This window comes from Streptomyces sp. NPDC054849 (assembly GCF_053610945.1).
The window spans coordinates 1-100594 of sequence record NZ_JBSGZI010000017.1 but is presented as its reverse complement, the minus strand read 5'-3'; the positions used below and the strand labels follow the sequence as shown (position 1 = coordinate 100594).

The 100594-nt window shown below is 71.4% G+C and carries 92 protein-coding genes and 11 pseudogenes; 54 read left to right on the top strand and 49 right to left on the bottom strand.

From position 1 onward, the window contains the following. The 3 genes and pseudogenes from ACWGIF_RS10990 to ACWGIF_RS10980 form a co-directional block, all read left to right on the top strand. Positions 1 to 560 (top strand): annotated as a pseudogene (locus ACWGIF_RS10990) (hypothetical protein); the annotation flags it as partial. A gap of 424 nt (positions 561 to 984) precedes the next feature. After that, entirely contained in the window at positions 985 to 1530 is a 546-nt protein-coding gene (locus tag ACWGIF_RS10985; protein ID WP_453494289.1) for a hypothetical protein, read from the top strand. A gap of 118 nt (positions 1531 to 1648) precedes the next feature. Continuing rightward, entirely contained in the window at positions 1649 to 3994 is a 2346-nt protein-coding gene (locus tag ACWGIF_RS10980; RefSeq protein WP_453494286.1) for a bifunctional polysaccharide deacetylase/glycosyltransferase family 2 protein, read from the top strand. An 18-nt stretch (positions 3995 to 4012) separates the two neighbouring features. Here ACWGIF_RS10980 and ACWGIF_RS10975 read toward each other — a convergent pair whose 3' ends face one another. From ACWGIF_RS10975 to ACWGIF_RS10965, 3 genes are all read right to left on the bottom strand, one after another. Continuing rightward, positions 4013 to 4867: a DMT family transporter gene (locus tag ACWGIF_RS10975; RefSeq protein ID WP_453494283.1), complete on the bottom strand. Its 855-nt coding sequence runs from the start codon at positions 4865 to 4867 to the stop codon at positions 4013 to 4015. 138 nt (positions 4868 to 5005) lie between these two features. Beyond that, entirely contained in the window at positions 5006 to 5803 is a 798-nt protein-coding gene (locus ACWGIF_RS10970; protein ID WP_453494280.1) for an ATP-grasp domain-containing protein, read from the bottom strand. Continuing rightward, complete coding sequence (locus ACWGIF_RS10965; protein ID WP_453494277.1) at positions 5800 to 6783, bottom strand: ATP-grasp domain-containing protein; 984 nt, start codon at positions 6781 to 6783, stop codon at positions 5800 to 5802. The genes ACWGIF_RS10970 and ACWGIF_RS10965 overlap by 4 nt, the downstream gene beginning before the upstream one ends. A 151-nt stretch (positions 6784 to 6934) precedes the next feature. Here ACWGIF_RS10965 and ACWGIF_RS10960 point away from each other — a divergent pair, with 151 nt between their 5' ends. Next, a complete protein-coding gene (locus ACWGIF_RS10960; protein WP_453494274.1) occupies positions 6935 to 8353 on the top strand; it encodes a hypothetical protein in 1419 nt (472 codons plus the stop codon). 9 nt (positions 8354 to 8362) lie between these two features. Next, a complete protein-coding gene (locus tag ACWGIF_RS10955) occupies positions 8363 to 9094 on the top strand; it encodes a DUF7873 family protein (protein ID WP_326586405.1) in 732 nt (243 codons plus the stop codon). Positions 9095 to 9493: 399 nt separating this feature from the next. Here ACWGIF_RS10955 and ACWGIF_RS10950 read toward each other — a convergent pair whose 3' ends face one another. From ACWGIF_RS10950 to ACWGIF_RS10940, 3 genes are all read right to left on the bottom strand, one after another. Further along, positions 9494 to 10216, bottom strand: coding sequence for an anti-sigma factor family protein (locus ACWGIF_RS10950; protein ID WP_453494271.1), 723 nt, complete (start codon positions 10214 to 10216; stop codon positions 9494 to 9496). Further along, a complete protein-coding gene (locus ACWGIF_RS10945; protein WP_453494268.1) occupies positions 10213 to 10824 on the bottom strand; it encodes a sigma-70 family RNA polymerase sigma factor in 612 nt (203 codons plus the stop codon). The genes ACWGIF_RS10950 and ACWGIF_RS10945 overlap by 4 nt, the downstream gene beginning before the upstream one ends. A gap of 83 nt (positions 10825 to 10907) precedes the next feature. After that, complete coding sequence (locus ACWGIF_RS10940) at positions 10908 to 11906, bottom strand: DUF1996 domain-containing protein (RefSeq protein ID WP_453494265.1); 999 nt, start codon at positions 11904 to 11906, stop codon at positions 10908 to 10910. A 148-nt stretch (positions 11907 to 12054) separates the two neighbouring features. On the opposite strand from ACWGIF_RS10940, the gene ACWGIF_RS10935 reads away from it, so the two are divergent. From ACWGIF_RS10935 to ACWGIF_RS10925, 3 genes are all read left to right on the top strand, one after another. Then, positions 12055 to 12816 carry a DUF1838 family protein gene (locus ACWGIF_RS10935; protein ID WP_453494262.1) on the top strand — a complete coding sequence of 254 codons (762 nt, stop codon included), beginning with the start codon at positions 12055 to 12057 and terminating at the stop codon, positions 12814 to 12816. Between the two features lie 432 nt (positions 12817 to 13248). After that, positions 13249 to 15012, top strand: a complete 1764-nt coding sequence (locus tag ACWGIF_RS10930) for a S8 family peptidase (protein WP_453494310.1) — start codon at positions 13249 to 13251, stop codon at positions 15010 to 15012. A gap of 237 nt (positions 15013 to 15249) precedes the next feature. Continuing rightward, the gene (locus ACWGIF_RS10925) at positions 15250 to 18018 is read left to right on the top strand and encodes an AAA family ATPase (RefSeq protein WP_453494260.1); all 2769 of its coding nucleotides are present in this window, start codon (positions 15250 to 15252) and stop codon (positions 18016 to 18018) included. Between the two features lie 12 nt (positions 18019 to 18030). Here the strand turns inward: ACWGIF_RS10925 and ACWGIF_RS10920 are convergent, their stop codons facing one another. The 3 genes from ACWGIF_RS10920 to ACWGIF_RS10910 form a co-directional block, all read right to left on the bottom strand. After that, positions 18031 to 18948, bottom strand: a complete 918-nt coding sequence (locus ACWGIF_RS10920) for a glycoside hydrolase family 19 protein (RefSeq protein ID WP_453494257.1) — start codon at positions 18946 to 18948, stop codon at positions 18031 to 18033. Positions 18949 to 19098: 150 nt separating this feature from the next. Continuing rightward, positions 19099 to 19509 (bottom strand): rodlin, encoded by a 411-nt coding sequence (locus ACWGIF_RS10915; protein ID WP_453494254.1) that lies wholly within the window; start codon positions 19507 to 19509, stop codon positions 19099 to 19101. A gap of 179 nt (positions 19510 to 19688) precedes the next feature. Then, the gene (locus tag ACWGIF_RS10910) at positions 19689 to 19880 is read right to left on the bottom strand and encodes a DUF5302 domain-containing protein (RefSeq protein ID WP_453494251.1); all 192 of its coding nucleotides are present in this window, start codon (positions 19878 to 19880) and stop codon (positions 19689 to 19691) included. 207 nt (positions 19881 to 20087) lie between these two features. On the opposite strand from ACWGIF_RS10910, the gene ACWGIF_RS10905 reads away from it, so the two are divergent. Further along, entirely contained in the window at positions 20088 to 21449 is a 1362-nt protein-coding gene (locus ACWGIF_RS10905; RefSeq protein WP_453494248.1) for an FAD-dependent oxidoreductase, read from the top strand. Between the two features lie 160 nt (positions 21450 to 21609). Beyond that, the gene (locus ACWGIF_RS10900) at positions 21610 to 22272 is read left to right on the top strand and encodes an NADPH-dependent F420 reductase (protein WP_453494245.1); all 663 of its coding nucleotides are present in this window, start codon (positions 21610 to 21612) and stop codon (positions 22270 to 22272) included. Between the two features lie 21 nt (positions 22273 to 22293). Here ACWGIF_RS10900 and ACWGIF_RS10895 read toward each other — a convergent pair whose 3' ends face one another. Beyond that, the gene (locus ACWGIF_RS10895) at positions 22294 to 22812 is read right to left on the bottom strand and encodes a mycothiol transferase (protein ID WP_453494242.1); all 519 of its coding nucleotides are present in this window, start codon (positions 22810 to 22812) and stop codon (positions 22294 to 22296) included. 102 nt (positions 22813 to 22914) lie between these two features. Beyond that, positions 22915 to 24483 (bottom strand): MFS transporter, encoded by a 1569-nt coding sequence (locus ACWGIF_RS10890; protein ID WP_453494240.1) that lies wholly within the window; start codon positions 24481 to 24483, stop codon positions 22915 to 22917. A gap of 154 nt (positions 24484 to 24637) precedes the next feature. Here ACWGIF_RS10890 and ACWGIF_RS10885 point away from each other — a divergent pair, with 154 nt between their 5' ends. Genes ACWGIF_RS10885 through ACWGIF_RS10875 form a run of 3 tightly spaced genes read left to right on the top strand, consistent with a single transcriptional unit; the run spans position 24638 to position 26063 of the window. After that, on the top strand, positions 24638 to 25075 hold the full coding sequence (locus tag ACWGIF_RS10885; protein WP_453494238.1) for a MarR family winged helix-turn-helix transcriptional regulator: 438 nt from the start codon (positions 24638 to 24640) through the stop codon (positions 25073 to 25075). 11 nt (positions 25076 to 25086) lie between these two features. After that, positions 25087 to 25458, top strand: coding sequence for a DUF4180 domain-containing protein (locus ACWGIF_RS10880; protein WP_453494236.1), 372 nt, complete (start codon positions 25087 to 25089; stop codon positions 25456 to 25458). Then, positions 25455 to 26063, top strand: coding sequence for a HutD/Ves family protein (locus tag ACWGIF_RS10875; RefSeq protein ID WP_453494233.1), 609 nt, complete (start codon positions 25455 to 25457; stop codon positions 26061 to 26063). The genes ACWGIF_RS10880 and ACWGIF_RS10875 overlap by 4 nt, the downstream gene beginning before the upstream one ends. Here the strand turns inward: ACWGIF_RS10875 and ACWGIF_RS10870 are convergent. From ACWGIF_RS10870 to ACWGIF_RS10855, 4 genes are all read right to left on the bottom strand, one after another. Further along, on the bottom strand, positions 26047 to 26250 hold the full coding sequence (locus ACWGIF_RS10870; protein ID WP_453494231.1) for a hypothetical protein: 204 nt from the start codon (positions 26248 to 26250) through the stop codon (positions 26047 to 26049). The genes ACWGIF_RS10875 and ACWGIF_RS10870 overlap by 17 nt on opposite strands. A gap of 144 nt (positions 26251 to 26394) precedes the next feature. Beyond that, complete coding sequence (locus ACWGIF_RS10865) at positions 26395 to 27741, bottom strand: protein kinase domain-containing protein (protein ID WP_453494228.1); 1347 nt, start codon at positions 27739 to 27741, stop codon at positions 26395 to 26397. 79 nt (positions 27742 to 27820) lie between these two features. Further along, entirely contained in the window at positions 27821 to 27943 is a 123-nt protein-coding gene (locus ACWGIF_RS10860) for a hypothetical protein (protein WP_453494225.1), read from the bottom strand. 31 nt (positions 27944 to 27974) lie between these two features. After that, positions 27975 to 29783 (bottom strand): galactose oxidase-like domain-containing protein, encoded by a 1809-nt coding sequence (locus ACWGIF_RS10855; RefSeq protein WP_453494222.1) that lies wholly within the window; start codon positions 29781 to 29783, stop codon positions 27975 to 27977. Between the two features lie 255 nt (positions 29784 to 30038). Between ACWGIF_RS10855 and ACWGIF_RS10850 the strand changes: the two genes are divergently transcribed. After that, a complete protein-coding gene (locus tag ACWGIF_RS10850; protein WP_453494219.1) occupies positions 30039 to 30689 on the top strand; it encodes a DUF4360 domain-containing protein in 651 nt (216 codons plus the stop codon). Between the two features lie 195 nt (positions 30690 to 30884). Here the strand turns inward: ACWGIF_RS10850 and ACWGIF_RS10845 are convergent, their stop codons facing one another. After that, on the bottom strand, positions 30885 to 31928 hold the full coding sequence (locus tag ACWGIF_RS10845) for a LacI family DNA-binding transcriptional regulator (RefSeq protein WP_453494216.1): 1044 nt from the start codon (positions 31926 to 31928) through the stop codon (positions 30885 to 30887). 127 nt (positions 31929 to 32055) lie between these two features. Continuing rightward, a complete protein-coding gene (locus ACWGIF_RS10840; RefSeq protein WP_453494213.1) occupies positions 32056 to 32460 on the bottom strand; it encodes a hypothetical protein in 405 nt (134 codons plus the stop codon). 170 nt (positions 32461 to 32630) lie between these two features. Between ACWGIF_RS10840 and sigJ the strand changes: the two genes are divergently transcribed. Beyond that, positions 32631 to 33584 carry an RNA polymerase sigma factor SigJ gene (gene sigJ, locus ACWGIF_RS10835; RefSeq protein WP_453494210.1) on the top strand — a complete coding sequence of 318 codons (954 nt, stop codon included), beginning with the start codon at positions 32631 to 32633 and terminating at the stop codon, positions 33582 to 33584. Between the two features lie 195 nt (positions 33585 to 33779). On the opposite strand, the gene ACWGIF_RS10830 is transcribed toward sigJ, so the two are convergent. Together ACWGIF_RS10830 and ACWGIF_RS10825 are read right to left on the bottom strand one after the other, a co-directional pair. After that, positions 33780 to 35225, bottom strand: coding sequence for a glycoside hydrolase family 16 protein (locus tag ACWGIF_RS10830; RefSeq protein WP_453494207.1), 1446 nt, complete (start codon positions 35223 to 35225; stop codon positions 33780 to 33782). Positions 35226 to 35668: 443 nt separating this feature from the next. Continuing rightward, positions 35669 to 35887: a hypothetical protein gene (locus ACWGIF_RS10825; protein WP_453494205.1), complete on the bottom strand. Its 219-nt coding sequence runs from the start codon at positions 35885 to 35887 to the stop codon at positions 35669 to 35671. Positions 35888 to 36198: 311 nt separating this feature from the next. On the opposite strand from ACWGIF_RS10825, the gene ACWGIF_RS10820 reads away from it, so the two are divergent. Further along, complete coding sequence (locus tag ACWGIF_RS10820) at positions 36199 to 36426, top strand: acyl-CoA carboxylase subunit epsilon (RefSeq protein WP_453494202.1); 228 nt, start codon at positions 36199 to 36201, stop codon at positions 36424 to 36426. 50 nt (positions 36427 to 36476) lie between these two features. Here ACWGIF_RS10820 and ACWGIF_RS10815 read toward each other — a convergent pair whose 3' ends face one another. Continuing rightward, a complete protein-coding gene (locus ACWGIF_RS10815) occupies positions 36477 to 38111 on the bottom strand; it encodes an FAD-dependent oxidoreductase (protein WP_453494199.1) in 1635 nt (544 codons plus the stop codon). A 274-nt stretch (positions 38112 to 38385) separates the two neighbouring features. On the opposite strand from ACWGIF_RS10815, the gene ACWGIF_RS10810 reads away from it, so the two are divergent. The 10 genes from ACWGIF_RS10810 (at position 38386) to ACWGIF_RS10765 (ending at position 46213) form a co-directional block, all read left to right on the top strand. Then, a complete protein-coding gene (locus ACWGIF_RS10810) occupies positions 38386 to 39483 on the top strand; it encodes a SchA/CurD-like domain-containing protein (protein ID WP_453494196.1) in 1098 nt (365 codons plus the stop codon). A gap of 121 nt (positions 39484 to 39604) precedes the next feature. Further along, positions 39605 to 40048 (top strand): cupin domain-containing protein, encoded by a 444-nt coding sequence (locus ACWGIF_RS10805; protein WP_453494193.1) that lies wholly within the window; start codon positions 39605 to 39607, stop codon positions 40046 to 40048. Next, on the top strand, positions 40045 to 41316 hold the full coding sequence (locus ACWGIF_RS10800) for a beta-ketoacyl-[acyl-carrier-protein] synthase family protein (protein WP_453494190.1): 1272 nt from the start codon (positions 40045 to 40047) through the stop codon (positions 41314 to 41316). Before ACWGIF_RS10805 ends, ACWGIF_RS10800 begins: the two co-directional genes overlap by 4 nt. Then, positions 41313 to 42551 (top strand): beta-ketoacyl synthase N-terminal-like domain-containing protein, encoded by a 1239-nt coding sequence (locus tag ACWGIF_RS10795; RefSeq protein WP_453494187.1) that lies wholly within the window; start codon positions 41313 to 41315, stop codon positions 42549 to 42551. Before ACWGIF_RS10800 ends, ACWGIF_RS10795 begins: the two co-directional genes overlap by 4 nt. Before the next feature lie 54 nt (positions 42552 to 42605). After that, entirely contained in the window at positions 42606 to 42860 is a 255-nt protein-coding gene (locus ACWGIF_RS10790) for an acyl carrier protein (protein WP_453494184.1), read from the top strand. Position 42861: 1 nt separating this feature from the next. Beyond that, the gene (locus tag ACWGIF_RS10785) at positions 42862 to 43341 is read left to right on the top strand and encodes an SRPBCC family protein (RefSeq protein ID WP_453494181.1); all 480 of its coding nucleotides are present in this window, start codon (positions 42862 to 42864) and stop codon (positions 43339 to 43341) included. Positions 43342 to 43370: 29 nt separating this feature from the next. Beyond that, on the top strand, positions 43371 to 43703 hold the full coding sequence (locus ACWGIF_RS10780) for a TcmI family type II polyketide cyclase (protein WP_453494307.1): 333 nt from the start codon (positions 43371 to 43373) through the stop codon (positions 43701 to 43703). A gap of 186 nt (positions 43704 to 43889) precedes the next feature. Beyond that, the gene (locus tag ACWGIF_RS10775; protein ID WP_453494304.1) at positions 43890 to 44522 is read left to right on the top strand and encodes an NADPH-dependent FMN reductase; all 633 of its coding nucleotides are present in this window, start codon (positions 43890 to 43892) and stop codon (positions 44520 to 44522) included. A 64-nt stretch (positions 44523 to 44586) separates the two neighbouring features. Continuing rightward, complete coding sequence (locus tag ACWGIF_RS10770) at positions 44587 to 45516, top strand: MurR/RpiR family transcriptional regulator (protein ID WP_453494178.1); 930 nt, start codon at positions 44587 to 44589, stop codon at positions 45514 to 45516. Positions 45517 to 45826: 310 nt separating this feature from the next. Next, a complete protein-coding gene (locus tag ACWGIF_RS10765) occupies positions 45827 to 46213 on the top strand; it encodes a hypothetical protein (RefSeq protein WP_453494301.1) in 387 nt (128 codons plus the stop codon). Positions 46214 to 46344: 131 nt separating this feature from the next. Here the strand turns inward: ACWGIF_RS10765 and ACWGIF_RS10760 are convergent, their stop codons facing one another. After that, positions 46345 to 46719 carry a toxin Doc gene (locus ACWGIF_RS10760; RefSeq protein ID WP_453494175.1) on the bottom strand — a complete coding sequence of 125 codons (375 nt, stop codon included), beginning with the start codon at positions 46717 to 46719 and terminating at the stop codon, positions 46345 to 46347. 272 nt (positions 46720 to 46991) lie between these two features. On the opposite strand from ACWGIF_RS10760, the gene ACWGIF_RS10755 reads away from it, so the two are divergent. The 4 genes from ACWGIF_RS10755 to ACWGIF_RS10740 all read left to right on the top strand — a co-directional run bounded on the left by ACWGIF_RS10755 (position 46992) and on the right by ACWGIF_RS10740 (position 49443). Further along, on the top strand, positions 46992 to 47498 hold the full coding sequence (locus ACWGIF_RS10755) for a hypothetical protein (protein ID WP_453494172.1): 507 nt from the start codon (positions 46992 to 46994) through the stop codon (positions 47496 to 47498). A 44-nt stretch (positions 47499 to 47542) separates the two neighbouring features. Beyond that, positions 47543 to 47791, top strand: a complete 249-nt coding sequence (locus tag ACWGIF_RS10750; RefSeq protein ID WP_453494169.1) for a hypothetical protein — start codon at positions 47543 to 47545, stop codon at positions 47789 to 47791. A 116-nt stretch (positions 47792 to 47907) separates the two neighbouring features. Further along, positions 47908 to 48597, top strand: coding sequence for an SRPBCC family protein (locus ACWGIF_RS10745; protein ID WP_453494166.1), 690 nt, complete (start codon positions 47908 to 47910; stop codon positions 48595 to 48597). A gap of 330 nt (positions 48598 to 48927) precedes the next feature. Then, a complete protein-coding gene (locus ACWGIF_RS10740) occupies positions 48928 to 49443 on the top strand; it encodes a hypothetical protein (RefSeq protein WP_453494163.1) in 516 nt (171 codons plus the stop codon). A 616-nt stretch (positions 49444 to 50059) separates the two neighbouring features. On the opposite strand, the gene ACWGIF_RS10735 is transcribed toward ACWGIF_RS10740, so the two are convergent. From ACWGIF_RS10735 to ACWGIF_RS10715, 5 genes and pseudogenes are all read right to left on the bottom strand, one after another. Further along, complete coding sequence (locus tag ACWGIF_RS10735) at positions 50060 to 50356, bottom strand: SHOCT domain-containing protein (RefSeq protein WP_453494160.1); 297 nt, start codon at positions 50354 to 50356, stop codon at positions 50060 to 50062. 214 nt (positions 50357 to 50570) lie between these two features. After that, positions 50571 to 51237 (bottom strand): annotated as a pseudogene (locus ACWGIF_RS10730) (response regulator). Continuing rightward, a pseudogene (locus ACWGIF_RS10725) lies at positions 51234 to 52438 on the bottom strand (sensor histidine kinase). The pseudogenes ACWGIF_RS10730 and ACWGIF_RS10725 overlap by 4 nt, the downstream one beginning before the upstream one ends. A 172-nt stretch (positions 52439 to 52610) precedes the next feature. After that, the gene (locus ACWGIF_RS10720) at positions 52611 to 54128 is read right to left on the bottom strand and encodes a UDP-N-acetylmuramoyl-L-alanyl-D-glutamate--2,6-diaminopimelate ligase (RefSeq protein WP_453494157.1); all 1518 of its coding nucleotides are present in this window, start codon (positions 54126 to 54128) and stop codon (positions 52611 to 52613) included. A gap of 267 nt (positions 54129 to 54395) precedes the next feature. Beyond that, positions 54396 to 54533 (bottom strand): hypothetical protein, encoded by a 138-nt coding sequence (locus ACWGIF_RS10715; protein WP_453494154.1) that lies wholly within the window; start codon positions 54531 to 54533, stop codon positions 54396 to 54398. Positions 54534 to 54633: 100 nt separating this feature from the next. On the opposite strand from ACWGIF_RS10715, the gene ACWGIF_RS10710 reads away from it, so the two are divergent. Next, the gene (locus ACWGIF_RS10710; RefSeq protein WP_453494152.1) at positions 54634 to 55572 is read left to right on the top strand and encodes an aldo/keto reductase; all 939 of its coding nucleotides are present in this window, start codon (positions 54634 to 54636) and stop codon (positions 55570 to 55572) included. A 174-nt stretch (positions 55573 to 55746) separates the two neighbouring features. On the opposite strand, the gene ACWGIF_RS10705 is transcribed toward ACWGIF_RS10710, so the two are convergent. Both ACWGIF_RS10705 and ACWGIF_RS10700 read right to left on the bottom strand, forming a co-directional pair. Further along, positions 55747 to 56235: a hypothetical protein gene (locus tag ACWGIF_RS10705; protein WP_453494298.1), complete on the bottom strand. Its 489-nt coding sequence runs from the start codon at positions 56233 to 56235 to the stop codon at positions 55747 to 55749. A 402-nt stretch (positions 56236 to 56637) separates the two neighbouring features. Next, positions 56638 to 57045 (bottom strand): annotated as a pseudogene (locus ACWGIF_RS10700) (MarR family winged helix-turn-helix transcriptional regulator); the annotation flags it as partial. Between the two features lie 220 nt (positions 57046 to 57265). Between ACWGIF_RS10700 and ACWGIF_RS10695 the strand changes: the two are divergent. Together ACWGIF_RS10695 and ACWGIF_RS10690 are read left to right on the top strand one after the other, a co-directional pair. Next, complete coding sequence (locus tag ACWGIF_RS10695; RefSeq protein ID WP_453494149.1) at positions 57266 to 58396, top strand: NADH:flavin oxidoreductase; 1131 nt, start codon at positions 57266 to 57268, stop codon at positions 58394 to 58396. A 243-nt stretch (positions 58397 to 58639) separates the two neighbouring features. Then, on the top strand, positions 58640 to 59131 hold the full coding sequence (locus tag ACWGIF_RS10690) for a hypothetical protein (protein WP_453494146.1): 492 nt from the start codon (positions 58640 to 58642) through the stop codon (positions 59129 to 59131). A gap of 127 nt (positions 59132 to 59258) precedes the next feature. Here ACWGIF_RS10690 and ACWGIF_RS10685 read toward each other — a convergent pair whose 3' ends face one another. The 3 genes and pseudogenes from ACWGIF_RS10685 to ACWGIF_RS10675 all read right to left on the bottom strand — a co-directional run. Further along, on the bottom strand, positions 59259 to 59765 hold the full coding sequence (locus ACWGIF_RS10685) for a transposase (protein WP_453494295.1): 507 nt from the start codon (positions 59763 to 59765) through the stop codon (positions 59259 to 59261). Between the two features lie 561 nt (positions 59766 to 60326). Beyond that, positions 60327 to 60890, bottom strand: coding sequence for a hypothetical protein (locus tag ACWGIF_RS10680; protein WP_453494143.1), 564 nt, complete (start codon positions 60888 to 60890; stop codon positions 60327 to 60329). Positions 60891 to 60984: 94 nt separating this feature from the next. Then, positions 60985 to 61581, bottom strand: a pseudogene (locus tag ACWGIF_RS10675) (nuclear transport factor 2 family protein); the annotation flags it as partial. Here ACWGIF_RS10675 and ACWGIF_RS10670 point away from each other — a divergent pair. From ACWGIF_RS10670 to ACWGIF_RS10660, 3 genes are all read left to right on the top strand, one after another. Beyond that, positions 61549 to 61923, top strand: a complete 375-nt coding sequence (locus ACWGIF_RS10670) for an alpha/beta hydrolase (protein WP_453494140.1) — start codon at positions 61549 to 61551, stop codon at positions 61921 to 61923. The pseudogene ACWGIF_RS10675 and the gene ACWGIF_RS10670 overlap by 33 nt on opposite strands. Beyond that, positions 61920 to 62729, top strand: a complete 810-nt coding sequence (locus ACWGIF_RS10665; RefSeq protein WP_453494137.1) for an MBL fold metallo-hydrolase — start codon at positions 61920 to 61922, stop codon at positions 62727 to 62729. Before ACWGIF_RS10670 ends, ACWGIF_RS10665 begins: the two co-directional genes overlap by 4 nt. A gap of 373 nt (positions 62730 to 63102) precedes the next feature. Then, a complete protein-coding gene (locus ACWGIF_RS10660) occupies positions 63103 to 63276 on the top strand; it encodes a hypothetical protein (RefSeq protein ID WP_453494134.1) in 174 nt (57 codons plus the stop codon). 196 nt (positions 63277 to 63472) lie between these two features. Here ACWGIF_RS10660 and ACWGIF_RS10655 read toward each other — a convergent pair whose 3' ends face one another. After that, positions 63473 to 64762: an MFS transporter gene (locus ACWGIF_RS10655; RefSeq protein ID WP_453494131.1), complete on the bottom strand. Its 1290-nt coding sequence runs from the start codon at positions 64760 to 64762 to the stop codon at positions 63473 to 63475. A 156-nt stretch (positions 64763 to 64918) separates the two neighbouring features. On the opposite strand from ACWGIF_RS10655, the gene ACWGIF_RS10650 reads away from it, so the two are divergent. Continuing rightward, on the top strand, positions 64919 to 65977 hold the full coding sequence (locus tag ACWGIF_RS10650) for an AI-2E family transporter (RefSeq protein WP_453494128.1): 1059 nt from the start codon (positions 64919 to 64921) through the stop codon (positions 65975 to 65977). Next, positions 65970 to 67991: a prolyl oligopeptidase family serine peptidase gene (locus ACWGIF_RS10645; protein ID WP_453494125.1), complete on the top strand. Its 2022-nt coding sequence runs from the start codon at positions 65970 to 65972 to the stop codon at positions 67989 to 67991. Before ACWGIF_RS10650 ends, ACWGIF_RS10645 begins: the two co-directional genes overlap by 8 nt. Positions 67992 to 68070: 79 nt before the next feature. Here ACWGIF_RS10645 and ACWGIF_RS10640 read toward each other — a convergent pair whose 3' ends face one another. Then, positions 68071 to 68541 (bottom strand): TetR/AcrR family transcriptional regulator C-terminal domain-containing protein, encoded by a 471-nt coding sequence (locus ACWGIF_RS10640; RefSeq protein WP_453494123.1) that lies wholly within the window; start codon positions 68539 to 68541, stop codon positions 68071 to 68073. Between the two features lie 26 nt (positions 68542 to 68567). Here ACWGIF_RS10640 and ACWGIF_RS10635 point away from each other — a divergent pair, with 26 nt between their 5' ends. Genes ACWGIF_RS10635 through ACWGIF_RS10625 form a run of 3 tightly spaced genes read left to right on the top strand, consistent with a single transcriptional unit; the run spans position 68568 to position 70782 of the window. Beyond that, the gene (locus tag ACWGIF_RS10635) at positions 68568 to 68807 is read left to right on the top strand and encodes an ABC transporter permease subunit (RefSeq protein ID WP_453494121.1); all 240 of its coding nucleotides are present in this window, start codon (positions 68568 to 68570) and stop codon (positions 68805 to 68807) included. Then, entirely contained in the window at positions 68804 to 69703 is a 900-nt protein-coding gene (locus tag ACWGIF_RS10630) for an ABC transporter permease (RefSeq protein WP_453494118.1), read from the top strand. The genes ACWGIF_RS10635 and ACWGIF_RS10630 overlap by 4 nt, the downstream gene beginning before the upstream one ends. Continuing rightward, positions 69703 to 70782: an ATP-binding cassette domain-containing protein gene (locus ACWGIF_RS10625; protein ID WP_453494115.1), complete on the top strand. Its 1080-nt coding sequence runs from the start codon at positions 69703 to 69705 to the stop codon at positions 70780 to 70782. The genes ACWGIF_RS10630 and ACWGIF_RS10625 overlap by 1 nt, the downstream gene beginning before the upstream one ends. Positions 70783 to 70848: 66 nt before the next feature. Here the strand turns inward: ACWGIF_RS10625 and ACWGIF_RS10620 are convergent, their stop codons facing one another. Beyond that, positions 70849 to 73527: an ATP/GTP-binding protein gene (locus ACWGIF_RS10620; protein ID WP_453494112.1), complete on the bottom strand. Its 2679-nt coding sequence runs from the start codon at positions 73525 to 73527 to the stop codon at positions 70849 to 70851. 372 nt (positions 73528 to 73899) lie between these two features. On the opposite strand from ACWGIF_RS10620, the gene ACWGIF_RS10615 reads away from it, so the two are divergent. Beyond that, positions 73900 to 74097: a hypothetical protein gene (locus tag ACWGIF_RS10615; protein WP_453494109.1), complete on the top strand. Its 198-nt coding sequence runs from the start codon at positions 73900 to 73902 to the stop codon at positions 74095 to 74097. Here ACWGIF_RS10615 and ACWGIF_RS10610 read toward each other — a convergent pair. From ACWGIF_RS10610 to ACWGIF_RS10600, 3 genes are all read right to left on the bottom strand, one after another. Further along, positions 74073 to 75074, bottom strand: coding sequence for a zeta toxin family protein (locus tag ACWGIF_RS10610; protein ID WP_453494106.1), 1002 nt, complete (start codon positions 75072 to 75074; stop codon positions 74073 to 74075). The genes ACWGIF_RS10615 and ACWGIF_RS10610 overlap by 25 nt on opposite strands. Positions 75075 to 75366: 292 nt before the next feature. Continuing rightward, entirely contained in the window at positions 75367 to 75945 is a 579-nt protein-coding gene (locus tag ACWGIF_RS10605; protein ID WP_453494103.1) for a hypothetical protein, read from the bottom strand. A 14-nt stretch (positions 75946 to 75959) separates the two neighbouring features. Next, positions 75960 to 76643, bottom strand: coding sequence for an RNA polymerase sigma factor (locus ACWGIF_RS10600; protein WP_453494100.1), 684 nt, complete (start codon positions 76641 to 76643; stop codon positions 75960 to 75962). Positions 76644 to 77020: 377 nt separating this feature from the next. Here ACWGIF_RS10600 and ACWGIF_RS10595 point away from each other — a divergent pair, with 377 nt between their 5' ends. Then, positions 77021 to 77299 (top strand): hypothetical protein, encoded by a 279-nt coding sequence (locus tag ACWGIF_RS10595; protein WP_453494097.1) that lies wholly within the window; start codon positions 77021 to 77023, stop codon positions 77297 to 77299. Here ACWGIF_RS10595 and ACWGIF_RS10590 read toward each other — a convergent pair. The 4 genes and pseudogenes from ACWGIF_RS10590 to ACWGIF_RS10575 form a co-directional block, all read right to left on the bottom strand. Next, a complete protein-coding gene (locus ACWGIF_RS10590) occupies positions 77260 to 77583 on the bottom strand; it encodes a hypothetical protein (protein ID WP_453494094.1) in 324 nt (107 codons plus the stop codon). The two genes, ACWGIF_RS10595 and ACWGIF_RS10590, sit on opposite strands and share 40 nt — an antisense overlap. Positions 77584 to 78367: 784 nt before the next feature. Further along, positions 78368 to 78667: pseudogene (locus tag ACWGIF_RS10585) on the bottom strand (transposase); the annotation flags it as partial. Between the two features lie 87 nt (positions 78668 to 78754). Then, entirely contained in the window at positions 78755 to 78985 is a 231-nt protein-coding gene (locus ACWGIF_RS10580) for a hypothetical protein (protein WP_453494091.1), read from the bottom strand. Positions 78986 to 79034: 49 nt separating this feature from the next. Then, positions 79035 to 80384, bottom strand: a complete 1350-nt coding sequence (locus tag ACWGIF_RS10575) for a tetratricopeptide repeat protein (protein ID WP_453494088.1) — start codon at positions 80382 to 80384, stop codon at positions 79035 to 79037. An 88-nt stretch (positions 80385 to 80472) separates the two neighbouring features. Here ACWGIF_RS10575 and ACWGIF_RS10570 point away from each other — a divergent pair. Further along, positions 80473 to 80724: pseudogene (locus ACWGIF_RS10570) on the top strand (HNH endonuclease); the annotation flags it as partial. Between the two features lie 447 nt (positions 80725 to 81171). On the opposite strand, the gene ACWGIF_RS10565 reads toward ACWGIF_RS10570, so the two are convergent. Beyond that, a complete protein-coding gene (locus ACWGIF_RS10565) occupies positions 81172 to 83442 on the bottom strand; it encodes a pentapeptide repeat-containing protein (protein ID WP_453494085.1) in 2271 nt (756 codons plus the stop codon). Positions 83443 to 83567: 125 nt separating this feature from the next. On the opposite strand from ACWGIF_RS10565, the gene ACWGIF_RS10560 reads away from it, so the two are divergent. Together ACWGIF_RS10560 and uppS are read left to right on the top strand one after the other, a co-directional pair. Then, complete coding sequence (locus tag ACWGIF_RS10560) at positions 83568 to 84980, top strand: MMPL family transporter (RefSeq protein WP_453494082.1); 1413 nt, start codon at positions 83568 to 83570, stop codon at positions 84978 to 84980. 52 nt (positions 84981 to 85032) lie between these two features. Continuing rightward, a complete protein-coding gene (uppS, locus tag ACWGIF_RS10555; protein ID WP_453494079.1) occupies positions 85033 to 86829 on the top strand; it encodes a polyprenyl diphosphate synthase in 1797 nt (598 codons plus the stop codon). A 151-nt stretch (positions 86830 to 86980) separates the two neighbouring features. Here the strand turns inward: uppS and ACWGIF_RS10550 are convergent. The 3 genes and pseudogenes from ACWGIF_RS10550 to ACWGIF_RS10540 form a co-directional block, all read right to left on the bottom strand. Beyond that, a pseudogene (locus ACWGIF_RS10550) lies at positions 86981 to 87154 on the bottom strand (cation:proton antiporter domain-containing protein); the annotation flags it as partial. 119 nt (positions 87155 to 87273) lie between these two features. Beyond that, positions 87274 to 87414, bottom strand: a pseudogene (locus ACWGIF_RS10545) (recombinase family protein); the annotation flags it as partial. A 132-nt stretch (positions 87415 to 87546) separates the two neighbouring features. Then, positions 87547 to 88227 (bottom strand): response regulator, encoded by a 681-nt coding sequence (locus tag ACWGIF_RS10540; RefSeq protein ID WP_453494076.1) that lies wholly within the window; start codon positions 88225 to 88227, stop codon positions 87547 to 87549. 264 nt (positions 88228 to 88491) lie between these two features. On the opposite strand from ACWGIF_RS10540, the gene ACWGIF_RS10535 reads away from it, so the two are divergent. The 4 genes from ACWGIF_RS10535 to ACWGIF_RS10520 all read left to right on the top strand — a co-directional run bounded on the left by ACWGIF_RS10535 (position 88492) and on the right by ACWGIF_RS10520 (position 93702). Next, a complete protein-coding gene (locus tag ACWGIF_RS10535) occupies positions 88492 to 89463 on the top strand; it encodes an ATP-binding cassette domain-containing protein (RefSeq protein WP_453494073.1) in 972 nt (323 codons plus the stop codon). Next, positions 89460 to 90278, top strand: a complete 819-nt coding sequence (locus tag ACWGIF_RS10530) for an ABC transporter permease (RefSeq protein ID WP_453494070.1) — start codon at positions 89460 to 89462, stop codon at positions 90276 to 90278. Before ACWGIF_RS10535 ends, ACWGIF_RS10530 begins: the two co-directional genes overlap by 4 nt. A 152-nt stretch (positions 90279 to 90430) precedes the next feature. Continuing rightward, entirely contained in the window at positions 90431 to 92086 is a 1656-nt protein-coding gene (locus ACWGIF_RS10525) for a sensor histidine kinase (protein WP_453494067.1), read from the top strand. Positions 92087 to 92604: 518 nt separating this feature from the next. Beyond that, complete coding sequence (locus ACWGIF_RS10520; protein ID WP_453494292.1) at positions 92605 to 93702, top strand: MerR family transcriptional regulator; 1098 nt, start codon at positions 92605 to 92607, stop codon at positions 93700 to 93702. Positions 93703 to 94063: 361 nt separating this feature from the next. On the opposite strand, the gene ACWGIF_RS10515 is transcribed toward ACWGIF_RS10520, so the two are convergent. Continuing rightward, complete coding sequence (locus ACWGIF_RS10515) at positions 94064 to 95029, bottom strand: pentapeptide repeat-containing protein (protein WP_453494064.1); 966 nt, start codon at positions 95027 to 95029, stop codon at positions 94064 to 94066. Positions 95030 to 95499: 470 nt separating this feature from the next. Here ACWGIF_RS10515 and ACWGIF_RS10510 point away from each other — a divergent pair, with 470 nt between their 5' ends. Continuing rightward, entirely contained in the window at positions 95500 to 96015 is a 516-nt protein-coding gene (locus tag ACWGIF_RS10510) for a DUF4158 domain-containing protein (protein WP_453494061.1), read from the top strand. A gap of 205 nt (positions 96016 to 96220) precedes the next feature. Here the strand turns inward: ACWGIF_RS10510 and ACWGIF_RS10505 are convergent, their stop codons facing one another. Next, positions 96221 to 96838, bottom strand: a complete 618-nt coding sequence (locus ACWGIF_RS10505; RefSeq protein ID WP_453494058.1) for a TetR/AcrR family transcriptional regulator C-terminal domain-containing protein — start codon at positions 96836 to 96838, stop codon at positions 96221 to 96223. Between the two features lie 68 nt (positions 96839 to 96906). On the opposite strand from ACWGIF_RS10505, the gene ACWGIF_RS10500 reads away from it, so the two are divergent. Beyond that, positions 96907 to 98175 (top strand): beta-ketoacyl-[acyl-carrier-protein] synthase family protein, encoded by a 1269-nt coding sequence (locus tag ACWGIF_RS10500; RefSeq protein WP_453494055.1) that lies wholly within the window; start codon positions 96907 to 96909, stop codon positions 98173 to 98175. Positions 98176 to 98262: 87 nt separating this feature from the next. Here ACWGIF_RS10500 and ACWGIF_RS10495 read toward each other — a convergent pair whose 3' ends face one another. Next, the gene (locus ACWGIF_RS10495) at positions 98263 to 98808 is read right to left on the bottom strand and encodes a phosphotransferase (RefSeq protein ID WP_453494316.1); all 546 of its coding nucleotides are present in this window, start codon (positions 98806 to 98808) and stop codon (positions 98263 to 98265) included. A gap of 54 nt (positions 98809 to 98862) precedes the next feature. Here ACWGIF_RS10495 and ACWGIF_RS10490 point away from each other — a divergent pair. Continuing rightward, positions 98863 to 98988: pseudogene (locus tag ACWGIF_RS10490) on the top strand (Tn3 family transposase); the annotation flags it as partial. Positions 98989 to 99019: 31 nt separating this feature from the next. Further along, positions 99020 to 99496 carry a hypothetical protein gene (locus ACWGIF_RS10485; protein WP_453494313.1) on the top strand — a complete coding sequence of 159 codons (477 nt, stop codon included), beginning with the start codon at positions 99020 to 99022 and terminating at the stop codon, positions 99494 to 99496. A gap of 23 nt (positions 99497 to 99519) precedes the next feature. Here ACWGIF_RS10485 and ACWGIF_RS10480 read toward each other — a convergent pair. Next, positions 99520 to 100378, bottom strand: a pseudogene (locus tag ACWGIF_RS10480) (IS5 family transposase); the annotation flags it as partial. Between the last annotated feature and the right edge of the window lie 216 nt (positions 100379 to 100594).

Genomic DNA, 100594 nt, shown 5'->3' with positions numbered 1-100594 from the left:
GTACACGGGCGCCCCTCCGCCTTGCCGGGCACGGCACCGGACGCCGCGGGCTCGGCCGACAAGATCCGGAAGAGACGGCCTACGGCAGCGGCGGCAGCGTGTACTTCGGGATCGAGGGGTCCTTCGGGTCGAAGGGCGTCGGCTTCCAGTCCATCGTCGGGATGTGGGTGGGCGCCGGAGGCGGGTTGGGGCCCCGATGGGGGTTCTGCGGGACCTGCGACGGGCGGGCGGTGCTCCGCTGCGGCGCCGGCGCCGACCCGCGGCTGGGCGAGGGCTTCGGCTCCGCCGGTGGAGGCGAGACCGAGGCGGAGGGCCCGGAGGCCGCCGACTGCGAGGGCGTGGGGGAGGGCGGGGCCGTGGCCGCCTCGGCGCTCGCCGTCGGCGTCATGCCCGGCTTTTCCGCCGGCGGGGCGGCGCCGCCCGCACCGCCGGAACAGCCGCTCAGCAGCAGGCCGCCGACCAGCATCACGGTCACGGCACCCGGCACTCTGCCGCTGGAGCTCACGCCCACCACCCCACGCTTCCTGCGTTGTCCACCCGTTCGACGCGGGCGATCGTAGCCCAGCCCCGCGCGCTGACGAAGGTGGCGCCGGCCAGGCGCCAGGCCACCGCCGGGACGCCGTCGACGACAGGACGAGGCGCCCATCGAGCCGACCGCGCGCCGGGCGGGGTCCTGGTGGAGGCGAGACACTGCTCCGGTCGCCCAAGCAGGACCCCTCTTGCCCCAGAGGACGGGCCGTCGCCCCGGAGCGCGGCTCACCGGCGGCGGCCGCGAACGAGGCGCCGCCGTAGTCGAGATGCATCCGTACTGGCGCAAAAGGCATCCAACCGGGTGATTACGGTTGGCATCGTGTGGAAAGGGACCGTTCGGCGCCGGGAGTGACATCGACGGCGGCTCCAGCGCTGAAGGGCATGAGCCGCCCTTTCGACCACGACCCTGCCCCGACATCCGACTCGTCTCCCGATCCCCAGAGGCCACCCCGCATGCACCCACCACTCGGTATCCCGGAACAGGACACGATGGAGCTCTTCCTCGGTGACGTGGGTGCACCTTCTACGGCGCAGGGGCCGCCGGCCCCGGCCGCCGCCGCGTCCCCGGTATTCGTGGACACGTCGGGGCGCAGACAGCGCCGGGTGCGCCGCTGGGGCTACATGCTGGTGGTACCGGCCGTCGCCTACGTCGTCCTGCTCATCAGCACCGTGCTGGGCGGCCCCACCATCCAGTCGCCGTTCCTCCCCTCCGCCCAGGCCCCGCACCCTCCCGAGCCCCAGAGCACGGCCGGCACCCGCACCGGCGGACCGTCCACCCCTGGCGCGGCGAGGAGCGGCAGCCCGCGCCCGACCCCGGCAGCCTCGCGCGGTGGTGCGCCCTCCCCGGCCGCCGCGACCGTGACCGGCGGTGCGACGCCCGGCGGTCCGACGACCACGACCGAACCGGCGCACCCGGCTCCCTCGCCTCCCGGTGGGGGGCGAGGCCGGGCCACCGAGCCGCCGGGCCAGGGCGGCGGCAAGCCCACTGTCCGGCCCTGAGCCCGGCCGGCCCTGAGCCCGGCCGGCCGGGCGCGGACACGCCGCCGGATCCGTATCGCCCCGTACCGCCCCGCATCACACTGCACCGCCCCATGCAGCAGGCAGGAAGACTCACCCCTTGTCGAAAAACCGTCGCCGTCGTTCCCCCGGCAGGCACAGCTCCGTACGCAACGTCCCCCTGCGCACCCACTGGCTGCTGCTGAGCACCCTCGTGCTCACCCTGTCGGCGGCGCTGCTCCTTCAGGGCTACACCCAGCACCTGTTCGACTCCACCCCCGACGCGGCTCCCCGCGAGCGGGGCCCCGGGACGTCCGTACCGGCGGCGATCAGCTCCGGCGGGCCGGTGATCGAGGGGGCGGCCGCCCGCACCGCCGCCCCGAAGGCGCGCACGATCGCCCTGACCTTCGACGACGGACCCGACCCCGTCTGGACCCCGAAGATCCTCGACGTGCTGCGCCGCAACGACGTGCGCGCGACCTTCTTCACCGTCGGCACCCGGGTCGCCGAGAACCCCGACCTCGCCCGGCGGATCGTCGACGAGGGCCACCAGATCGGCCTGCACAGCTTCACCCACACGGATCTCGGCGCCGCGTCCGCCTGGCGGCGTTCGCTGGAACTGCGCGAGACCCAGCTCGTCGTCGCCGGCGCCACCGGCGTCACCACGCCGCTGCTCCGCCCGCCGTACTCCTCCACCAACAAGGCCCTCGGCGACGCCGACTGGAGCGCCGTCGTCCAGGCGGGGAAGGAGGGGTACCTGACCGTCCTGACGACTCTGGACAGCCAGGACTGGCGACGCCCGGGCGTCGAAACGATCGTCGCCGGCGCCACCCCGAAGGACACCGCCGGGCAGATCCTGCTGCTGCACGACGCGGGCGGGGACCGCACGCAGACGGTCGCGGCGCTCGAACAGCTCGTGCCCAGGCTGAAGGCGTCCGGATGGACGTTCGCCACCGTGGGCGATGCGGTCGGCCTCCCCGAGGCCGTGCAGCCGGCCGAGACCGCGGACCGATGGCAGGGCCTCGCCCTCATCACCGCGATCCGCACCAGCGACTGGATCCTCGAAGGCCTCTCGTGGCTGCTGTGGGCGGCGGGCGCGATCAGTCTGCTGCGTGCGATCGCCGTCTTCGTCGCGGCCAGGCGGCACGTGCGGATGCGGCGCAAGCCTTGGGGCGCCCCGGTCACCGAACCCGTGAGCGTCATCGTCCCCGCCTACAACGAGAGCGCCGGCATCGAGGCGGCGGTCCGCTCTCTGCTGGCCTCCGACCACCAGGTCGAGGTCATCGTCGTCGACGACGGATCCACGGACGGCACGGCCGAGATCGTCGAGGCGCTCGGGCTGCCCGGCGTGCGGGTCATCCGGCAGCAGAACGCCGGCAAGCCGGCCGCGCTCAACACGGGTATCGCCGCGGCCTCCTGCGATCTGCTCGTCATGGTCGACGGTGACACCGTCTTCGAGCCGGACGCTGTACGCATGATCGTCCAGCCTTTCGCCCACCGCCGCGTGGGTGCGGTCTCGGGCAATGCCAAGGTGGTCAACCGGGGCGGGCTGCTCGGACGCTGGCAGCACATCGAGTACGTCGTCGGCTTCAACCTCGACCGCCGCCTGTTCGACCTCGCCGAGTGCATGCCCACGGTCCCCGGTGCCGTCGGCGCGTTCCGCCGCGAGGCACTGTTGCGGGTCGGCGGGGTCAGCGACACCACGCTGGCCGAGGACACCGATCTCACCATGGCCCTGTGCCGGGACGGCTGGCGCGTCGTCTACGAAGAACGGGCCAAGGCCTGGACGGAAGCCCCCGCCTCGCTCGGCGCCCTGTGGAAGCAGCGCTATCGGTGGTGCTACGGCACCCTCCAGGCCATGTGGAAGCACCGGGGCGCCCTCACCCAGCGGGGGCAGGCCGGCAAGCTCGGCAGGCGTGGTCTGATCTATCTGCTGATGTTCCAGGTTCTGCTGCCCCTCCTCGCGCCCGTCGTGGACGTCTTCGCCGTCTACGGCCTGGTCTTCCTCGACCCGGTGCGCATCCTCGGCCTGTGGACGGCGTTCCTGCTCCTCCAGGTCCTGATGGGTCTGTACGCGTTCCGCCTGGACGGGGAGCGGCCTGGACCGCTGTGGAGCCTGCCCCTGCAGCAGTTCGTCTACCGCCAGCTCATGTATCTGGTCGTGATCCAGTCGGTTTTCACCGCCATCGCCGGCTCCCGCCTGCGCTGGCAGCGGATGGAGCGCTACGGCAGCCTCCAGGTGCCCGTCACCCCGGCCGCGCCGCTGCCGCGGCCCCCGTCCGAGCAGCTGTACGATCACGCGTTCGCGTCCGAGGCACAGCCGGCCCCCGAGCCGTGGGCGGGTCCCGCGGGCGATCCGCACGGCGGTTACGACGCGGACCCCGTCTGGGCGTCCCACCCCTCTCCGCCGTTCCCGCACAGCCCGCAGAACCACGTCTGGCCCTCGCAGGAGCACCGCGACCTGTAGGCGCCGGCTCCGAAGCCCTCACGGCGCGCCCTCCCCGGCCCGGGCGAGGGCCAGCACCCCCGCGCAGACCAGGGCGATGCCCAGCAGCTGGGGGAGCAGCCACCAGTCGGACCGCAGGTGTTCCTCGTACAGGACCACGCCCAGGGCGACGCTGACACTCGCGTCGCCGAGCGTCAGCGCGGGCTGCGAGGCGACCAGCGGGCCGCCCTGCATGGCGTGCTCCAGCAGCAGCAGGGCGCAGATGCCGCTCGCGCCGAAGGCGTACGTCTCCCAGGTGCTCAGGAACGCGCCGAGGCCGCCGTCGTCGAGGACGTGCACCGCGGATTTCATCAGGGCGGCCGTGAGCGCGTAGCAGACGGCGGTGGCCGCGCCGAGGCAGCCGGCCCGCGCGCGGCCGGGCGGGCGGCGCAGGCCGGCCGCGGCCAGGGCGGCGACGACGACCGCGCACGCCACCAGGGCCACCACCCACCGCTCGGGCGGCACATCGGTACGGTTGCCCGCGGGCGAGGCGGCCACCAGCGCGACCCCGAGCCCCGCCACCACCCCCGCCACGGCCAGCCACAAGGCCCCCGGCAGCCGCTGCCGCGCCACCAGCGAGGCGATCAGCAGCGCGAGCGGCAGCTCCAGAACGAACAGCGGCTGTACGAGGGCCAGCGCGCCCGTGGCCAGCGCCGCTGCCTGCCCGACCCCGGCGGCGATCACGGCCAGGATCCCGCCGAGCCACACCGGCCGCCGCAGCAGGTCGACCACCAGGCCGAAGCGGAAGCCGTCGCTCTGCGGGACGGTGAGCGCGGCCCGCCGCTGAAGCACGGTGGCGAGCGCGTTGCTCAGCGCCGCGAACAGCGCGAAGAGGACCGGCAGGACGACGCCCATGCCCCGATCCTCACCGCGCCCCCCGTCCGACCGCGCCACGACACCGGGCCGCGGCCGCCGCACCGTCCGCATTCGCCCGTCCGGACCTGCCGTGCGGGGTCCGGCGCGCTCCGCCCCGTCGCAGGGCCGGCGCCGGGGTCAGGCGCGCTCCGCCGCCCGGCGCAGGGCCAGCGCCGCGAGGGCCTCCGGGGCGCCGGACTGGCCGCGGATGCCCGGGAAGGCGTTCACGTCCACGATCAGCGGCGTCCCGCCCCCGGTGTCGATGATGTCCACGCCGTACACGTCCAGCGCGAACACCCTGCCCACCTCGCGCAGCAGGCCCGCCCATCCGGAGGGCAGTGCGTCCACGGACAGCGGCAGGGTGGCGCCACGCCCTCCGGGCGAGAGTTCGGAGCGGCGCCGGGCCGCGAAGATCTGCTCCCCGATGGCCCACAGCTTGTGGTCCCAGCCGCTGTTGGCCGCGTACTCCTGCACCACGACCGGCTCCCGAGGCCACGCCTGGGCCAACTCCCGCAGCCCGGCGGCATCGTCGGCGCGTGCGACGAGGTCGCCCCGGCGGCTGCTGCGGCTCTTGACCACCACGGGGGTGCGGAGCGGAGCTCCGGAGGCCCACTCCGAGAGGGTGCCGACGGTACGGGTCGCGGCGAACGGCAGCCCGGCCCGCAGGGCCAGCTCCGCCATCTCCGTCCGGTCCTGGCACAGCGCGGTGGCCGCGGCGGAGTTCACCACGGCCGCCCCCCGCCGTTCCAGGGACCGGGCGAGCTCCAGGGCGTGCGGCGTCCGCGACTTCAGCAGGTACACCTCGGCCGGCGGCAGGGTCATGTCCCCGGGCGTGAGCGGATCAAGCGCTTCGACGGAGTGCTCCGGGGCGAGCAGCGCGGTGGCGGCCGCGAGCAGCGGATGCCCGGGCTCCGGGGTGATCAGGCCGATCCTCATGTGCCGTCCCCCGCCCGGGCGGAGGCCTGTGCCGGTATGACGGGTACCGGCGGCACCGGTACCGCCGGCACGGGTGCCGGGGTGGCCTGCGCCGACGAGAGCTGCGCCGGGATCGAGAGCGGCAGCGCGCAGAGCCGGGGCTCGGTGGTCACCGGCGGCGGCACCGAGCCGCCCGCCCGCGCCAGTTCCAGGACGGCGCGGGCCACCAGCGCCGCCGCGTCCGGCACCTGACGGAAGCTCGGGAAGTCGTTCACGTCGACGACCACGGGACCGTCCGGGCCCAGCAGCACGTCGACCCCGTACAGGTCCAGCCCGTAGACCGCCCCCACCTGGGCGGCGATCGCCGCCACCTCGGACGACAGCGGCACGCGCCGCTCCCGCACCGCGGGGTCCGGGTGCAGCGGGGAGCAGCGCTCCGTCGCGAACAGCTCCCCGCCGACGCCGTACACCTTGATGTCCGTGCCCGAGTTGGGCACGTACGGCTGGGCGATGAGCATGCCCTCGCCCGCGAGAGCGGGGAGCATCGACTCAAGCCGCTCCGGCGAGGACACCAGGTGCACGGCCCGTCCCGAGCTGCCGTCGGCGGGCTTGACGACGAGCGGGTACTCGGCCGCCGGTATCTCCCGCAGCAGTTCGGGGCATGCCACCGCGTACGTGGGCGGCAGCGGCAGTCCCCGGCCGCGCCCGATGGCCGCGGCCAGCGCCTTGTCCCGTACGCCCCGGATCGACCGGGCGTCGTTGACCGTGGTCATGCCGGCCGCCGCGGCGGCTTCGAGCAGGGTCAGCCCCGGGCCGCCGGACACCGTCTTGAGTACCCAGGCGTCGTGCGCGCCGGCGTCCACGGCCTCGGTCATGCGCAGCAGCGAGCCGCCCGGCCGCACCACGTCCACCCGGTGCCCCCACGCGGTCAGCTGCCCGATCACCTCGTTCGGCATGCCGTCGTGGCGGTAGTGCTCCTCCACCAGGAAGCAGAGCCTCATCGACCTTCCCCAAATTCCCCGGACGTCCGCCGATCCCGTCCGGCGAGTTGTGACGCCACAGGATGTCATGGACCCCAATATGCTGATCGGTCCGGCTGTGGGCTTCCTTGCTACGCTGCCCGCTTTGGATCATCGGGGGAGGGATCGGGGCATGGGCGACGAGTGGACGGGGCTGCTGCACGGGCTCGTATGGAACAAAGCCGCGCCGGTGGACGTGTTGCTGCGACTGCTCGGCCACGAAGACGAGCGGGTGCGACAAGCGGTTGCGCAGCGCGCGGTTCTGCCTCAGGAGGTGATCGAGGCCGTTCTGGTCCACCCGGACCGCCGCGTCAGGGCGGCCTTCGCCGAGAACGCCGACGCCGACCCCGACCAGCGTGCCCGACTGGCCGACGACCCGGATCCGGCGGTCCACCTCACCCTGGCGATCGGCCCCATGCTCTACCGGCGGCCCGTGGCCCCGCTGCCCGACTGGGCGTATGAACGGCTGTTGAACCACCCCAGAGCCCTGGTGCGCCAGGAACTGGTCTCGTGGGGCGCCCCGCCCCCGCACATCCTGGCGGGCCTCGCGGACCACGAGGAACCGCTGTTCCGGCAGGCGGCCTGCCGTGTCTGGGACCGGCTCGCAGACAAGGCCCGGGAGCGGCTCCTCCACGACGAGGACGCGGACGTCCGGCAGGCCGCCGCCCTGCAGGTCTGCCATGAGGACGAGGAGCGGACCACCTGGCTGGTCGGTCGACTGGGGGACGGGTGGCGGGCGACCGAAGTCCTGGCGAGGGGCCGGCTCACCCGGGAGCTCGCCGAGCGCGTGGTCGCGGAGGGCGAACGGCTCGCGGCGATCGCCGGCAACCCCTCGCTCCCGCCCGACCTGGTGGCGCGGCTGGCCGTCGACCCCGACCCGCTGGTCCGCCTCCAGGTCTCCGCCCGTGCCGAACTGAGCGAGTCCGAGCGCGCCGCCATCGACTACACGGTCGGTTCCGAGGACCGGCTGTCCACCCTCGACTGGGTGTGGGAACGCCGCGAGGACGGCGCGTTCCTGCGGGGGTGCGCCACGTCCGCGCACACCTGGCTGCGGCGCAGCGCCGCCGTCTGCCCCGGCCTGCCGGCCGACGCCGTCGAACTGCTCGCTCGGGACGAGGATTTCGCCGTACGGCTGCTGCTCGCCGAGTTCCATCCGAAACCGCCGCCCGAGCTGCTCCTCGACCTCTACCTGAACGGCACCCACCGCGCCGTGGGCATGCTGGTCGTCCGGCCGGGCTTCCCGGCCGCGGGGCTCGCCGCGCGCCTCGGCGACTCCCCGGACCCGCGGGGCCGGCGCCTGGCCCTGCGCGACCCGGGTCTGGAGCCGGAGCTCCTGGACCGGCTCAGCCGGGACCCGCAGACGCGCGCGGACGCCGGCCGGGACCCGCGGCTCCCCGTGGCCCGGATCCGCGAACTGCTCGCCGATGACGACCGGGGCGCGGCGGCAGCCGCAGCGGCCAACCCGGCGCTCCCGCCCGAGGACATGCGCCGCCTGCTCGACCGGGCCGGGGTGCCGGAAATCCGGGTGAATGATCGGACAAGCGGCTGCTAGGTTGATCACGTGCCGAAGCTGAATCAGATCATCGCAGTGGAAAAGGGCGTCAAGTCCAAGTCCCTCCAGGAGCTCACGCAGGCTCACCACGACGTCCAGAAGCCCGCCCTGCTGGCCGGCATCTCGCGGACCTACCAGCCCAAGGACGAAGAGGGGGAGCAGCTGCCTCCCGAGTCCACCCGGGTGCAGGTCAAGGCCGAGGACGTGCTGCGGGCGACGGCGGGGACCCTGACGCGGCTGTTCGACGTCACGGCGACCAAGGACTGGGCGAACCGCTCCGCGGCCGCCGACGTCGTCGTGGACGGGACGGTCCTGCTGGCGCAGGTGCCCGTGCCCTACCTGCTCTTCCTCGAGAAGCAGCTCACGGACATGAACACCTTCGTGCGGAAGCTGCCGGTGCTGGACGCCTCCGAGTCCTGGAACCTGGACCCGTCCACGGACTCCTGGAAGACGGACCCCGTGCGCACGATCCGCACCAAGAAGGTCCCGCGCAACCACGTCAAGGCCGAGGCGACCGAGAAGCACCCGGCGCAGGTCGAGGTCTACTACGAGGACGTCCCGGTCGGGTACTGGACGACCGTCAAGTTCTCCGGCGCGCTGCCCGCCCGCCGGGTGAACGAGCTGCTCGACCGCGTGGAGAAGCTCCAGCAGGCCGTCAAGTTCGCCCGCGAGGAGGCCAACAGCGCCGAGGTCACCGACCAGCGGGTCGGCGACGCGGTGTTCGGCTACCTGTTCAGGTAGCCCCGAAATCTCCCTCTGTATGTCTGCAGGGGGTGCGCGAGAGCGCAAGCTGAAACTGATGTTGAAGCTGAACTGGGGTGTCAGTTGGGGGTTCGAATCCCTCCCCCGGCATGTGCGTGCCGGGGTGGCCCAAGCTGGTAGAGGCGGCCCCGTAAATCTCAGATTCTCGCTCCAGTCTCAGTATTCGCCGCCGAACACCGGATCGACCGAGCGTGGACGATCATCGATGGATGGGGGTTCAAGTCCCCCCTGTGCCTCTCCTCGTGGCGCGGTAGTTCAAAGGTAGAACACGTCGATCTCAGAATGATCCGCGACTCTTAAACGTGCCGGTGTGCGCAATTGGGTGGCACGCAGGAGCCCGGGAGCTGGATATGCTCCCGGGCTCCGTCACGTTCCGGATCAGACGGTTACCGACACGAACGTCCTGCCCGCCTCGTTCTCGACCAGGATCGCCTTCACGTCCGCCTGGTCCACGGCCGCCGATCCGTCCAGCGACGCGCCCTTGGCCTCGCCGTTCTGGTTGCCCACGACCCAGCCGCCGGCGGTGGTGTGGGTCCCGTCCTTGGAGACCACGACCAGCCGGCACCGCTCGCCCGGCGGCACTCCCGTGACCGCCGCGTTCACCCGCACCCACTTGGCGGCCGGCGTCATCCGTACGGTCATCCGCGCGCCCGTGCCCGGATCCGTCGCAGAGGCCACCTTGGTGCCCTTCGGCGGCGGCGACGGGTCCGCGGTAGCCGTCGGGGACGGTGGCGCGGGCAGTGCGACGGGCCCCGCATCGGCGGCGCCGAGCTGGGCACCGGCGAAGAACACGGCCGCCAGCGAGGCCGCCACGGCAAGTCCCGCGAGCCCCGCGCGCCTGCGCTGCTCACCGGACCGCTCACCGCGCATCTGCCGCAGGGTGCGCTGGAGCAGAAGATCCCCGCCCTGCGGCGGGCCGTCGAGGAACGCCTCGTCGGGCACCTCGCCCAGTGCCGCTTCCATCTCGCGCAACGCGCCCACCTCCTCCCGGCATTGCACGCACCAGCTCACGTGTTCCTCGATCCGGCGGACCTCCTCGGCGTCCAGGACGCCGAGCACGTACGGGCCGAGCAGTTGCTCCTCGTGCCGCTGCCGGTTCATGCCACCACCTCACGCAGTCCGGCGGGCTGCTGGGGCGGCCTGCCCGATCGTTTGCCTTCTCTATGGCTGCTGTCTTTGAAGCCGTCGCTCTTGAAAACATCGCGCAGCGCCTTGAGCGCGTAGTGCGAACGCGATTTGACCGTACCCGCCGGAATGCCGAGGGCGTCGGCCGCCTCCGCGACGCTGAGCTGTCGGTAGTACAACTCCTTCAGGACGTCGCGGTGTTCCGGCGACAGCTGGTCCAGGGCCCCCAGGACCGTCATGCTGTCCACCACGGAGTCGGCGTGGTCCGCCTCCACCGGGGGAGCGGCCGCGGAACCCGAGACCTCCGGGGGCCGGGCGGCCTTGGCCCGGTAGCGGTCGGTGATGATGTTGCGGGCCACGGTGAGCAGCCAGCCGCGCACCGACCCCTTTCCGTTGACCAGGACTTCGGAATGCCGCCAGGCCCGGATGAGCGTCTCCTGGACGATGTCCTCGGCGGCGGCCCGGTCCCCGGTCAGCCGGGTGGCGTACGCGAGCAGGGCGTGGCCGTGCTCCTCGTACACGGACTTGATCAGTGCCTCGTCGGTCGAGCCCCGCCGACTGCGGGGCCACAGTGGTCCGGCCATCTCACCCTCTCCGTCTTCCTCGTTGCGTGGTGCGGTCGGTACACGTGAACGGGGGTGCCTCCGGTTCACGTGACCTGCGTCACTCAGTTCAGGCAGGAGCGGCCCTCGTTGAGGCACGCGACGACCGCGGCCATCTGGCGCTCGGTCATCGCATTCACGAACATCGCGTGGTCCGTCTTGGGGCTGTGCCGCTGCTCGGGGAAGGAGTCGATCGCCACCGGCGCGCCAGCGGGGACCTCGTAGGCGAGGGAGACGCGCAGTTCGGGCACGGGGAAGGTGGCCGTCGGGCAGACGCCGTTCGCACCGGGGAACAGCAGGTGCGAGCGGTGCCCTGCGCTTGCGGTGTCGAGGCCGTTCCAGCAGCTGGGAAAGATCAGGGTGCGGGTCACGCGGTCGCCCTCGGGGCAGCGCGGGTAGCGGGTGGTGGACCGGTCCGGGACGCTGGAACACCCCCAGCGGGCGCGGACGTCGGCCTCGCCGTCCGCCGTGCGGGCGACGGCGTCACCCGTCATCGCGCGCAGGAAGCGGGGCATCGCCACCACCTTGCTCACCGGACTGCCGCGGAACTCCACGAGCACCGAGCTCTCGGGCAGGATCCGCCCCGCGTTCCCGTGCCCCGCCGCGGCCTCGTGCGGACGCGTGCCCGGCCGGTCCAGGCGTCGCAGGACGGGCCAGTAGTACGTCGACCGGTCGCCGCCCGTACAGCTCGTGGCGGCCGCGTCCAGGGAGTCCTCGGTGGACATCGCGTCCGTGGAGAGGTTCCCCACGTACGCGTGCGTGTGGTGGGCGCCAGAGCGCAGGCCGGGCGACACCACCAGGTTGTCCTCGTTGTAGTGGCCCTGCTCGTTGCGGCCGCACTCCACCACCACCGAGCCGGGCGAGGAGTCCGCCCCCGAGGCGGGGGCGGCAGCCGGGACCGCCGGAACGTCACGTATGTCCACATAGTCGGACGGTGCCGGGCGGCCGGCGGCCGGCCCCGGATGCGGACCGGTCGCGTGCGAGGCCCCGAGCACGGCGGCGCACACGCCTCCGCCCAGGACCAGGCAGATGACGAGAGTCGGCAGTCGGCGTTCTTTCCCCATGGCGGTCACCGTCGCCGGTGGCGTCGGCGCCGTCAACCGGGCATCCGAATGGCGGGCGCCACCCCTGCTCCCACCTGCCGTACCAGCGCCCCGGCTTGGCCGTGCGGCTGCTTGTCCGCCGGTCCGGCCACCGCGCACAGTGGGCCGTATGACCGCACCCGTGACATCCGGCGCGACACCCGCCGAACTCCTGCACGCATTCGCCCGCACCCGCGCCTCGCTCGACGGCGCCGAGGTCACCTTCTGGTGGACCGGCGACGTCCACTCCTGGGCCCCGGGCGAGCCCTACCGGCGCCTCTTCGGCTTCGAAGGGCTCAATGTGGCCCGCCTCGTGGCGGACGAGGAGAGCGGCGGCCACCAGCTCCTCTCCAGGGAAGCCGCGTTCTATCTGGACCCCGGCACCAGGGAGATCATGGAGACCTGGCAGGACAAGCCGGTGATCCACGTCTGGAACGACCCGGCCAACCAGAGATTGCGGCCGTTCCCGATCCCCGTGACGGATCTGGGCGACCAGATCTGCTTCAGCCTGGAGATCCCGCTGGCCTACCCCTCGCCCCTGCCCGTCGAGGAGTACCCGGCCCACTCGGCCGACGACACCTACCGGGCGCTGGAACTCTTCCAGTTCTTCGCGCCCGCGACCGCCCTGACCACCGACGCGGTGAGCGTCCCCTCGACGATGTCCTGGACGCGGATGTCCCCGTGGCTGCCCTGGATGGAACAGGGCGGGCGCCCCGGCGGCCTCACCTTCCACTGCCGCGGCCGCAAACTCGACGCCTTCACTCAGGTCCCCGAGCGGACCCGCGCCTACATCGCGGACCATCACCCCGAATTCGCCCACGCCCCGGAAAAGTGGAGCGAGCCGAACGAAACCAGCTGGACGTACTTCCGCAGGCTCTTCCCCCCGGCGTAGAGGGTGGCCGGCGGTAACGCCGGGGCGCTGTGCGGAAAGGAAACCGCCTGGCCACAGCCCCGCTGAGGGACCCCCGGGGGAGGGGCGGGGGCGGACAAGGGTTTTCCCCGTATCGAGTTCATCCCCGTGTTGCCTACTGTCTGCCCACCGGCGATCTTCCCCGGGCACGACGGCACACACGCCAACCCCACATGGCGTGAGGCCGCCACCGCCCGGGGAAGAGCCGGGACCGCCGTTGTCCAGCCCCACCGTCGAGGCCGGTCAACGTGGCGCGCGGCGGCGGCCGGGGCGAGTTCGACCACCTCGCTCCCGGCCCCGTGGCCGCCGGAACCTCCCACACTGCACCGACCGGCCGTTCCGGCCCGCCCGGAAACGGCCCTCGAAGGGGAACACGTGCACGCTTCCAGACGTCGGCTCATATCCGTGGTGGCCATGTCCGTCACCCTGCTCGCCGGCTCCGCCACCGCCTCGGTGGCCGTGGCCGTCGAGACCCCCGGCGCGGCCCCGGCCGCCACCGTCGCGGCCACCGCGCCGGTGGAGAACCTCATCGTCGGATACAAGTCCTCGGCCACCGAGGCCAGCTCGAACACCGCGGCCGCCGACGACGCCGCCGCCAAGGGCAAGAAGGCCGGCAAGAAGGCGAAGTTCGACCGCCGCCTCGGCACCGGAGCCGCCCTGGTCAACCTCGGCGGGACCGTCGCCCCCGCCGACGCGGCCGACGTGATGGCCCAGTTCCGCGCCGACCCGGACGTCGCCTACGTCGAGCCGGACACCCGCGCCTACGCCCAGGCCGTCACCCCGAACGACACCGAGTACGCCAAGCAGTGGGACCTCTTCGAGCCCCTCGCCGGCATGAACGTCCCCGCCGCCTGGGACAAGACCACCGGCTCCGGCGTCACCGTCGCCGTGATCGACACCGGCTACGTCGCGCACTCGGACCTCGCGGCGAACATCGTCCCGGGCTACGACTTCATCTCCAGCTCCGCCGACGCCCGCGACGGCAACGGGCGCGACGCCAACCCCGCCGACCAGGGCGACTGGAACGCCACCGACGGCGAGTGCGGCGTCGGTTCCAAGGCGAGCAACTCGTCCTGGCACGGCACCCACGTCGCGGGCACCATCGCCGCGGCCACGAACAACACCAAGGGTGTCGCAGGCATCGCGTACGGCGCGAAGATCCAGCCCGTCCGCGTGCTCGGCAAGTGCGGCGGCGCCACCTCGGACATCGTCGACGCCATCACCTGGGCCTCCGGCGGCTCCGTGGCCGGTATCCCGGCCAACGCCACCCCGGCCAAGGTCATCAACATGAGCCTCGGCGGCTCGGGCGCCTGCGGCACCAGCTACCAGAACGCGATCAACGCCGCCGTCGCCCGCGGTACGACCGTCGTCGTCGCCGCCGGCAACAGCAACGCGAACGCGTCCGGCTTCTCGCCGGCCAGCTGCAACAACGTGATCAACGTCGCCGCGAGCAACCGTGCGGGCGACCGCTCGTACTACTCCAACTACGGCACGGTCATCGACGTCGCCGCCCCGGGCGGTGAGACCCGCCGCGCCACCGACACGCCCGGCACCGTCACCACCCCCGAGAACGCCATCCTCTCGACCCTGAACGCGGGCACCACCACCCCCGGCGCCGAGAACTACAAGCCCTACCAGGGCACCAGCATGGCCGCGCCGCACGTCGCGGGCCTCGCCGCCCTGCTGAAGTCGGCGAACACCGCGCTGAGCCCGGCGCAGATCGAGTCGGCGATCAAGACGAACGCCCGCCCGCTGGCCGGCACCTGCACCGGCGGCTGCGGCACCGGTCTCGCCGACGCCGCCGCGACCGTGGCCGCCGTCACCTCGACCCCGCCCACCCAGGCGTTCGAGAACACCGCGGACGTCGCCATCGGTGACAACACCACCGTGGAGAGCCCGATCACCGTCGCCGGTGTCACCGGCAACGCCCCGGCCACCCTCAAGGTGGGCGTGAACATCGTGCACACCTACATCGGCGACCTGAAGGTCGACCTCATCGCGCCCGACGGCACCGTCTACACGGTGCACAACCGGGCCGGCGGCAGCACGGACAACATCAACCAGGTCTACACCGTGAACGCCTCCGCCGAGGGCGCCAACGGCACCTGGAAGCTGCGGGTCAACGACAACGCCGGCGGCGACACCGGCAAGATCGACTCCTGGAACCTCGGCTTCTGAGCCGCATCCGCCCGGCCTGCGATCCCACCCGCCCAAGGCGGCGTGACGGGTCGATAGTACGGACCAAATGAGCCCTCGGACCTGCTGGTACACCGCGTATCGGCAGGTCCGACGGGTTTTCCCGGTACCTGACTGATTTCTGCGTCACAATCGGCGCCCGCCCGCCACCCGACCTCGTATTGTCGCCTCTCACAGGAAGGGCACAGGAGCTGGGGACCGAGAGGCTGGTGGCTGTGCGTGGTGGCGGCGACGGGGCACGCTGACACAAGTGTCGGGCACGGTGAACTGATCAAGGCGGTCGACCGCGCGCTGACCACGCACGGCCGGGCGCTCCTGACCGGACCCGCCGGCGCGGGCAAGACCGAGGTCGTCCGCGCCGTCGCGGCGGCGGCCGAAGCCCGCCGCGAGACCGTGCTCCGCCTCGCCCCCGAAGCCGCCGACCAGTGGATACCCGAGGCCTCGGCCGCCGCCCTCCTCGCCTCCGTCCCCTGCGCCGGACTGGAACAGCTCTCGGGCCCCCAGCGCACCGCCATCGCCCTCCTGCGGCGGGAGACCGACGCCCCCCGGGCCGGCCGCGACCACGTCGCGCTGCGCCTCGCCGTCGTCGAGGTGCTCCGCACGCTCGCCGCCCGCCACCCCGTCCTGCTCGTCCTCGACAACGCCCAGTGGCTCGATGCCGAGAGCACCGACCTGCTCCGCTTCGCGCTGCGCCTCACCCCGCCCGGCGTCCGGGTGCTCGTCGCCGAATGCGTCCAGGGCGGAGCCCCGGTGGGCGAACTCCTCTGCGGCCCCGGCGTCCCCGCGGTACGGGTGCCTCCGCTCGGCGCCGACGAAGTCGCCGAACTCCTCGTGTGCCACGGCCTGCCGGCCCGGCTCGCCGGCCGCATCCACCAGGCAAGCGGCGGCAACCCGCGCCTCGCCCTCGCCCTGGGCCACTCCCTCGCCGAAGCGGCCGAGGCCCGCGACTGCAGCGCGCATCACGCCGACCCCCTGCCCGTCTCCGGGCAGGCCCGCGAGGTGGCCCGCAGGCTCCTCGCCGGGGCCCCCGCCCAGTCCCGCCGCACCCTGCTGCTCGCCGCCCTCGCCGCCCGCCCCACCACCTCCGTACTGCGCCGGGCCGGCCGCCCCGACGCCGAGGCCGAGCTGGCCGAGGCGGAACGGGCCGGGCTGGTCCGGGTGGGGGAGGACGGCGGCGTGGAGTTCACCGCCGGCGCCCTGCCCACCGCGCTCGCCGCCGACGCGGGCTGGCCCGAACGCGCCGCCGGGCACGCCGCGCTGGCCGACGCCGTCGACGACCCCGTCCAGGCCGTACGCCACCGCGCGCTGGCCGTGGACACCCCCGACCAGTGGCTCGCCGCGGAGATCACCGAGGCCGCCGCGGTCTGCCGCCGCCGGGGCCAGCGGGCGCTCGCCGCCGAACTGGGCCTGCTCGCCGCCGAACGGACGCCGTCCTGGCTGGCCGGTGAGGAACTGGCCCGCCTCGTCACGGCCGCCGAGGACGCCGGCTGGGCCGGCCGCGCCGACCTCGCGCGGCGCGCGACCCGGGCCGTCCTGGCGCGCGACGCCTCGCCCGCCGACCGGGTACGGGCCCGGCTCGCCGTGATCGACGCCGCCGGGCAGGCCCTCGGAGCCCTCGACGAGACTTTCGCGTACGCCATGGACGATGCAGCCGGGGACCCTTCGCTCCAGGCCGCCGTCCAGCTGCGGGTCGCCTGGAAGCACAACCTCAGCGACGGCGACCCGGTCCGCTCGCGTGACGCCGCCGCGGCGGCCGGCGCCCTCGCCGCCCTCGGCGGCGACCAGACCGCCGAGGCCATGGCCCTCACCGTGCGGGCCCGCATGGGGCGCATCCTCGGCGACGCGGGCGCCGAGGAGATCCTGGCCGAGGCACTGGCCCTGCCCGCCCCCGAGGTGCCGCTCGGCATGCGCAACGCACCGCAGTACCTCGCCGTCCGGCACGCCCTCTTCGACGACCGCCTCGCCGACGCCCGCCACCAGCTGATGGTCCTTTTGCCGGCCGTCCAGCGCACCGGTTCCGCCGAGGACGTCTTCGAGGTGCTGCGCAGCCTCACCGAGGTGGAACTGCGCAGCGGCCGGTGCGACGCCGCCTCCGCCCACGCCCGCCGGGCCCTGGAGCTGACGATCGAGGCGGGCCTCTCGCCCGGCCCCGCCTGGTACGTCGCCGCGATGGCCGAGGCGATGGGCGGCAGCTTCGCACGCGCCGCCGGCTACGCCCGGCGCGGCATCCAGGCCTCGCAGGAGGAGCAGGACCAGGTCTTCCTCTCCCGCAGCCTGCACGCGCTCGGCCTGGTCGAACTGGCCACCGGCGAGGCGGCGAAGGCGGTCGCCACCCTGCGCCGTGTCGCCGAACTGGAGGCCGCCCAGCAGGTGGTGGACCCCTCGATCCTGCGCTGGCACGGGGAGCTCGCCGAGGCCCTGATCGCCGCGGACGCGCCGGGCGAAGCCGCCGGACTGATCGACTCCGTCCGTACGGTCGCCCTCGGGCTCGGCCGCACCGGGGTCGTCGCCGCCCTCGACCGGGCCCGCGGCCTGTGTCTGTCCGCACAGGGCGACGCGGACGCGGCCGTCCGGCTGCTGGAGGCCACGGCGCAGCGCTTCGACGACCTGCTGCTGCCGCTGGAGCGGGGCCGTACGCTGCTCGCCCTGGCCCGGGTGGAGCGCCGCCGACGCCGGCGCGCGCCGGCCCGGGCGGCGCTCGGGGCCGCGGCGGAGGTGTTCGAACGGGCCGGGGCCGTCCCCTGGACGGAACTCGCCAGGGAACCGGCTCCCGGTGAGGCGGGCGGGGGGCAGGTGTCGGCGGCCGCGGCCCTCACCGAGGCCGAGACCCGTCTCGCGCTGCTGGTCAGCGAGGGTGCCAGCAACCAGGAGGCCGCCGCGAAGCTGTTCCTCAGCGTCAAGACGGTGGAGGCGCGGCTGACCCGTATCTACCAGAAGCTCGACGTACGCTCCCGGGCCCAGCTGGCCACCGCGCTGCGCACCGGCTGACCGCCCGGCGGATCAGCAGCCGAGGTTGTTCCCGGGGGTCACCCCCAGCAGCTGCGTGAAGCTCTGGTACTTCGAGATCCGGCTCTGGACCTGGGCGGGGTTGCCGCCGTTGCACTCCAGGGAGCCGTTGATGGAGCGGATGGTCTCGCCGAAGCCCGCGCCGTTCACCATGGCGGCGTGGGCGGTCATCGTGCCCGGGCCGTTCTGCGTGTTCCAGTACCAGAGCGCCGTCTTCATGGCGACGGCCGGATCCTGCTCCACGAGGTACGGGTTGGCGAGGAGGTTGATGCCCAGCGCGTCACCGGCCGCCTTGTAGTTGAAGTTCCAACTGAGCTGGATGGGCCCGCGGCCGTAGTACGCGGCCTGCCCCGCCGGGCAGCCGTACGGCTGGCTCGCGTCGCAGTAGTGGGGGTAGTTGGCGGTGTTCTGCTCCACGATGTGCACCAGCCCGCCCGTCTCGTGCGAGACGTTCGCGAGGAAGGCCGCAGCCTCCCGGCGCTTCACGGTGTCGTCGCCGGTGTTGGCGAATCCGGGATAGGCGGACAGCGCCGCGACCAGGCCCTTGTAGGTGTAGAAGGGGTTGCGGTTCGGGAACATCTGGTTGAACTGGGCCTCGGAGACCACGAATCCGGAGGGGGTGCCGGGATCCGGATCCGGGTTCTGGCCCCCGCCGCAGGCGCCCTGGTCCGACCAGACGCCCCATTGGCCTGTGGTGCCGGGTGTCTCGCCCTGCGTCCACCACTTCGCCAGCCAGTTGCGTCCGCCGTACGAGGCGCTCATGCCGTTCGTGTAGACGGCGGAGGATGCCCAGGCGCCGACGCAGGGGGCCGCGGCGGAGGCGGGGGAGGAGGGGAGGGCGATGGCGAGGCCGGCCGTGACGGCCGCGGCGGCGGCCAGTGAGAGGGCACGGCGGCGAAGCGCACGTATCACGTAACTACTCCTTCAGTGGGGGGAGTTGCCGTGAGGGCGGCAACTGCGCCCCACTGAATCGAAAATGGTCTGAACCTGTCAAGGTCTAGACCAAATGAAAAAGCGCCGGTGTCACGCATGACGCGTCACACCGGCGCGGAATCGGGTCGCTCAGCTGCCGACGGAGCCGTTGCCGGAGAGGACCGGGATGTTGCTGAGGATGTGCGAGGCCGACTCGTCACCCTTGGCCTGGGTGGAGTTCTCGGCGCACTGCTGGTTCTGCGGGTTGGACAGGACGTTGATGTCCTGGACGCCGACGTTGATGGCGGCGAGGATCGACTGGGCGTTGACCTTGGCCGGCAGGCCGACGCAGAGCTTGTTCAGGGAGCCCTGGATCGCGCCGAGCTGCGGGCTCATCTTGCCCTGCGTCTCCTGGTTGCCGTAGATCTGCGCGGCGTGGTTGCCGTTCACGGTGTTGACGCCGTCGTCGTTGCCGATGGCCATCGCCGGGGAGGCGATCGCGGCACCCGCGCCGAGCACGGAGGCGGTGGCGGCGGCGGTGGCCATGAACTTCTTGAACATGTGGGAGATCCTTCTTTGCACTGTCGCAGGAGATGGCGGCCCTCGGCGGGGCGCGCTGATCAACTGCCGACGGTGCCCGGGGTTATCCCCACTCACCCGGTCGGCCCAATGTCGGCCGCGGGCGGAGCGGCCCGGTCCCGCCGCCGCGACGGCGAGACTGAGCTCCTCGTACCCGAGGGTCAGCCGGTCTTGCGGCGGACCTTCTTGTTCTTGCCGCCGGGGCCGCTGCTGGAGCCCTGGACCTTCGCGCGGCTCTGGTGGGCCTGCTGGGACTGGGCGTTCGCGGCGTTGCGCTCCAGCGCCTCCCGGAACTTGCGCTTGGCGGCATCGGCCGGGGATTCGTCCTGCGGGATGTCTGTTTCGTCAGCCATTTGTCCTCCTGGGGTGATCAAGCCGTTTCAGTCTGTCAGCTGACGTGCCTGCTGACCAGCGAGTTCCCTCATCCTCCAAGGGTGGCTTGGGGAGGTCATAAGGTTTGATTATGGGGTCATAAAGCGACACCGGGTGCTGGGTTAGGCTTACCTTCGTTTAGGGTTCCCCTTGATCCACCTTGCCGTCGCTCGAAGGGAACCCCTGCCATGCCTCGCCCTCTGCGGGTAGCAATCGTCGGAGCCGGCCCCGCCGGCATCTACGCCGCCGACGCGCTGCTGAAGTCCGAGGCCGCCGTCGAGCCCGGTGTGTCCATCGACCTCTTCGAGAAGATGCCGGCGCCCTTCGGTCTGATCCGGTACGGCGTCGCTCCCGACCACCCGCGCATCAAGGGCATCATCACGGCCCTGCACCAGGTGCTCGACAAGCCGCAGGTACGCCTCTTCGGCAACGTCGACTACCCGAACGACATCAGCCTCGACGAGCTGCAGTCCTTCTACGACGCCGTGATCTTCTCCACCGGCGCCACGGCAGACCGCGCGCTCACCATCCCGGGCGTCGAGCTCGACGGGTCCCACGGCGCCGCAGACTTCGTGTCCTGGTACGACGGCCACCCGGACGTTCCGCGCACCTGGCCGCTGGAGGCCGAGAAGGTCGCCGTGCTCGGCGTCGGCAACGTCGCCCTCGACGTCGCGCGCATCCTCGCGAAGACGGCCGACGAGCTGCTGCCGACCGAGATCCCGGCGAACGTCTACGACGGGCTCAAGGCCAACAAGGCGCTCGAGGTGCACGTCTTCGGCCGTCGGGGTCCGGCCCAGGCCAAGTTCAGCCCCATGGAGCTGCGGGAGCTGGACCACTCGCCGAACATCGAGGTCATCGTCAACCCCGAGGACATCGACTACGACGAGGGCTCCATAGCGACCCGGCGCGCCAACAAGCAGGCCGACATGGTCGCCAAGACCCTCGAGAACTGGGCGATCCGGGACATCGGCGAGCGGCCGCACAAGCTGTTCCTGCACTTCTTCGAGTCGCCCTCCGAGATCCTCGGCGAGGACGGCAAGGTCGTCGGACTGCGGACCGAGCGCACCGAACTGGACGGCACCGGCAACGTCAAGGGCACCGGCCGGTTCACCGACTGGGACGTCCAGTCCGTCTACCGGGCCGTGGGCTACCTCTCCGACGAGCTGCCCAAGCTGCCCTGGGACGTCGAGTCCGGCACGGTCCCGGACGAGGGCGGCCGCGTGATCGAAGCCGGTGGCCACCTGCAGTCGACGTACGTCACCGGGTGGATCCGGCGCGGTCCGGTCGGCCTGATCGGCCACACCAAGGGCGACGCGAACGAGACCGTCGCGAACCTGCTCGCCGACCACGCGGAGGGCCGCCTGAGCGCGCCGTCCTCGCCGGCACCCGAGGCCGTCGAGGCCTTCCTCGCCGAGCGCAGCGTCCGCTACACGACGTGGGAGGGCTGGCACCGCCTCGACGCGGCCGAGAAGGCCCTCGGCGAGCCCCAGGGCCGCGAGCGCGTGAAGATCGTCGAGCGCGAGGACATGCTCGAGGCGAGCGGAGCGTAGCGAGAGGGGGGCCGGGATCCGCACGGGGTCCCGGCCCCGCCGCGTGCACCGGGAATCGCCCCGGTCCCGCGTACGGGGGGCGCCCCGGTGCGGAATGCGGTGCCGCGGACGGGAGTTGGTACGAGCGCGAGACCTCATCCCGGATGCACTGGAGAAGCTCATGAAGATCGGCATCATCGGCGCGGGCAACATCGGCGGCAACCTCACCCGTCGGCTCACGGCCCTTGGGCACGACGTCTCCGTGGCGAATTCACGCGGCCCCGAGACTCTGACCGCCCTCGCCGAGGAGACCGGCGCCACCCCCGTCATCGTGTCCGAAGCGGCACGCGGTGCCGAGGTCGTGGTCGTCACCGTCCCCTTCAAGAACGTGCCCGACCTGCCCGCCGGCCTCTTCGACGAGGCAGCCGAGGGTTTCACGGTCATCGACACCGGCAACTACTACCCGCAGCAGCGCGACGGCCGGATCGCGGGGGTCGAGGACGACGGCCTGACCGAGAGCCGCTGGACCGAGCGGCAGCTCGGACACCCCGTGATCAAGGCCTTCAACGGCACCTACGCCCAGGACATCCTGGACCGGCACCGCCCGGCGGGCGCGCCGGACCGGATCGCGCTGCCCGTCGCGGGCGACGACCCCGCGGGGAAGAAGGTCGTCCGCGCCCTCATCGAGGAGCTCGGCTTCGACACCGTCGACGCCGGAGGCCTCGACGACTCCTGGCGCCAGCAGCCGGACACCCCCGTCTACGGCCTGCGGGAGGGCGTGGCCGGAGTCACCAAGGCGCTCGCCGAGGCCTCCCCCGTCCGCAAGGAGGCCTTCCGGGGCTGACCGGCCGCACCGGGCGGCCCCTCAGGCGTCCGGCCCCCGCTCCAGCACGCCCCGTACGAAGGCGGCCTGACCGGCGTGCTGCAGGTCGTCGGCCAGCACGCTGACCAGGCGTACCCCGAGGGTGACCGGCGGATCCCAGCGTTCGTCGACCACCCGGTCCAGGTCGCCGACGGCGAGTCCCCGGACGAAGCGCACGGTCTGCTCGTGCACCGCGTCGTAGTACCCCAGCAGCTGCTCGCCCGAGTCGACCCGGACGGTGCCGGCCTGCCGCGCCGAGTGACCGTACCCGGTCGACCCGGCGGGCAGGCGCAGGGCGAACCGGTGTGCCCAGCCCCCGGCCCGCCACACCTGCTCCAGATCGGCGGCGTCCGCGATGTGGTCGTCCTGGATCCGGGTCAGGTGCCAGACCAGCCAGGTGATCGAGTTCGCCCCCGGGTCGATGCGCGCATTGAGCCGCTCAGCCGGGACCCCGTCCACGACCTCGTGCACGATCTCCCGGATGCGTCCGAACCCGTCGGTGATGACGTCCGTAGCCTTCATGCACCCACCATGCAAGGCCCGGCGGCCCGCCCGCCGCGAGCGACACGCGGTGGGCAGGCCGCCGGGGCGGTGGTGGGAGGCGGTGGTGGGGCGGGAGGGTGGTCAGCGCGTGGCTTCGGCCGGCGCGCTCACCGCGTCCTGCCCTGTGGCCGCGCCCTCTCCCACGGCTGCGGGCCGCCCGGTCTCCGACCCGGTGGCCTGCCCGCCCGCCGCGGACTGTCCGGAGGCCGCCGCCACGGTGCCGTGCCGGCCCCGCAAGCCGATCCAGCTGATCACCGCGACCAGGGCGAAGGCCACCGCCCCGATCCCGAAGGTGAGGGTGAACCCGGACTCGGCGGGCAGCGGCGGGACCCCGGTCGGCAGGTGCTCGATGGTGCGGGAGGCCAGGATGGTGGTCACGACGGCGCTGCCGATCGCGCTGCCGGTCGAGCGGGAGATCGAGTTGATGCCGTTGGCGATGCCGCTCTGGTGGTGCGGGACACTGGACATGATCACGGCCGGCATGGCGGCGTAGCCGAAGCTGACGGCCGCGCCGACGACGAGTCCGGCGCCGATCACCGAGACGCTGTGCTGGTGGTCCAGGACGAGCCAGGCGAAGCCGGCCGCGCCGAGCGCGGCGGCCAGGCCCAGTGCGGCGCGCGGACCGCGGTGACGGACGATCTGGCCTCCCACCGGGGAGGCGAGCAGCGAGACGATCGCGCCGGGCAGCAGGAACTGCACGGAGGCCCGCAGGATCGACGCGTCGAAGCCGTAGCCGGTGAGCGCCTGGGGCATCTGGACGAGGTACGAGACGCCCAGGAAGTTCGCGAACATCCCGAAGCCGACGAGGACGCCGGCCAGGTTGGCCATGAGCACCGGCCGGTGGACGAACATCCGCATGTCGACCAGCGGCTCGCGGACCCTGCGCTCGACGAGCACCCAGACGGCGGTCATGACGGCCGCGCCGGCGAAGGAGCCCAGCGTACGGCCGGTGGCCCAGCCCCACTCGTGGCCCTGGGAGATCGCCAGCAGGAGCAGCAGCAGGGCGATGCCGAGGGTCAGAGCGCCCAGGAAGTCGGTGCGGCCGCCCGTCTTGTGCCGGGTGGCGGGGACCAGCACGACGACCGCGAGGAGGGCGAGGGCCGCGAAGCCGGTCGCCATCCAGAAGGCGTTGCGGTAGTCCGCGTCCGGCCCGGAGGTGAGCAGTCCGGTCGCGACGAGCGCGAGGCCGCTGCCGAACGCGAGCGTGCCGCTGACCAGCGCCATGGCGCCCGGCAGCTTCTGCGGCCGGACCTCTTCGCGCAGGACCGACAGGGCCAGCGGGAAGATCGCCGTGGCGGCTCCCTGCAGCACCCGGCCCAGGATCAGCAGCGGCAGTGACGAGGCCAGCGCGGCGATGACGGAGCCGACGACCATGACACCGAGCACGGCCACCAGGGTGGGCTTCTTGCCGTGCTGGTCGCCGAACCGTCCCAGGAGCGGGGTGAAGACGGCCGCCGACAGCAGGGTCGCGGTGGTCACCCAGCTCACGTTCGCGGTCGAGGTGCCGAGGTCGTCGCGGATCAGGCCGAGGATCGGGACCGGCAGGGTCTGCATCATCGACACGACCATGGCGGCGAGGCTCAGGGCGAAGACGACGACCGTCTCGTTCCGGTGCCCGGAGGCCGGGGCGGCGGGGGAGGGGGTGCTCATGGCTGAGGGGGACCTTCTTCGTGTTTCGGAGCTGAAGTGCTTCGGAACGCAGATGTTCGACGTCATCAAGTAACCCGATCGACGGTAAACGTCGATGGTTAAGGTGGTCAAGTAAACAATTGATAATGTCAAACATCCTGGGTACGCTCGAGGTATGAGCGACACCGCCACGCACGCCCCCACCAAGCTCCAGCTGCTGGAGCTGCTCGCCGCCATCGGCACCGCCCAATGGCGCGAGTTCGCGGCCGCCGCCGCGCAGTACGGCCTCACCTCCACCCAGGCCCGCGTTCTCGCCCAGCTCGACGGCCCCGTACCCATGCGCGGCCTCGCCACCCTGCTGGTGTGCGACGCCTCGAACGTGACCGGCATCGTCGACCGCCTGGAGGCCCGGGAGCTGGTGCGCCGGGAGCCGGACCCCGCCGACCGCCGCGTCAAGAACGTCGTGGCCACGGACGCGGGCCGCGAGATCATCCGCCGGGTGCGGGAGGAGATGCAGGCGGTGCACGGCGCGCTGGACACCCTCGACGAGGCGGAGAGCGCGACGCTCTACGCGCTGCTGGGCCGCCTGCGCCCCTCGATGGAGAAGCAGTAGCCTCGACCCGCATGAGCACCCTGCAGACGATCAATGACGTAACCGTCCTGATGTGCGATGCCGAGGGCGAGGCCATCGCGAGTGAACGCGACGCCCTGGACTGCATAGGCGATGCCTCCTACCAGGGCGCCGAGTGGGTCGTCATCCCCGTCGAGCGCTTGGACGAGACGTTCTTCCGGCTGAGTACCCGCGTCGCCGGGGAGATCATCCAGAAGTTCGTCCAGTACCGGGTGGGCGTCGTCGTCCTCGGTGACATCTCCCGTCACACGGAGGCCAGTTCGGCGCTCCGGGACTTCGTCCGCGAATGTAATCGGGGGCGCCAGACGTGGTTCCTCGCCGATGTCGAGGAGCTGCGCGCGCGGCTGACCGGGGCGGAGGTGTGAGCGGCGGCGGGGTCCGGATCCTGCGGGCGGGCGACCGTACCGCCACCGTCTGGAAGAACGGCGGGGGAGTCACCCGGGAGATCGCGGCCTGGCCCGAGGGCGCCGGCATGGACGACTTCGGCTGGCGCGTGAGCCTGGCCGAGGTCGCCGCGGACGGGCCCTTCTCGGCCTTCCCCGGGATCGGGCGCACCCTGACCCTGGCCGAGGGCGCGGGCATGGACCTCACGGTGGGGGGCGTACGCCGCCTCGTGGACGAGCGGTTCGCGCCGCAGGACTTCCCCGGGGACGAGCCCACCGACTGCCGGCTCCTCTCCGGGCCCGTCGTGAACTTCAACGTGATGTACCGCAGGGGCGCCGTGGAGGCGCGGACCGCTGTCGTACGGGGCCGGGCGGCCGCCGCGGTGCGGCCGGGCGAGACCCTGCTGGTGGTCGCCCTGGAAGGACCGGCGGTCCTCGAACGTCCCGGCGACGCCGGCTCCCCCGAGGACCTGGCCCCGTACGACGCGGCCCTGGTGACGGGACCGCTCGACTGCCTCGTACGCACGACCGGACGCGCGGCGCTCGCCCGGTTCGCACAACCTCGGCGGTCTACCGGTCCTTGGTAGCGTTCTCCGCCGTCTGCACGGCCTGGTCGGCGATGGTGAGGGCTTCCTGATCGTGGCCTGCGGCCTTCGCCGCCTGGGCCTGGCTGAGGGAGACGCGGAGCAGTCCGAGGGTGTGCTCAGGCAGACGGTCCGCCGCCAGGATGTCTTCGAGCTTCCGGATGGTGCTCGTCGCAAGGTCCTCGGACATGGAGTGCTTCTCCTCTGTTGTGGAGCAAGGACAAGTGTTCACGTGGTGTGGCGCAAGGACGAACGACGGTGCCACGTCATGACGGCCTGGACAAGGCGCCGTGCTGCACGACCACTCTCAGGCGTGACGCAAGCGATTGCTCGGTCACCGTGCCCTGTCGTTCTTGCCCTTCGCCTTTTCGGGGTCGCCCTTGATCTTCGCCGGTCGCGGTGCATGCGCCGGGCGGTCACCGCCCGCTTGCCGGGAGTACGGGTGGCCAGCGGTTGTGGACATCGGGAGTTCCGCGGTGGACGGTGCGGCAACCGGGAGCTCCGGGGTTCCGGACGTGGACGGCGTGGCAAGCGGCGGCGCGGGCGGCGTTCGTTGGGGGCCGGCCGCCTCGGCCTCCTTCGAGGCCGGCGGCTGATGGCGGAGGGTCGAGGAGGGGCGTGTGTTCTCGTCTGCCGGGACGCCAACGACCAGGAGCGCGCAAGCGCCGGCGACGCTTGCCGCCGCGAGGCCCATGACGGCCGCACGTCGCCGGGCCGGAGCCCTCCTCTCCGTCGGTGCGGGCGGTCGCACGGGTTCAGCGGCAGGGCGGACCGCGCCGAGGGGCGGCAACGGGGAGCGGTGCGTGGTCTCCGTGCGCGCGTGCGCCGCAGTCAGTGTGGCGCGGGCTCCTCGCGCGTACCCGATGTCTTGCAGGCGCAGATGGACGCCGGCGGCGTCGGGGCGCGCCTGGGGATCCTGGTCGGTCATCGCTTTCAACAGGCGACCGAGGTCGTCTGGCAGTCCGTTGGGGACCCGGGGCGGATGCAGGAGGTGGGCGGTGCCGACCTGCACAGGGGTCCCCTGGTACTCGCGGTGACCGGTGAGGGCTTCGAGAAGGGTCACTCCCAGGGCGTGTACATCGCTGGCCGTACTCGCGCCTTGACCGAGGAACTGCTCGGGAGCCATATAGGCGGGAGTGCCGACCAGCGCTTCGGGTGTGCTGTGGGACCGCTCGTGCACCGTTCTGGCCAGCCCGAAGTCGGCCAGGTACGGGAAACCATCCTCGCGCAGCAGGACGTTGGAGGGTTTCACGTCGTGGTGGACGATGCCGTGGGCGTGGACGTGGTCGAGGGCCGACGAGATCTCGGCGCCGAGCCGCGCCACCTGGACGGGGCTGAGGGGGCCGGCGTCTATGCGCGTGCGCAAGGTGACGCCGTTGATGAACTCGGTGACGATGTACGCACCCTGTCCATGACGGCCGACGTCGTAGACGGCGACGAGGGCACGGTGGGAGAGGCGGGCCAGGGTACGTGCTTCGTCGCAGAAACGGTCGGCGGTGACCGTGTCCGTGCCGGGGCGGAACACTTTGACGGCCACCTCACGCCCCAGCGCCTGGTCGATGCCGCGGAAGACGTCCGCCGTACCGCCGGAAGCTACGGGGGCTTGGAGCAGGTAGCGACCACCGAGCAGGGCGTCGCGCTCGAGCGATGCTTCGTACGTGCGGACGGGCCGGGCCGGCATGCGGGTCCTCCTCCACTCGCGGGCAGTGTCGCGCGCCTACCCGTGAGGGGTCCTCCTACGCACCGGTGTCCACGACCACCTACACGGCGCCGGGGGCCGCCACGATCGTGTCCTGTCCCGCGCGGAACACCTCGGCACGCTCCATGCCCCATTCCCTCGACACCACGGCAGGTCGGGCTTGGCCGGGCAGCGTCGTGGACATCCTCCACGCTGCAGGATCCGAAGGACACGCCTCAGCGCGGGCGGACGCCCAGCTTCACCCACTTCGCCGTGCTGGGCACGCCCTTCGCGTTGAGCAGGAAGAGCATGTAGTACCCGGGCGGGGCGTCGGCCGCGCTCGGCGGGGTCCGCAGCCCGATCGCGGAGCCCTGGGTACCGGTGAGCCGGAGGTCCAGGTGGCGCTGGCTGGTGTTCACCGAGTGGGTGACGGTCGTCGGCGCCAGCAGCACGGCGCGCGTCACGTCGTTCGGGGTCGAGCTGGTGACCTGGAAGACGGTGTCGTGGCCGAGTTCGCCCGCCGGCGCCCGGTCGAGTGCCGGGCGGGCGCCCCGGTGCAGGTAGGCGGGCTCGTACAGCTCGATGCTGCCGTCCATACCGTCCTTGATGTCGGGGTCGTTGGCGATCTGCTGGAGCTCGTCGCCGGTGACCATCATGCGGCCGTCCGGAAGGATCAGGGCGTTGGAGTGGTAGCCGCGGGGCAGTCGCTGGGCCGGCCCCAGCCTCCAGCGGCCGCGCGCGTCGCGCAGTTCGATCTGCCGGTACTTCAGGTCCGCCTGGGGATTGAACGGTCCGCTGCCGTAGTCCCGGGTGTCCAGAGCGCCGTTCACGGTGAGCAGCGTGCCGTCCGGCAGGATCAGCGTGCCGTCCTGGGTACGGCCGAAGGCCCTCGGCTCCTCGATGCTCCAGCGGCCGCCGGACAGCCGGTACGTGTGAGGGTCGCGCGGGTCGCCGCCGAGCACCAGGACGGAGTCCGGGCCCCGGAAGCCGGCCGGCAGCGGCACGGCCGAACCGTAGCCCCGGAAGTCGGCGGGCCGTCGGGGCAGACCGGTGCGCACGTCCTTGACCGGGTCGAACAGCCACTGCTGGTCGGCGTCGCGGCCGAGGCCGTAGATCATGCCGTCCCGCAGCGAGAAGAGGTGCGGATAGTCGTTACGGAAGGGGGCGTCCGACAGGAGCCGCTCCGAGGCGACGCTCACCGGGATGTCGAACGGCCGCCAGGGGACGGGGCGTCCGAGGGCGGGGAAGCGCTCCACGACCGGAGTGGGTGTGCCCGTCCCGCGCTCGGACTGGCCGGACATGATGATCTGCCGGCCGTCCGCTCCGGTCACGACCGAGGGGTACCAGCGGCCCACGGACATGTCGCGGTTGCGGAACCACTTCTCCGTCCAGGGGTCGAACACGAGGGACAGCTTGGCGCCGCTGCCGCCCTTTCCGCCGACGTTGCCGCCGAAGACCCCGACCATCCCGTTGGGGAGGTAGGAGTGACCGGCGCAGAAGAAGGGCGCCGGGCGCGGGGCGTAGGTGCCGTCGGGCATCAGTACCACCGGCGGCGGCACGTTCGTGAACGCACGGGCTCCGGTGCCCTTGGCCGGGTCCCACAGGTAGGCGCGGCCCGCGTTCGTGCGGCCGACCGTGTTCGTGGGCCCGGTCTCCTTGGTGGGATCGGCCTCCACGCGTTCGAAGGAGAAGAGCAGCACCTTGCCCGTCGGCAGCTGGGCCACGTGGACCCCGAAGTCGGGTGAGGGGAAGAACTGGGTGAACCGGCCGAACCGCGCCGCGTCGAAACCCGCGTTGGTCCTGCGCTGGGACTCCTGCAGCGAGGTGAGGCTCGCCGTGCGCTTCACCTGCGGGTAGCCCTGGGTGCCCTCGGCCGCCCGGCGCAGCTTGGCGTGCGCGCGGGCGTGGTCCTCGCCGAGCACGGCGGCCTCGTCGCCGGTGTGGTGGGCTACGGCGAAGGCCGGCTCGGGGCCGGCCACCGCGACGGCCAGGGTGGTGGCGAGTGCCAGCGCCGACAGGACGGCGGACCGTGGTGCGCGGGACATCGGACTCCTCACCGCAGGGGGCCCGGCGCCCCGGCCGGCTCCCGACCCCGCTGATTGCCTGAAGGATCCCGCCGATGCTAGGGACGAACCGGGACAATCGGCCGGTGCGACTCGGCCCGCCGCGTCTCCTGAGGCCGATCGGCCGAACGGCATGCGCTGGTTGACCGTTTCTGCGGTGAATCGTTTCGGCCAAGGAGGTGAGACGACGTACCCGCCGGCCGTCCGAGGCGCCCGCGGACGGCTATCCATGTCGATGTGATCAAGTCGCTCCGTACCGGATTCACCGCAGCCGCCGTGACCGCAACGCTCGTCACGCTCTCTCCCTCGGCCGGGGCCAGCCCCTCGGCTCCCCTCGACGAAGTGACCGTGGACGTCGCCACCGTCAACGGATCGGGCTGCCGCCCAGGCAGTGCCACCGTCGCCGTGGCGCCGGACAACTCGGCCTTCACCGTCACCTACAGCGAGTACGTGGCCCAGGCCGGCGGCGGCGCCCCCGCCGTCGAGGGCCGCAAGAACTGTCTCCTCTCCCTCCAGGTGCACGTCCCTCAGGGCTACACCTACGCCGTGGCCCAGGTCGACTACCGGGGCTTCGGCAGCCTGCAGGAGGGCGCGGTCGGCACGCAGAAGGCCAGCTACTACTTCCAGGGCATGAGCCAGACCGCCCAGCGCACCCACAAGTTCACCGGACACCTCGACGACAACTGGCAGGCGACCGACACCACGGGCATCGAGGCCCTGGTGTTCGCACCCTGCGGCGAGCAGCGCAACTTCAACATCAACACCGAGCTGCGCGCGGAAGTGGGCACCTCGGACCCGTCGCAGACCAGCTTCATGGCCCTCGACTCTACGGACGGCAGCATCAACAGCGTGTACCACTTCTCCTGGAAGAAGTGCCCCGTGCGCTGACCCGGGAAAGCTCCCCTCCCCGGTCGCCGGGGCCCGCCGTCGCGCGGGCCCCGGCTGCTGTGCCCGAGGGCCGCGTCAGGCCGACGGCGGGGTCGGGCCGACGGCCGCGTCGGACCGAAGGCAGCCCCGTCAGGCCGACGGTCGCATCGAAGGCCGCCCCGTCAGGCCGACGGCCGGGTCAGGCCGAAGGCCCCGTCAGGCCGACGCGCGCCGCACCAGCGCCGTGGCGGTGATCACCGGACCGGGCGCGGGGAGTCCGTCCGGGCCGCCGTTCAGGATGCGCATCAGAAGCCGCGCCATCAGGCGCCCCATGCCCTCGACGTCCTGACGCACCGTCGTCAGCGGCGGCTCGGCGCTCTCCGCCACCGGCTCGGCGTCGTCGAAGCCCACCAGCGCCACGTCCCCCGGTACCGTCCTGCCATGCTCCCGCAGTACCCGCAGCGCGCCGGTCGCCATCAGGTCGTTCCCGGCGAAGACGGCGTCGATCCCGGCGTCGCGGGACAGCAGTTCGGCCATCGCGCGGGCACCGCCCGCCGCGGTGAAGTCCCCTTCGGCGAACAGCTCGGGACCGGCGGCCGGGAGCACGTCCCGGTAGCCGCTCAGCCGGTCGGCCGCCGAGGTCTGGTCGAGCGGGCCGGCGATGTGCGCGATCCGCCGCCGGCCCTGGGCGAGCAGGTACCGTACGGCGTCTCGCGCACCGCCGCGGTTGTCCGCGTCGACATAGGCCACGCCACCGGTCTCGCCGGGGTCCGCGGTCCAGCCGGGGCGGCCGCCGTAGACCGTGGGCAGGCCGATCCGGCGGGTGATGGCGGGCAGCGGATCGTCGGTGTGCAGGGAGAAGGCGAGCGCCCCGTCGACGTGGCCGCCGGCCAGGTAGCGCTCGATCCGGTCGTAGTCGCCCCGGTCCTCCACGAGCAGCAGGACCAGCTGGGCGTCGTGGGCGGTCAACTCCTTGCTGATGCCCCGGACCTGGCGGGAGAAGAAGGGGTCCGAGAAGATCCGGACCTCCGGCTCGGCGATGATCACCGCGACGGCCCCGGTGCGCCGGGTCACCAGGGTGCGGGCGGCGGGGTTGGGCACGTACCCGAGGTCCCGGATCGCCTCGCGCACCCGGTCCGCGAGATGCGTCCGCACGCCGTCGCCGCCGTTGACCACACGGGAGGCGGTGGCCCGGGACACCCCGGCGCGCGCCGCGACGGCCTCCAGGGTGGGGCGGGTGCCGGGACGCGGTTCGGGCACGGGTGGCTCCTCCAGGATGCGCATGGGCGGGCGGCCTCGCCGGACAGCAGGGTAACCGCTGCGAAGCCCGCGTAAGCGCGGCACCCGAGGACCTCGGGGTCAGTGGGCCTTGATGGCCTGGTAGGCGTTACCGGGTACGTCGCGGGGTGATGCCGCGCACAGTGGACAGCACCCTGCCCAGTGCCAGCACGCTCAGGCCGAACATCAGTATGCCCAGGGGGACATGGAGCGACGGCATGTGCGCGATGCCGAGGATCACCTGCACCGAGGCGAGCGCGAGGAAGCCGGACGCGTACAGGATGGGGCGGGGGGAACCGCCGCCCGGCCGCCATGCCAGGATCGCGGCGAGAACGTACAGCATCGACGCGCCGTACATCACGCGCGATCCGACATCGTGCAGTACCGCGCCGAGGGATGAGGACAGCAGCATCCCGGCGGTGACCGCCTGGAAGAAGAGGGCCGAGGTCTGCAAGGCGATCGCTATGCGCAGGAATGCGGATCCGCCCGGTGCTGTCGTCGTCTGTACGGCCATGATGTGGTCCTCTCCTCCGCCTCGCGGCAGTGGCTCGGTAATCTGTCAGCAGTCCGACGACGTGGGCCCGCGAAATGTGAGGTGAAGCGTCAACCTCACAACCCGGTATGGCGTTTCGCCTTGGGTGAGGGGGCGGAAGCAGATGAGGAAACCAGGGAGCGCGCCGCTACATGAGTACATTGTCCGAGCCGGCGCACGACCGGTCTGAGCCAGGCCCGAGCGTGATCGTCGGCGAGCGGCGCCAGCTGATCAATCTTGCCTATCGGCTGCTCGGCTCGCTGGCCGAGGCCGAGGACGCGGTGCAGGAGGCCTACGCCCGCTGGTACTCGATGTCGCGGCGGCAACAGGAGGCCATCGCCTCGCCCGGCGCCTGGTTGACGACGGTGGCCAGCCGGGTGTGCCTGGACGTGCTCGGCTCGGCGCGGGTCCGGCGCGAGCACTACGTCGGCGCGTGGATACCCGAGCCGCTGCCCGACCGTACCGAGTGGATCAGCGGACGGACGGGCGGCGGCAGGGCCGAGCCGGCCGACCCCGCCGACCGGATCACCCTGGACGAGTCGGTGAGCATGGCCTTCCTCGTCGTACTGGAGTCGATGACGCCGGCCGAACGCGTGGCGTTCATCCTTCACGACGTCTTCAGGTACCCCTTCGCGGAGGTCGCCGCGATCATCGGACGCACGCCCGCGGCCTGTCGGCAGCTGGCGTCCTCGGCCCGTCGGCGTGTGCGGGACGCGCACGCCCCAGTGGCTCCGTCGTCCGGGCAGGCCGGTCTGGTGCGGCACTTCAAGGAGGCGTGGGAGGCCAAGGACATCGAGGCCCTCGTCGGCCTCCTCGACCCCGACGCCGCGATGGTCGCCGACGGTGGCGGCATGGTCGGCACCGTCCTGCACCCGGTCGAGGGCAGCGAGCTCATCGCCGCCTATCTGATCCACATCGCCGACAAGGCTCCTGGACTGACGCTCCTGGAGCGGACGGTCAACGGCCGCCCCGGACTGGTCGCCCAACACACCGGCGTCACCGTGACCGTGGCCGCGTTCGGCCTCGCCGGAGACCGCATCACCCGCATCTGGGCGGTCCGCAACCCGGAGAAGCTCCGTGCGTGGACCGAGAACCGCCGGCTCTGATCCGGCGCCACACCCAGGCGGCCGGACGGTGCCGGCGTTGCCGAGGTGTACGCCCGCACCGCGTCGGCGCCGCGCCCGCCCCGCGCCCCCCCGCACCCGCGGTGCGTCTCGTCGAGGGGCCCGTCACGCCGCCCGCCGGGGCGGCCGGTGTGGGGGAGCGCGGGTGCGAGGGTGCAGGCGTGCGCCGCTCTCCGCTCAGTGTCCGAAGTTGAACCAGTTGACGTTCACGAAGTCGGCGGGCTGGCCGCTGGTGAAGGTCAGGTAGACGTCGTGCGTGCCCGTGACCGCGGCGATGTTCGCGGGCACCGTACGCCAGCTCTGCCACCCGCCCGTGCCCGCGATCGAGAAGCTCCCGACCGGCGCGGCGCTCCGGCTGTCGAGCCGTACCTCGACGAGCCCGCTGACCCCGCCGGCCGCGCCGCTCGCCACGCGCCCGTAGAACTGCGTCGCCGGTGCGGAACCGAAGTCGACGGCCCTGAACAGGGCCCAGTCGCCGTTGCCGATCGTCGTGATGTCCTGGCCGCCGCCCGCGTCCGCGGTGGACTCCTTGAGCACGCCCGCCTGGCCGTCGTACGACTCGGCCTGGATCGCGGTGTACGCGTCGCGGTTGCCGGGCGGCGGGGTGGTCGGGGGCGTCGTCGGCGGAGTGGTCGGCGGTGTGGTGGGAGGTGTGGTGGGCGGCGTCGTGCCTCCGGTCGAACGCAGGACGGACACGTAGTCGACGACCATGGGATGGCCGGGCTCGGTACCCGCGTCGGGACCGCCGCCGAAGGCGTCGACGAAGCCGCCGCCCATGGCCACGTTGAGGATGATGAAGTAGCCGTGGTTCGTGGCGTTGGTCCAGGTGGTCGCGTCGACCTGATTCGCCCGTACCGTGTGGAAGTTGACGTCGTCGACGTAGAAGCGCATCTCCTCGACCGCGGTCGAGCGGTCCCACTCCACGGCGTAGGTGTGGAAGCCGGCCTGGCAGCTCGTGCCCGGGCAGACGTGTTGGCCGCCGATGCCGGACGTCTCGTTGCAGGGACCTCCGGGGCTCGTGCCGCAGTGCAGGGTGGCCCAGACGGTGTTGATGCCCTGGACGTTCTCGAGGATGTCGATCTCACCGATGCCGGGCCAGTTCCACCAGTTGCCCCGGTAGGGGGTACCGAGCATCCAGAACGCCGGCCAGTAGCCCCTGGCCGCCGGGCCGGTCACGTTCGGCATCTGGATGCGCGCCTCGGTGCGGAGCGTGCCGCCCGCCGGGGGCTGGAAGTCGGCCCGCCGGGTTTCGATGCGGCCGGACGTCCAGTTGCCGGCCGCGTCGCGCCGCGGCGTGATGCGCAGGTTGCCCGCGCCGTCGAGGGAGACGTTGGAGGGGTCGGCGGTCATCGTCTCGATCTCGCCGGTACCGAAGTTGGCGGGTCCGCCCGGGTAGCTGGTGCCGGTGGTGTACTGCCACTCGGCGGTGTTCACGCCCGATCCGGCGGGTCCGTCGAAGTCGTCCAGGAACACCCGGGACCAGCCGGCCGGTGTGGGGGGAGCCGCGGCGTTGGCGGGCAGGGTGACGCCGGCGGCCGCTGCCGCGACCACGGCGATCGTGCTCAGCGCGGCCAGGACGGCCCGCCGGACCGTCGGTCGTCTGCTGCCGGATATCTCACGCATGGGTGCCCTCTCTGAAGCGCGGTGAGGCGCGGGTGCGGGGAAGAGCCGGGGGCCACCGTTCTGAGAGCGCTCTCAAGGGTGGCCGCTGGACACTGTGCTCCGCGCCCTCGCGGGCGTCAAGAGATGGAACCTGGAAAGGGCCTGCGGGGAGGGGGAGTTCAACCAGTGAATGCGCGCGCGTCGAGGACCGCTGCGAGGCCGCCCGCGGAACCGGCAGCGACCCGCGCGCGAAACGGCTGCGATGCCGCCGCGACATGCCGCGAAACTTGCGCCGCGAAGCTTCCGCCGCGACGCGGGCCGCCGGGACACGGCCGCGACACCGCCCCCGGGACCCGAGCGGCGACATGGCGGCGGCTGAGCGGCGACATGGCCGCGGCGACCGGACGGTGCCGGACGGACGGTGCCGGACGGCGGTCTCACCCATGCGGCCCAACCCCCGCGCCTCAACGCGGCGGGCCGAGCACCTCCTCGGCACCGGGGAGCTCGTGGACGGACGCCGCCGTCCCGGTCAGCGGCAGCAGCCCGGCCAGCGGGCACGGCACGGGCGTCTCGTGGTCGACCTCCCACTGCCCGACCACGTTCCCGCCGGCGTGGTCCACGGTGCAGACGGCGTACAGATGGCCGGAGCAGCCCCGGCAGAGCAGGGGCCGGTGGCCGGTCACGGCCGGTCCGCCGGGAGCGCCGGGAGTGCCACGGCCGCGCGGACGGTGCGGCCCGAACCCCGCCCGGAGCGCGACCTGGAGGAGCGGACCGGGCTCTTCCCCGGCGTGCCGGGTCCACCGCGCGCTTGTAGCGTCGGTCGCGACAGGAGTCCTGGTGATCCGACAGGAGTCCCCCGGCCGGTTCGCGCATGCGGAACACGTCCCGTCAGCGCGCCGAGCCACCCGTGTGCCGCCCGCGTCGACGCCGAACCGGTCCGCCCCTCGCGACGCGACCGGGCGCACGCGCAGCCCCCGTGAGAGAGGCCGTGCCGATGTCGAACGATGTCCCGATAGCGAGCCTGCTGCGTGTGGAGAGGGGCGTGGCCGCCCCTGAGGAACTGGCCGCCATAGCGGTCGTCATCGCGTGTTACGCGCATCGGAACTCCCTCGGCCGCGACCGTGAGCACGACGCCGCGAGCGGCGCGGACTCCGGGTCCGGCCGCCGCCGCACCGTCCGGCCGGACGCCGGCTGCTGGGCAGGCTGCTGGGCCTGCCGCTGAGCCCCTTCCGCCGGCCGCCCGCAGGGCCGGCGGAAGGGGGGACGAGGTGGTCACGCCCGGCGCAGCACCGTAGAGAGGACCTCGTGCAGGGCCGCCCGGGGGTCGGCCACGGCGCCTTCGGAGCGCCAGGCCACGAACCCGTCCGGCCGTACGAGCACGGCGCCCTCGGCGCTCATCCGGTGGACCTCGGTCCAGTCGGCCGCGCCCTCCTGGACCAGGTCGGCATCCGGCCCGGAGCCGATGGTGTAGGCGTCCAGCCGCGCCGGCAGTTCCTCGGCGACCTGCTCCGCGGCCGCCCGCCACGGCGTCCCCGCCGCGCTGAGCAGTACGAAGGAGCGCTCGTACAGGTCCAGGGTGGAGAGCCGCTCACCGCCCCTGGTCAGCCACATGTGCGGGGCCCGGGTCCCGGTGTCGCCGGTCATCCGCAGCGTCTCCGGGATGACGGGCCGTCCGGGCTCCCCGCCCACGAAGGCGCCCTGCGGGTAGCAGTAGCCCATGGCGGTGGTGAGGACCCCGCTGCCCGGCCCGCCGCCCATGGTGGGCGGCGGCGCGTACCCGGGGTGGCTGTGTTCCGCCGAACGGGCCGACGCCCGCTCGCTGGTGGCCCGGGCGACCGGCAGTCGCTCGGCCTCGTAGGTGTCGAGCAGCTCGATGCCTGCCGACCCCTCCAGCACCGCGGCGATCTTCCACGCCAGGTTGTGGGCGTCCTGGATGCCCGTGTTGGAGCCGAAGGCCCCGGTGGGGGACATCTCGTGGGCCGCATCACCGGCCAGGAACACCCGTCCGGTCGAATACTGCTCCGCCACCCGTTCGGCGGCATGCCACGGCGCCTTGCCGCCGATCTCCACATCCAGGTCGGGTACGCCGATCGCCTCGCGGATCTGATCCACGCACCGCTCGTCGGTGAAGTCCTCCAGGGTTTCGCCCTGGTCCGGGTGCCAGGGGGCGTGGAAGACCCACTGGGTCTGGTTGTCCACCGGCAGCAGCGCCCCGTCCGCCCCCGGCCGCATCAGGTAGCAGACGATGAAGCGCAGATCGCCCAGCACCTTGACCAGCTGCTCCGAGCGGAACGTGACGCTGACGTTGTGGAACAGCTCTCCGTTACCCGTCTGGGGGATCCGGAGGGCTTCCCTGACGGGGCTGCGCGGACCGTCCGCCGCGATCAGGAAGTCGGCGCGCACCGTGACGTGCTCGCCCGTCTTGCGGTCCTTCACCACGGCGTTCACCCCCGTGGCGTCCTGGTCGAAGCTCATCAGTTCGGTGGAGAACCGGATGTCGGCGCCCTGCGCGCGGCTCTGCGCGGCCAGCACCGGCTCGATGTTGTTCTGGCTGCACAGGCACCAGCCGGTCGGACTGAAGCGGGCCAGCGCCCCGGACGGATCGATCGACTTGATCAGCCAGTTGTGGTCGCTCCTGTCGGTCAGTGAACGGGCTTGCAGAATGCCCTCAATGCCCTCCAGTACGGACGCCGCCCGGCGGATCGCGCGCTCCGCCCCGGCTGTGCGGAACAGCTCCATCGTCCGGGCGTTGATGCCACGGCCGCGCGGGTGCGGGGACGTACCGGAGTGCTTCTCGACCAGCAGGTGCCTCACTCCGTGGCGGCTCAGGAAAAGCGAGGTGGACAGGCCCACGAGGGAGCCGCCCACGACGAGAACCGGTACGCGAACATCGGCGTTGTCTTCCATCAGCTGCGGGCTCCTGTTTTCTGTGTGGGGGAGTGGACTCTTTATGCCCCCGATCCGAGATAAGGCCCGGTTGATTCGCCGGTTGTCACCCGCTTGATCCGGACATGTAGCGGTACGTCGCCACCCGGATGACGATGAGCGACAGCGGCTCCCCCTGAGACGCGCCGGCCTGCCACCCCCTTGGAGGCGGCCGCCGGCCCGGGCGGTCGCCACCGGTGACGGACGAGGGGTCCGTACGCGATGGATCTCCACCCCCTCATGAAGGAGTGAGTAGATGACAACCACCCTGTCCGAACGGGTGTCGCAGTCAGCCTTCGACGGCTCCATGCTCCGGGTCGTGCTGCTGATGGATCTCCACGAGGGGACCCAGCAGCGGTTCTTCGAGGCGTACGAGCAGCTCCGCCACGACATCGCGTCGGTCCCGGGCCACATCAGCGACCAGCTGTGCCAGTCCTTCGAGGACCCTTCGCAGTGGCTCATCACCAGCGAGTGGGAGAGCGCCCCGCAGTACCTCGCGTGGGTCAACAGCGAGCATCACGCCGAACAGGTGAAGCCGCTGGGGGCGTGCGCCCGCACGATGCGCCCGCTCAAGTTCACCGTCCTGCGCGAGACCGGCCGCGGCTACGACCATGCGGCCCGCCCCGTCACGGCGCGCCTGCAGTCCACCCCCCGCCTGGGCGCCGGGATCGTGCGCCACGCCCTCACCTTCACCGTCAAGCCGGGCAGCGAGAAGCAGGTGGCGGACATCCTCTCCAGCTACGCCTCGCCGGCGGCCCGTGTCGACGACCACACCCGCCTGTGCCGTACGTCGCTCTTCATGCACGGCAACCGGGTCGTACGGACGGTGGAGGTCCAGGGTGACCTGGTGACGGCCCTGCGGCACGTCTCCGAGCAGCCTGAGGTGCGCGCGGTCGAGGAGGCCATCAATCCCCACCTCGAACAGGACCGGAACCTGAACGACCCCGAGTCCGCCCGGATGTTCTTCATGCGCGCCGCGCTCCCGGCGGTCCACCACATCGCCGCGCCGGAGCCCGACTCCGCCGACGTGCAGCGGCACGCGCTCTTCTACCAGGCCAAGCCCGGCTGCGGTACGGCCCTCGCCAAGTTCCTCGCCCGGCAGGACGAGGCGGCCGCACACCGCCCGGCGAGCCCCGTTCGGAGCAGCAGCATCTTCCAGCGTGACGACATCGTCGTCCGTCTCATCGACGTGCGCGGCCCGCTCGACGCCGAGCCGGAGACCACCTTCGGCGTCTCGGGGCCGCGCAAGGCAGCGGTGCTCGACCGGCTGACGGCCCCGGCCGAGGGGCGGGTCCGCGCCGCGCACCACACCATGAACCTGATCTCCGACCGCCGGGCCCCCGCGCAGTCCTGATCCTCCCCGGTCCACCGTTCCCCGAGCCCCCGGCTCCCTCCCCTCAACCCCTCTCCCCTCATCCCCCACCCCATCCCCGCATCCGCGCCAGGCCCTGACCACACGCCAGGAGGAACCCGCCATGACCAAACAGCGCCCACGCATCGTGGACCTCAGCGAGACGCCGCCGAACCGCCGGCGCGGCGGTGACCTGAGGGCCGTGCTCACCCCGACCTCGGTGGGTTCCACCAGCGGCTTCATGGGTCTGGCCCTCATGGCCCCCGGCGAGTCGATCGCCGAGCACTACCACCCGTACTCCGAGGAGTTCGTGTACGTGGTCAGCGGCCGGCTGGAGGTCGACCTCGACGGCGAGACCCACCCGCTGCGCACCGACCAGGGGCTGTTGGTCCCCCTCAACGTGCGCCACCGGTTCCGCAACGTCGGGGACACCGAGGCCCGCATGGTCTTCCACCTCGGCCCGCTCGCCCCGCGCCCCGAGCTCGGGCACGTGGACACCGAGCAGGCCCCGCACCCGGAGGGCACCGCCTGGGAGCAGCCGCCGGACCGCACGGGGGTGGTCTCATGACCCGCCGGCGGGTGGCCGTCACCGGAGTCGGCGTCGTCGCACCCGGCGGCATCGGCGTCCGCGACTTCTGGGACCTGTTGTCGAACGGCCGTACCGCGACACGGGGCATCAGTCTTTTCGACCCGACGGGATTCCGCTCCCGGATAGCCGCGGAGGTCGACTTCGACCCCGCCGCGCACGGCCTCGGCGAGGACGAGACGGCCCGGGCGGACCGGTACATCCAGTTCGCCCTCGTCGCCGCCCGTGAGGCCGTCCGCGACGCGGGCCTCGACCTCACCACGGACGAGGCCTGGCGGACCGGCGTGTCCCTCGGCACGGCAGTCGGAGGCACCACCCGACTGGAGCACGACTACGTCGCCGTGAGCCAGTCCGGCGCCTGGTGGGATGTGGACGAGAAGCGCGCCGGGCCCCACCTGAACCGGGCCTTCACGCCCGCCACCCTCGCCTCCGCCGTCGCGGAGGAGACGGGCGCGCGCGGCCCGGTCCAGACCGTCTCCACCGGCTGCACCTCCGGACTCGACGCCATCGGGTACGCCGTCCACTCCATCGCGGAGGGCCGGATGGACGTGTGCATCGCCGGCGCCTCCGACTCACCCATATCGCCGATCACCGTGGCCTGCTTCGACGCCATCAAGGCGACCTCGCCGAACAACGACGACCCGGCCCACGCCTCCCGGCCGTTCGACGCAGACCGGGACGGGTTCGTCCTCGGCGAGGGCGGCGCCGTCCTCGTACTCGAAGAGCTGGAACACGCCCGCGCCCGCGGTGCGACCGTCTACTGCGAGATCGGCGGGTACGCCACCTTCGGCAACGCCCACCACATGACCGGGCTGACCGCCGAGGGCCTGGAGATGGCCCGGGCCATCGAAACCGCCCTGGCCCAGGCCGGTATCCGCGCCGACGAGATCGACTACGTCAACGCGCACGGTTCCGGCACCAAGCAGAACGACCGCCACGAGACGGCGGCCGTCAAGCGGGTCCTCGGCGACCACGCCTACAAGACGCCGATGACCTCCATCAAATCCATGGTGGGTCACTCCCTCGGCGCCATCGGAGCGATCGAACTCGCGGCCTGCGTACTCGCCATGACCCACCAGGTGGTACCGCCGACCGCGAACTACGAGACGCCCGACCCCGAGTGCGACCTGGACTACGTGCCCCGCGTCGCCCGCGGCCGGAAACTGCGCAGCGTGCTCTCCGTGGGCAGCGGCTTCGGCGGCTTCCAGTCCGCCGTGGTCATGACCCGGCCGAAAGAGGAGGTCTCGTGACCAGCCGTACGGTCATCACGGGCATCGGGGTCATCGCGCCCAACGGCGTGGGCGCCGACGCCTTCTGGAAGGCGACCCAGTCCGGCGTCAGTGTGCTGGACCGCGTCACCCGGGCGGGGTGCGAGCACCTGCCGCTGCGCGTCGCGGGCGAGGTCCGGGGCTTCGACCCGGGCGCCATGGTCGAGGACCGCTTCCTCGTCCAGACCGACCGCTTCACCCACCACGCCCTGGCCGCGGCCGATCTCGCCCTGGTGGACGCCCGGCTCGGCCGGGCCGACTACGAGGACGACCCCTTCTCCGTCGGCGTCGTCACCGCAGCCGGCTCAGGCGGCGGCGAGTTCGGCCAGCGCGAGCTGCAGCACCTCTGGGAGCAGGGGCCGCGGTTCGTGGGCCCGTACCAGTCGATCGCCTGGTTCTACGCGGCGAGCACCGGCCAGATCTCCATCCGCCGCGGGCTGAAGGGCCCCTGCGGGGTCGTGGCCAGCGACGAGGCGGGCGGGCTGGACGCCTTCGCGCACGCCGCCCGGGCGATCCGCCAGGGCAGCCGGGCCATGCTGGTCGGGGCCACGGAGGCACCCCTCGCGCCGTACTCCATCGTCTGCCAGCTGGAGTACGAGGGACTGAGCACCCTGGACGACCCCGAGCGCGCCTACCGGCCGTTCACCGCGAAGGCCTGCGGGTTCGTCCCCGCGGAGGGCGGCGCGATGTTCGTCGTCGAGGACGAGGACGAGGTCCGCCGCCGCGGCGCCACCGTACGCGCCGTCCTGGCGGGCCACGCCGCGACCTTCACCGGCACCCGGCGACGGGACGAGTCCGGCGAGGGGCTGGCCCACGCCATCCGCGGCGCCCTGCGGGAGGCCGCGTGCGCTCCCGAGGAGATCGACGTGGTCTTCGCCGACGCCCTCGGAACCCCGGAGGCCGACACGGCGGAGGCGGCCGCCATCGCCGACGCCCTCGGCGGACACGGGCAGAAGGTGCCGGTGACGGCCCCCAAGTCCGGTACCGGCCGGGCGTACTGTGCGGCGCCCGCCCTCGACACCGCGGCCGCGGTCCTGGCGCTGGAGCACGGCGTCGTGCCGCCGACCCCGAACGTCTACGACGTGTGCCACGACCTCGACGTGGTGACCGGCAGCGCCCGCTCCGCGGAGCTGCGCACCGCACTCGTCCTCAGCCGCGGCCGGATGGGATCGAACTCCGCACTCGTCATCCGCAAAGGCTCCCCGGCGACCACGTAGTCGGAGTGGTTCGGCGGGACCCGTCGCAGTCCCCTCGCAGGAAGGAGAACCCGCATGTCCGACCGACTGACCCTGGAGGAGCTGGCGGCGCTGATGAAGACCGCCGGCATCACCGTCGACCCGGCCGAGATGGCGCGCCGTCCCGACTCGGCCTTCGACGAGTACGGCCTCGATTCGCTGGGCCTGCTCGGCATCGTCGGTGAACTGGAGAACCGGCGCGGGCGGGCACTGCCCACCGACGCCGACCGCTGCAAGACCCCCGGGGAATTCCTCGACCTCGTCAACAACAGCCTGATGACCGGAGCTTGAGATGCCAGGACACACCGAGAACGAGATCACCGTCAACGCGCCCGTGGACGTCGTGTGGGAGATGACCAACGACCTCGCGAGCTGGCCGCAGCTGTTCAGCGAATACGCGTCGCTCGAGATCCTCGAGCAGGAGGGGGACACCACCCGGTTCCGCCTCACCATGCACCCCGACGAGAACGGCAAGGTGTGGAGCTGGGTCTCGGAGCGCACGGTCGACCGCAAGTCCCTCTCGGTCCGGGCCCGGCGGGTGGAAACCGGCCCGTTCGCGCACATGGACATCCACTGGCAGTACTTCAAGGTGCCCGGTGGCACCCGGATGAAGTGGACCCAGGACTTCGCGATGAAGCCGGACGCGCCGGTGGACGACGCGTGGATGACCGACAACATCAACCGCAACTCCCCAATCCAGATGGCGCTCATCCGGGACAAGATCGAGCAGCGCGAGCGCGAGAACCGCACTCCCGCCGTCAGCCGTCTCTGAAGCGAAAGGCAGCCACCCGGATGAACCAGATGCACCGCGCCCTCATCGTCGCCCGCATGGCGCCGGGGTCGGCCCCCGACATCGCCGAGCTCTTCGCGACCTCGGATGCGGGGGAACTGCCGCACCTGGTAGGGGTCTCGCGCCGCAGTCTGTTCCAGTTCGGCGACGTCTACATGCACCTGATCGAGGCGGACCGGCCGCCCGGCCCGGCCATCGCGAAGGTCACCGAACACCCGGAGTTCCGGGACCTCAGCGACCGGCTCACCGCCTACATCAGCCCGCACAACCCGGAGACCTGGCGCAGCCCGAAGGACGCCATGGCCCACGAGTTCTACCGCTGGGAGAACCCCGGCGCGAAGTGACCCGCGGCCCGGACGGGACCCGCACACCGGAGTGTGCGGGTCCCGCCGTGCGTGGCCCGCCCACCGCAGGTTCCTTGCACGTGCCCGACAGCGCAGAGAGCAGGAGACGGCATGAACCCGACAGACAACGACCACTTCCCGGCGGATCCGGCGCGGCCGCACGACGACGTGCGCGCCCGTGCATCCCTGCGCGCACTCGTCCTGTCCGGCTCCTCGCGCACCGGATCGGTCAACGCCCGCCTCGCGGCCCTGGTCGCCGCCCAGGTGGTCAGGGCCGGCGCCGAGGCCGACGCCGCCACGCTGGGCGACTTCCCGATGCCCCCGTACGACGGCGACGCGGAGGCCGGCGAGGGGCTGCCGAAGGGCGCCCTGGACCTCTGCCGGCGGATCGAGGACGCGCAGGCGCTGATCATCGCCTCGCCCGAGTACAACGCCTCCGTCCCGGGCGTGCTGAAGAACGCCATCGACTGGGTCTCCCGCTACCGCCCGCAGCCCTTCAAGGACAAGCAGACCCTGCTCGTGTCGGCCTCGCCCTCGATGGTCGGCGGCAACCGCGGACTCTGGGCCCTGCGCGTACCGCTGGAACACCTCGGCGCCCGCGTCTACCCCGACATGTTCAGCCTCGCCAACGCCCACCACGCGTTCACCGAGGACAGCGCACTCGCCGACGCTGCCCTCGGCGAGCGGCTCACCGCGACGATCGGCTCCTTCCTCGACCTCGCCGAGGCCGACACCCGCTACCTGTGCCTCCAGCGCCGCTGGTACGAGTTCCTGGGCGACAGCACCGACGCCCCGGTGACCGCCCGCGCCCAGGACTGATCATCATCGGCCACAGGGCGTGAGCTATGTTGGAGCGCGAGTGACGTGAGAAGGAGGCCCTCCGGTGTCATCGGGGCAGCGGGCACGCGCACAGGCGGCTGCGATCAAGCCGAGCGGCCAGCCGAGCGGTCAGTCGTCCGAAGAGGTCCGCCCTCCGGCCGACCGGCTCCTCGCGCTCTTCGACGGCCGCCGCCTGTCCCCGGGCCAGCGCCGCATCGCCCAGTACCTGATCGACCATCTCACCGAAGCCGCGTTCCTCTCGATCACCGAGCTCGCCGAACGGGTGGGCGTGAGCCAGCCCTCCGTCACCCGGTTCGCCGCCTCCCTCGGCTTCAGCGGCTACCCCGCCCTGCGCGACGTGCTCCAGCCGATCGCGCTGAGCGCGGTCGCCGGCGCCACGGACACCCGCGAGCAGATCCGCCGCAACGAGCTGCAGGCGGCCGTCGACGCCGAGATCGACAACCTGGAGAACGTGCGTCGGCTGCTCGCCGACACCAACCAGGTGCTGGACATCGGCCGCGAACTGGCCGCCTCGGTGCCCCTGACCGTCCTCGGCCTGCGGATCTCGGTCTCTTTGGCGGAGTACTTCGCCTACGCCGCCCGGCGCATCCACCCCGACGTCCGCCTGGTGACCCGCGGCGGCAGCGTCGCCTTCGACGCACTGCTCCAGTCCAGAGCGGCCGGCGGCACCTGGGTGCTCGCGTTCGCCATGCCGCGGCACGCCAAGGAGACCCTGGCCGCCATCCGGGCAGCCCGCAGCACGGGGCTGCGTGTGGTCCTGATCACGGATCCCACGCTGGGGCCGCTGGTGGACGAGGCGGACGTGGCCTTGACGGCGGGGACCGGATCCCGCCTGGTGTTCGACTCGTACGCGGCGCCCGGGATGCTGTCCGCGGCGCTGTTGCAGGCGATGGCCGACGCGGACCCCGAGCGGACGCAGGCGCGCCTGGAGGACTACGAGCACGTGGCCGATCAGCACGGCTTCTTCCTGTAGGCCTTCCCGCCCACTTCACCAGGAGATATTCAGTCGTCGAGGTGCATGAAATTTTTCATACTCTTGCTTACTCGACGGTATATATGTTTACTGGCGACGGCGCTCCTGATCCACCAGATGCCAAGGAGGACGACCCCACGTCCTCTCGAACGTACGCGCGGCACGACGAACCTCCTCACGTCGCGACCGCGTGTCGAGTCCAGGCTTTCGGATCCTGCAGAGCGCCCATGGCGGCCTCGGTCAACCCCTGGGCCGAGGCCGCCCCCAGAACGTCTCGATCAGAGTTCGACACCACTCGGAAGTGACGAGAATGCCCCAGACGGCCACGTTTACGCTCAGCCCGGACTGGCCCATGCAGGTCAAGGCGCCCGGGACGCACGACTGGGAACGCACGGCCACCCGCTGGCTGCGGGACCTCCTCCCGGCCCGTTACGGCGGCTACCTCACGCTGACCCGCCACCATGCGCTCCTGGCCCGGCACGTCCAGCTCCAGCTGCAGCACGAGATGCGCGCGGTGCGGACGGCTCTGCAGACCAGCCGCGCGGAGCTGCCCACGATGGGCATAGCCGAGTCGGTCATCGAGAACTCGATCAAGATGTACGCGGTGGAGCTGGAACAGCTCAGCCGCCTCTCCCGCGGCGCGCGACTCGTCTCGGACGCGCTCCTCGTGGGCACCCCCGCCCAGCGCCGGCGCTGAGGGCGCGGGCGAGCGCTGAGGGCGCGGGGGGACGGCGTGGGCGGCGCGGCGACGTGGGCGGCGCGGCGACGTGGGCGGCGCGATGGTGCGGGCGGCATGGCGGTGCAGGCGGCACGGCGGTGCGGGCGGTCCTATGCGGGCTGCCAGGAGCGGAGTCTGGCGGCCACGTCGAAGACCCTGACGCGCAGCATGCGGATGTCGGTGATGAGGTCGCGCCAGTGCTCGTACGAGGCCTCCACCGCCTTGCCGGAGGCCTCGATGTACGCGACGGCCACCCCGTAGGCGAAGTACTCGTTGGAGTCGGGGAGCGGCCGCAGCAGGACGATCGCATCGAGCAGGGCGGCCGCACGCCAGTAGGCGTCGGGGTCGTCCACCTCCAGGCTGGGCGTGTTCACCCGGTGCCGGGCGACGGCGGCGACCAGAGCGGAGTGGTCGGCCACCTCCACGTCCTTGAACAGCCCCTCCTGCCGCTCCAGCAGCCAGCGGTGATCGATGTGCAGTTCCACGCGTCCGAGTATCCCCGCCCGAGGCCCGGCCGGGGGGCGTTTCGGGCCGGGCGGGACGCCCGGGAGGTGCGACTCAGGCCATATGCGGCCGGGGCGGTCCGGGCCGGTCACGGATCCAAGCCGCAGAAGGGCGGGGCGAGTTGGCCCCGGATGCCGGGAGAGGGGTCCTGGGCTGGGCGGAAGGCCCCGAATCTGACCCGCGCAGGGGTGTTCCGCCGGAGACGCTTTGCCTCCTACGGTCTGTGCACCACAGTTCCGGACCAGGAGGCAGCGTGAAGCGCGAGATCGACATCGACCAGCTGGTGACGGCGATGAAGGCGGTCGACGAGGCGGGGCGGCTCTTCGAGGAGGCGCACGCCGTGTACGAGGCGCGCGGCCTCAAGCGGAACAGCGACGACTTCAAGGTGGCCGGCGGTTCCGTCCAGACGCTGCAGGGCGCCGAGGAGATGGCACTCGGCACCCGCAAGTTCCTCACCGAACTCGCACTGATCGCCGGCTACGCGGCCGCCGGCCTCGAGGACCGCGTGAGCGGAAGATCGGCGACGGCCCGGGCCGGTTTCACCGGCCTCTCCGGCGGAGGGGCCCGGATGGCCCGCCCCCTGCTCGAGCCGACCCTGCGGGGACTGCGGCTCCTGCTGGCCGTCGACTTCTTCGAGCCCGCGTTCAAGGCCGAGATAGAGGAGGTCGTGCAGGCGGAGAAGGCGACTTACCCCGACCCCTCGATGTTCCGCATTCCGGCCGCGCCGGACCGTGCCGCCACCATCGGCCGTACGCCCTGAGCTCCCGGGGTGCCGGGCCGGGCCGACGGAGCGAGGCTGGGGGTATGCACCATGCGCCCGTCGTCGTGCACCGGATCTTCCCGTCGGGAGGCCGTCTGGTGACCCTGCGGACCCCGAGCGGAGAAGAGTCCCTCGGCCTCGCCCGCTCCGACGAGGACGTCATCGAGTTCCTGCGGCGGGCCGGCATGCCGGACCCCGACGACGTGGTCCTCAGCGGCGTAGAGCTGGTGGAGTGGGAGTGGGACACCCCTCACGTGTACGAGGCGGACCCGCCGACCGACGACCTCCCCTGACGGCCGACGCGCCCTATGCCGACGGCCGAGCCCCGGCGGCGGTGACGGGAACCGGGCCAAGGCGGACAAGGACCCGGCCGAATGGCTCCCCGACCACCACCTACCACTGCAGGCGCGTGACCGGCTGGGTCGAGGCCAAACTCCGCTGGGGCCGGGCCGCCGACGCCAGCTCGGCCATGACCACCTCGACGTGGGGACCTGCGCTGGACGCGAACGTGGCGGCCCTACGGACACACAATGCAGTGACCTCGGCCGAGGAGCACGACGAGCAGTACAAAAGCACGTTGTCCCGAACGAAAAGAATGATGCGCACCATGAAATACACCGTCGCCATCGAGATCGCCCTGCCGCGGGAGAAGGTGGTCCAGCTGCTCGCCGACCCGGCACACCTGCCGAAATGGCTGCGGGGCCTGGTGGTGCACGAGCCGCTGAGTGGGGAGCACGGGCAGCTCGGCACCACGTCGCGGGTCGTGATGCAGATGGGCCAGCGGAGGATCGAGTGCACCGAGACCATCACACGCCGGGAACCGGCAGACCTGCGCGAGATCCCGAAAACGAGCGTCGTTCACTTCGACCGCGAGATCGTCGGCGAGGGCATGTGGAGCGCCGTGCGCGACCGACTGACCGAGGCCGGCCCGGAAACGACGCTCTGGGAGAGCGAAAACGAATACCGGTTCAGCGGCTTTCTGATGAAGCTGGTGGGACTTCTGATGCCGGGCGCCTTCCGCAAGCAGTCGCGACAGCACATGCAGGACTTCAAGGCGTTTGCCGAGCAGGGAAAGGACGTCCGCGAGGCGACGTGCTGAGCTGCCGTGGCGGGGCGTCCGGCGTCTGACGACGTGGCGTGTTGATCTTCCCTTCGTTCGTAGATGACCCGACCGCTGGGGCAAGCTCCACCGGCGCTGTCTGGAGATGTCCGTTGCCGAAGGCGGCGAGGCCGGCGCTGCGGCGCGCGAAACGCTCCGCAGCCATCCAGGCATCTGTCCGGAGTGGGCGCGGCGTTCGGGAGCGGAACGGCCGCGGCGGCAGCCGCCTGAGGTGCGGCCGTGCCCCAGGCCTGGGCGGGCAGGGCGGCAGGAAACAGGGGCGGGGTGCCGAGGGGCTCGCGGGCAGCCCGCGTCGCATCAGGTTAATCGTTGATCGCTGCCGTCCGTGAACAGGACGAAGCTGCCCGTTTTCTCGCTTGGCCGGGTGACTTCGACCTGGACCGAGGCGACCATGTCGAAGAAGTCCACCTCGCCTCGGGCGCCGCGCTCGAGGGTTTCGCCGGCGACGGCGCCGGAGGCACGTACTTCTTCTGCGGTGAAGGTGGCGAGGACCGTCCCATCCTCTATGCCGACTCCGTAGGAGGTGCGGCTCTGGTTGCGATCGGCCTGCCCGAGCTCCTGCGGCTGCTGCTGGTCGCCCCATGGTGGCGCGACTGCCAGGCGTTCACGGACGAGGAGAGTCGCGGGCTCGTGGCCGAGTACCTGGAGGACATGCCGGATCTCGTGGCCCGGAGAGACCGTGCCGCGGCAGCCCTGGGCCTCGACCTGCCGGCCCAGGCAGAGGTCTTGGCCCGCTTGCGGGAGGTAGCTGTTCGGATGGGAGAGAAGTTCGTCCTCATCTTCACGCCGGAGGGCCACCCCTACGAGCCTCTCATCAGGAACTGAGACGCACCGCGGCAGCAAGCACGCGCCGTCCAGGCAACAGGGAGAGCCCACGGTGAGACCGCGCTGAGGTGGTAGGACGCCAAAAGTTGGGTGGTCGCGGATGAGGGCCCACAGGACGTCGAGGCGGCGGCTGATGGCGCTGCCCCGACCTCGGTGGCGCCCCCACCAGCCGTCCGCCACCACGGCAGCCCCACCAGGCCGGGTTTACTGGACCGTTTCTTCGAGGCGTTCGTCAAGGGCGGCTGGACCATCGAGTCGACCATGGCGGGCGGCGACGTCGCCCGGAGCAAGGCCACAGTCGACCTCCACTCCTGGACCATCGAATGGGGCGGCAAGGCGGGCCCCTGGCAGGGCGGCTACCGGTTGCACGGGAGCGGGGTCCTGGCGATCGAGACCCACGAAGGCCCGGCGGCACTCACCCGGGAGCAGGGCACCCAGGCCCACACGGTCCCGCACCAGGACCGCGGGCGACGGCCGGCGACTCTCGGTCACCTTCGCGCACGACAGGCTGACCGTCCGCCACATCGAGCCCTCGGGCAGCACCACCACCCACGTCTGCACCCGCGTCTGCACCCAGGCCTGAGCCCGGAAGGCGCCGGCCCGGGGATGACGCCGCTCAGGACGCACCGTCCTTCGGGCGGCCGAACTGCTCCTCCAGGACGGACAGCCGCCGCCAGTACTCGTCCTCGTCGATCTCACCGGAGGCGAAGCGCCGCCCGAGGATCGCGATCGGCGAGTGCCCGCCGTACGCCTCCCCGCGGTTCTGCCACGGCGCTCGGCGGCCGTGCCACACGGTGCGCCGCAGCACGGTGACGGCGCCGACGACGACCGCCGCCCAGATCAGCGGGAAGAGCAGGATCCACGGGCCGGGCCCCTCGTGGGCGAGGGCGGTGAGGGTGGTGAGGGTGTTCATCTCGGTTCATCTCCTCGGAAAGAGTGGTGTGTCGTCTCTCTCCAAGACTGGCCGCGGGAGGGCGCCGGGTCGTCGTACAGCCGGCTGCACCGCGCCTGCTTCCGCGGGAGTACGGGGACGGGCGCGACGGCGGACGTCAGCCGAGCCAGCCCGGCACGGGCGGCGACAGTGGATGTCAGCCGAGCCAGCCCGGCACGGGCGGCGACAGTGGATGTCAGCCGATCCAGCCGGGCCGGACCAGCCCCGACTCGTAGGCCAGGACGACCAGCTGGGCGCGGTCCCGGGCAGCGAGCTTGACCATGGACCGGCTGACGTGCGTCTTGGCGGTGAGCGGGCTGACGACCAGGCGGCGGGCGATCTCCTCGTTGGACAGGCCCATGCCCACCAGCGCCACCACCTCCCGTTCGCGGACGGTGAGCCGGTCCAGGCCCGCCGCTCCGGCGGGCCGTTTGGAGCGGGCCGCGAACTCCGCGATCAGGCGGCGTGTGACGCCCGGGGACAACAGCGCGTCGCCCGCGACCACCGCCCGGACCGCGCGCAGCAGCTCCTCCGGCTCGGTGTCCTTGACCAGGAAGCCGGGGGGCGCCGGACCGGATCGCCTCGAAGACGTACTCGTCGAGCTCGAAGGTGGTGAGCATGACCACGCGCACGGCGGCCAGCGACCTGTCCTCGGTGATCGTGCGGGTGGCGGCGAGCCGGTCCCGCACCGGCATCCGGATGTCCATGAGCACGACGTCGGGGCGCAGCTCCCGCATGAGCCGCACGGCCTGATCGCCGTCGGCGGCCTCGCCCGCCACCTCGATGTCGGGCTGGGCGTCGAGCAGCGCCCGGAACCCGGCCCGCACGAGCATCTGGTCGTCGGCGAGCAGCACGCGGATCACGGATCCTCCTCGAACGCGGCGGCCTTGAGCGGGAGCCTCGCCATCACGCGGAAGCCGCCGCCCGGACGTGGTCCCGCCTCGACGGAGCCGCCCAGGGCCATGGCCCGCTCGCGCATCCCGACGAGCCCGTTGCCACGGCCGCCCGAGGCGCCGCCGGTGGCCGGACCGTCGTCGTCCACTTGCAGCTCCACGGCGTGCGCCTGCCAGGTGAGGAGGACGCGGGCGGTGCGCGAACCGGAGTGCCGCACCACGTTGGTGAGTGCCTCCTGCACGATGCGGAAGGCGGCGAGGTCCACACCGGGAGCCAGCGTCCGGGCCTTCCCTTCGGCCGCGATCTCCACGCCGAGCCCGGCCGCTGCCGCCTGCTCTACGAGCTCGGGGAGGCGGTCGAGACCGGGCGCGGGGGTGCGTGGCGCCTCACCGGGGGAGCGTAGGGTGTCCAGGACCTGCCGGACCTCGCCCAGCGCCTCCCTGCTCGCCTCCTTGATGGTGGTGAGCGCCGTACGGGCCTGCCCGGGATCGGAGTCGAGCAGCGCCAGCCCGACCCCCGCCTGGACGTTGATCAGCGAGATGCTGTGGGCGAGCACGTCGTGCAGTTCACGGGCGATCCGCAGCCGCTCCTCGTCCACCCGGCGTATGTCGGCCGCCACCCGCTCGGCCCGCTCACGGGCCCACTGCTCCCGGCGTACCCGGACCAGCTCGGAGACGGCGAGGATCGCGAGCACCCATGCGGTGATGCCCGCTTCCCGGGGCCAGGGGGTCGGTCCGTCCCCGGCGGGCGGCAGCCATCGGTACAGCCAGTGGCCGGTGAGCAGATGGCCGGTCCAGAGGAGGCCGATGGCCCCCCAGGCCGCCCGGCGTGTCCGGCGACGACCGCGGCGAAGCAGGCCACGGCCAGGCTGAGGAAGACAGGCCCGTACGGATACCCGGCTGCGACGTAGACCAGGGTGACGACGCCGACTCCGTATGCCACGGCCACCGGATACCGGTACCGCACGACGAGCAGTGCCGGCCCGAGCAGCAGCAGGAGCCGCGCGAAGCCGTCGAGTGCCACCCGCCCGCTCTGCGTCTGGGCGGCCCATCCCGCGCCGATTTGCGCGATGACGGCGACGAGCAGCGCCGAGCGCCAGGCCGGGCCCCGCCCGGTCCGCTCCACCCATTGCCGCCACGGGGGACCCGGGCGCTCGCGCAGCTCTTCCATACAGCCACGCTAGTCCGCGCCCCCTCTCACCCGCGTCACTCCGGCGTAGCGTGTGAGGCGTACTCCCCACGTAGTACGCGGACCGGACGGGTCGTACGCGTACCGGGCCTTCCGGGCAGTACGCGTACCGGGCCCTTCCGGCCGGGCGGGCGTCTTCGCGCAGGCCGACGCCCTACGAACAGATCACGGGCACGGGCCGAACGGCGGCCTGGACCGCGGCGAGCTCGCGCACCGTGGCCATGTCGCTGAAGGGGAGCAGCTCCTCCCCGACGATCTGATAGGGCTCACTGCCCTTCCCGGCGATCAGGACGATGTCCTCGGGGCCCGCGGCCGACAGGGCGAACTCGATCGCCCGGCGTCGGTCGGCGAAGCGTTCGAAGGGGGTGCCGGTCGCCGCGAGGCCGGGCGCGACCTGGTCCAGGATGGCCTCGGGATCCTCGTTGCGAGGATTGTCCGAGGTGAGGACACAGAGGTCGGAATGGGTTCCGGCGATCCTCCCCATGTCGGCCCGCTTGGTGGTGTCCCGGTCGCCGCCGCAGCCGAACACGGTGACGACCCGGCCGCGCGCGAAGCCGCGGATCGTCGTCAGAACCTTCTCCAGGGAGTCCGGCGAGTGGGCGTAGTCCACGATCACGGAGGTGCCGAGCGGCGTCCGGAAGCGCTCGAACCGGCCCGGTACGGGAGGCATCCGGTCGAGCGCGGCGACCAGGGCGCCCAGATCGTGGCCCAGGACGTGACAGGCCGCGACGGTGGCCAGGGCGTTGGCCACCGAGAACCTGCCGGGGACGGGGATCGACGCCGGATACGCGCGCCCGCCGTGATGGAGGGTGAACCGCGTCCCGGCGGCACTCACGGCGAGGTCGGTGGCCCGGTAGTCCGCCGGGGCGTCGAGTGCGTACGTGGTCACCGCCCCGGGCATCATCGACCGGATCCCGGCGCCCACCGGGTCGTCGGCGTTGACCACGGCGTGCCGGCACAGGCCCTGGAACAGCCGGAGCTTGGCGTCCCGGTAGTTCGCCATCGTGCCGTGGTCGTCCAGATGGTCCTGCGTCAGATTCGTGAAGACGCCGACGTCGATGAAGGTACGGTCCACCCGGTGCGTCAGCAGGGCCATCGAGGTGGCCTCCAGCACCACGCTGCCGACGCCGCGGTCGCGCATGTGACCCAGCAGGTACTGCAGGTCCGGGGACTCCGGCGTGGTCAGCACCGAGCGCGGCATCGGGATCTGCTCGTCGCCGATCCGGCTGCCGGCGGTGCCGATGACCCCCACCTTCGCGCCCTCGGAGATCCGCAGGGCGGACTCGACCATGTACGACACCGAGGTCTTGCCGTTGGTGCCGGTGATCGCCACCATGTCCATCTGCCGCCCGGGCTCGCCGAAATAGCGCGAGGTCACGATCGCGGCCGCCTTCCGGATGTCGGGCACCCGTACGGCGCACGCGCCCGGCGGCCACACCGACGCCGGAAGGGCCGGCTCGCTGCCGTCGACGAGCACCGCGGCCGCTCCGCGCGCGAGTGCCGGCGACACGGAGTCCGGTCCCCCCTCCCGGTGGCCGGGTACGGCGATGAACAGCGAGCCGGGCATCACCCGGTCGGCGTCGAACGTGGTGCCCGCGGTGATCGACGTCGTCTTCGGGTCACCCCGGAGTACGTGGTGCTCCTGGCCGGCCAGCAACTCGCTCAACTTCACAATGATCCCTTCGAGGTGGCTCGGCCCGGGCGTGCGGCCGTAGCCAGGCGGCAGCGCCGGCGGCATGCCGGGAAGCTGCGGTGGTGACGTGGAGCGGGGCGGACCGTCGCCCGGTGGGAACGGGGCGAGGCGGTTCGGCCCGGCCGGAGAGCATTGACGGGCGAGAGCCCGGCGATCGAGACCCCTGACGGGTGGAGAGCCCTGTCGGGTGGAGAGCGCTGACGGGTCGCGCGAAGCAGCAGAGCGGCCGGCGGGGAGGGGGAAGCGCTAGCCGTGGCCGTGCAAGGCGATACGGCGGGTCTCGGGCGCCTCGGAGTCAGCCGCGAGGGCCGGGCCGACGGCGGCCGGGCGCACGACGGAGGCGGCCTGCTGCAGGCACTGCCGTGTCGAACCCGTGCGACCCATGGCCCGAGTGTACGGCCGATCGGCGGGCGCGAAGCCCGCGTCGGAGACGATCAGGACACCCCCTAGGGTGAGGGGCGTGGTGACGAACGGGAGTACGAGCATGAGTGGCGACCGGGTGCTGTACGGATGCATGGGGCTGGGCGGCAGCTGGGAGCCCGGTGCATACGAGCCCGGCGACATCGACGAGGCGGAAGCGGCGATCAACGCCGCCCTCGACAGCGGGATCACCACCTTCGACCACGCCGACATCTACCGGCACGGGAAGGCCGAGGCCGTGTTCGGCGAGGTGCTCGCGCGGACGCCTGGGCTGCGCGAACGCATCACGCTCCAGACGAAGTGCGGAATCCGGCTGGGCGACGCGGACCGCCCGGGGATCTACGACCTGCGCGGCGAGAGCATCACGCGGCGCGTGGAGGAGAGCCTGACCCGGCTGCGGACCGACGTGATCGACGTCCTCCTGCTGCACCGCCCCGATCCGCTGGCGGACGTGGACGCGACCGCGGCGGCGCTGACCTCCCTGCACCGGCAGGGCCTCGTACGCAGCTTCGGGGTGTCCAACATGGGCGCCGCGCAGATCGCCCACCTCCAGGCCCGTCTCGACGTCCCGCTGGTGGCGAACCAGTTGGAGATGAGCTTGCACAGCCGCGCCTGGGTCGAGGCCGGCGTGCTGCTCAACACCCCCGCATCCGTGGGCAACGCGTTCCCGTTCGGGACGCTGGAGCACTGCCGCGACCACGGCATACGCCTCCAGGCCTGGGGCGCCCTGGCACAGGGCCGTTTCACCGGGCGCCAGCAGACACCGGCCGAACGGGGCACCGCGCAGCTGCTGGCCGAGCTGGCCCGGCGGAAGGGCACGACGCCCGAATCGGTCCTGCTGTGGTGGCTGATGCGGCACCCCGCCGCCATCGCGCCCGTCATCGGCACGGCCCGCCCCGACCGGATCCGCGCCTGCCGCGACGCGGTGCTGCGGGAGCCCGACCTCACGCACGAGGAGTGGTACGAGCTCTGGATCACGGCCCGCGGTGTCCCGCTGCCCTGATCCACCGCTGCAACGCGCGGGCCGACCCCACCGGGGCCGCCCTGCCGGCCCCGCGGCGGCCACCCTCACGAGGGCCTGCCTGCAGGCCGGCCGGGTCCCCTGGTCGAGGTCAACAAGGCGTGCCGCATGACGACTTGCGCGCACCAGGATGATCAATCCTACGGGGCGGGGCGCTCAGTCATCGGCGACCTGCAAGGCCAGCGCGAAGTGCTCACCGTCCGTTCCTGCGAGCAGGCTGTCGAACAGCGGGGTAAGCCCGTTCACGGCCCCGCACCCGGCGTCGTGGTTGGTCCACCAGGTGGCCTCCGGTCCGAGCAGGGACACCACCCGGTCCGCCGCGCGCTCGGCGGCCTCGATGGGCAGGTGTCGATGGTTCGGCCAGACCAGGTCGACGGCCGCGACCCGGACCAGGAACGCGGCGGCCCCGTGCGTTTCCACCGGTTCCAGTGCGGCGCAGATCTCGGGGGCGGACGGCGGGGCATACCCGCGCAGGAAGCGCCGCCAGGCCTCGTCCACCGCGACCACGGCCAGCAGCGTGCGGATCTGGGCCGCCAGCTCTGGCAGGTCGGGGTCCGGCTCGGTGAACCGCCCGGTCGCCACGTACACCCGCATCGGCGTTGACAGCTCTGCCATGCCGGCTTCCAGCTCGGTCAGGACCCCCATGGACGTCACCACTGGATCCTGCCGTACGTTCCCGCACGCTCCTCGACTCGTACCCGGGCCAACCCAAGCGTTCAGCCGCATGTGCGGTGACCGAGCGCGCCACCTGGCCCGGACGGCCACACCCATGCTCAGCGCCAGCCGCCAGCCGCCAGCCGCTGGCCGCCAGCCGACCGGGGCCCGGCGGCTCGCCGGATCCGGGCGCCGCCCGATGCACGGACGTCTCCCGGGGGCGGGCCGCAGGCTTTCTTACGGCGCGGAAGTCGCGGAGGTTGCGGACGTCGCGGGATTCGCGGAATTCGCCGGAGTCCCGGGTGTCTGCGGAGCAGGAGCCGGGGGAGCAGGAGCCGGGGATTCGTGTGGGGCCGGCGGGTGGGATGCGGCGCGCGTGTCGTCTTCCTCCGTGCGCGGCCAGTACCGTCCTTCGAGGGCCTCGGCGCTGCGGTTGAGCCGGACCAGGGCGTCCTCCAGCTCCCGTACTTCCTCAGGGGACCAGCCGGCGACCACCCGGGCCAGGCAGGACCGGTTGACCTCACGGTCTTCGGCGAGCCGGCGCCCGCCTTCAACGGTGATGCGCAGCTTGCGGGCCATGCCGCCTTCCGGGTCCGCGACGCGCTCGGCCAGTCCGCAGCGCAGCAGCGCGGCCGTCTGGCGGTTCACGGTCGAGGTGTCGAGCCCGAAGGCGTCCGCCAACTGACCGATGGTCATGGGGCCTTGTGTGTCGATCCGGCTGAGCAGCAGGTACGCCGACCGCTCCAGGCGTTCGGGGTCGCGCTCGCGCCGGGCAAGCACCTGATGCCGCGAGAGCAGCATCAGCTCCCGCTCCAATTTCTCCAGCACTGCGCCTCCCGCTCCTTCCGGCGCTTCATTATCGCGGATCGGTGAACCCGGGGACCGGCCGACCCCTGCACGGCTCGACCCGCGGGCGGCGCCGCACGACGGCCGGCGCGGCGATATGCATGATACATAACATGTGTACTATGCACTCCTGGTTGTCACCCGACGAGCCACAGCCTCAACCCGGAGGACCCGCATGACTGTCACCACGTCCACCGCCTCCCGCGCGGCCGAGATCCTGTCCCGGCCCGTCAAGCTGAACGGCCTGACCATCCCCAACCGCATCGCGATGGCGCCGATGACGCGGATGTTCTCCCCCGGCGGCGTGCCCGGCGAGGACGTGCAGGCGTACTACGCCAGCCGGGCCGCCGCGGGGGTGGGCTTGATCGTCACCGAGGGCACCTACGTCGGTCACGACTCCGCCGGGCAGAGCGACCGGGTGCCGCGGTTCCACGGCGAGGACCAGCTGGCGGGGTGGGCGAAGGTCGCCGCGGCCGTGCACGAGGCGGGCGGCACGATCGTGCCTCAGCTGTGGCACATAGGCATGGTGCGCAAGCAGGGCGAGGCACCGTATGCCGACGCCCCCGCCGTCGGCCCCTCCGGCATCCGCGTCGACGGCACCGAGGGGACCGGCAAGGCGATGACGCGCACCGACCTCGACGACGTCATCGGCGCGTTCGCCGACGCCGCCGCGGAGGCCGAGCGGATCGGCTTCGACGGCGTCGAACTGCACGGCGCTCACGGCTACCTGCTCGACCAGTTCCTGTGGGAGCGGACCAACCGCCGCACCGACGCCTACGGCGGCAACGCGGTGGCCCGTACGAAGTTCGCCGAGGAGATCGTGGCCGCGGTCCGCGAGCGCGTCGCGGCCGACTTCCCCGTGATCTTCCGCTACTCGCAGTGGAAGCAGGAGGCCTACGACGCCCGGCTCGCGCAGAACCCGGAGGAGCTGGAGGCGATCTTGGCCCCGCTGGCGGCGGCGGGCGTCGACGCGTTCCACGCCTCCACCCGGCGCTACTGGCTCCCGGAGTTCGAGGGCTCGGACCTGAATCTGGCGGGCTGGACCAAGAAGCTCACCGGCCGGCCGGCCATCACCGTCGGCTCGGTCGGCCTCGACGGCGACTTCATCCGTGCCTTCGTCGGCGAGGGTGCGGCGCTCGGAGACATCGACAACCTCCTGGACCGTATGGAACGCGACGAGTTCGACATGGTCGCCGTCGGCCGGGCGCTGCTCCAGGACCCGCAGTGGGCGGCGAAGGTCCTCGGCAACCGCTTCGACGAGCTGAAGCCGTACGACGCGGCGGCGCTCAGGTCGCTCAGCCGGTAGCCGCAAGCCGGCAACCCCTTCGGACGGCCGGCCCGAGGACGCCCCGCGACATCGGTCCGCCGAGGTCACGGGGCGTTCGCGCTCCGGACGGAAACCGCGAGGCCTCGCCGGTGCCACCCATCGCCAATGGCGGAAACCTGTCAACGGTTGCGATCTTCACCAGAGGCCTTAATTCCCCAGGTCCTGGCTGTGTGAGCCACTAGGTTGGTGTGCGTGGAGACGCGGGGGCAGAGGTATCGGTATGTGGGTCCGACTGAGCTGAAGGCGCTCGTCCGGGCGGGTGGTGATGGTCGGAGCATCCGCTCGGCGGCGGACTTCACCGACTGGGTCTCGGCACTGACCCTGGACGAGTTGGCCGAGCCGTTCACGTTCGTCGTCGATGACGGCGGGGTGCTGAGACTGGCTCCGCGCCGCAGCGAGCACGTGGTGTGTGCCGGCGGCGGAGAGGTACTGAGCGCCGGCGAGATGGGCTTCCGTGAGGAGTCCGGGCGGTGGGTGGTCGAGGAGGTCAGCAACCAGTCGACCGGCTACTGCCCGGACATCAGCTCATGGCCGGCCGTGGCCGAGGCTCTGGATCGGATCGGGTTCCATCGACCGTCCGGGTTCACGCACGAGGTGGTCTTTCGCCGATGCCGCTCCTGCCGGGAGCGCAACATCGTGCGGGAGGAGGACTTCGTATGCGTCTTCTGCGGCGAGGACCTGCCGCGGGCTTGGAACGTCAGGGAGCCCGGGTGACTGGTCAGACCGCGAAGATCGCATCGCGTTGCGAGTGCGGCAGCATGGCGGTGCGACAGGTGAATCAGTTCATCCTTCAGGATGAGTTGTGGTGGGACTCGGAGTTCTCTTGCGGGTCCTGTAACACCTACCTGTGCGAACACGCTGGTCCGGGACCAGCGCCTGATGATGTTCGGGCGGCTCTGCTCGCAGCGCACGGGTCCGTCAGGCTGCGGTTGCTCGGTTCGGCTCCCAGTCTCGTCCCAGCTTTGAAGGTCTTTCGGGAGGTCTCAGCGGCCTCGTTGTCGCGGGCTCGTGAACTGGTCGGGGAACTGAGCCACGATGGTCTGGTGGGGACGTTGTCGGAGATGGAGTTCCTGAAGGCCCGGCTGCAGATGCGTGGAGTTCCCGTCGACGTCGATCGATAGCTGGCCTTGCGCAGGCGGGCGGCCTGCCTGTCGGTCTTCTCCGGGATGGTGTGCCGGATGCCCCGACGGCGCAGGTACTGGCGGCAGGGTGCGTTGCTGTAGGCCTTGTCCGCCGCGAGGCTGTCGGGCTTCTTGCGGGTTCGGACCGGACCCGGCTTCGGAACGCGGATCTTCTCCAGTACCGGCTCGAACTGGGTGCAGTCAGCCCGCTGACCTGGTGTGACGATCAGGGACAGCGGGCGGCACGGAGTAGTCGCATGGCCCGTCGGCGGGTCTCGCCGGTGCGGCGCCGGACGGGGCTCTTCAGCCGGTCCGGCAGCACCGCACCCGCACCTCGGCCCGGAAGCTTTTCTCCACCGCCGTCACCCCACCCGCCCTTCACGCCCCCGCCGGTCCAGGCACCCCGCGCATCGCTCCTCGGTAGCAGCTGCAGGGGGCGCAAGCCAGTGGCGGCCTCGGTGTCCCCCACTCCCGCTCCTCACGCGATCCCTGGGCCCAGCCGGTCTCCTCCCCGGGTCAGGGAGGAAGACGCCCAAGAAGTCGTCCAGTTCGAAAAAGGGATACCACTGGGCAAGACACTTGAAATCGGCAGGCGGGACGGTGCCCAGGACATCCTCGGCCGCGGTCCAGTCGAACGTGGCAGGCTCCCGCCGACGGCGATCCACCAGCCCCGGTACGGCACGCGCACCCTGCCATACCGCTCCGACGAACACGCAAGCAAGGAAAATAGCCCGGAGAGACCTGGACGAGCCAGCGGAGAACCACGTCGTCGAGAGCAACCGGCGGCTTCACCGCCGGGACGTGCCGAGGGTCTGGTCAGCCGTCTCGAAGCGGTGCTCCGTTGGTTGCAGCACTTCGTAGAGGTGGCCGAAGTACTGCGTATCCGCCGTTCCTGTGAGTACTGCCTGCAGGAACGCCAAGCACCCCACGTCGTGGTGCTCCCATAGGGGTCCGCGTCCCTCGTTGTAGAGCACGGTCCACTCGTCTGGGGGCTGATCGGGCCGCGCCAGCCAGTACAGGAACGCCCCCGTGCCCTCCTCGAAGGCCCACGGCAGGACCCGCGCCCCAGCCTCCAGCAGGCCGGAAGGCTTCGCCTCGAACTCCCACAGGCCGGCCAAGATCTCGTCCCGTTCCGTCGTCTGCGCGTGGAGGTCGCAGTCGCTGTAGGCGGAGTCCGGGACGAGCAGCCAGATCGTTTCGTCGAAGATGCCGGCGCCGTACGTCTCGACGAGCAGTTTGTAATCCGCAGGCAGAGGAGCACCCAGGGCGCGCTCTGTCTGCGCCCAGTCCACCTCGGGCGGCGGTTCGGCGGGCGGTGGGCAGAGGCGGACGAGGGCATCGAGGGTGATCACGGATCGGACGCTACTGGAACCCCAGCCGGTGCCCGTGGGTGGGTTGGCAAGGAGGGCGGGAACCCGCATCGGCTCTGGCCCAGGTGCCCGTCGCTCACACCCTCGCCGAGGACGCCGCCACATACTCCGGCTCGAGCGCCGCGTCGTGCTCCACCTCGCCCAGGCGGTCCGGCAGGCCGAAGAGTGGGAAGAAGCGGTCGGTGTCGCGGTAGGCCGTGATGCCGCTGATCCGGTCGTCACGGAGCTCGAAGACCTGGAGGGCCCAGGGCACGTAGCCGGCGCCGTCCGCGTGAGGGCGGTACTGGCCGAAGCCCGGGGAGCCGTTCGCCACGGTCGGGACCAGACGCGAGCCGCGGCAACCGATCGCGGGGCCGGTGAGCCACGCATGGATGTCGGGGGCACCGCGCATCCACTTCGCGTACGGGGGCAGGCACAACGTGGCGTCGACGTGGAGAAGCATGGTCAGCTCCTCCATGTCGTACCGGGAGAAGGCCGTGGCGTACCGCTCGGCCAGCACCCGGCGGACGCTGTCGTCGGACGGCCGGACGGCCGGACGGCCGGACGGCCGGGCGGCTGGCCCGGCCGCCGCGTGGCGGCGGTCGGCCAGCGTGGCTCGGGCCCGCTGCAGGGAGCTGTTGGCTGATGCGATGGTGCAGCTGTGCAGGTCGGCGACCTCGCGCTCCGAGGACCCGCCTGGGAAGCGGCCGTGGAGGCGGGGGTCCGCCCGGTCTTCGGCGTCGACGTGGCGTCGCTCCCTGACCACGAGGCCCTGGGGGACCGCGCCCGCCTGGTGGCCGTGGAACAGGGCGGCCACGGGCTTCACCTCGGCAACGGCAACGCCTGCGGTGACCGTGCCGTCACCGTGGTCCTCACGACCGGCCGGCGCCCGGCCCGCGACACGGAATGCACGGACTGCACGACTGAGGAGGCGGGAATCCGCGCGGGTACCGCCTCCCGCGCGCGTGCGCAACCCGACGGCGCCACGATGGAGGGAGAACCCGTACCTCGCAGGGCTGTGGAGATGACGCCATGAGCACGCACAAGGTGGGACCCGACGTCACCGTTCTGGCGGATTGCCTGGAGGTACCCGGCCTCGGCTTCCTCCCGGTCAACGCGTTCGTGCTGCACGCCGAGCAGCCGGTGGTCGTCGACACCGGCCTCGGACTGCCCGACCGGAACTTCCTCGACACCCTCGGTTCCGTGGTCGACCCCGCCGACGTGCGGTGGATCTGGCTGACCCACCCGGACCGCGACCACACGGGCGGCCTCTTCGATCTGCTCGACGCCGCTCCCGGGGCGCGTCTGATCACCACCTTCCTGGGCGCCGGGATCATGTCCACGGAGCGGCCGCTGCCCCTGGACCGGCTGTACTTCCTCAACCCTGGCCAGACCCTGGAAGTCGGCGACCGTACGCTGCACGCCTTCCGGCCGCCGCTCTTCGACAATCCGGCGACCGTCGCCTTCTACGACGACCGTTCGCGGACCTGCTTCAGTTCCGACTGCTTCGGCGGGGTCATGCCCAGCGCGGACACCGCCATGAGCACCGACGTGGGGGCGGTGCCGGCCGAGGAACTGAGAGCCACCCAGCGGTTCTGGGCCAGCGTGGACAGCCCGTGGGTTCAACTGGTGGATCCGGACAGGTTCCTGACCACCGTGGACCCGCTGCGGTCGATGGACCCGCAGACCATCCTGTGCACGCACCTGCCGCCGGCGGTGGGCCTGACCACCCAGTTCATCGACACCATCGCCGCGGTCCCGGGCCTCGACCCGTTCACGGGGCCGGACCAGGCCGCGCTGGAACAGATGCTCGCGAGCTTCGAACCCGGAGGGTCTGCATAGCCTCGGGCGTACCGTGCAGGCGTGGACGACGACCGAGTACCGTGCGGCCGGCGGCGCACCCTCCGCCCGGTGCGGGCTCCGTCAGTTTCCCGGCCCTGCGCAACCCCTACGGCTCGCCCCTCTCGCCCGGCTGACGGGCTGACGGCGAACACGGCCGCCCGTGTAGCCGGTCCGGCCCGAACTCCGGTCCGCCGTAAGGGTCCTCGCGGTGCGGCGGCCTCCCTCGGACACCTCCCGTCCCCGCGCCACCGCTCTCCGCGCACGGCCACGGCCTCCAATATCCATCCGTACTTGTGGGTACTGCGGCCGAATGGCGCCGGATTTGATAGTTCTGGACTGGTCCGGTGTGAGAAAGCTGCGGGAAGGACCCGGCATGTTCGATCTACTACGCCCGGAGACGGTTGTGTGTCCCTTCTGCAAGGCGACTGCCGCCGACGGTGTCGTGCGGACGTTGCGGACCGGAGCGCGCTCCCTTTCGGTGACCTGGCATGCCCTCAACTGCCCGCACTTCGCGGCCGACCGGATCCTGGCCGAGAACGAGAGCTGAGAGACTCGCCGCGGCGCTCGGTTCGCGTGCGTCCGGATCCCGCGACGATCTGACGTGTTCGTCCGGGATCACGGGTTCACGGGATCACGGGACCGCCGGCCGCTCATGGCCGGCGAACGGGCCTCCACGAGCCACCCGCGGCGGGCCCTGCAGGACGCGGAGAACGGGTTCCGGCACTGAAGGCCCCCCGCCGGTGTCACGGCGCCCCGGTAGGTTCCGCCTCCCGGGCGGCCCGGCGGCGTACCGCGTCCTCGTCGGTGTCCGCGTCGTAGGAGATCAGCTTCGGCAGCAGCGCGGCCAGTACCGCCACCGACGCCACACACGCCAGACCGCCGCTCCAGAAGGCCGCCCGGGTGCCGGTCCAGCCGGCCATGGCGCCCGCCCGGACCTGCCCGAGCTGCGGCCCGACGCTGTACGAGAGCACCTCGATGCCCGCGAGGCGGCCCCGCAGCTCCTCGGGGATCGTCTGGTTCCAGATCGTGGCGCGGCCGAGCCCGCTGAGCATGTCGCCGGCGCCCGCCAGCGCGAGGCACAGCAGCACCAGCCAGATGCCGGTCGACACACCGGCCGCCGCGATCGCCAGGCCCCACACCGCGGCCCCGAAGATCACCAGCAGGCCGTGCCGGCGGACCCGCGACGTCCAGCCGCTGGTCATCCCCAGCACCAGGGAGCCCACCGCGCCCGCCGCGTACATGAGCCCCAGCGCCCACACCGCGTCGAGCTCGTCCGCGAGGAAGGGGTAGATCGTGTTCGGGAAGGCGAAGAACATCGCCGCCAGGTCCACGGCGTACGTCCCCAGCAGCACGGGCCGGCTCCACGCGTAGCGCGCCCCCTCGGCGATCCCGCGCAGCGACGGACGCTCGGCGCCCTCGGCGGGCGGAGCCGGACTCAGCCGCAGGCACAGCAGCACGGAGACGAGGAAACCCACGACGGTGACGCCGTAGGCCGAGGCGTGACCGGCGTACGCGACGACCAGGCCGGCCAGCGCCGGGCCGGCGATCGCGCCGACCTGGTAGCGCAGCCCGTTGAGCGCTGCGGCGGCGGTCAGCTGGTCGTGCGGCACGATCCGCGCCATCAGAGAGTCCAGGGCCGGCCGCTGGAGCCCGGCCAGCGCGGACACGCCGGCCGCGACCACGTACAGCGGCCACAGCAGCGGATCCGGCAGCAGTGCGTTGACCAGGAGCACCAGAGCCAGCGCCCCGAGCCCCGCCTCGGTCAGCAGGATCATCCGCCGCCGGTCGACCGCGTCGGCGAGGGCGCCCCCGTACAGCCCGAAGAGCACCAGCGGAACCAGCTCCACGGCGCCCATCGCGCCGACGGCCAGCGGCGAGTCCGTCAGGTGCTTGATCTGCAGCGGCAGCGCGATCATGGCCATGAACGAGCCGAAGTACGTGACCGTCCCCTGGTAGAACAGCAGCCGGAAGTCGCGGCTCGAGCGCCACGGGGCGAGGTCGGGCAGTACGGCGGTCAGTCGGGAGGTGCTCACGAGAGGCCATCGTCGGCGAGCACGCCCCGCCGCGGCAACGGATTTCCCCGCCCTGGCGCCGGACCAGGTCCGTCCGAACGCCTCCGTACCCGCCCCGGACGGGCGAATCCCGGGCCGGCGCGTGGCATCGGCGGGCCCCGGTGGCACTCATGGGTCATGCCGCCGGTGTCACCGTTCCTGCGTACGGCCGCGTCGTACGCCTGGCGCCTGCTGGTCGTCGGGGCCGCCGTCTACGCGGTCTTCGCCGTACTCGGCCGGTTCCACGAGATCGCCGTGGCGCTCTTCCTCGGCCTCGTCGCCGCCGCGCTGCTGGGGTGGCCCACCCGACGCCTCGAGCGTGCCATGCCCCGGACAACGGCCGTCGCCGTCTGCCTCCTCGGCAGCACGCTGCTCCTGCTGGGCGTGCTGACGCTGGTCGGCGAGGCGGTGGCGGGGGAGAGCACCACCTTGGCCCGCGAGTTCCGCCAGGGCCTCGCCAGCATCGAGGAGTGGCTGGAGAGGCCGCCCTTCCGGATGAACCCGGATGCCCTCTCCGACGTCCAGGCCAGGGCCGGACAGTACCTGTCGAGCCACCGGTCCACGCTGCTCAGCCAGGCGGTCAGCGGGGCGGGGCGGTTGGTGCACGTCCTGACGGTCCTCGCCCTCGCGGTCTTCTGCTCGGTCTTCTTCCTGCACGGCGGCGACCGGCAGTGGGCGTGGTTCTGCGCCCAGCTGCCCGAGCCGGCGCGCGAGCGGGTGGCGATCGCCGGGCGCGCGGCCTGGCGCACCTTCACCGGGTACACCCGCGGGATCCTGCTGGTCGCGGCGACGAACGCGGTCCTCGTGGGCGTCGCGCTGTACCTCCTCGGGGTTCCGCTGGCCGTTCCGCTCGCGCTGCTGGAGTTCTTCGCCGCCTTCATCCCCCTCATCGGATCACCGGTCGCGCTGGCCATCGCCGCGGTGGTCGCGCTGGCCGCGAAGGGGCCGCTCGTCGCGGGGCTGGTGATCGCGCTGATCGTGGTCATCGGCCAGATCGAGGGACATGTGCTGCACCCGCTGGTGATGAGCCGGGCGGTCCGGCTGCACCCGCTGGTGGTGGCGATCTCGGTGGTCGCGGGGGCCATCGCCGCCGGGGTGGTCGGCGCGGTGGTCGCGGTCCCGCTGGTCTCGGTGACCTGGTCGGTGCACTCGGCCCTGCGCAGGGCCCGTCTTCCTGCACAATCGCCTGATGAGTGATGAAGACCCCTACCTGTGGCTGGAAGACGTATCCGGCGAGACCGCCCTCGCCTGGGTCCGGGAGCGCAACGCCGAGACCGTGGACGCGCTGACCGGTGCCCCCGCCTTCAAGGTGCTCGAGCAGGAGATGCGCGAGGTGCTGGACGACGACGGCCGCATCCCGTACGTCGTCCGCCGCGGCAGCCACCTCTACAACTTCTGGCAGGACGCCGACCACGTCCGCGGGCTGTGGCGGCGGACCACGCTCGAGGAGTACCGCACGGACCGGCCCGCCTGGGAAGTGCTCCTGGACCTCGACGCGCTGGCCGAGGCCGAGGACGAGAAGTGGGTTTGGGCGGGCAGCCGGGTGCTGGCCCCCGAGCACCGGCACGCCCTGGTCCTGCTGTCGCGGGACGGCGCGGACGCCTGCGTCGTACGTGAGTTCGACCTGGAGACCCGGGAGTTCGTCGAGGACGGGTTCGCAGTCGCGGAGGCCAAGACCCGCATCGGGTGGATCGACCGCGACCGGGTCTGGATCGGGACGGACTTCGGCCCCGGCTCCATGTCCGCCTCCGGCTACCCGCTCCAGGTGCGCCGCTGGCGGCGGGGCACCCCTGTCGAGGACGCGGAGCCGGTCTACGAGGGCCGGCCCTCGGACCTGTCCGCCTCCGGATGGCACGACGACACCCCCGGCTTCGAAAGGGACTTCGTCCACCGGCAGATCGACTTCTGGAACCAGGAGCTGTTCCTCCTGCGGGAGGAGGCCGCCGCCCCGCCGCTGAAGATCGACGTACCCGACGACGCGAGCGCCTCCGTCCACCGGGAGTGGCTCACCGTCACCACCAAATCGCCGTGGCTCGGCCACCCCGCGGGCAGTCTGCTCGCCTTCGACTTCGACGCCTTCCTGGCGGGGGAGCGGGAGCCCGAGGTGCTGTTCACCCCGGACGAGCGCGTCGCGCTCGCCGGATACAGCTGGACCCGCAACCACCTCATCCTGAGCACCCGCGCCGACGTCTCCTCCGGGATGGAGCTGCTCACCCCGGGGCCCGGCGGCTGGAGCCGGGCCCCGCTGCCGGGTGTCCCGCCGCTGTCCACGGCCTCGGTCACCTGCACCGACCCGGACGTGGGCGACGAGTACTTCCATCACGTCTCCGGCTTCCTACAGCCCTCCACCCTCTATCGGGGCACGGCCGGCGGGGACAGCGAGAGCCTCAAGCAGAGCCCGGCGCTGTTCGACACCGCCGGCCTCACCGTGCGCCAGTACTTCGCGACCTCCGCGGACGGCACGCGGGTGCCGTACTTCGTCGTCGGACCCGAGGACCGCCCCGGCCCCGGGCCCACCCTGCTCTACGGGTACGGCGGCTTCGAGATCTCCATGGTCCCGCAGTACAGCGCGGTCACCGGCCGCGCCTGGCTCACCCGGGGCGGCACCTACGTCGTCGCGGGCATCCGCGGCGGGCACGAGTACGGGCCGGGCTGGCACAAGGCGGCCCTCGGCGCGAACCGGGTCCGGGCGTACGAGGACTTCGCCGCCGTCGCCCGGGACCTCACCGCCCGCAACATCACCACACCCGCCCAGCTGGGCATCGAGGGCGGCAGCAACGGCGGCCTCCTCATGGGCGCGATGCTCACCCGCGATCCGGAGCTGTTCGGCGCGGTCGTCGCCCACGTGCCGCTGCTGGACATGCTCCGCTTCCACAAGCTGCTCGCCGGTGCCAGCTGGATCGCCGAGTACGGGGATCCCGACGACCCGGCCGACCGTCCCCACCTGGAACGGATCTCGCCGTACCACCAGATCCGGGCTGACGGGCCCGCGTACCCGCCCCTGCTCCTGCTCACCTCGACCCGCGACGACCGCGTCCACCCCGGCCACGCCCGCAAGATGGCCGCCCGGCTGCGCGAGTTCGGGCATCCCGTCCTCTTCCACGAGCACCTCGGCGGCGGCCACGCGGGCGCCACCGACCACCGGCAGACGGCCTTCAACGAGGCACTCGTCCACACCTTCCTGTGGGAGCGCCTGACGCCGTCGAAGTGAACGACGGACACGCGCTCCGCAGCGTGACCGGACGTCCGGCCCCCGCCGCACCCCCCTTGCGGGTGCGGCGGGGCCCGAACTACTCCTGGCGCAGCGTCTCCACCCGCTTCTCGATCGCGGTGATCAGCGCCTCCACCCTGGCGAGGGAGATCTGTTCGTCCGTCACCTCCGCGAGCTGCGTGCTCAGTCGGGTGATGTGGGGGAACCCCTGGGCGTCGACCAGGCGGTACTCCCGGCTCCAGGAGGACTCGTCGGCCTCGCGGACGTCCGGGTCGAACAGCAGGTAGGCCGCGCGCTGGCCGACGTACGCGAGGAGCGAGTCGCCGACCATCCGGTAGTGGACGGCCGCCTCGGCGCCGTCGAGCCCGGCCTCCATGACGGCGCCGAGGATGAGCTCGACGACCCGGAACTCGTTGGGCCGCCGGGTGGTCCGGCTGGCCATGGTCGAGCCGACCACCGGGTACTTCAGCGCGACCTCCAGCGAGGCGTCGGCGAGCGCCCGCAGCCGGCCCTTCCAGTCGAGGCCCTCGAGACCGTCATCCGCCGCCACGTCCTGCGCAACGCGCTGGGCCGATCGTGACCGTCTCCGCCCTCCTGGTCTCGGGGATGCTGGTCAGCACCGCGATCGTGGAGACCGCGTTCGGGATGTCCGGGGTGGGCTCGCTGCTGGTGCAGTCGGTGGACCAGCTCGACTTCCAGCTCGTCCAGGCCATCGTCCTGCTGGTCGTGGCCGCGTTCGTCGTGGTCAACGCCCTCGTCGACCTGGTGCACCCGCTGATCGATCCGCGTATGGCGGCAGCCGGGAGCGCACGATGACCGCACGGACCGCACGGACCGCCACGACCGCCCGGGCGGCCGCTGCCCGCGGCCCGCTGACCCGGCTGCTGGCCCGCCTCCGGACCCTCGGCGGCAGCCGGCTCCAGCATATCTGCCTGGTGCTCCTGGTCCTGTTCGTCCTGGTCGCGCTGCTGGCACCGTGGCTCGCACCCCAGGACCCGACCTTCGGCCGGCTCGGCGACACCCTTCTGGGCCCGAGCGCACAGCACTGGCTGGGGACCGACCAGGGCGGCCGCGACACGTTCTCCGCGCTGATCGCGGGAACCCGCACGAGCCTCGCCGGACCCCTGGCGGTGGTGCTGTTCTCCACCGCCGTGGGCACGGCCGTCGGCCTGTTCACCGCGTGGCGCGGCGGATGGATCGACACCGTGGCCGGCCGGGTGCTCGACGTCGTCTTCGCCTTCCCGGCGCTGCTGCTGGCGATCCTCGCCGTGGCCCTCTTCGGAAAGGGGATGACGGCGCCGGTGATCGCCATGGCGATCGCCTACATGCCGTACAGCGCACGCCTGGTGCGCGGCCTGGCCGCACAGGAGAAGGCCCGGCCCTACATTGCTGCCTACCAGGTGCAGGGTCACTCCGCCCTCTTCGTGACGGTCCGCAGGATGCTGCCCAACATCGCCCCGACCCTGCTCGCCCAGTCGACGGTCAACTTCGGATACGCACTGCTCGACCTCGCCGCCCTCTCCTTCCTCGGACTGGGCGTACAGCCCCCGACCCCCGACTGGGGCGCCATGATCAACCAGGGACAGGCGGCCGTTCTGCAGGGACAGCCGCTCTCCGCGATCGCGCCGGCCTTGGCGGTCGTCCTGGTGGTCGTCGCCTTCAGCGTCGTCGGGGAAAGCCTCGGCGACCGGCTCGCGGGGAGGGACTCCTGATGACACTGCTCGAGTACGACGCCCTCAGCGTCTCGCTGCCCGCCATGGCCCGCCCGATCCTGGACGGCATCAGCCTGCGGGTCGCCGCCGGGGAAGTCGTCGCCCTGGTCGGCGAATCCGGATCGGGGAAATCGGTCACCGCCCGCGCCGCCCTCGGACTGTTCCCGGCGGGCGCCGACGTCGGCGGCCGCGTCTGCGTCGACGGAACCGACCTGGTCGGCGCCGACGCCGCGAGCCTGCGCGAGGTACGCGCCGACAAGGCGGCGATGATCTACCAGGACCCCCGGGCCGCCATCAACCCGGTACGCTGCGTCGGGGACTTCCTCACCGAGCCGCTGCGCCGGGTCCACGGCTGGTCCAGGCCCCGGGCCGCCGCCCGGGCCGCCGACCTGCTCGGCGCGGTCGGTCTGCCCGACCCCGCCCGGCACATGAACCAGTACCCCCACGAGCTCTCCGGCGGGATGCTTCAACGCGTCGTCATCGCCGCGGCCCTCACCGCAGAACCGCGGCTGCTGCTCCCAGATCAACGGTCCCGGAGCGATCCAACCACCGCAAGGATCATTTCGTTAGGAGTACCTACGGCTGGCGCTCCAGCAACTCCCGGAAACCGCTCCCTTCGTGGTCTCGGGCTTCGATACTGGCCGGACGTCTATGTGAAGGAGCCGACTGTGACCGACGACGAGCAGCAGCTCGCCGCCCTCCTCAACGGCCTTCCCGGCCACGACGACGCCCGGTTCTGGCGCGGACTCAAGGAAGCAGCAGGCATCTACCGCATACGCTCGACCATGTCCTCCGCCGTCCAGGAGGCCCGGGACGGCGACTTCGAACCGCTCGCCGCGTTCGTCCTCGACGTCTTCAACCGCGACGCCCGGCTCAAGGACATCGCCGCGGCCCTCGCCACACCTCGGCAGCACCCTGCGCGCCCGTGCCTGGATCACCGACGCCATCGCGGCCGCAGACCGCATCAACCGTGCCCACGTCGAGGACCCCCCTCGACGAACTCGCCGCGAAGTGGTGAGGGCGCCGACGCACCGCAGTACGTGACCGTGGCGGCGGCCAGGTCGTCGCCTAGTCCGTGAGAGGTTCGATCCGCAGTTCGCTCGCCGCCGGGCGGCCCGTCCTGACAGGCCGCCTGTCCGGCCGGCCTACTGGTCTGTACCGAGCCGCGTTCGGCGGTCCTGGACGACCTGGTGCCAGCGGGAACTTACGGAATCCGGGCCGTCGCACCAGATCGTGGAAGACGGCGCGGGCAGAGGCAGGCCGGCCATGTAGTGGGCGAGGTCGGCGTAGTAGATGTAGTCGCCGGTTCGCGCGAGCGCGTTCAGCCTGTCGATGACCGCGCGGAGCTTGTCTTGCTCCCCGGCGATGGCGTGGTGGAAGGCAAGGGCGAGCTCGAGGACGGCTTCGGCCGCGGTGATGCCGGCGTCGCGGATCTCCGCGCGCAGCACGCGAGCGACATCAAGGCCGCGCAGGGCGCCTGCGTCGCGGACGAGCGCGGCAATCCGCAGGGTGAAGCCGGTGGCGCGGAGGTCGAGGCCGCTGAGGTACTGCTCGGCGAGGTGGAGCTCGTCGTCCGCGCGGTCGGGGTCGGTGAAGGCGAGGACGAGGGCGCGCTGGGCCTGGCTGGTGGCGCGTTCGCCCGCGACGCCGTGGTGCTCGGCCTGGTCGCGTGCGGCGGCATAGGCGTCGGCCGCGCGGTGCATGTCGCCGTGGGGCCACAGGATGTCGCCTTCGATGCGGTGCTGGCGGCCGGCCCAGCCGAGGGTGCGGGCCGTGGTGAGCGCGGTGGGGAAGTCGCCGGCGAGGCGTGCGAGGTGGGCGAGGCCGCGTCGGGCGGCCGGGGCGAGGCGGCCGTCGCCGTCGGCTACGAGCTGCATCGCGGCACGTGAGCCGGCGGAGTCGCCGAGGTCGCGCTGGGCCTTGGCCAGGTAGTAGACGGCCATCTCGTGCATGTCGGTGGGCAGCAGCCCTGTCCGGGTGACCGCTGCGAGGCGGGAGGCGGTGATGGAGCGGTGCTCGTGCTGGCGGCGGGCGAGCGCGGCCAGGAGCTCGGCGAGGGCGTCGGCCGGGGTCTCCAGGCCTGCGTCGGCGTGGGGCCTGGCCGGTGGGGCGATCGGCTCCCAGACCGAGTCGCCGACGTATGACCAGGCGGCGTCGGTGAGCCAGTCAAGGTCGAGGCGGAATTCTCGGGCCAGGGCGAGTCCTTGGCGCAGGCATCCGACCAGGAGGATCCGGTCCCGGCCGGTGTGGTCCAGCCACTGGGCGCCGAGCGCGGCCAGTGCCCGGGCGGCGGCCTGTTCCCAGTCGCGGGGGGACCAGCGGTCGTCGGCGTGGTCGTCGGCGCTGCGGATGGTCGAGCGGATCAGGCCGTGCAGGTGGTAGGGCCAGAGCCCGAACGGGTTCTCGCGGACGAAGGGCCGCTCGATCAGCCGCAGTGCCGGTGCCTGGTGCTGAAGCCCGGCGGCCGCGGAGGCCAAGGTCAGGTCGAAGGAGTCGAGCAGGGCGACCGAGCGCAATACGTGGCGTTCGTCCGGGGTCAGGTCGGACAGGGTGCGGGCGATCAGTGCGGGAAAGTCGTGGTCGAAGTCGGCCGGGACCGGGGTGTGGCCGGTGCGGCGCAGTTCGAGGAAGCGCATGACGGCCAGGTCGAGGTAGAGGGGCAGGCCGTGGGAGCGGTCGGTGATGACTTGGCGGATGTCGGTGCCGATGAGGGGCTGGCCGTCGCGGGTGAGGCGGCGGGCGAGGTGGTCGTCGCAGTCCTCAGGAGAGAAGTCGCCGATGAGGATCTGCCTCCCCTGGCCTGCGGTCGGGCGGGCGGCACGGGCTGCCGGGACGCCGCCGGCGGGAGAGGCCAGGCCCGGCCAGGCGGTCGGGCCGGTGTAGTCGAGCTGTCCCTGAAGGCCCGCGTCGGCCCACTGCAGGCGTGAGCGGCCGGTGACGACGAAGAACGCGTTCGGCATGAGCCACACCACCCGCTGGATCAAGCGCTCCAGGTCGCGGTGCGTTCGGTCTCCGACGTCCTCGAAGGTGTCGAGCAGGACGACGGGCATCGTCTTCTTGTTCGCGGGCAGCCGGGCGGGCTCCCAGGCCAGGAGGTGCGGGTAGAAGGACAGGGCTTCCAGGTCCGGCTCGGCCTCCAGCAGGTCCTCCAGCCGGGCGCAGCCGGCCAGTGCCCGGACCGTCTGACGGCGTTCGCGCAGCGCCTTGACCAGGGAACCGGTGAGGGCTCCGACGGCGGAGCCGACGGTGCCGGGCAGGAGCAGTGCCTGGGCGACGTCGGAGAGCGCGGACTGCATCTGCTGCGGCATCGCCTTGCCGAACCGCGCGGCCAGACCACCGCGGTTCAAGTACTCCTCCAGGCTCTCGCCGGGATGCTGTTGTTCCCAGTAGCGGCGCAGCGCGATGTCGAAGGCGGGCAGCGGATGGCCTACTTCGGCGAGCGCGGCGCGGATGGTGAGCACCAGGTCCTCGAACGAGGTGCCGGCCGAGCGGGACAGGTCCATGCGTACGGGAAGGATGCGCTCCCCGGACCAGGCGGGCTCGCCCCACTGCGCCGGCCGCTGGTCGGCGCCCGCGAGCGCGGCCTCCAGCTTCCTCGACAGGGTCGTCTTGCCGATTCCGCCGACACCGTGGAACACGATGACGTTGTTCCGTGGCCGTTCCAGGTCCTCGGCGTCGAAGCCGGGATCCGCGACATGCCGCAGGTGCTCGGCCAGCGCGGCTGCGACCAGCTCCCACTGCGCCTGACGGTTCGTGAACGCCTCCGCCGTCGCCACCGTGCGGTCGTTCGTGCTGAACAGCGCCCTGAGATCCCTGCCTGCCACAACGCCCCCGACATCGTTGATCAACTGTGCTCAACCTACGTGCACTGCCGTGCGTTTGGAGGAAGCATCTCGCGGATCGCCCGGTTCTCGTGCGAGGCCGGGAAGGACGGCTGGAACCTCAGCGTCCCGGGGCTTCGGTGAAGCCGGTGGCGGTTCATGTGCCGGTGTGGTTGCTGTTGCCGCAGTGCGACCCGAGGCTCGTGGGGTGCGGGTTCCTTGGCACGGAGCGCTGGGCGCTGAACAATGGGCGGGATCGTCCGACTGGAAGGCCGCCCTGCTGTGCCCGACGAACTTCCGCACTCTGCGCGGCCTTCCGCGTGCACTCCTGCTCCGGAGGTTGGCCATGGGGCGGCGGGGGAGTCGATCCGGCTGGTGATCGCCTGGTACTCCGAGCAGATCATGCAGCAACGTCGGGCTGCAGAGCCGGACCGGGGACTCCTCGAGGAGCTGCTGGAGGCCCGCCGGGTGTGCGTGGAGGATCAGCGCGCGCTGGGTGAGGCCACGGCCGAGGAGGCGGCGGAGACCCTCGCCGCGTACGCGGCCCGCTATCGGGACCTGACGGAGCCCTGACCACGCTCGCTGCTGTGGGCCGGGGGTGTGGCGTCATCTGAGGGCCGCGGTGCCGGGAGCATGGCGCGCGCGGCGAAGGTCTCCATCAGCGGTGTGGCCAGTGCCGTGATAGCCGACAGCTCGGCCTGGTGCTCGGGCAGCGCGCGGACCAGCTCGGTCTGGACGGCGAGGAACGTCGCCGCCTCGGCCGGCGTGTACGGGCGAGTCCGTTCCGCGACCAGCCCGTTCAAGACCGCCTGCTGCGCCTCGCGGCTGCTGGAGGCTTCGGCCCGGTGAAGCGGGGTGAGGCCGCGCCGGGTCACCACGACGCTGGAGATCCGCGGATGTGCAAGGGCACTGTCGATCACGGAGGGCAGCGCGCTGTAGCAGGCATCGTGACCGGCCACAGAGGTGAAGCGGGCGGGCAGCCCCTGCTGCTGGAGCAGCACGTAGCGGTGGGCGGCGCCTTGCCGGCTGTCGGCGGCCCGTACTGCGAGGACGACGATCTCGATCCGGTAGCCGGCCTCGATGAAGGGCAGGGCGCTGGCCCAGAAGTCGTCGGCATCGGCGGGGGCGGCCTCGATGATGAGGTCGCCGCGGCGGACCCGTACGTAAGTCTCGGCCTGTGTGCACCAGAGGCGGTAGTCGCCGCGGATCTCGGTTCCGGCCGTCCGGGGATGCGTGCGAAGAAGGCGGTGGTAGTCCGGGTGCATCGCCTTGAAGTCGTCGCCGCAGATGCGGATCGCGCCGCGGGCGCGCAGCGCGTGCTGGAGCTGGTCGGCGGTGCGGGACTTGCCGGACCCGGGCTGCCCCATGACATACACGACGAGGGGGCGCCGGTGGGAAGTGATGCCGGTCAGGAAGGACGGGACAATGTCCTCGTCGAAGATCTGCTGGTGCTCTTCGGCGCTGAGCGTGCGGCGGGCCTGGTCGGCCCGTGCCGGCGCGCGCGGCGTCGCCGGATGGGGCGTTCCCGTGGCGGGGTGCTGGGGTTTCACCGCTCCTCCTCCTCAGGTGTTTGCCGAGGAGACGGTCTGAGGAGCTCGAATCGGTCAGGGTTGGGAAAAATAAGTGAGAAGAGTCTGGCCCCACCATTTGGCGGGGCCAGACTCCTGCGGAGTTGTGGTTAGATCTCGCTAGCGAACTGGATGGTTACGGCCTCACCCCCCAAGGGGCCTTAACCTTCCTTTCGTACCAGCGGATCCAGTGATCTCTACTCCGTCTCCTTCCAGGCTATAACCCGACACAGCTCAGGACTGTTACCTTCCGCCAGACTGATGCCACATATCATCAGTCCTCCCTTCTGGTCACGTCGGGCAGTTTGCCCGACTGAACTTCAGACAAATCAGCCGATTGCTGATTTCGCACTGATGGTGCTTGATACTGCTGTCGGTCCCTCGGTTGTTCGAGCAGGTGCATCCGCTGCGAGAGGGACTCAACCCTTTGAAGGGCGCTGGGCCGCTCTTCAAATTCATTCAGTGAAAGGTCTACGACTTTTGCGACTGCCACTTCGTCGCCGGCCTGCGCTGCGTGGAGCCACCACGCATGTGCCGCTTCCTCTTCGTCGACGACCTCGATGATCTCTGCGATTCTCCTGTAGACGCCTCCTGTCTCCTCGCCCTCAGCCACACGGATGAGCCCGTGCAGCTCGTCCAGGAGCTCCTCCCTGCTGGGCAGGTCAAGCGACTCCTGGGCATCCCCCTCATCTCCGCCGTGCCACGGGTCGGCCCCGTGGGGACCGACCACGCTGGCATCCGGGCGGTAAGCGATTCCGAGCGCGGGCAGGACCCGCGCCAGGAACGCCCCCGCGTCGAACCGTTCGCCGGATCGGGGATCTACGGCCGCCTCGAGACGTTGTTCAACGTCCATGGCTGCCTCCCTCCCTATTCCTGCTTCTCGGCTTCTCTGAGAAGGGCCATCGCCTTCTTCTCTTCTCGACCGACGGTACTCACGGATATATTCAGTTCTGCCGCGATGTCCGCGACTTGCATCTCTTCGAAGTACCGCATCGTGACGATATCCCGCTGCCTGACCGGCAGGAGTTTCAACATTCCCGCCAGGTGCATCCTCTGCACGACTTCGAGATACTCCCGATCCAGTACCTCACGCTCTAGCCGTAACTGGACTGTTTTTCCACTTTCACTCCTCTCTCTTCTCAGCAGGTCGTAGTAACTTCTGATCACACAGGAACTCGCGTATCGCGACCTGTTCTCCACCGTGCGCCGGATGCGCTCCCATTTGAGCCACAATTTTTCTGTGGCGATCTGGAGAGCGTCCTGCGACCGGTGATAGTTCTTCTCTTGCCGGAAGGCAATTCGGAACAGCCGCTCAACGTTCGCCTCGAGAAAGTCGACGAACTCTTTCTCGAATTCCTGTGCCGTGGCCGTTCGGGGCTGATAGGCGGTGGCTAGGCCGCACGACAGCTGGAAGGGCACGTAGTTGTGCTGGTGTGAGCAGGCGGGTGTGGCACCCGCCGGCCCCCCTGCTGCTCGACGCGGCGCGAGCGCAGTCACCTGAGCGGGCGCCGTGCCGGTGCAGCACGGATAGAAGGGGTCGCCGACAAGCATCGACGGCTCCTTTACCGATAGGGCGTCTCGGACCCTCGGCCCAGTTGAGGGACCGAGTCCGACAGACCGAGGAAGCTGGTCCTGATAGGGAGACGCCGCGGCGCGGCCTCATCTGTCATCCCATTTCAAGATTTTTTGAAGTCTGCAGTCCGGGCAGTCCACAGAACCGAGTTCATGCAGGTCGCAGACGTGTGGAGCTGACGGGTCCTCTGGCGTGTACGGGGCGAACGGGCTTCGCGGCGCGCCGGTCGCCGCCAGCAAGGTCGCCGCGGGCCTGCAGCCCCAGCGGCGGATGCTGGCCGCTGCCGCTGACGCGGCGACGGAAGTGGAGAGAATGATCCTTTTACCATCAAGATCATTTCAGGAAGGTGTTTCCCGTGCCGGACCCGAACACTGTCGGCTTCGAGCCCTTGGACGGCGACGAGGACCAGCTCGCGCGCGACGCCGTGCGGGAGGTCATCGCCTTCTACAACGCCCGCATCCTCGACGAGCGCCGGGCGCCCGCACCCGACGACGAACGCATCGAGCACTTGAAGGCCGCCAGGCAGGCCGCGATCGACGACCAGACGCGCCTGGACACCGCCAGCCCTGGCGATGCCGCCCGCATCGCCGCCGACTACGCGGCCCGGATGAGGGGGCTCACCGACCGATCGTAGCGTCCAACGGGCAAGGGCAGCGGCCGCACCGCGGTCCGGAGGCGTTCGATCCGCGCCGGCTGCATCCAGATCGGCATCAGCTGCCGGGCAAGGCCCGCGATCTCGTCCAGCTCCCGACGGTCCCGCGGCAACGCCTGGCGCAGTACCTGGTACAGCGCCAGGAACGCCGCGGCCTCCGCTTCGGTGTAGGGGCGGGCCCGCTCCGCGGCGAGTGCCCAGGCCAGTTGGGCGCTGTCATCCTCGGAGCGAAGCAGGGCCTGGCCGTCGCGGCGGATTAGCGTCACGGCCGAGATCGCCGGGTGGACCCGTGGCGGTGTCGGAGATGTCGGTGAGCGCACGGAAGTACTGGTCGTGGCTGGCGCGGGAGGGGGAGCGTCCGTTCCCCGTGGCGTCCTGCTCGCTGCTCCGCTTGGTGATGGGTGCAAGACGGATGAATGACGCCCTGCTGATCTTCCCGGGGCCCTCTCTCGATGCAGCGCAGTATTCGCACGACGCAGACGGCGCACAGGTGCTGCTTGTGCAGTAGGCCTCCCGCCCGGAGCAGCAGCTGCTGCTTGCTGCACCGGCCTGCTGCTCCTGGCGAGTACGCGACCTTCCGGCCGACTGATCGCCTGGTCTAAACAGCCAAGGCCGGCAAGGACCGGGCCGACCGGGTGAGCCCTGACCCTCACCTGCCGCTGCCCGCATGTCATAGGAATTAAGAGCAAGCACTCGCTGCTTCAGGCACTCACGAATACGGGCGGCGAGCCATCTGCGTCGAGCGCCGCCGCCTCTTCGAGACCAAGCACCGAGACCGGCTGTGAATGGGTGGGCTGGTGGCAGCGGGGTGGGCGTCAGCCGGGTCATCGCGGCCGGCTGCGGCGGCACGGAGGTGGAGTTCACACCCGCCCCTGCAACTGACGCGCCCGCCACCTTGCCGGCCACCTCAACCCAGCTGGCCCTGAGCATCCCTGGATCGGCGTACGGTTCACTGCCATCTGGCGCAGCCGCGCGCCCTCGACCCGATCCTGGTCGTCGCCGGACTGGTCGCGAAAGTCAGCCCGGACACCGCCGTCGCCCTAAGAGGTCCTAACAAAGGCGTTGGACGTGTCGGTGGGTGATGAGGCAGGTGGCGAGGCCGAGGAAGGCTTCGTGGATGTCGTCGCGTCGTTCCCATCGGATCCGTAGCCGGCGGAAGCCGTGGAGCCATGCGATGGTCCGTTCCACGACCCACCGGTGGACGCCGAGGCCGGAACCGTGTGGGACGCCGCGGCGGGCGATCACGGGTTTGATGCCCAGGTCCCAGACGAGACGGCGGTATTTGTCGTGGTCGTAGCCGCGGTCGCCGAGCAGACTGTCGGGTCGGTTGCGTGGCCGTCCGACCAGGCCGGCGACGGACGGAATCTTCTGCAGCAAGAAGTTATGGACAGGGTTCTGTCGCTGTCCGCTGGGTGGAGTCCGGTGTTGCCGTTGGTGTTATGCGGGCGGCTGGGTCTGGCTGCTGTTGAAGATCCGGTTGAGGTGGTGATGAAGTACCGCGATGGCCGACTCCGGTGTCCGTTGGCCGACCAGAATGCTGGTGCCCATGGTCGCGGTCATGGCGAGCAGGCTGACCGCTTCCGTGCGTGCGTCGACGGCTGGATCGGCCAGGTGGGTCTCCTGTGCCTGCTGGAGCAGTCCGGTCAGAGCGTTCTCGGCGGGTGACACCGCCAACTCGGCGGGCCGACCGACCCTTGGGATTGCGCCAGGCAGATCCTCAGAACGGGGGTTCTTCGCTCCAAGCGGCGGTGGTCGAGGGCTGTGGCAGACGAGGATTGTCCTGATGCAGGACGCCCACGGCCTCTTCGATGCGGCCAAGGTCAATGAGGTACCCAGCCAGGTCGTGGCGGTTTTCGAGAGCGTGCGGGCGCAGGACCGCGACGGCCTCCTCGGTTCGTCCGGCGCCGACGAGCAGCTCGGCAATGTGTGGTGCCGCGTACGGGGTCATGCCCTCGGGGTGGGAGCGGGCCTGTGCGATCGCTTCGTCGACGCCGTCGCGGGCGGCGACCAGCGGCAACCGCATCCAGTACAGGTCCCAGTCTTCCTCGCCGCCGCGGGTGGCGGCGAGGGCGTCGAGATGCGCCAGGCCGTCCTCGGGGCGGCCCTGGTCGAGATACAGGCCTGACAGAACATGGAGGATCCAGTCGTCCCCGTTGCGGGCGTCGGCCTGGAGGCGCATCACGTCGATCGCCTCGTTCCCCCGGCCGCGGCGGGCCAGGAGCTGCGCAAGCTCGAAAGCCTGGTTGGGATCCTGGGCCCCCGATCGGTCGGTCTGCCGGTACGCCGCAATCGCTCCCTCCACGTCGCCGCGCTCCTCCAGCAGCCTCGCGAGCCGTCGCACGAAGTCTCCCGACCCGTCAGCCGCCGCGGCTGCCCGAAGCTCGTCGAGTCGGCCGTGCCGTGCCAGCAGCCCAGCCAGTTGCTCACGGTTGAGCAGCGTGGCGCCGTCGGGGCGCAGCAGGGTGATCGCCTCGTCGATGCGACCCTGGCGCTCGCGGATCGTGGCGAGCAGCCCGATCGCCGTGTCGCGATCGAGGCCCCGGCAGCACCACGGAAAATCGGAGCACCGGTGCTCGGTCCGGCCGGCGAGCAGCGCGGCGGCTTCCTCGTCGCGGCCAGCGACGGCAGCGACATCGACCAGCGCCACGGCGAGGGACCGCTCGCCGATGTGCGGGCGCAGCAGGATGAACGCCTCCTCGGCGCGGCCATGCCGGGCCAGGAGACGCGTGTAGGACTCCAGAGCCATCGGGTGTCCGGCCTCCATACGGATCCGGGTGGTCTCGACTGCCTCGTCGACGCGACCCCAGCCCTCCAACAGCTCGGCCGCGGCGACAACGGCCGTCCACCAGCCGGTGGTCAGGTACGGGGCGAGCACCTCCAACGCCTCGGACTGGCGGCCCTGCTCACCCAGCAACCGCGCCCAGGCCAGCGCGCAAAACCACTCCCCACGTCTGGCCTGCAACTCCACCACGTCGACATGGCCAAGTTCGAGCAGCCGCGAGACCAGCTTCGGCGGGATGCAGCCGGACCTGGTCCGGGCTCGGTAGTCAAGATCAGCAGCGTCCACGGGTACGCACCATAGCGCTCGCCCCTGACATCTTCCCGGCCCCACCAGCGGCTTCGAATACAGCACAGCTGCATGACGCTCCCTGCCAGCTGGAGCGTCGGCGTGGACGGCGGCGCGGCGGGAGGCGTACGCGAACGATCAGGGCCAGCCGACCTCCCTGGTCGCCGTGACGGCGCGGTCGAACCGGTCGAAGGCGGATCAGGACCCGGCCCAGTGGCTGCCGCCGTCCGCGGACGCGCTGTGCCGGTACGGCGCCGAGTGGACCACGACCAAGCTCCGCTGGGGCCTCGCAGTGGACGAGCTGGAGCGGGACCGGCTGCTCGACATTGCGGCCGGCTGCGGCGGCCGCCGTGGCATTGACCGCTTTCTCCTGGGTCGGATGGGAATGACGGCCACGGCCGCATGCCCGAAGCGATGGCAAACCTCGTCCTGGGAGTGATGCCGATCCGCATGCCCTACACAGCCGACTCCTGACACCACACCTCAGGCCTACACGGACGACGACCAACCTTCACCTGAAACGACAGGAGCTGAGGCGGTTTCGCGGTCTGTATGAGTCCGGTGCGATGAGCCTGCGGGAGATCGCGAAGGAGACCGGGCTCAACCGGCGCACGGTCGTGAAGTATCTCTCGGGCGGGTCAGCCACGACGAACCAGCTTTTTCTTCCTCCAGGCTGCAGACAACCCACGCATCCCACTGCAACGCACACGACGCCCATCAAGGGCACGCAGCCGGAAACGGCTCGGGCGAGCCGCTCACAGGACTCCGCCGGGCATGGTCAGGGCAGTTAGCGTTTGATGCGTCCGCGGACGGCGAGGACGGCCAGGGCGAGAAGGGCGGGTTCTACGAGGCGGGAGGTCATCTCGGTGTAGGTGCCCGCGGTGGTCAGGTCTTGCCCGGACGAGCGGAACACCACCGAGTTGAGCGTGACGTTCAGGGCCTTCTCGAAGCGCTTGCCGGTGAACCGGTTCCCGGTGGGGTTCTGCGGGTCGCCCTTTTCGATCTCGAAGGTGACCTTGCCTCCGCCGGACGGCACGGTGCCGGTCGCCTCCTGCTTAGGGTCGTCCTTCGGGAGCCCGAAGCCCATCAGCAACACGAGAGTGACGAGCATGGCGACCGCGAGCCAGCCCAGGGCCCGCAGGGCACGCAAGCCATAGCCGGAGAGTATCCAGTAGGTGTGCAGCAGTCCGCGTTCGGCGCGGGAGGTGGTGGTGCGGTCGTGGCGGCGCATCTCCATCTCGCCGTAGTAGAAGTCGGCTGCTCCCGGTTCGTTCTTGCTGTCCTCGAACGCCTTGCGCAGCGCCCGGTACACCGGTGCCAGCTGCGTCGGGCCGGCGCGCCCGGTGCCGAGCACCGGCGCATTCCAGCCTGGGACGGCGTCCGGCTGCTTCGCGCGCCAGTGGTGTTCCTCGGCAAGGGTGCGGCGCGGGGTGAACCGTGTTGGGCACCCGTACCGCCAATGCGTGCCGGGCGGGACCTCAGCGAAGGAGCAGGCACCCTCCAGCCGTACCTGATCCAGGTGCACCGCGCCGGTGAACAGGCACCCCGACAGGTCGACGTCGGCGAGGACCAGATGCGCCGCGTCCACCCCGCGCAGCGAAGTTATCCGCACCGCGGCGTCAGGCGCGTGGGCGAAAGCCCGTTCCTCCAGCGGCTCACCGGTTGAGAGCACGAAGGGGTCGGCCTCCGCAGCGATGGTGAGGGGGTACTCGAAGACCGCGTGAGCGAAGTCAACGCTGGTGTAGCGCAGCCGCACCTCCGCCGTGGACAACCAGCGGGTCCGCCGGCACTCCAGACGGCGCGCGGCGAACGAGAGGGTCGCCGGCCCGTTGAACACCGCCCCGGACAGTGACATCCGCCCAGCGCACACCAGCGGCCCCAGGCTGACCCGCCGCTCGAAAACCGCCGATTCAAACTGGGTATCGCCCTGGAAGGTCACCGATTCGAAGCGGGCGTCACCCTGGAAGGTCGCCGCCCCGAACCGGGCGTCGCCTTCGAACACCGCCGACCCGAACCGGGCGTCGCCCTCGAACTTCGCCGACCCGAAGCCGGCGTAGCCCTGGAAGGTCGCCGACTCGAACTCGGCGTAGCTCTCGAACTTCGCCGACCCGAAGCCGGCGACGCTCTGGAAGGCCGCAGACGCGAACTCGGCGACGCTCTGAAAGGTCGCCGACTCGAACTCGGCGTCGCCCTGGAAGGTTACCGACTCGAACCCGGCGTAGCCCTGAAAGGTCGCCGACAGGAACTGGGCGGAGCTCTCGAACTTCGCTGATTCGAAACCGGCGTAGCTCTCGAAGATCGCCGACTCAAACCTGGCGTTGCCCTGGAAGGTCGCCGACCCGAACCTAGCGTTGCCGAGGCGTGCGTATCCGGTGGCGGGGTCGCGGAGGGCGTTGAGGAGGGCGTCGAGAAAAGGTTCGGTGAAGGGGGTGCCGCGGTGGTCGATGTCGAGGCCTGGGGTCAGGCCGGCCAGGTAGGCCTCGCGGTCGGCGTCGGCCAGGTGGGCTAGGCACGCGGTGTAGCCGGGGACGTGGATGCCGCGGCAACCAAGAGGGTCGTCAGTGGGGTTTGCGCCGTGTGCGCAGTGCGACCAACGCGGCGGTGTGGGTGTGCTCATGGTGCGGCGGCTCCACGGTGTCAGGTGTTCATATGGACGCTGCAGGAAGGGGAACGGTTCACCGGGTGTTCCCTGGCCGACGCGTTTCGTGCTGGTGGCGAGGGCGGCAGGCCGCAGGGTCCCGGGGCCATAGCGTGCGCGGACGCGGTCGGTGACCGCTTCGATGGTCAAGGCGCGGTCGTTGTTGGGACCGAGAGTGAGTTGCTGGGTGGCTTCGGTCGTCGGGCGGAGGCCTTGTGCGCGCAGGGTGATGCCACGGACACGGGCGCGCTGGAGGGCGAGCAGGTCGTAGAGCTCGTACGCCGCGGTGGCGATCGCGCGGGTGTGTGCGGTTGCTTCGGTGAGGGTGCGGCTGCGGGTGCTGGAGCTGTGGTCGGCGTAGCGGACGGAGAGGACCAAGCCGCTGGCGGCCTGCTGCCCGTCGCGCAGGCGGCCTGGCACAGACGGAGCGCGACGGTCTGGCGAACGTCACACTGCTGGCCCTGCCGCATGCCGCCGGCCAGGACCCTGTCGACACGACGGAATTCATCACTGCCCTGGGCCAGGATCCACGTATCACCACCGCCGTGGCGCTGGACAACGGCCGTGACCTCACCGTCGTCGCGGTCGCGGACCGGATCCCGGTGGACAGCCCTGCGGCCGGAAAGCTGCTGGACGACGAACGCCGGCTCGGGCAGTCCACCCTGCCCCAGGGGCAGAAGATTCTCGCCGCGGGGGGAGCGGCTGCCCTAACCGACCTGCAGCGCGCAATGCGCTCCGCCCTCACCCAGGTGGCGATCCTCGTCCTGGCGGGCGCTTTCCTGCTCATGCTCGTCGTCTGCCGCAGTCTTGTGCTGCCGGTGAAGGCGATCGCGATGAACCTGATGGCGACCGGGGCGGCCTGCGGGCTGCTGAGCTGGTTCACCGGGCACACGGTCAACGTCCTCGTTCCGCTGATGGCCCTGACAGTCGTCTTCGGCCTGTCGCTGGACTACGAAGTCTTCCTGGTGCACCGCATCACCGAGCACCACCGCGCAGGCGCCGCCTGCCAGGAGGCCGTGGTGCGCGGCCTGTCCAGCACAGCTCAGCCCATCACGCTCGCCGCCACCACCATGTCCGTCGTCTTCGCCGGCCTCCTCGTCACCGGCCGCCAGGAACTCCGGCAGGTCGGTTTCCTCGTGGCTGTCGCCGTCCTGCTCGACGCCACCGTCATCCGCCTTCTCGTCGTACCCGCTCTCATGCGTCTGCTCGGCCACCGCAACTGGTGGCTCCCCAGCCCCCTCGCCCGCCTGTGGCCACCCCTGCCCGCCCCGCCCACCGCCCCACAGGTCCCGCGGCCCGGCAAGGCCGCCGACTCGTACACCACCACCGCCTGGTCCCACAGTGAGGAACATCCTCATGAACATCACCGCGCCGACACCGCTCACCTGGAGGACCTGGACGGCAGCGACGGCCGTTGTCCTCACCACGGCCACTCTCACCGCTCCGACTGCCGGATCCGCCGAGGCACGCACCACCGCCATCGCGGCGAACCCACCCCACACAGCCCTGTCCTGCCGGGCCGCGACCCCACCGAGCCGCCCCCTCACCTTCACGCCCGCGCTCACCTTGAGCCAGCGCACCACCCGCATCACAGCAACCCTCCGCCTGACCGGATGCACCCCCCCAGCGGCCCCCACCCACAGCTACGCAGCGCCACCCTCGCCCTCGACGGCACCGCCCGGGCCGGATGCAGTGGCGCCTCCACCCCGGACGGCTCCGCACGCATCACCTGGTACAACGCCCAAGGCCACCACGCCGGAACCTCCACCGTCCAGTCAACCCCGCGCTTCGTCAACAGCTACAACCCCGGCGACGCCCTCCTCAGCGGACGGGTGACACAAGGCCCGCTGCGCGGAACCCGGATGACGGGCACCGCCACACCGACCAGCGACGTCAGCGGCTGCGCCGTCCAGGGGCTGCGCACCCTGTACGCAACCGGAACGCTGAAATTCCAGTGAGGGCCCTGGTCCTTCCCCCCAGTCCCGCTTCTCCTAGCTGCGTGGAGGGCACGTGATCCATACCGCCTACTCCAAGGCGAGCCTGCATGACGCACGTCTGCGGGAGGCGTACAAGGTGTGCCTGCACCTGCTCCGGCGGCGCTACCCCAGCGAGAGCGACTGCCTGGCAGTGCTGCCCGCCAAGGTGCTGCTCAGTTTGTCCCCGGTGCTGGCATCCGGGAGTGTGATCGACGACCTGTCGGACAACGGAACGGCGTCGGCGGACGAGCGTGCGGGACAGGCGTCGGCCTGGATCACCATGCTGGAAGAAGACATCGAGCGCGGCGACAGCACCGATCCCGTGCGCCGGGCGATGGCGCACCTGACGCGGACGCTAGACCTGCCGGCCGACAGCGTGTGGCTGATGCATGAACGGATCGCGCGGGACGCCGTCAAGACCACCCCGCAGACATGGCAGGAATGGGCCGAATACCAACGAGCGGCCCTGGGCCCGATCCTCATCGCGGTGGACTGCGTCACCTCACGGCTCGGAGCGCCCCTGATCATGTCCGCAGGACACGAAGCGGCACTGGTAGACGCCATGCTCGGCTTCCAGCTGACCGACGACCTGACGGACTTCGCCGAAGACCTTGAGCGTGGCTACGTAAAACTCCCCGTGGAGGCGCTCGACGAGTGCGGCGTGTCAGCCGAGGACCTCCTCGCCCGCCGGTGGACACCGGCCACCGCCCGCCTGGTGCGCGCCGCGACCGAACGGGCAAGCGCATGGCTTTGCCCGCAGGAGCCCACCGTCCACTGGTCCGTCACCTCAGCCCTGCTCACCCGAGCGTTCACGAGCGTGTACCTGTCCGCACTGCGCAAGGTCGAACGCGCCGGCCCCGCCCTCCTGTCGCAGAAGGTCTCTCTCTCCTCCGCCGCCCGGCAGCGCATCCTGCTGCCCACCCGCGCGGCGGCAGCCCTGGCCTGGAAACTCAGCCCCTACACACGCCATACGCCCACGGCGCACACCCCGCACGAGCATCGTGACGCCGCAGACCTTTCCGGCCGCCTGCCCGCCCCGCGCACGACGGCGCTGCCCCCGGCACCCCACCCGTCCGGAGCACGACCACCCGCCATCAACCCCGCAGCGTTGCCCCGGCACGTGGCCGTCATCATGGACGGCAACGGCCGCTGGGCCGCCGACCACGCCCTGCACCGCCCCGAAGGGTACCGGGCGGGAGCCGACGCACTGCGGGACGTCGTAGACGGCGCACTGGAGATCGGACTGCCCTGCCTGACCGTCTACGCCTTCTCCACCGAGAACTGGAACCGCTCCTCCACCGAGGTCGAAGCCATCCTGGACGTGGTACGCGACAACATCGCAGACCAGGAGCTGTTCGACCGCGACCTGCGGTTCTGCTGGGCAGGCGTGCCCGACGGCCTCCCCAAGGACCTCGTCGACGGACTCCGGGAACGTGAGCGGACCACCCGGCACCGCACCGGCCTCACGTTCACCATGTGCGTCAACTACGGCGGTCGCAGCGAGCTCGCCCAAGCCGCCCAAAGTCTCGCCCGGGCAGTCGCGACCGGCGAAATCAACCCGGCAAGCATTAACCAGCGCGCCCTCGCCCGACATCTGCCCCACCCTGACATCCCCGACGTCGACCTGCTCTGGCGCACCGGCGGGGAACAACGCACATCCAACTTCCTGCCCTGGCAGAGCTCCTACGCCGAACTGCTCTTCACCCCCACCTACTGGCCGGCCATCGACCGCTGCGATCTATGGCAGTCCATCACCACCTACACGCAACGCCAGCGCCGCTACGGCACCGCACCCGTCGAGAACACCGCCGCGATTCCGAACGCAAGGTGAAACGAACTACTCCACCGCCGGGTCCTGCCCCGGACATCCAGCAGACCCCCTACCTTGCGAAGGACTGACTGAGCGTCCCAGCGGTCCCTTCTCCGCCTCGCTCCGCAGGCGCCACATCTGGTGCCAGGTGGCGAAGTGATGAAGAAGCCGCCGGGATGCTCGCGGGGTCGGTGCGCAGACCGAAGAAAGCGAAGAACACGGCCGCGAATAGGTCCCCAAGCGGGCTCAGCAGGGTGTGGGTGCCCTCGGCGACCTCGCCGGAGAGGGCGATGCCGACCAGGAACGCGCCGACTGCCGCGGGCACTGGCCCGGAGATGCTGGCCAACTCCTTCGCGCCGCCAGGGCGCCTGTCCCGGAAGGCCCCCGACGGCCCGTACGCCGGCGGAGCACGGTGTGCAGCATGTCATCGGTGATGACCGACGGCCGGCCGCCGTGCTTGCCCTTACGGGCCGCGGTGTCGAGCCCTTCCAGCGTCGACTCCCGGATGTTCTCCCGCTCGGTCTCCGCCATCGCCGCGAAGAACGCGAACAGAAGGCGGCCGTGCCCGGTCGGGTCGTAGATCCCGGCCACGGGACCGGCGAGCATCTCCAGGACTCGGCGGGGCGGAACGTTGTTGAGGTGTGACGCCAGGCTAGCGGGCGCCGCTGCGCCACCCCCAGGCCCAGGCACTTCTGTGGCCAAGGGCTGATCGGCACTCGGCGGGACGCTGACACCCAGTCAGCGGGGGCGTGGCGGGACCAGGCCGGCCTCGTACGCGGAGATGGCCGCCTCCACCCGGTTGCGCGCGCCCAGCTTCGCGAGCACCGCGCTGACGTGCGCCTTCACCGTGCCCTCGACCAGGTGCAGCCGGCTCGCGATCTCCGCGTTGGACAGCCCCGTCCCGAGTCCGGCCAGCACCTCGCGCTCCCGTTCCGTGAGTCGCTCCAGCGAGCGGTGAGGATGTGCCGCCCGGTGCGCGCGCAGCCCGGCGATGACTCGGCCGGCGACCCGCGGGGACAGGTAGGCGCCGCCGGCTCCCACCGCCCGTACCCCGTTGAGCAGTTCCCTCGGGTCGTCCGCCTTCAGCAGGAAGCCGTCGGCGCCCTCCTCCAGGGCGCGGGTGACGTACTCGTCCTGACCGAAGGTCGTCAGCATGATCACACCGACCGCCGTCGGCTCTCGGTGGAGCCGCGCCGCTGCCGTCAGCCCGTCCAAGCCGGGCATCTGGATGTCCAACAGGACCACGTCCGGCCGGTACAGGCGGGTGAGCGCGATGGCCTCGTGCCCGTCACCCGCCTCGGCGACCACCTCGACATGCGGGTCCCTGGCGAGGATGGCCCGCACACCCGCCCGGACCATCGCCTCGTCGTCGGCCACCAGGACCCGGACCGGTCGGCTGCTCGGTGTCGTCTCTTCCACGCGGTGAGCCTACGGCCGACGCACCACCGTGCGAACGGCAAGCCCCACAGATCCGCCCCGGGTCGGGGCACACCCCCGACGAAAGGCAGGACGCTGCTGCCGTTCGACCAATGGGCGCCGACGCCGCGGTCTCCTAGCGTCGTTTCCGTACGGGAAACGAGGCGTCCGCCCCCGGGCCAGGCCCACCACGCGTCGGTCGGTGTGCACCACCGTCGACTTCCGCGTGCTGTATTCCGCGGTCCGCCACCGACGTGAAGGAACTCCGTGATCACCCTCCAAGGACTCACCAAACGCTATGGCGACACCCTCGCCGTGGACGAGCTGACACTCGACGTCCAGGCCGGCCGCGTGACCGGCTTCCTCGGCCCCAACGGGGCCGGGAAGTCCACCACGATGCGCATGATCCTGGGCCTGGACCACCCCACCCGCGGGCGGGCCCTGATCGCGGGCCGCCCCTACGCGGACCTGCGACGGCCGCTGTGTGCGGTCGGCGCGATGCTGGACGCCCGGGCCGTCCACCCAGCCCGTACCGCCCGCACACACCTCGTCGCCCAAGCCCGGGCAAACGGCATCCCGGTACGCCGCGTGGACGAGGTACTGGAGACGGTGGGCCTGACCAATGCGGCCCGGCGGCCGGCCGGCACATACTCGCTCGGCATGAGCGGGCGACTCGGGGTAGCGGGCGCCCTGCTCGGCGATCCGCCGGTACTCGTCCTGGACGAGCCGGTCAACGGCCTCGACCCGGACGGCGTGCGGTGGATCCGCCGGCTCGTCCGTGACCGGGCGGCGGAAGGACGCACCGTTTTCCTCTCCAGCCATCTGATGAGCGAGATGCAGCTGACGGCCGACCATCTCGTCGTCATCGGACGTGGCCGACTGCTGAGCAACACCTCCATGACGGAGTTCCTCGCTGCCGCCTCTCCCGCGTCGGCGCGCGCTGTGGTGCCCGACCCCGGGGAGCGGGCGACGCTGGTCCGTCGCCTGATGACGGCTGACGGGGTGAGTGTCGAGACGTCCGCGTCCGGCGAACTCACCGTCGAGGGCCGCACCGCCGCCGAGATCGGCGACCTGGCCCACCACTGCCGGGCCCGGTTGCACCAGCTGAGCGACGTCCGGGTTTCGCTGGAGCAGGCGTACATGGACTTGACCGCGCGCAGCGTCGAGTACACGACGGGCGGCAGAGGCGCGGACACGACCGACGCGGCCGCAGCGCCGAACGAAGGGGGACGACAGTGACCACGACGACGACAGCCGACGGGCGGACGGCCCCGCCCCGGGCCGTGCCCGACACCCCTGTCCAGGGCGCACCCGGTGGCTTCGCCGGGGCGATCGCCTCCGAATGGACCAAACTGTGGTCCGTCCGGGCCCCTTATCTCTGCCTTCTGGCGGGCCTCGCGATCACCGGCGTCTTCACCTACTACTACGCCTCGATTGCACGCATCAACGGGCATCCGATCCAGCCCGCCGGGAACGCGGCGGCCTCCTCCGCCGTCCTCGCCCAGTTCGCCGTCGTCGTCCTGGCCACGGTCGCGGTGACCTCCGAATACTCGACAGGGAGCGTGCGGGCTTCCCTGCTGTGGGTGCCCCGGCGGCACCGGGTCCAGGCGGCGAAGGCACTGGTGGCGGCCGTGGTCGCGTTCGTCGCCGGCACCACGTTCGCCGTCGTGGGCACGGCGGTGGCCTGGGTGGCGTTCGACGGACGGGCTTCCATCGAGGCAGGCCCGAGCCTCCAGCAGGTCCTCGCGGTCGGTCTCTACCAGGCGTTGGTCGCCGTCCTGACCGTCGGCGTGGCGTTCGCCACGCGCCACCCGGCCGGCGCGCTCTCGATCCTCGTCACACTCCTGTGGGCACTGCCGAGCATGCTCTTGGGGCTCGGAGGCCGGACGCTCGCGGACGTCAACGACCATCTGCCGCACGGATCCGGAGACCACTTCATGCGCATCGGCGCCGAGGCCCCGTACACGCCGGCGACGGCGGTCCTGATCGTGGCAGCGTGGGCCGCGACCGCGCACCTGATCGGCCTGTATGTCCTGCGCCGCAGGGACGCCTGACCCCGCGTCGGAACCCGCTCGGACCCCCTCACCGTGCCCACCCCCTCGTAGGCGTCCGGGCCCGTCCCACAGAATCGACCCGGGCAAGTGACATGCATCGAAAGGACAGTCGACGCGCCATGCTGCACACGCGCATACCCCCAACCAGGTCCATGCGCGGTGACGTGGCCCTGTGGGGCGTGCTCGCCGCCGCCACCGGCTACGGGTTCCGGGAAGCGGGCGCGGCGTCGCTGGTCCTAGACCTACTCCTCCCGTTGGCCGTCCTGGCGGTGGCCGTACCGCTGTCCCGCCGCCGACCGGGGGCCGCGGTCGTCCTCGTCAACGGGCTGTGCGCGCTGGGCCTGGCCGACTCCGCGACCCCCGCCAACGCCCACGTCTTGTCGTTGGCCGCCGTGAGTTGTCTGCTGGGCGCCAGGGTCGCCGCGGCACGCCGCCCGCTCCTGGTGCTCGCCGGGTGCCTCGCGGCCGATCTCGCGACGTGCGCGGTGCTGCGGACGCAGGCCGTCTGGTGGTTCTACGCGCTGACCGTGCTGCCCGCCGCCCTTCTGCTGCCCTGGCTGGCCGGACGGCACTGGCGCGGCCGACGCGAACTCGTACGGGAGGGCTGGCGGCTGGCCCGGAGCCTGGAAGAGCGGCAACACCTGGTCGCGGAGCGGGCGCGGCTGACCGAACGCGCGGACATCGCGGCCGACATGCACGACTCTCTCGGCCACGCCCTGAGCCTGGTCGCTCTGCGCGCCGGGGCCCTGGAACTCTCCCCCGACCTCACGGACCGCGACCGCACCGACGTCGCCGAGCTGCGCGGGACGATCGCGGATGCAGTGGAGCAACTGCGGGAGACCGTTGCCGTCCTGCACGACCCGGCTGGAACGCAAACAGATGCGGGCCTGCCTCTCAACGACACTGTCGAGGACCTCCTCGGACGGGCGGCCGCCTCCGGGGTGCCGGTGCGCTGGGAGCGGCGCGGGGCGGTGCCCACGCTGTCCCCGCTGGTCGAGCGCGGGATGTACCGGGTGGTGCAGGAGGCCCTCACCAATGCCGTGAAGCACGCGTCGGACGGTGCGATCCGGGTGCGGATCACACACGAGGCCGACCGTACCCGCGTGAGCGTCGTGAACGCCGCCCCGCCGGCTGACGGACCGGCGCACACGGCTGAAGGTCCGGCGACCTACATCGGCCGCCGGGGACTGACGGGGCTTCGGGAGCGGGTGACGGTCCTCGGCGGCTCCTTGCGGACCGGGCCGTACGAAGGCGGGTTCCGCGTCACCGCCGTCCTCCCGCACCAGGCCACGGCCCGCCTCGGGACATCGGCGCCGAGACCCGGGACGGCGCCAAAAACGCCGGCCTGGACCCGAGGGCAGCACACCGGGTCCGCGTTGCCGTCCGAGACTGCTCTCCACCCGGACAGGGACACCGTCACACCGGAGTCCGCCAAGCGGCTCGCCTACGTACGGAGCGCCGCCCGCCGCCGCTCCGTCGCCGCCTTCGCGGCGCCTGTCGCCGCAGCCGCCTTCTTCGTGCCCGCCGCCGTCTACCTGGCCTGGCAGCTGACGACGAGCGTGCTGCCGCCATCCCGGTTCGACGAGCTGACCACCGGCCGGCCGCGCACCGAACTCGCCCCTCTGCTGCCGGCCCGCGCCTTCCCCTACCCGCCCGACCACGCCCGTTCCGCGCCCCGGCCGCCCGGCGCCACATGTGAGTTCTACCGTTCCGGCCGCGACCTGTTGGACCAGGTCGACCTCTACCGGCTTTGCTGGTCCGGCACCACGCTGGTGGCGAAGGACACCGTGCCCGCAAGCCGGCCCTGACCACCCGTCGGGGAGCGTTTCTCAGCGAGTCACTGCGGGTGCCTGGTGTGTGCGAAGTGATGGCGAGCACGATCGCAGTTGCCGCAGTCGCCTGCGGGCGGTAGGCGGTCTGGCGGCAGGCGGGCCGGTCGTAGATCGAGTCACGCCGGTGACCGAGCGCGAAGCAGTGGCCGCAGACTCAGCGCACGACATCCTCGGTCTCCCAGCCGAGGTGTGCCACAGGGCGATGGCGACAGCCTCCAAGCGGTGGCGGCGCCACCGCAGGTGCGCGACTTCTCCTAAACGTCCGCGAACAGGTCGGCGGGCAGCTCCAGCCGCCTCACCCGCTCCAGCTTGTTCACCTCCGCGCAAACTCTCCAGGCCGGAGACCCCGGGCCTTCATCTCGGCGAAGTGCGACCGGCTACAGGAGCCGCCTAGGACCGCTGCTTCGCGTTCGGCTCTTGCTGCCGTGAGCGAGGCTCTTGACCCTCACGTGGCGTCAGGCTGCATAGTCGGTGCCGTGGAAGATCACTGGACCGTGGGACGCGTAGCTGAGCTGGCCGACGTGAGCGTCCGCACGCTGCATCACTATGACGAGATCGGGCTCGTTCGGCCGTCGGCGCGGACCGCGGCCGGGTACCGGGCCTATTCGGCGGGCGACGTGGAGCGGCTGCGGGAGGTGCTGGCCTATCGGCGGTTGGGATTCGGGCTGCGGGAGGTTGCGGAACTGGTCGGCGACTCGTCCACCGACGCGGTCGCGCACCTGCGCCGCCTGCGCGGCCTGCTGCTGGAGCGGCGTGATCACGCTGACGCCATGGTGGCCTCCATCGACAGGGAACTCGAGGCACGGGCGAAGGGACTGAAGGTGACGCCGGAGGAGCAACTGGAGATGCTCGGTGCACAGCTGTACGACAAGATCGGCGGCGCCTACACCGCGACACGGCGTACCGATCCGCGGATCGCCGCGCAGATCCGGGACGCGCTCGGGGACGCGCAGACTGTGCTGAACGTCGGTGCCGGCACCGGCTCCTACGAGCCTGCTGATCGCGACGTGACCGCGGTGGAACCATCGCCGGTCATGCGGGGGCAGCGGCCTGCCGGCTCGGCGCCGTGCGTGGCCGCCGCCGCGGAGAGCCTGCCGTTCGAGGACCACTCCTTCGACGTTGCGATGGCCGTCTCCACCGTCCACCACTGGAGGGACCCGATAGCGGGGCTGCGCGAGATGCGGCGTGTGGCCCGCCGCGTGGTGGTGCTCACGTTCGACACCGACGAGCCCGGATGGCAGGACCGGTTCTGGCTTACGCGCGACTACCTGCCCGAGTTCGCCGGTGTCCTCGCAGAATTTCCCTCGCTTGTTGGGATGGCCGATGCGATCGGCGCCCGTGCTGAGCCGGTGCCCATCCCGTGGGACTGCGCTGACGGCCTGTTCGAGGCGTATTGGCGCCGACCGGGGGCGTATTTGGAGGATCACGTGCGTCGTGCGATGTCGGTGTGGACGAGGGTCGGGCCGGAGGCCGAGCAGCGGGCGGTACGAAGCCTCGGCGACGACCTCGACTCCGGCCGGTGGGCCGAGCGCAACAGCGACCTCGCAGACGTCGACGCGGCAGATCTCGGCCTCCGCCTGCTCATAGCTTGAATGGACGCCGGTCGCGGTCCTCGACCAGCCGGTGGCTGCCCTGCTGCGCGCTGCCGGCCGCTGAAAGGCCAATGGGTGAGCGCCTCCGGGTTCGGTGTGGATTGCGACATCTCCACCGATCCGAGGAGGCCCTCGCGGCCCACCGTAAAGCAGACCTCCTTCAAGCACTGGAATGTTGGCGACGTCCCGGCCGACGGCCGTGGACGACGGCTGGACCGTGCGCCGGGCCGTGGGACGCGCGGGTGGCGACGCCGAGCGGGCCGACGATCTCGGGGTCCTCGCAGTCGGCGGCCGGGCGCACGGCGGCCTGGGCCGCGGGGCTGCCGGTCTGGGATGTTCTCGAGGCCGACGGTGACCGCGATCAGTCGTGCGGCAGCCCGAGCGCGCCGGTCCGCTTTGCCCCGTTCAGTTTCACACCGGCCAGCTTGGCGCCACGGAAGTCTGCGTTGGTCAGGTTGGCGCGGGTGAGGTCCGCGTTGCGAAGGTCCGCACCCGTCAAGGTCGCGTGGCTGAGGTTCGTGTCGCTCATCTTGGCGTTGCGAAGATCAGCGCCGTCCAGGCTGGCGTATGCCAGGTCCACGCAGTCCGTTCGCTCGATCTCATCGATCTCATCGATCTCACCGGTCTCATGGTTCTGAACAATGATCGATCCTCCGCAGATCACGTCTGCTCCGCGAAGGTTCGCGTGCTTGAGCGTTGTGGCGCCGAGGCTTGCCCCCGCTAGATGCACTCCTGTGAGATCGGCTCTCTCCAGCTCAGCGCCGTCCAGGTTCGCGTATTGGAGGTCCGCCTGGCGGAGGTCCGCGCCGTTCAAATAGGCATAGCGCAGGTCCGCTTTGTTCAGACTCACCCCGGGGAGCGCGATGGACGTCTTGCCAGGGAACCGGAGGCCGCGGAGATCGGTGTTGCTGAGGTCGATGACCGCCCCGGCGTCGCGGTGGGGGTCGCGTCTGGCCAGCGTGGTGATCGCTGCCTGGACGTCTGGCTTCGGCACGTGATCGTAGGTGCGGCCATGTGGTTCCTTCAGGCTCTTGGTACTCGATCCAGCGTGCTGCTGCGCGAAGGCGGCCAGGACGGAGACGACCGTGGGGTGGTCGCGGACGGAGTCCTGCATGATGCGCTGCAAGGCGTAGATGCCGCCCAAGCGGATGTCCAGGGATTGCGATCCCAGATTGCCGACTGCTGCATTGAACCGGCTGGTGATCTGTCCGTGCTCTGAGATCCGCAGTTCCTTGCTGGCTTGTCCTACCTGCATCCACGTGAACAGCAGGGCGCCCAGTGCGGCGAGCCCCGGCAGGCTGACTGCAACCAGACCAACCAGCTGCATCCGATCTTGGGCCTCTGCCCTGGGCTCCCTTGATCGGCCATGGTTCCGACGCCGGCGGACGCGACGCCGACGAGCGATTCGACGGAGCCCGTCGAGACTCAGATTCCCAGCCATCCGCTCATCGCATCTCGCTGCGTAGCCGTCAGCAACTCTCGCTACTCCAGACAGACCGGCATCACTCGGTGATCCGAACCCGCACACGAGGACACGAGGGCCTGTGCGGGTTGCCGGGTGGCACGCGCTGTTCTCCGAGAGGCTCGCCACCTGATGCCCGTCCCAGGGTGCGATTGGTCCGGTGGTCCTGCACCTCGAAGAGGCACCGATGTCCTATCCCTGACCCACGGTGAAGAGTAGCCGTTGGTCCTCGGCTCTCCCCGTTGCTTCACGTTCGGCCTCTTCGTTAGGCCGAACGAGTAGTCGACGTCGGAGGGGCGGGGCCGTTCACGCGCCGGGAGTGGTCGTCCGAGGACGTGGTGTCGTGCTGGACGCCGGTGGGCGGTGACTGGGACCTGGTCTCGAACAAGTCCGGACCGACCCGGCTCGGCTTCGTGCTGATGCTGAAGTTCTTCGAGCTGGAGGGCCGGTTCCCCCGGCTCGTGGAGGAGTTCCCGCCGACTGCGGTCGATTACGTGGCCGGCGTGGTCAAGGTGCCGGCCGAGGACTTGGCGAAGTATGACCTGTCGTCCGGTCAGCGAAGGGTCACCGTACGCAGATCCGCGAGGCGCTCGGGTTCCGTCCGGCGACCCGCGCCGATGAGGAACGGTCGACTGCTTGGCTCGCCGATAAGGTCTGTCCGCTGGAGTTGGTGGAGGACCGGCTGCGCGAGGCTTTGCTCGTGCAGTGCCGCATCGAGCCTCCGGGCCGTATCCAGCGGATCGTGGCGGCGTCGCGGGCGCGGGCTGAGCGTGTCTTCTGCGTGCAGACCGCCGCGCGCCTGCCAGCCTTGTCCACGTCAACACGCTGCTGGTGCAACAGATTCTGGCTGAGTCGTAAAAAGCCCTTCGCGCGGCGCCTACTTTGCATCGTGGGTCAGGGATAGGACAGCGGGGCCGGCAAGGGCAGCCAGGTGGTGACGGCCGGGACCGGCTGCGCTGGCTGGAACAGCAGCGGGCCGCCCAGGGCCCCGAACGCGACGATCCGGCCGTCTGCCCGCCGGTACCGCCGGAAGCCAACCAACGGGCAGCACCGCTGCTAGCCGCGCTCGGGGGCCTCATGGACGGTCAGTGCTCCGGCGAGGTCCAGGTCGGTGACGCTGCCGTTCGCCCCGGCGCGGACGAGCAGCACCGCGCCGAGCGCGGTGCTCCAGAACGTCCTGGTCTCCACGCTGAGCGGTCGGCGGGTTCTCCAGCCGCGGTTGTCGATGAGCTGGCCCATGAAACGTTCGGACTGCCGGAACAGCAGCTGGAGGTGACGGTCAACCACGGGGGCGAGCTCGGGCTTGGAGACACCGGCGGCGAGTGCCCGCGCGACCGATGGGAGCGAGGGCATGGCCAGGACGGCGCGGGCGATGTTGCGCCGGAACGCCGCCGGATCGGGGGCCTGGCGACCGATGCGTTCGATCCGGCGGGCGTCGTGCAGCAGGCCGAGGAAGGCGGCGTGCACGAGCAGCGAGTCCTTGGAACCGAAATAGTAGGTGACCTGGTTGGGGAAGACGCCCGCCGCGTGCGCGATCTCCGCGACGCTCACCTCGGCCCCGGGCCGCTCCTTGCAGAGCTGCGCGGTTGCCTCGATCAGCCGGCGCCGGGTCGCGCGACCGCGGTCCCGCGACCGGGCCGGCGTCGATCGTGCTTCGGTTCGCTTCTTCTCCACGTCTTAATTGTATGTGATACAACAAGCCCCGTTGACTTGTACCGCATACAAGAAAGGTCCAAGGGAAAATGCACCGGACTGAAGCCGTCGTGACCGGACTCGGCGCGATCACCCCACTCGGTGGAGACGTGGAGTCCACCTGGGACGCCCTTCTCACCGGCGAGTCCGGCATACGCCGCGGCGTCCTGCCGGGCCACGAGGGCACCGGCCTTCCCGCCACCGTCGCGGGCACCATGGCAGTCGACCCCGCCGAGCGGCTGCTGCCGGTGCAGGCCAGGCGGCTCGAGCGCTCACAGCAGGCAGCCCTCACCGCGGCGGCCGAAGCCTGGGCCGATGCCGGCGCCCCGGAGGTGGACCCGGACCGGCTCGCATCGGCGATCGGCACGGGCATCGGTGGCGTCGGGACACTGCTCAAGCAGGACGACGCACTGGAGACGGCCGGGGTACGGCGCGTATCGCCACGCACGGTTCCGATGCTCATGCCCAATGCGGCGGCAGCACTGATCAGCATCGAATACGGCGCGCGGGCCGGGGTCTACACGCCCGTCTCGGCATGCTCCTCCGGCGCCGAGGCGATCGCCCTGGGCGCCAGGCTCATCCGCGCCGGCGAGGCGGACGTGGTCATCGCCGGCGGGACCGAAGCCGCGATCACCCCGGTCACCGTCGCCGGCTTCACCCAGGCACAAGCACTGTCGCGGCACACCGGCGAGCCCGCCTCGGCGTCACGGCCGTTCGCCGCGGACCGCAGCGGATTCGTCATCAGCGAAGGCGCGGCCGTCGTGGTGCTCGAAAGCGCCGAGCATGCCAGCGCCCGAGGCGCGCACGTCCACGCGGTGCTCGCCGGCGCCGGAATCGCCGCCGACGCCCACCACATCACCGCGCCCGCTCCCGACGGCTCCGGCCAGATCGCGGCCATGCACAAAGGGCTCGCGCAGGCAGGCCTGACCCCCGAGCAGATCAGCCACATCAACGCCCACGCCACCGGAACCGAGGTCGGTGACGCCGCCGAGGCACGGGCGATCGGCAAGGTCTTCGGCCGCGCCACCGTGACAGCCCCCAAGGCGGCCCTCGGCCACCTCTTCGGCGCCGCCGGCGCCATCGAAGCCCTCATCGCCGTCCTCAGCGTGGAGCACGGCGTCATCCCGCCGACCCGCAACCTCACCGTGGCCGGCGTCGGTCCGGACATCGACCTCGATGTCGTCGCAGAGCGACGAGAGGTCCCCCAAGAGGCCGTGCTCAGCAACTCCTTCGGCTTCGGTGGACAGAACGTCTCGCTCATCGTCACCGACGCACGGCACCATGCATCCCGAACGGCCTCCACCACGCCACGACCATGACCCGCGCCGTACGGCCTTCGCCCCCTGACCGCCTGCGGTAAGGGCTTGCAGCGCCACAGAGCCCCTGCAGATGACGTCGGGGGCGGGCTACAGCTTGGCCAGGTGCTCGCGCACGGGGCTGGCCAACTCGGCGTAGAAGTCGACGCGGTCCTGGGCCTGGAGGACCTGGGCGCAGACGGTCAGCAGGCCGGTGCGGGCCTCGGGCCGGTCCAGGACCGGGGCCAGCTGGGCCCGGATGCGGGCGGCCGTCTCGGGGGTCAGCAGCGCGTACACGTACAGGGTGGCGGCGTCGTATCCGTACGGGGTGCGGCCCCATCCTTCCCAGTCCAGGATGTGCGGGCCGCGGGTGACGTTGCCGTAGTGGAGGTCGCCGTGGGCGGTGGTCCAAGTGACGGCGTTAACCTGGTGGCCGGTGAACTCGGGGGTGACGCGGCGCAGGTACTCCTCGCGTATGACCTCGCGGTCCGTCGGCGGCGGGACGTCGGCGAGGGCAGCGACCATCTCCTTCCACCACGTCTCGGGCAGGCCGGGGTCCTCGTCGAGGACGGGGCGCGGGGAGACCATCGGGTCGGGGGCGACGGCGTACAGATCGACCTGGTACGTGTAGGACTCGGTGGTAAACGGAATGGCCAATAATTCAACGATCCGCCCGTGCTCCGCGAACGCCGCCCCGAGCGGGGTCGGGCGGCCGTCGCGTCCGGCGCCGTCCGCGCGTACGACGTGATCCGGATGCTCTCCCGCGACGGACGGCCCACCCCGCTCGGCGACGCGATCGCCCACTACGGGCGGATCGCCAAGACCTTGCACATCCTGCGCCACGATCCTTGAGGCGCACCGCCTGGTCGTGTGGACCGCCTGTCGGGAGGCGCTGGACGAGGTGGAGCGCCCGGAGTTCGCTGAGCAGGTGTCCATGCTGCGCGCCTGCCTGGACGTGGCCCAGGCCGGGCACCCTCGCGGCGCACAGGCGTTGGCCGCATCGGTGTGGGACACGACGGTGCGCGGCCTCGTCCGGGCCGCACCCTCGCTGCAGTCGAACCCAAAGTGGTTCCAGTACAAGGACCTGACGGGGCTGCCGAAGGCCGAGGAGGAGCAGACAGTCCGCAGGTTCCGGGTCGCCTCCCTGTTCGCTCCCTTCGAGAAGGCGTGCCAGCGCTTCACCTGGACCACGCCGGTACCGGCCTCGTTCAGCCGGCGCGCCACCACGCACGCCACTGGATCGACGCAGTACACCGTGGTGAATGCCACCATCGCGGTGATGCGGGCGGTCAGCCTTCTGCGGGGCCTGGAGGCCGATCCCTTCGAGGTGGCCATCCACGCGTAGGGCCTGTTGTGAAAGTGCTGGTCAAGCCATTCGTTGATGGCTGCGACCAGCACTGTCGCTTCGTAGCGGACAGCGAGTTTGTCGTACCGAGTGGCGACAGCTCGGTGGCGCTTGAGCCGGTTGATGCCGCACTCGACCGCGTGCCGCTGCTTGTAGTCGTCTCTGTCGAACTTGGGGGGCCAGCCGCCCCGCGATCCGTGCCTGAGCCGGTTGCGGACCCGGTCAGCAGGCACTGGGATCGTGGCCTTGATACCGCGTCTGCGCAGGTAGGAGCGGTTACTGCGGAAATCGTACGCCTTGTCGGCCCGGACCCGGTCCGGTCGCTTGCGCGGTCTGCCACGCCCGATCCGGGGAACCCGGATCGCTTCCAGGACTGGCTCGAACTGCGGTGAATCGCCCCGCTGTCCGGCCGTGATTACCACCGACAAGGGCTTCTGTCCCTGCTCGACGGCGAGGTGAATCTTGGTGGTCAGGCCGCCCCGGGAGCGTCCGAGGCCGTGATCGGCTGGCTCGACCGTGACACCGCCGGGCGGTTGCTTCTGGAGGTCTCCCTTTTCGCAGCCCCGGCGGCGTGCTGGTGGGCCCGGCAGACGGTGGAGTCGACGTTGACGTCCCAGGTGATCAGGCCCTTGGCATCCGCCTCGGCCTGGAGCCGGGTGAGGATCCTGGCCCAGGTTCCGTCCCGCTGCCAGCGCCGGAGGTCGTAGACCCGGTCCCACGGCCCGTAACGCTCGGGCACGTCCCGCCATGGGGCGCCGGTGCGGGTCCGCCACCGTATGCCGTCTATCAGCTGCGGTCGCGTCCACACCTGCGGCCGGCCCGGCTTGATGCCCCGCGGCAGCAGGGGCTCAAGCCGGGATTAGTCAGATCCCCACGTCCCACGGGACGTGATCATGGCTCAACAAGATCCACTTTTGCAACAGACTCTAGTCTTCTGAGTCAGGAATTCCGTTCAGATGTATAAGCTTGGTCTGTGGCACGTACTGGGCGGCCGAAGGCCGAGTTGATCCTGTCCGGTGAGGAACGGGCTGCGCTCGAGGGGTGGGTGCGGCGTCGTTCCACGCCGCAGGCGTGGGCTCTTCGGTGCCGGATCATCCT

Coding starts and splice junctions, on each gene's coding strand:
- ACWGIF_RS10790 (WP_453494184.1), top strand. CDS start 42,606: ATGTCCGACCGACTGACCCTGGAGGAGCTGGCGGCGCTGATGAAGACC.
- ACWGIF_RS10860 (WP_453494225.1), bottom strand. CDS start 27,943: ATGTCCACGACGCTGCCCGGCCAAGCCCGACCTGCCGTGGTGTCGAGG.
- ACWGIF_RS10905 (WP_453494248.1), top strand. CDS start 20,088: ATGCCTCGCCCTCTGCGGGTAGCAATCGTCGGAGCCGGCCCCGCCGGC.
- ACWGIF_RS10705 (WP_453494298.1), bottom strand. CDS start 56,235: ATGGGGGTCCTGACCGAGCTGGAAGCCGGCATGGCAGAGCTGTCAACG.
- ACWGIF_RS10935 (WP_453494262.1), top strand. CDS start 12,055: ATGACCGCACCCGTGACATCCGGCGCGACACCCGCCGAACTCCTGCAC.
- ACWGIF_RS10660 (WP_453494134.1), top strand. CDS start 63,103: ATGTTCGATCTACTACGCCCGGAGACGGTTGTGTGTCCCTTCTGCAAG.
- ACWGIF_RS10765 (WP_453494301.1), top strand. CDS start 45,827: ATGCCCCAGACGGCCACGTTTACGCTCAGCCCGGACTGGCCCATGCAG.
- ACWGIF_RS10525 (WP_453494067.1), top strand. CDS start 90,431: ATGCGCGGTGACGTGGCCCTGTGGGGCGTGCTCGCCGCCGCCACCGGC.
- ACWGIF_RS10950 (WP_453494271.1), bottom strand. CDS start 10,216: ATGAACCGGCAGCGGCACGAGGAGCAACTGCTCGGCCCGTACGTGCTC.
- ACWGIF_RS10985 (WP_453494289.1), top strand. CDS start 985: ATGCACCCACCACTCGGTATCCCGGAACAGGACACGATGGAGCTCTTC.
- ACWGIF_RS10900 (WP_453494245.1), top strand. CDS start 21,610: ATGAAGATCGGCATCATCGGCGCGGGCAACATCGGCGGCAACCTCACC.
- ACWGIF_RS10815 (WP_453494199.1), bottom strand. CDS start 38,111: ATGGAAGACAACGCCGATGTTCGCGTACCGGTTCTCGTCGTGGGCGGC.
- ACWGIF_RS10735 (WP_453494160.1), bottom strand. CDS start 50,356: ATGAACACCCTCACCACCCTCACCGCCCTCGCCCACGAGGGGCCCGGC.
- ACWGIF_RS10975 (WP_453494283.1), bottom strand. CDS start 4,867: ATGGGCGTCGTCCTGCCGGTCCTCTTCGCGCTGTTCGCGGCGCTGAGC.
- ACWGIF_RS10625 (WP_453494115.1), top strand. CDS start 69,703: ATGACACTGCTCGAGTACGACGCCCTCAGCGTCTCGCTGCCCGCCATG.
- ACWGIF_RS10630 (WP_453494118.1), top strand. CDS start 68,804: ATGACCGCACGGACCGCACGGACCGCCACGACCGCCCGGGCGGCCGCT.
- ACWGIF_RS10865 (WP_453494228.1), bottom strand. CDS start 27,741: ATGCCGGCCCGGCCCGTCCGCACGTACGAAGCATCGCTCGAGCGCGAC.
- ACWGIF_RS10800 (WP_453494190.1), top strand. CDS start 40,045: ATGACCCGCCGGCGGGTGGCCGTCACCGGAGTCGGCGTCGTCGCACCC.
- ACWGIF_RS10890 (WP_453494240.1), bottom strand. CDS start 24,483: ATGAGCACCCCCTCCCCCGCCGCCCCGGCCTCCGGGCACCGGAACGAG.
- ACWGIF_RS10855 (WP_453494222.1), bottom strand. CDS start 29,783: ATGTCCCGCGCACCACGGTCCGCCGTCCTGTCGGCGCTGGCACTCGCC.
- ACWGIF_RS10750 (WP_453494169.1), top strand. CDS start 47,543: ATGCACCATGCGCCCGTCGTCGTGCACCGGATCTTCCCGTCGGGAGGC.
- ACWGIF_RS10945 (WP_453494268.1), bottom strand. CDS start 10,824: ATGGCCGGACCACTGTGGCCCCGCAGTCGGCGGGGCTCGACCGACGAG.
- ACWGIF_RS10785 (WP_453494181.1), top strand. CDS start 42,862: ATGCCAGGACACACCGAGAACGAGATCACCGTCAACGCGCCCGTGGAC.
- ACWGIF_RS10605 (WP_453494103.1), bottom strand. CDS start 75,945: ATGGACGTTGAACAACGTCTCGAGGCGGCCGTAGATCCCCGATCCGGC.
- ACWGIF_RS10645 (WP_453494125.1), top strand. CDS start 65,970: ATGAGTGATGAAGACCCCTACCTGTGGCTGGAAGACGTATCCGGCGAG.
- ACWGIF_RS10665 (WP_453494137.1), top strand. CDS start 61,920: ATGAGCACGCACAAGGTGGGACCCGACGTCACCGTTCTGGCGGATTGC.
- ACWGIF_RS10895 (WP_453494242.1), bottom strand. CDS start 22,812: ATGAAGGCTACGGACGTCATCACCGACGGGTTCGGACGCATCCGGGAG.
- ACWGIF_RS10715 (WP_453494154.1), bottom strand. CDS start 54,533: ATGGGTCGCACGGGTTCGACACGGCAGTGCCTGCAGCAGGCCGCCTCC.
- ACWGIF_RS10695 (WP_453494149.1), top strand. CDS start 57,266: ATGACTGTCACCACGTCCACCGCCTCCCGCGCGGCCGAGATCCTGTCC.
- ACWGIF_RS10515 (WP_453494064.1), bottom strand. CDS start 95,029: ATGCAGCTGGTTGGTCTGGTTGCAGTCAGCCTGCCGGGGCTCGCCGCA.
- ACWGIF_RS10880 (WP_453494236.1), top strand. CDS start 25,087: ATGAGCACCCTGCAGACGATCAATGACGTAACCGTCCTGATGTGCGAT.
- ACWGIF_RS10780 (WP_453494307.1), top strand. CDS start 43,371: ATGCACCGCGCCCTCATCGTCGCCCGCATGGCGCCGGGGTCGGCCCCC.
- ACWGIF_RS10830 (WP_453494207.1), bottom strand. CDS start 35,225: ATGCGTGAGATATCCGGCAGCAGACGACCGACGGTCCGGCGGGCCGTC.
- ACWGIF_RS10600 (WP_453494100.1), bottom strand. CDS start 76,643: ATGCTTGTCGGCGACCCCTTCTATCCGTGCTGCACCGGCACGGCGCCC.
- ACWGIF_RS10915 (WP_453494254.1), bottom strand. CDS start 19,509: ATGTTCAAGAAGTTCATGGCCACCGCCGCCGCCACCGCCTCCGTGCTC.
- ACWGIF_RS10965 (WP_453494277.1), bottom strand. CDS start 6,783: ATGAGGCTCTGCTTCCTGGTGGAGGAGCACTACCGCCACGACGGCATG.
- ACWGIF_RS10870 (WP_453494231.1), bottom strand. CDS start 26,250: ATGTCCGAGGACCTTGCGACGAGCACCATCCGGAAGCTCGAAGACATC.
- ACWGIF_RS10885 (WP_453494238.1), top strand. CDS start 24,638: ATGAGCGACACCGCCACGCACGCCCCCACCAAGCTCCAGCTGCTGGAG.
- ACWGIF_RS10810 (WP_453494196.1), top strand. CDS start 38,386: ATGACAACCACCCTGTCCGAACGGGTGTCGCAGTCAGCCTTCGACGGC.
- ACWGIF_RS10940 (WP_453494265.1), bottom strand. CDS start 11,906: ATGGGGAAAGAACGCCGACTGCCGACTCTCGTCATCTGCCTGGTCCTG.
- ACWGIF_RS10840 (WP_453494213.1), bottom strand. CDS start 32,460: ATGGCCGTACAGACGACGACAGCACCGGGCGGATCCGCATTCCTGCGC.
- ACWGIF_RS10710 (WP_453494152.1), top strand. CDS start 54,634: ATGAGTGGCGACCGGGTGCTGTACGGATGCATGGGGCTGGGCGGCAGC.
- ACWGIF_RS10500 (WP_453494055.1), top strand. CDS start 96,907: ATGCACCGGACTGAAGCCGTCGTGACCGGACTCGGCGCGATCACCCCA.
- ACWGIF_RS10930 (WP_453494310.1), top strand. CDS start 13,249: ATGTCCGTCACCCTGCTCGCCGGCTCCGCCACCGCCTCGGTGGCCGTG.
- ACWGIF_RS10805 (WP_453494193.1), top strand. CDS start 39,605: ATGACCAAACAGCGCCCACGCATCGTGGACCTCAGCGAGACGCCGCCG.
- ACWGIF_RS10650 (WP_453494128.1), top strand. CDS start 64,919: ATGCCGCCGGTGTCACCGTTCCTGCGTACGGCCGCGTCGTACGCCTGG.
- ACWGIF_RS10910 (WP_453494251.1), bottom strand. CDS start 19,880: ATGGCTGACGAAACAGACATCCCGCAGGACGAATCCCCGGCCGATGCC.
- ACWGIF_RS10970 (WP_453494280.1), bottom strand. CDS start 5,803: ATGAGGATCGGCCTGATCACCCCGGAGCCCGGGCATCCGCTGCTCGCG.
- sigJ (WP_453494210.1), top strand. CDS start 32,631: ATGAGTACATTGTCCGAGCCGGCGCACGACCGGTCTGAGCCAGGCCCG.
- ACWGIF_RS10820 (WP_453494202.1), top strand. CDS start 36,199: ATGTCGAACGATGTCCCGATAGCGAGCCTGCTGCGTGTGGAGAGGGGC.
- ACWGIF_RS10960 (WP_453494274.1), top strand. CDS start 6,935: ATGGGCGACGAGTGGACGGGGCTGCTGCACGGGCTCGTATGGAACAAA.